Here is a 115,343-nt window from a genome sequence, read left to right on the forward strand (position 1 = left end):
GTCTTGCTAGGTTTTTTAGTTTTTTTAAGCAGTTTATGGTTAATTAAAAGTTTTTTGTATTGATGCGTGCAAAAATTAATATTTCTGAAAAAGACTTTACGGTTAATTTAAACAAACCCATAGATATTTCATTAACCTTGTATGGTAATCAACAAAATGTAACCGCTTGGTATAAAGATGTACCAAGCATTAAGCCGGTGCAAGATGGCAACTGGGTGGCTAGCGTAAAAGAAGGAGCATCGGTAAATTTTAATGACATTAGTTTTAATCCGCACGCACATGGAACCCATACCGAGTGTGTAGGTCATATTTCTAAAAAATTTTATAGCATTAACGATTGCCTTACCCAATTCTTTTTTGAGGCTCAGCTTATTAGTTTAACGCCGGAATTGAGCGATGGAGATTCTATTTTTACCGCAGATCAAATCCGTAAAGCATTAAACGACAATAAACCAGAAGCCCTTATAATAAGAACGCTACCCAACACTTCGACCAAGAAAAGTTTTAAGTATAGTCATACCAACTGGCCCTATTTATTAGAAGAAGCCGCCTTGCTGCTGCGGAAATTAAAGGTGAAGCATTTATTAATCGATTTGCCTTCGGTAGATCGCGAAAAAGATGATGGAAAACTACTGGCTCATAAAGCCTTTTGGAATTACCCCGCTAAGCCTCGCCTAGATGCCAGCATTACCGAATTGATTTATGTGCCAAATACTGTAAAAGACGGACAGTATTTATTAAATTTACAAATAAGCTCGTTTCATAACGACGCTTCCCCCAGTAAACCGATTTTGTATGAACTTGTTTAGATTTTTAGTACAATGGAGCTACTATTCTTAGGTTTGGCCGTAGGTGCCGTGGCAGCCTATTTTATTTACCGATTTACCCACAAAGATCAAGCAAAGCAATCGCAGGATCAACAATCGCTCATCATAATGGAGAAAATTAGAGCGGTTTGTAAATTCATTACCGTAGAAGGTGATTTTGCCGAAATTTATCATTATAAAAATGTAAAAGACAAGTGGTTAAATATTTTTTTAGGAAGTAAGAAAGCCCTTATCTTAATCGAAGCGAAAGCCCACGTAGGCTTTGATTTAACCAAAATACAGATGCAGGCCAAAACGGCCGAAAAAACCATCGTGCTCACCAATTTTCCCGCACCGGAATTGCTCTCTATTGAAACCGATTTTAAGTATTACGATAAACGTGAAGGGTGGGCAAACCCCTTTACATCAACTGACTTGACTGATATCAACACTGAAGCCAAACGCTATATTGTAGAAAAAATACCTCAAAGCGGCTTGCTTAACGAAGCTCAAAATCAAGCTTTGGAGACTATACAATTAATGGAAAAACTTGTTGAAACTATCAATTGGAAACTCGATTATTCTGCATTAATCCTCGAAAACAGCCCCACAACTACCAACACTAAAAGAATAAGTAAGTAACTTATGGAGATTGATGAAATTCGGCAATATTGCCTTAAAAAGCCAGGCACAACAGAGAGTTTTCCTTTTGATCAGCAAACCTTAGTTTTTAAAGTTATGGGTAAGATGTATGCTTTGATAGGACTAGAAAAATGGGAAGCGGGAAATCCTTCCATTAACCTGAAATGCGACCCCGAAAAAGCCATCGAATTGAGAGAACGCTACCCCGATGAAATTTATGGTGGTTATCATATGAGTAAAAAACATTGGAATACGGTTGTTATTAACGGACCGCATTTAACACCAAAACAGATTATACATTTTATCAACCACAGTTATGAACTGGTAGTTAGTAAATTAACTAAAAAGCAAAAAGAAGAGTTGAATAAACTTTAACCTCCTAATCCTATTTTTAATGCAAGACCCCAAAACTACATATAGCGCTTATATAAATAAATTTCAACTTGAGCTAAAAAAAATAAAACAACGGCTTTTTACCTCGAGTATGTTGAGGCTTGCGGTTTTCTTACTTTTTGCTTTTTTAATTTACTTTTACTCAAGCTCAACTTCGCTTGTTTTTCTTTTTATTTTTTTAGGAATTGTTTCTTTCTTATTTCTGGTATCTAGGCACAGTGATCTTCAACAACAAAAAGAAAAATTACAACAACTTATTGAACTGAATGAAACTGAGCTTAGCGTTTTAAAACGGGATTTTTATCATTTACCAAATGGAGAAGAATTTGTTAATCCTCAGCACGAGTTTAGTCAAGATATCGATTTATTTGGCAATCGATCATTTTTTCAATACCTCAACCGTACCGCCTTAGCTTCGGGTAAAAGAACTTTAGCTCATTTACTAAGCAGCAACAATATTGACCAGATTGAGCAAAAACAAGATAGTATTCGAGACCTTGCGAAAAAAATAAAGTTTAGACAAGAATTCACGGCGATTGCTAAAATGACTCAAGTAAAAATTAAACCACCTATTGTTTTAGACTGGTTTAAAAATTACGAAGCTTTTGTTCCTTCTGTCCATAAATGGTTGCCTAAGGTTTTTACAGCCGTCTCATTCTTGTTATTTCTTAGCCTAGCTTTAGATTTAATTCCTTGGTTTTATGTAGCAGGCTGGTTTATTTTAGGTTGGATTATCATCGGGAGGTTTGCAAAAAAAGTAAACGAGTTATCGGGTTATGTGAGTGAGATTCAAAGCACTTTTCAACAATATCATTTATTGCTGGGATTAATTGAAGTTACCGATTTTCAATCGGATTGGAACAAGAATCAGCAAAACAAAATTCAAATCGATCAAAAAAAAGCATCCGCTTTGGTCAAAGATTTTTCTAGACTTATTGATGCTTTAGAGCGGAAGAACTATATGATTTTTGGGCAGTTAATCAGTGGTTTTATGCTATGGGATTTATGGAAAGCTTATGAAATAGAACAATGGATCAAGCAATACGCTCCAAGCACCGAAAATTGGTTTAAAGCGATTGATTATTTTGACGCCTATAATTCGCTGGGAGGTTTTGCTTTTAATCACCAAAGCTACACCTATCCTAAAATAACGCAAAACGAAGTGGTTTTAAAATCAACCGAGGCTGTGCATCCATTAATCAACCCAAAAGATGCAGTGACAAATGATTATAAGATCAATCAACAAGAGTTCTTTATTATAACTGGAGCTAATATGGCGGGAAAAAGTACTTTTTTACGCAGCATTTCGCTACAAATAGTTATGGGTAATGTTGGACTTCCTGTTTGCGCTAAAACTTGCGAATACTCTCCAATAAAACTAATCACAAGTATGCGGACAGTAGATTCTCTAGCCGACGATGCCTCTTATTTCTTTTCGGAATTGACTCGTTTGAAATTTATTGTTGACCAAATTAAAAAGAATAAGTATTTTATTATTCTAGATGAGATTTTAAAAGGTACCAACAGCACCGATAAAGCCATTGGATCGCGAAAATTTGTTGAAAAACTAGTAAATTCTCACTCCACGGGAATTATTGCGACCCACGATTTGAGTTTATGTGAAGTTGCCCAAAGCTTACCACAAGTAGAAAACCATTATTTTGATGCTCAAATTATTAACGAAGAGCTTCATTTTGATTATAAATTTAAAAAGGGTATTTGCCAAAATATGAACGCCTCTTTTTTACTTAAAAAAATGCAAATAGTCGATTAATGGATTCACTTACACAAATTGTATTGGGCGCTGCTATAGGCGAAGTAGTTTTAGGTAAAAAAGTAGGTAACAAAGCTATGCTTTACGGGGCTATTGCTGGCACCATACCCGACTTAGATACCTTTGCATCGCATTTTGTAAGTACCGTTGATGCTTTGGCTATTCATCGCGGTTTTACACATTCTATTTTTTTTGCTGTTTTATTTGCACCTATTATGGGTTGGCTCATCTCACGTTTTGAAAAAGCTGCCAATTTTAAAGACTGGTCTTGGTTATTTTTTTGGGGTTTTTTAACTCATCCCCTACTTGATGCTCACACTACTTGGGGTACGCAACTTTTTTGGCCTTTAGACCTACGCTTAGCCTATAAAAATATTTTTGTGATAGACCCGCTTTATACGCTACCTTTTTTGATTTGTGTTCTAGCAGCTATGCGTTTACCTAAAAAATCCGCCCGACGTAAAAACTTAAACAAATGGGGTTTAATTCTGAGTACCACTTATTTAGGTATCACCTTACTACTTAAGTTTTACACCTATCAGCATTTTAAAAGAGCCTTAAACGATCAAGGGATTTCGTATACAGCTATTGAGACTAAACCAACGGCTTTTAATAGTTTATTATGGACGGCCAATGTAGATACCGATAGTCATTACTTAATAGGGCACTACTCCATTTTTGATACGCAGCCTATACATTTTTCAAAGTACCTAAAAAACCATTTGTTGCTTGACACCTTGAGGCAAGAGCCACAAGTGAGAAAACTCATTAAAATTACAGAAGGTTGGTACAATATAGAGCAAAAAGAAGACTATATTGTTTTAAATGATTTGCGTTTTGGTTTACTAAGTTTATCGCCGCAGGCTAAAGATTTTGTTTTTAGCTATACTATCAAAAAAAATAAAGATGGCTCTGTATCTATCGAAGAAAGAGAAAAGAATATGCGAGATGGTAAAAAATTAATTCAAGAGTTGATTACTAGAATACAAGGAAATTAATCTTTTGTAAAGAGATTTACTTGTTGTTTGATTTGGCTATCATCGGGTACAGGATTGGTATAAAATTTTACAAAGTCTTGCACAGAATAATGTTTTAAAGTGTCATTTTTAACCTGGTTGTTGTTTAGGAAAATGCGGTATTGCATATCATAAGTAAAAAGGTCTAGCCGTTGTGCACTCAAGTCTTGCTTTTGGGTTAAGGCTTCTACAAAAGGTAAAAAATCTGGAAGCTTTTCGGCTTTAATACGTTGATCAAAAGTCATATTTTGATAAATGTATTCAACTTGGGCTAAATCGTCAGCTTTTAAAATGCGGTCTTCAATTTTACTATGTTTCCAGTTTTTCACAAGGCTGTCATACAGTGCTAGCTGGTCCTCACCTATTTTAGTTTTCTCCTTATTGATTTCAGTACGCTGTTGCACATTAAGAATACTTATTTCTGTTTTTTTAAGAGACTGCTTCACGAATTGGATAATCTCTGGGGCTGAATTTTCGGTTATAATCAAGGTAGCTGAATCTCTAAACAAACTGTCTTCATCTAAACTATCAACTATAGCATTAATCACCCTCACCAAATTTTCTGGTTGTACCACTTCTTGGTTAACAATAATCTTTCTTTCTCCTTCTATACGAATAATAACTTTGTTGATCTCTTGTAACTGAAACAGTACATTAGAAAACAAAACCTCTGTATTATTACTAAATACTGGATTTAAAAAGCACAAGGCTAAAAAACTAAAAAAGATAGTATAAAATCTGCGCATAACTTTAGATAACAAAGCAAAGTTAATTTATAATTTACAAATTAAAGCTTAAATAAAAATAGAATATTGATTTATATCAGTCTTTTAAAAATAAAAGCAATTCTGCATTTATAAAAATGTATTTTTGCAGCATTCAAAAAAAAGAATTATGAGTTTAGATCAAGATTTAATGCAGCGTGCTTCTTCTAGTTGTGAACTTTGCGGAAGTAAGGAGAATTTAGAAATATATAATTTACCTCCACAAAATACGGCCAGTATAGACAATAGTATTTTGTGTTGCGAGACTTGCCATTTGCAAATTACTGGAGAGCAAGAATTAGATCCAAACCATTGGCGTTGCCTCAATGATAGTATGTGGAGCACAGATAAGCCAGTTCAAGTTGTTGTATGGCGTTTATTAAATGCTTTAAAAAATGAAGGCTGGCCACAGGATTTGCTTGAAATGATGTATATAGAAGATGAGGTTTTGGATTATGCTAAACAAGGAGTAAACGCCACAGAAGAAACAACTACGGGCCTAGTACACCGAGACAGTAATGGGGTAAAAATTGAAGCTGGAGATAGCGTGGTACTCATTAAAGATTTACCGGTAAAAGGTTCAAGTATGATCGCTAAAAGAGGTACTGCTGTTAGGCGTGTCTCTCTTGTACATGACAATGAAGAACAAATAGAGGGAAAAGTAGATGGGCAGCAAATTGTGATTCTCACCAAATTTGTGAAGAAAATATAATAAAAAAAGCTTGGTGTAATTACCAAGCTTTTTTTTTAAATCATCCCTAGGTTAATAACCTCTTGTTTGTTAAGGTGGCGATAATGGCCTCTGGGTAAATCTTTCTTGGTAAGCCCACCAAATACTACACGATCTAAGCGAACTACTTCATAGTTTAGTTTTTTAAACATCCGTTGGACAATATGTGGTTTTGTACTATGTATTTCGAGACCAACATTACGTTTGCTCTGGTTTTCAACATAGCTGATGGCATTAACATGTACTTTACCATCTTCTAAAACTATTCCTTCTTCTATTTTTTTTAGATCAGATAAGTCGAGGTTACGATTTAGTTCTACATCGTAGATTTGCCTTATTCCCTTTTTGGGATTGGCTAAATTCATAGCTAAAGTGCCATCATTGGTAAATAGTAATAATCCCATAGCACTGGTTTCTAATTTACCAACAGGACTCAGTTTAGATTTTGATGCGTTAGCCACCAAATCCATTACTGTTCGATTACTCCTTTCTAAGCTACCAGTAACATAAAATCCACTAGGTTTGTTAAGCAATACATATTCTTTTCTTTCTGGAGTTATTCTACGACCGTCAAATCTTACCTCATCATCGGGTTGTACCTTATAACCCATTTCGGTAACTACTTCTCCATTTACCCGAACATTTCCTGCCTTAATATAAATATCTGCGTCTCTACGGCTACAAATACCGGAGTTTGCTATATATTTATTCAAACGCATTTTAGCATCTGGATTTTTAACCTGTTTGTCTACAGCTACCTTCTTAGTTGCTGGCTTCTTATGAGGTTTAGGCACAACATACTCTTTCTTCGTTTTCTTTTTGCCTTGTCTTTTAGTCATTACTATTATTTTTTTGCAAAGGTACAATTAATTGATTCATTGCCATTGATGCATTACTTATTTTTCAAAATGTAGTCTACAGGCTTTAAAATATAATCGTGATTAGCGTTTCTTTCATATAAAAAAGCCTCTTAGCAGTAAAGAGGCTTCTCTGAAATTGTAAGTTTATTTTTGCTTTAATCGAGCAAAATGCTTGTAGAAAAACGGTATGGTTTCAATGCCTTTTAAATAATTCCAAATACCAAAATGCTCATTGGGGGAGTGAATTGCATCGCTATCGAGACCAAATCCCATCAAAATAGTTTTACTTTTGAGTTCTTTCTCAAACATAGCTACAATTGGTATACTTCCTCCGCTACGCTGAGGAATAGGCTCTTTTCCAAAAACCTCTTTATAAGCTTCGCTGGCAGCCTTATATTCAATACCGTCTATAGGCGTAACATAACCCTGACCTCCGTGATGCGGTTTCACTTTAACATATACTCCATCTGGAGCGATAGATTCAAAATGTTTTTGAAATAATTCTGTTATCTCTTTCCAATCTTGATGTGGTACTAAACGCATAGAGATTTTAGCATAAGCCTTACTAGGAATAACTGTTTTTGCACCTTCTCCAATATATCCTCCCCAAATACCGTTTACATCTAAAGTTGGTCGTATTGAATTTCGTTCATTAGTAGTATAACCCTTCTCTCCATATATATCGTGTAAGCCTATAGATTCTTTATATTGTTCTACATCAAATGGCGCTTCAGCCATTTTAGCTCTCTCCACTTGGGAAAGTTCTTCCACTTTATCGTAAAAACCTGGAATGGTAATTTTATTGTTCTCATCATGTAAAGAAGCAATCATCTTGCTTAAAATATTTATAGGGTTGGCCACAGCACCTCCATAAAGTCCTGAATGTAAATCTCTATTGGGCCCAGTTACTTCAACTTCTACATAACTTAGTCCGCGTAAACCTGTAGTAATCGAAGGCACATCTTTTGCGATCATACCAGTATCAGAAATTAAGATAACATCATTTTTTAATTTCTCTTGATTGCGTTGAATAAACCAACCCAAATTTTCGCTGCCCACTTCTTCTTCACCTTCTATCATAAACTTCACGTTGCAAGGTAGGTCGTCATTCTCCACCATGTATTCCAAGGCTTTCACGTGCATATACATTTGGCCTTTATCGTCACAAGCCCCTCTAGCAAAGATAGCTCCTTCTGGGTGCTTATCGGTTTTTTTGATTACCGGTTCAAAAGCTGGACTGTCCCACAATTCAATGGGATCTGCCGGCTGCACATCATAATGACCGTAAACCAGTACGGTAGGTAGATTTTCATCTATTATGCGCTCTCCATAGACCACAGGGTATCCAGGCGTCTCGCAAATTTCGGTGTGGGTGCAACCCGCTTCTGCCAAACGTTTTTTCACCATATGCGCTGTAGCTATAACATCATCTTTATAACTAGGATCGGCACTGATGGATGGTAATTTTAATAAATCTATTAACTCTTCGAGAAATCGCTCTTTATTTTCTTCTAAATAGGCTTTTGACTTGTTCATTCCTTGTTTTTTTAATTGGGATGAAGATAGCCATACTAGAATAAAAAATGAAATTTTTTTAAAGTTATTCTTTGATTATTCCAGTCTTTGTTTATATTTGCACTCGCTAAGGAAACATACTTTAGTAAAGTTCTAATTAAACGATTGCGGGCGTGGTGGAATTGGTAGACACGCTAGACTTAGGATCTAGTGCTTCACGGCGTGAGAGTTCGAGTCTCTCCGCCCGCACAGCATAAAACCCGACTTAAATTATTAAGTCGGGTTTTTTTATTTCTTTCATAATTTTCTTTAATTCTATTGGATCAAGGACATTTTCTGGGTTTTTGAGTTTTTAAGCAAATAATTTTTCAAGTCTATACAGGAAGAATTCAGTTCTTCTTACTCCTCTAAATTGAGACCTAAAAGCTTTTAAATTTCAAGTAGGTGGCTTGTTCATAAAGTACTGTATTTTAAACACTAGGCGGTATTTAAATCTTATTACTCTTTAAATCTTACTTGCTTAAAGCTGACTTAGTCATTAAGTATACTAACTTTTTATCAAAGCGAGGTTTAAACCAAATTGGCTCTATTCTAAATCTATATTGAATCGATTATGAGTTTACTTGAGTCCACTAAATAGTGGACTCACTGTAGACTCACTGTGGACTCACTGTGGATTCAATATGCTTATGATAGGCGTTTGAAATGGAGTAAGCCGAATTCATCTAGGCTTGAAGGTAAAGCGTGGAAGAGAACTGGTAAAGGTAAAATGCCTTCATAACACTGTTCTTTAAGAAAATCTAAAAGCTATAAAAACTCCTTATTATTATGATTTATCGATGTGTTATGAAAGGCTTATTCGAAAACCAGATTAATTTTTAAGTTGACTTGATACTTAAATATACTAACATTATAGTTAAGCAAGGTTTGAACCATATCGCCTTTAATTTAAATCTACATCAAATATGTTATGAAACTAACTTAGCTCACTATTCAGTGAACTCAGTATGGGCTGAATTCGCTTATGATTCGACAATACTATGGCGTTTATATGTTTCAACTTAGCAAATGATCTGCTACAATAAATAAATCAACCCTGAATGCTAGTTAGAGTTAAAAATATAATCAATCTAAATAGAAAAATTTCTATTTATTTTACTAGCTCGAGTACTGAGACCGCTTAAACATTGGAAATGAATTTTTCTTTTTGCTTTCCCTTCCATTTATTAATTTAAGAAAATCTCCAATTCTAATTAATTTTTCAAAATAAATCTAAATACGGCAAAATTGGTTTGTTATAGCCTCAAGATGGTTTGACTGGCAATAACACTACATAAGAATATTAAAAGTACACTGCTTCAAAAACGGCTAATGGAGCCCTTCTCCCTACATTTAAAGTTAAACGATCGCCTGTTATGCTATAATTATCTGCGGTGTCAAAAACCTTAAAAAACTCCGTCTCTATTTTCGAGATATCTTCTTCACACATTCTCATGGTACTCATTAATTTAGAAAAATCTATACGTTGACCAGTTTTCAATTCGAAACTACCACCTATGGTGTTACAACCCCCATAAGCTGTTAACCTATTTTCATCGGTTTTAAGCATAAAATAAATCTCTTTATCCTGGTTGGGTTGCATTTCTATCTTTTTTCCGTTAAGCTCTTTTAATTTCCAATACTTTTCTACAATTTGTTCTTGTTGCTCAATTTTTTTAAATTTTGCTAGCAAATTATCCTGACTGTTTTTTAGGAATAACCAATCACCCTCAAGCGTGTAAAATTTGCTTTGATTAAATACATCTAGAACTTGTTGTTCGTTTATTTTAGCATCGGGGCAAGCCATTCTGGTAGTAGCAAGCGGAGAAAAAGACAAGGCGTAATTTTTGTCTAAGCTAAAGTTACCATTGAAATTATTGCAACCTGTAAAACCATAAACACGATTGTTTACATCTAAGGTAAACCGAACAGGTTTTTGATCTCCAGCTTTAATTTCTTCACCATTTAATTCTATAAGCTGCCATGTAGTGGTAGTATTTTGCTCCAGCTGAACCATATTATTTTTATTTTTGCTAGATTGACTCGATTTGCAGCTTGCCAAACCCATTGCGATTAATAACAATAAAGCGAATTTATTTATCATATTATTAGATTAAAAAACACAAATCTACCCTCAGTTTGGTTAATTTCAAACTAGATCAAACTAAACCTATGTTAAAATTTATTTATCTTATAGAAATGTTAGCTTAGCGGGAATATTTTCAAATGTTTGCATATCTACTTTAAAGCCAGCCAAGGTTTAAAACACTTTTCGAATAGTCTCATCACCTTTTTTGCTTCTAAAATCCCAAAATTAGCAGTGGCATCTATTTTATTAGCGCTTTGTTTGCTTAAGATAGTTGCGGCTTGTTTATGAACCATGTCAAAAGTAACTTGCATCTCTTTTTTTTTGCCAGCTGATTTATATTATCGTACATATTGCCCATTCGGATTAAAGAAGCATCATCAAAGGGAGTAAAGGCATTAAGAATGTTATTGCTTGACAAACTTGTAATCACACAGGAGTCTGCCAATTCATTAGCGTCTGTCATCCCTCTTGGTTTTAAAAAGGAATAATCTCCACCGTTCAAAAACACAACTGTTGCGGGTAAAACGGTTAATCTGATATCTACTTTGGCAAGTACTTGAATTAAATTTTATCTGCTTTGAGGTTGCTTTGCGCTTAGATTGGTTACGTGCCCTATGCCTACTCGTACCTCGCAATTAAGATTAAAGGTTTCTTGTACCAAAATTGGAATACTTGAGTTTTTGGGGTTAAGATCAAAATCTAAATGAAAGTCAACTGGAATGTCATACTTTTCTGCTAAATCAAATATTTGCTTGCTATATTCTTGAGGATTTTTGTCTTTGTAGGGACAGCCACCAATTACCGAGGCCCCAATTTGCAATGCCTTTTCTAACAGCTTACGGGTTTTAGGCTTTTGGGTAAGCCCATCTTGAGCAAAAGCACAAAGTTCTAAATCTATGGCTTATTTATATTTTTCTTGAACACTTTTTAACGCAAATAATGAAACCAGCCCTGACTTTTCATCCGTTTCAACAAAACTACGCATTGATACAGTATCTTTTTTTATTGCCATTTCTACCATGCGACAAGCCCTTTCAAAGAAATCTTCTCCTGTAAAATTAGCTTTAGCTTAAATGGTCTCCTCAACCGCTTCTTTTAATGTACCTTTATTGATGTTTCAGCGATTTAAATTATAAGCCTTGTCAAGATGTATGTGTTTCGTAAAATCCTGAACACAGAAAATCACCCTTTGCATCCTATTCTTTTAGCGATTCCACTTGCGATAGTTTTTCTATCGCCACTATTTTTCCATTTAAAATAGCTCAATCTATATTTTGTTCTCGTTCTGCTAAGCTTGCATTTTTTATAATTAAATCATACTTCATTTCTAGTAATTTTTTTTGATTCAATAAATGTACCAACATAATAACAACTGATAAACTAAAGCCTAACAGAGAAACACCCTTCCAGTTAAAGTATTTCCAAGCAATTGCTGCCAAACTAGTCCCTAATGCTCCGCCTATAAAAAAACCTACCAAATAAATTGTGTTTACCCGGTTGCGCGCCTCAAGATTGTTTGCAAAAATTATGTTCTGGTTAGTGATGTGTAAGGCTTGCACCGCTAGATCGACTAGAATAACTCCTAGGATAAGCCCAAGAATGGAATAGCCTGAGAAATAAAAAATAATCCAAGAGACCAAAAAGCCCAGCCCTGCATAAGTGATAATTTTATTTTTACTCATTCTATCGTTTAGTTTACCTACCACCGCTGCGGCTAAAGCACCTGCTATGCCAAATAGACCAAATGCCCCGGCAACATCACTGCTATAGTTAAAATTGCTTTCTAAGAGAAACGCCAAACTAGTCCAAAAAGCGCTTAATCCTGCAAAAGCTAATCCGTCATAAAGCGCCGTTATTCTTAAACCTGGCTCTTTTCTATAATAGCTAAAAACCGATTGCAGTAAATTAAAGTACGTTCCGTTATAATTAGGTGAAATAGCGGGTAGCTTTCGCTGAAGTAAAACATACAACAACGCCATAATCAATAAAGCGATATAGTAAATAAACCGCCATCCAAAACTATGCGCCAACACCCCACTGATTACTCTACTACCAAGAATTCCTATTAACAATCCGCTCATTACAATTCCTATTGCTTTACCTCGTTGTTGTGGAGCGGAGAGCTACGCCGCCACGGGGACAAATAGCTGCGGTATAGCCGAGGTAGCACCTAAAAAGAAACTACTCACAATTAACAATAATAAAGAATTTGATAAGGCCATTGCTAGTAGCGCCAGACCCATTAAAATAAAGTCATATTTCAAAATCTTCTTATTGTTTACCTTATCACCTAAGGGAATTATCAACAGCAATCCAAAGGCATAACCTAATTGTGTAGCTAAAGCCACGTTGCTTACCGCAGCTTCTGTTACTTTAAGATCAACCGAAATCTCATATAGTAATGGTTGGTTGTAATACGGGTTCGCAACAACTAGACCTGCCGGTGCGCTCATCAAATACAAGGTAGATTTTGAAAGGTTATTACTGGCCATTTTTTATAAAAAAGCAAAAGTAATGGCCTTTATTTGAAACTGATGACTAATTACATCTAATAAAATGTTAATTAACCTGTGTGCATCCATTGTAAAATCTTAAAAAGTATCTAAAGATATCATTTGCACGGCTAAATTTCCTTCTACCATTAGATGAACTATCACGTTATTAGAGTGGAATTGAATTGCGTTTATCTGTATAACCTCTAAACTTCCAAATAGCATTAGCTTATTGTCAACGGGGATAATATCTTCTAAATATGCGTTAATTTTATTACGAAAGGTATTGGTAAATTGATTTATCGCAACAATTGGCGGTTGACCCAATTTTTTATTAATCGCTTTTTTAATTATGCTTCGGATAAGCTGTTGACTTACCCAAGACTCTTGCTGTGGTTTTACAAGATAATCCTTTAATTGAAGCTCTTGTCTTTTAGAATCAAAAAGAACACCTGCTTGTAATTGGATTCTAAGTATTTTATCTTTACGGATTTTGGTTTTTAGTTGTACTACAAAATCTAAAATCAGTTTTTCATTGTCATCTATATCAAAAAACAAATCCTTAATTACAGCCCATGTAGTTTGATCACCACTAGTTATCGGAAAACCTATTAGCAGCTCTTTAATTCGTTCTTCGATTAAATGCTTTGGTATTTTTACGGGAAGCTGTAGCGCTAATAAATTGCCTGTTGGCTTAAAATTATTTGACATATTTTTTTTATAGTATAAGCTAGTATTTTTTTATCTAGCAATCAAATAATTAAGACCTAAAGTTAATAAGGTTTTCGCAAATGATCCTATACTGCAGATAACATTCTTTACTATCTGTGAAAAAACTCAGAAGTCCCATTTTTATTTCTGATTAATCGTTTAGCTCGACTATACTTTATACACTTCAATTTGCTATAAGTCGTTACAATCATTGTATATGACTTTTAATTGTCAATACATTTATAGACAAGTCAATTTCGTTGCCATAGCCAAGATTTTATAACCATTAGCTTCCGCCAAAAGCGTAACAAAAAATCCTTTAGAACGTATTATATGAGGAATTTCAAACCTAAGCCGAATCTTTTTACTCCTACTAAATTCTCGGGTTACCAAAAACCTATGGTTGAGACGGTCTTATATATTTACTACTAAATCTCCAGCGCCTTTCTTTTTAAGTGGCTAAAATATTAATACAAGCATCCCTTAATAAACGGCAAATTCATCTTAATTTTAGCTCAATTATAAAAAGAACCACAGGCAGTGTAGTTAGTAATTTAAGGCTATTTTTTAACTCATAAAAACTTACCTTTACCGCATGAAAACATCTTCCAGAAAAATACATCATCACCCATCATATTACAGTAAGAAAGAAGAGCAACTCAATGTAGTTTCACACGGTTTGGGGTTAATTTTAAGTTTAATAGGATTTTGCTTTTTATTGCATAAAAGTATTCAATTGAACCAATTCGATATTTTGGCAGCTTACACTATTTATGGTTTTAGTCTCATTTTACTATATGCCGCGTCTACAGCCTACCATTATGCAAAAGATCGTAAATTAAGGTACCAACTAAATATTTTAGATCACGCCGCAATTTTCGTTTTAATTGCTGGCACTTACACTCCCTTCACCCTATTGGCACTGCCCGAGAGTACAGGCCAGTCAATTTTATACCTTGTTTGGGGTATTGCACTTTTAGGGGTAATACTAAAGTTATTTTTTACGGGTAGATTTAATATTGTATCCACCTTGCTGTATGTTGGTATGGGTTGGATTATTCTGCTAGTATACGAACCGTTAAACGCAGCTTTGAGTCAAGAAGGACTATTTTTGTTGTTTGCTGGTGGTGCCGCTTATACCATAGGCGCTATTCTTTATAGCATTCCCAAATTACCTTTTCATCATGCTATTTTCCACGTTTTTGTTTTGTTAGGATCTTTGTTTCATTTTTTATGCATATATAATTATCTGCCTATTTAAGCTCGTTTTTCTTTGTTTGCTCATCATAGTTTTTAACTTTGTTTAAAAAACCATGAAACAACTTTCCTTTTTTATCCTTTCAATCTTTTTTAGCCTTAATATACAGGCTCAATTTACGACCCCAGGTAGTGGCATAAATTACTCGCTATCAGATCTTGTGACGGCCAGCCCAAACACCATTAGTTTTAATGGTACACGCTACATTTTGGCTCAACCGCTTACCATTTCGGCTAATGACACTTTACAAATTAGTTCCGCAGACTCACTGATGGTTGCCCCAGGTGTACGCATCACGGTATCGGGCAGCTTTTTTACTGATTCTGCATCAGATCCTGTTGTAATTTCGGCAGAAAATCCTCAAAATCATTTTGATGGTATTCGCTTCGAACAGGGATCTGAGGTAGCCATTAACAACACCAAAATCACCTATGGCGGTGGCTTGCGTGTCTTAACAGAAGATTTTTCTATAACCAACAGCTATGTTGCGCATCATATTTCGGGAGCAGCAACAGGAGCGGCAATTTCTCTATCTAGAGGAGCTCCCGTTATAGCCAACAATACCATTACTTTAAACGATTTACCTGCTGTTGCCTCTGGTGCCAATCAAAACGTTCCTGCGAGTATTTTAAACAACTGGATAGAAAAGAACAGCCAAAGCAATCAAAATAGACCTCAAATAAATATGGGACCTACAGGAGGCACCCAAGACACACTAAAAATAATCGAAAATACTATCATAGGCGACCGTAGTTTAGACAAAGTTGGTGGTATTGCCATTTCTAATTTTGTAAACCAAGAGATTAGAGCGATTATAGATAAAAATACTATAGAAGACAACCGTTACGGAATCACCATTGCAGGACCAAATGCCTTCGCTTTTATAAGAGAAAACAATATTTTTAATAACGATAGTCAAAATTTACCAAATTCAGGCGGTAGCGGTATTTCTTTAAATAGCAACACCAATACTCAAAATATAATTGCACGTAAAAACACCATCACAGGAAATTTATGGGGAGTTACCCTTTTGGGAAATGCTAGTATTAATTTAGGAACCAACCAAGATTTGGGAGAAAACAGTTTTGATAACAATGGTAACAACAGTACTATCTATGCCTTGTATAACAATACTTCAAACAACATAAATGCCATAGGTAATTGCTGGATTAGTTCTAACCCAAATGCCACCAATACACAGGTCGAAGATGTTATAGTGCACCAAACAGACGATCCTAATTTAGGTTTGGTAAACTTTAGTCTTTACGGATGTAATTTGAGCACACCAAATACCGAAGTTTTAAATTTTGCAGTATATCCCAACCCAACAGAGGGCCATATTAATTTTAAAAACGATTTTAATTTTAATAAGTTAGAAGTATACAATTTAATGGGTAAGAAAATAAAAAGTTTTAAGCTCTCGCAACACGAAAACAATATTCATTTAGGCTTACCAGAAGGCTTATATTTGATAAAATTTATTGGTATACAGCGGCAATACACAAAGAAAATACTGATAAATTAACACTATCAAAATCAGCGAAAGCCTTGGAAATTGAGTCCAAGGCTTTTTAGCTTAAATAAAAAACAATTGCCTATGTGTTATCGCTAAATATGCGTAATTTTATATTTTAAAATTCTAGTGCATGCAATCTATTTTATTGTTAACCGATTTTTCTGACAATGCCTATAATGCATTAAAATATGCTGTAAATTTATTGGGTAAAAGCAATTGTAATTTTCATTTATTAACCATAGAGAAACCTTCCTCTTATATTACGGGCGAGCTATTGGCAGCAAATCCTGAGGATAGTATTTATAGTCGTGTAATAACCGACAACAAAATCAAATTGAATAAGCTAGCCGAGAAACTCCAAAAAGAAATTAGCGGGTTTAACGGAAATTTTCATAGCCATGTTCTTTTTGACGGATTTATTTCGGCTATTGAAACCAGTATTGACAAGTACAAAATAGACACCGTAGTTTTAGGAACAAACGGTGCTAGTAATTTAGAAGAAACCTTATTTGGCAGCAATGCGCTTAAGGTAATTCGGCAAGTGAAGGTAACCTCTTTAATTATACCTCAGCATTTTAATTACAAAGAAATGAGCAGTATTCTGTTTAGCGAACACCAAAATGACGATTTGAGCAAAAAAGATTTAAATGAGTTGGCTTTTATATTTAGAGAATTTCAGCCGCAGCTTCACGTATTAGAAATCAATAAAAATAAAAACATCACTAATAGCGAACACAACGTACTCGAAAAAACAAGCTTACAATTTGTAGACTATAAAATTCATCGGTTGAGCGGTATTCCTGCTCCTTATGCTATTCAGGCTTTTTGTCAGCTTTTTAAGGTAGATTTACACGCATTATTTGTTAAAGAAGAAAGCTTTATAGATCGTTTTATACAAAAATCTCAAACCAGTGAGATCAGTTATCAATCTACAGTACCCTTACTTATTTTAAGATAAGTAATCTACCTATGCATCACGATATAATTATTCTAGGAGGTGGCGCATCTGGGGTCTTTACAGCCATTCAAATAGCCGAAATGAATAGCAAGCTTAGACCTTTGATTCTCGAACGCTCCAAAACATTACTTAACAAGGTTAAGATTTCGGGCGGAGGGCGATGCAATGTAACCCATGCAGAATTTATACCACAAGATTTAATCAAAAACTATCCTAGAGGTGAGCGTGAATTACTAGGCCCTTTTCATCAGTTTATGACAGGAGATATGATGGCTTGGTTAGAAAAGAATCAAGTGGCTTTAAAAATAGAAGAAGATGGTCGTATTTTTCCTACTAGCGATGACTCCCAAAGCATCATTGATTGTTTTTTAAGTGCATTAGACCGGTACAAAATTCCTGTGCAAACCCAAGAAGCTGCAACCCGATTAAGTTTTGAAAATAATTTATGGCAAATAAAGACTTCGCGCAACACGTACACCTGCAAAAAAATTGTGGTGGCAACGGGCAGCAGTCCAAAAATTTGGGAGCTTCTTAGCTCATTAAATTTAAAAATAGTTCCCCCTGTACCCTCTTTGTTTACATTTAATGTAAAAGATAATCGCATTCTTAATTTAGCCGGCTTAAGCACACAAGCACACATTAAATTAAGAGATTTTCCGCTTGACGCCTATGGCCCCTTATTAATCACGCACTGGGGATTAAGTGGTCCTGCCGTTTTAAAGTTATCGGCCTGGGGTGCGCGTCACCTTCACGTGAAAAACTATCAATTTGTAATTGAAGTAAACTGGTTAGAAAATAGCTCTACTTCGTCTTGCTTAGAATTACTATTGAGTAAAAAGCAAGTTTTAGGAAAGCAAAAAGTTCATACTCACAGCGTGGTTGATATCCCCAAAAGACTTTGGCAGTCTTTGGTGGCTTATTGTCAAATCGATAAAGAGTGTTCTTGGGCAGAAATCACCAAAAAAGAATTGAACACACTCGCCCAATGCCTTACCGCAAGCCAATTTAACATACAAGGAAAAAGTACTTTTAAAGATGAGTTTGTTACGGCCGGTGGGGTGGAATTAAAAACGGTGAATTTTAAAAGCATGGAAAGCAAAACTCACAAGAACATGTATTTCACTGGCGAAGTATTAAACATAGATGCTATTACGGGCGGTTTCAATTTTCAAAACGCTTGGACTACAGCATATATTGCGGCCAAACATATTGCCCATGAAAGTTAATTGGTTTGTTGTTGCCTTGTTATCAGCTATTGGTTTAAGCTTTATCTATCCTGAGGCATCTAGAAGCAATTGGCTAGAAAGTGTCATCAATTACGGTATTGGTTTAATTTTTTTCTTTTACGGATTAAAATTACCGTTTCAAACATTAAAAAAAGGACTACAAAACACCCGATTACATATACTAATTCAAAGTTTTACATTTCTTGTATTTCCTTTGTTAGTATTGGCTTTTCATCCCCTTTTAAAAGGAACAGATTTTGAGGTTTATTGGTTTGGATTTTTCTTTTTGGCCTGCTTACCTTCTACGGTTTCGTCTAGTGTGGTCATGGTTTCTTTGGCACGAGGAAACGTTCCTGCAGCAATCTTTAATGCCAGTATTTCAGGAATTATTGGGGTATTCGTCACACCTTTATGGATAAATTTATTTTTAACTAACTCAGCGCAAGGCATATCTTTTAATGAAGTAATAGTAAAATTGGTTGTTCAAATTTTACTCCCCCTTTGCCTAGGTTTTCTTATTCAACAATCCGTAAAGAAAAAAATAGCCCCCTATTTACACTATTTGCCTTTATTTGACAAAACTATCATTACGCTTCTGGTTTATCAAAGTTTTGGCACTTCTTATTTAGCCGGTGTTTTTGATAGCGTAACTATTCCTGAGTTAGCAATTATAATGCTGCTGGTATTGCTACTCTTTTTTGTAATCTACTTTAGCTTAGGCGCACTCGGAAGAAGTTTAAATTTTGCTATAAAAGATCAAATTACAGCTCGTTTCTGCGGCTCAAAAAAGTCACTGGTTCATGGCTCGGCAATGGCAAAAATCATTTTTTCTAGTAGTCCTTTATTAGGCTTATGGTTACTACCGCTAATGATTTATCATATAAGCCAATTAATTATTGTAGCCTATATAGCTGATAAACAAATGACCTCTAAATCTTAGTTCAAGCGCCATATTTCAAAGTTAAGTATTGCCGCAAAACCCACCCAGGCGATATAAGGTATTAATAGATAAGCTGCCAACGGACTCGCAACCTTAAACCATTTAAAAGTAAATAAGAGCACTACAAATAGGGCTAAGATTATCATAAAAGCAAAAAACGGACTTTGTACTCCAAAAAAGACAATAGACCAGGCAGTATTAAGTAAAAGTTGAAATCCAAAATGATAAATCGCTGTTTTCACCCAAATATGATGTAAGCCTCGATTTAAAACCAAACCCATTGCCACACCCATTAAAATATAAAGTAACATCCATACAGGAGCAAACAACCAAGCGGGAGGAGTAAAAGTTGGCTTGGTTAAATTAAAGTACCACGTATCTATAGAAGATTGCGTGACAATTGAGGCAATGAGTCCTACTAATAGACATACCATAACCGATAAAGAGATATATCGAATTTTTGAAAACATAGTGCTCATTTTGATTTTAAATTTAGAAATTAATTTTTAATAAGCATAATATTGACATACTTAGATTAGTATATTTGTGAAAAAAAGAAAAATGGTTCAAGAAGAATTTTGCTGTCCTACCTTTAACTTACCCGAAAAGGGAGTTCATTCTTGGCAAGCACCTAGCAATATTGCTTTAATTAAATATTGGGGGAAGTATGGTTTACAATTGCCTAAAAATGCGTCTTTAAGTTTTACTCTATCTGCTTGCCAAACACAGACCAAAGTGATTTACACCAAGCAGAAACAAGCAGATAAGTTTAGTTTCAAGGTATTTTTAAAGGGAGAACATGCCCCTAGTTTTGAACCAAAAGTAGCCACCTTTCTTGAAAGAATTGAAGCTTATCTTCCATTTTTAAGAAATTATCATTTTGATATTTATACGCAAAACACATTTCCTCACAGTAGTGGGATCGCGTCTTCGGCTAGTGGTTTAGCTGCATTAGCTTGCTGTTTGCTAAGTATTGAGAAAGAGCACAACCCAGAGCTAACAGAGGAAAAATTTGCAAAAAAAGCCTCTTTCCTAGCTCGATTAGGTTCTGGAAGTGCTGCACGTAGTATTACTGGCCCATTAATGTTATGGGGAGAACACCAAGGAACTGAGAAATCTAGTCAGTTATTTGCGATTCCTTACGAAGAGCCTTTAGATACTATATTTAGAGACTTTCAAGACACTATTTTACTGGTAGACCGTGGAAAAAAAGAGGTGAGCAGCACTTTAGGTCATAATTTGATGCTAAATCATCCCTATGCCGAGAATCGCTTTCAACAAGCTCAACACCAATTGAGTCAATTAAAAAAGGTTTTAAAAGAAGGTGATCTAAAGAATTTCACAAAAATAGTAGAAATGGAAGCGCTTGCATTGCACGCAATGATGATGACCAGCGATCCTTACTTTATCTTGATGAAACCCAATACTCTTGAAATAATTCATCGTATCTGGGCTTATAGAGAAGCCAATGATAGTGCAGTTTGCTTTACACTAGATGCGGGGGCAAATGTTCATTTACTATACCCTAAAAAAGAAAAAAAGAAAATTTTAGACTTTGTTAAGAACCAGTTAGTTGCATTTTGCGAAAAAGGACAGTATATTTGTGACGAAGTAGGTTTAGGCGCTTCTGTTATTGAAAGTTAATAGACCGAAAACAACTATATATGAAAGGACCCTTATTCTATTCTAAAATTTTACTCTTTGGCGAGTACGGCATCATTAAAGACTCCAAAGGTCTTTCTATACCGTACAATTTTTACAAAGGTGCGCTCAAAAAAGAAGAAACCTTATCTTTAAGTCAACAAGCTTCAAATAAAAATCTAAGAAGATTTGCAGGTTATCTTGCTGAGATGCAAGAAGGAAATAATTTAGTGCGATTTGATTTAGATAAGTTTGAGCAGGATTTAGAGGAGGGTATGTATTTTGATAGCAGTATACCACAAGGCTATGGTGTAGGGAGCAGCGGAGCTTTAGTCGCTGCAATTTACGATCAATATGCTCTGAATAAAATAACTGTTTTAGAAAACTTGAATCGTGAAAAATTGCAAAGTTTGAAAGCTATTTTTTCACAAATGGAGTCTTTCTTTCACGGTAAATCATCTGGATTAGACCCTTTAAATAGTTACCTCAGCCTTCCTATTCTTATCAATTCTCAAGATCACGTAGAAGCTGCTGGTATTCCATCTCAATCTACCAATGGCAAAGGGGCGGTGTTCTTATTAGATAGCGGTATTGTAGGTGAAACAGCACCTATGGTTCATATTTTTATGGAAAATATGAAGCAAGAAGGGTTTAGAAAAATGCTAAAAGAAAAATTTGTAAAACATACAGATGCTTGCGTAGATGACTTTTTGAAGGGGGATGTGAAATCCTTGTTCAAAAACGTAAAACAGCTTTCTCATGTAGTTTTAGATAACTTTAAGCCAATGATACCTAAACAGTTTCATGAATTATGGAAAAAAGGAATTGATACTGGAAATTATTACCTAAAACTATGTGGTTCTGGAGGTGGAGGATACATTCTAGGTTTCACTGAAGACTTTGAGAAAGCTCAAAAAGAACTAAAAGACTATAAGCTAGAGGTGGTTTATAACTTTTAAACCATGAGTACCCCCGCTAAAAAAAAACGGTTTTTAAAGTGGGTAAGTTTGTTTTCTGTCGTACGAGGCTATAATATTCTATTATTAGCCTTAGCTCAGTATTTTGCTAGCATATATATACTTGCTCCACATATTCCAACACGTAAGGTGCTCTTTGATCCTAATCTATTTCTACTGGTGCTAGGCTCGAGTTTAGCTATAGCCTCTGGATATATTATTAACAATTTCTACGATAGTGAAAAAGATCTTATCAATAGACCTAATAAAACTTTTTTAGACAATTATATCAGTCAACGAACTAAACTAAGTGTATATTTTATTCTAAACTTCATTTCTGTAGTTTGTGTGAGCTATGTTTCATTTTCTTTGGTTCTTTTTTTCTCTGGATATATTTTCTTTTTGTGGTTTTATTCTCACAAACTTAAAAAGTATCCGTTTATCGGAAATTTAACCGCCTCTATATTGGCTGTTATTCCCTTTTTTGTCGTTTTTGTTTATTACAAAAACTTTGACTTGGTTATTTTTATTCATGCAACCTTTTTGTTTTTAATTATTTCCATTAGAGAAATGGTCAAAGATTTAGAAAATCTAAAAGGCGATTTCACCCAAAAATACCATACAATTCCGGTGGTTTATGGTATAAAATTTTCAAAATTTCTGATTAGTTTCTTAGTAGGATTAACCCTTATTCCAATACTTTTCCTGCTGTTTTATGATTTCAACATTGGGTATATGGATTACTATTTTGTTTTGAGCTTTCTCCTTTTGCTGCTTATGTTGCTTTTTTTATGGAAATCTACCACACGATACCAATATATCTTAATTCATAATTTATTGAAGTTTATTCTAGTGGCAGGTGTTTTTTCTATTCTACTGATTGATGTAGACTTATTACTTAATAAATTATTTTGATATTTCCTTTACGGAAGAAACACATACGCCCTTTTTTAAACTTTTCCATTAAGCCCGTCTTTAATTCAAATTAAAATCTTGGTTACTAATTTTAAATGAAAAATAATTAAATCTCTTGGCGTGCAGCGTCTAGACGAATGAAAATGAAAAGCAGAACCGTAAAGCCCCACAAGGAAGATCCGCCATAACTAAAAAAGGGCAACGGAATACCTACAGTAGGAAAAATACCGATAACCATTGCTACGTTAATAGCAAAATGTATAAATAGAATTCCGGCTACACTATAACCATATATTCGGCTAAATTGATTTTTCTGTCTTTCAGCCAAAACGATTAACCGAATAATTAAAATTACAAATAAGAGGGTTAGTGTTGCACTGCCTACAAACCCCCATTCTTCTCCTACGGTGCTAAAGATATAATCGGTATGTTGTTCTGGCACAAAGCCTCCCTTGGTCTGCGTACCTTTTGTCCACCCTTTGCCCCACAAGCCTCCACTACCTATGGCTATTTCACTCTGGTCGGTATTATAACCAATTCCTTTGCTATCTACTTCTTTACCTAGCACAAGATTAAATCGGTCACGATGACGCTGCTCAAACACGTTTTCGAAAATATAATTAACCGATAGCGAAAACAATATCGCTAAGCCACCTAAAAACACATAGCGTGAAATATGTTTTCTTTTTTTCTTTCGATTGAAAAATAAAATTAACAGCGCTATACCTACAATACCCACACTCACCCATAAACTACCTACCGCTAAGGTAAAAACAAAAATAAAGAGTAAAGAAAAGCCTAAGATTAAATAGAGGCCAGACAGTCCCTCTCGATACAACGGAAAGAAAAAGGCCAAATACACCAAGGCACTACCAGGGTCGGGTTGCGGTATTATAATGAGAGCCGGTAAAGCTATAATTAGAAATGCGCTTAATTGATTTTTAAAACTCTTTATATTGATTTGAATATCACTAAGATATTTAGCTAACGCTAACGCAGTTGCAGCTTTGGCAAATTCACTAGGTTGCAAACTAAAACTCCCGAAACTATACCAAGAAGTTGCCCCCGAAATGGTTTTTCCAAAAATAAAAAGGCCCAATAAAGAAAGAAGCGATACCAAATAAATAATGCTTGAAAAACGATAATAAAATTTGGCTTCTAGCGAGAGCATGATTACAATTAATACTAGTGATAAACCAATCCACAAAGCTTGTTTACCATAAATCTGGTTCATGTCAAAAAAGCCAGTGGCAGCATCGTTTAAACTAGCCGAATAAATATTAATCCACCCAAATAAAACCAAAATGAGGTACAAAAAAATTGTAAACCAATCGGGTAAGAAGCTTTTCCCCATTTTACTGATTTATTTTAAATTCTTCTCCCGAATAGGGTTTTAAATACTCTTCTTCTAAGCTGTGAGTCAAAATCCATTGCTCCATATCTTTTCGTGTTATTTTGCCTTTGAGGTATTTCTCAATCATCAAACTAGCAATTCTCCCCGCATAACGTGACCCCCAATAGCCATTTTCAACTATTACAGCAATTGCTATTTTAGGATCGTCTTTTGGTGCAAAAGCCACAAATAAGGAGTGGTCTGTAAGCTGAGTCCTTTTTCCGTCAATACGTGTAAAATTTTCAGCAGTCCCGGTCTTTCCGCAAATTTCTATATCGGGTATTTGCAAATATTTCGCCGTTCCTGAGGTATAAACTTGATGCATACCTTCAATAATAGGCTCAAAATGTTCTTTACTTATACTGGTCTTTTTCCTTTGCGTAAATTTCTCATCTTTAATTGGCTCACCATCAATGGCTTTTAAAATATGTGGTGTGTAGTAATAGCCCCGGTTAGCAATTGCAGCAGTAAAATTTGCCATTTGAATAGGTGTAGCCAATATTTCTCCCTGCCCTATAGCATTTGACAAGGTATAGGTGGCCGCCCAACGCGTGTTAGGGTACCATTTATCATAATAATCTCCGTCTGGTATTCTTCCAGGCTGCCCTACTGGTAAATCATTTCCCAAATAATTTCCTAACCCAAAACTGCTTAGATGATTGTACCATACATCCATACCTTTGTGAGCGGTAGGGTATTTCTCTATAATTCTTCTGTAGGTTTTGGCAAAATAAGCATTGCAAGAATTAGCCAAAGCCGGAGTTAAGGCAAGCGGACTGGCATGGGCATGGCAACCCATTTTTGCATTTCTTCCGTAACGAAAACCATGTGAGCATGACTCCTTGGTATTTATATCGGTTACTCCTTCTTCTAGTGCCACCAATCCCGTTAGGGCCTTAAATGGGGATCCTGGCGGATACATAGCTTGCAAACTTCTATTCAGCAGTGGCTTATTGATACTATCATAATACAATTTGGTATAATTTCCAGACCGTTTGCGCCCTACCAGCAAGTCAGGATCATAAAAAGGGGCGGTAACCACGCTGAGTAACTCCCCGGTTTTTGGCTCAATAGCCACAATACCTCCATGTTTATTTTGCATTAATTTTTCGCCGTAAGCTTGAAGCTCTTGATCAAGCGTAAGCGTAATATCTTTCCCTTTTACCGATAGGGTATCATAAATACCATTTTTATAGGGCCCTATTTCTCGGTTAAACCGATCTTTTTGAACGTAGTTGACACCTTTAATACCGCGTAAAAGCGATTCATATTGTTTTTCAACGCCAGACCTACCAATTAAATCACCTAACTTATAATAAGAACTTTCTTTAACTTCAGATTGAGTTACCTCTGAAATATAACCTAAAACACTCGCCGAATGAGCTACTTTGTAATCTCTCAAAGATCTCTTTTGAATATAAAACCCCTTGTATTTCCTCATTTTTTCTTTTAACAAGGCAAACTCATCTTGCGTTAATTGGGGAATAATAACCGATCGTAATCTTGGGGAATAAACACGAGCTTTATCAAGTCGCTCAATCAGTTTTTCTTTGGTTATATTTAAAAGACTAGCTAATTCTAACGTGTCAAATGCCTTTATTTCTCTAGGAATTACCATTACATCATAAGATGGCTGGTTAGCCACTAATAGGTTTCCTTCACGATCAAAGATATATCCACGCTGCGGGTAATCGTATTTAATACTTACCGCATTATTTAGTGATAGCGCCTCATAAGAACTATCAATTACCTGTAAATATAATAGCCTAATCAAAAAGATCAAGCCAGTTAGACTTACTAAGATAATTGGAAAGAATTTTCTCACGTTTTTTTAGATTTAAAGATAAGCGTAATCAGTATAATAAATAGAAAAGTTAAAACACTAGAATAAATTGTTTTTTCTAAAATATCAAGCATTCTTTCTAAATTAAAATATTCTAGAAGGTATAAGACAAAATGATGCGTTAAAATCACTAAGCCAATATAAGATAGTCTTTGTGTAACGGGAGTCTGATTAAATTTTAAAGTATTTAATTCATAGCTAATACCAAATGCAAATCGCAATAAAAATGGACGTATATACGCTGCAAATACGCAAGCCGCGGCGTGCATCCCTCCTGTATCATCAAAAAAATCTAAACTTAGCCCTAACAAAAATGAAAGTAGCATTACTCTAGCATGACTTAAATTAAAGGGTAATAGTATAATAAAAATGATATATACTTGAGGGTTAACAAATTCAAAGAGATTAATTTTATTAAAAATAAATATCTGTAATAAAACCAATAATATAAATCGTATGCCATGCTTTAAAATTGTATTCATTCTAAGCTTTGTAAATCTGTTTTTTGCTTATTGTTAATGAAATAAACATAGTTCAAATTGGTCATATCGTTAAACAAATGAACGTTTATGGTATAATAATTCTTACCTGGTTCGAGATCAAAACTAACGACCTTACCCACTGGTATGTTTGGCGGAAAAATTAACGAACGACCTTCTGTGGTTATGGTATCTCCTTTTTTTACCTCGGCTAGTCGAGGTATATCTTCGACCTGAATAATTTGTGGATTTTTACCATCCCAAGTTAGCGTACCAAAATGATTGGATTTTTTTAATTTAACATTCACTGCTATTTGGGAATTTAAAATAGAAATAACCCTACTATGTTTCTGGGCAGTTTGCTCAACAATCCCTACAATCCCTTTTTGTGTAATAACGCCAAAATCTACCTGAATACTATCTTTTTTGCCCTTATTAACCAACACGTAATTATCTAAATGACTATACCGATTTGCCACTACACGGCCTGCTTTTAACTCATATATCGAATCGGCAATTCTAAACGTCTGGAGACCTTTTTCTTGCAAGGTCGCCTGTGCCTCTAAAAGTTGTTTTCTGAGCACTAAATTTTCTTCGACTAAAAGCTTATTATCTTCTTTTAACCTAAAATACTGATCTACACCGCTTAAGGTATTATAAATTCCTCCCGTTAGCCAATTTGCAGATGAAACAAACTTACTTTTATGGTAAGAATGTGACTCTATGGTAAAAATTAAGGAGATACAAAACAACAACAAGAATAGCAGGGTATTCTTATAAGATATAAGAAAATTGATTATTTGCTGCATTACATCTTTTTGCTATTTTATTTGATTAAAATACCTTTGAATTTATTAATATTTTTTAGCGTAATTCCTGTACCACGAACCACTGCGCGTAAAGGATCTTCAGCAATATAAACGGGAAGATCTGTTTTTAAAGAAAGTCTCTTATCTAGACCACGCAACATAGAACCTCCTCCGGCAAGGTAAACACCGGTATTGTAAATATCCGCAGCCAATTCGGGTGGGGTTTGCGATAAGGTTTCCATTACCGCATCTTCTATTCTTAATATTGATTTATCTAAGGCCTTAGCAATTTCTCTGTAGGTAATATTCACTTGTTTTGGTTTTCCTGTTAACAAGTCTCTACCCTGAACATTCATTTCTTCTGGTGGGGCTTCGATATCTTCGGTTGCTGCTCCAATTTGAATTTTTATTTTCTCGGCAGTGCGTTCACCTACATACAGGTTATGTTGAGTTCGCATATAATATACGATATCGTTGGTGAATACATCGCCAGCTACTTTAACTGATTTATCGCAAACAATTCCGCCTAAAGCGATAACAGCTATTTCTGTGGTACCTCCTCCTATATCTACAATCATATTACCCTTAGGCTGCATTATGTCTACGCCTATTCCTATAGCTGCTGCCATAGGCTCGTGAATAAGATAAACCTCTTTACCGTTAACTCGCTCTGCACTTTCTTTTACAGCACGCATCTCAACCTCTGTAATTCCAGAAGGTATACAAATCACCATGCGTAAAGCAGGCGTGAAAATTTTCTTTTTTAAAGCGGGTATTTCTTTAATAAACATAGTAAGCATTTGCTCACTTGCATCAAAATCGGCAATAACACCATCTTTTAAAGGCCTTATGGTTTTGATATTCTCGTGGGTCTTACCTTGCATCATCGCGGCTTCTTTACCCGCTGCAATTATTTTTTTAGAGGTTCTATCTCTAGCAACAATAGAGGGGCTATCTACTACCACTTTATCGTTATGAATAACCAAAGTATTTGCCGTACCTAAGTCAATTGCAATATCTTCAGTAAGAAAATCAAAAAATCCCATAATTTAGTTCTCTGCGCTTTAAAAAAATCGGTCAACCGATTACAAAATTAGTGTTTAAAATGACGTGTACCTGTCATAACCATAGAAACTTCGTTTTTATTGCAATAATCTATACTTAAATCATCTTTTATTGAGCCTCCTGGTTGAATCACTGCCGTAATTCCCGCCAAGTTAGCAATTTCTACGCAATCTGGAAAAGGAAAAAACGCATCACTCGCCATTACCGCTCCTTTTAAATCAAAATTAAAAGATTCTGCCTTAGCTATAGCTTGTCTTAAGGCATCTACTCGGCTAGTTTGACCGGTACCGCTAGCACATAGTTGTTTGTTTTTGGCTAAAACAATGGTGTTTGATTTGGTATGTTTGCAAATTTTTGAAGCGAAAAGCAAATCTTCCAACTCTGTTGAATTGGGCTTTTGAGTAGTTACCTCTCTTAAGTCTGTAGCTGAATCTGTTTTAAAGTCTTGATCTTGTACCAATACTCCATTTAAACAAGTACGAACAGTACGTTTTGGCAAAGCTGTATCTTTTTGCTCTAAAAGTATACGATTCTTTTTACCTTTTAAAATTGAAAGAGCCTCATTTGTATAGCTAGGTGCGATAACCACTTCACAAAATAATTGATGAATTTCTTTTGCCGTTTCTTCATCTATGGTTTGATTACTTATTAAAATACCTCCAAAAGCTGAAACAGGATCACCTGCTAAAGCATCTAGGTAAGCTTGTTTTAAGGTCTCTCGTTGGGCTACCCCGCAGGCATTATTATGCTTTAAAATGGCAAAAGTAGGCGCATCACCTTTAAATTCTTTCATCAAATTTACCGCTGCATCTACATCTAGCAAATTATTATATGATAACTCTTTACCGTGCAATTTATTAAACATGGCATCAAAATCACCATAGAAGAAACCTTTTTGGTGCGGATTTTCTCCGTAACGTAAAGCTGTACCTTGAGTGTAACTTTGTTTATAAGCCGTTTCTTCTTCATTAAAGTAATTAAAAATCGCCGTATCATAATGTGAAGAAACATTAAAAGATTTTGCCGCAAATAACTTTCTATCTTTCAACGAAGTTTTACCTTGATTCTCATTAAGAACAGCTAATAATTGCTCGTAATCTTCTCTAGAAGAGACACACAAAACGTCTTTAAAGTTTTTGGCTGCAGCGCGAATTAAGGAAATTCCCCCTATATCGATTTTTTCGACTATATCTTGTTCACTAGCTCCAGAGGCTACCGTTTTTTCAAAAGGATATAAATCTACAATTACCAAATCAATTTGTGGTATTTGGTAAGTTTCCATTTGTTCTTGATCCTGTTGGTTTTCTTGTCTATTTAAGATACCCCCAAATACCTTGGGATGCAAAGTCTTTACTCTACCGCCAAGAATTGAAGGATAATCTGTAATATCCTCAACCGCAATCACATCTATCCTTTTTTCTTTTATAAATTTTTCTGTGCCTCCAGTAGAGTAAATTTTAACGCCTAAGGCATCTAACTTTTCTACAATTGGTCCTAATCCTTCTTTATGGAATACAGAAATTAAAGCTGATTTGATTGTTTTTAAATCGTTCATGTTGTGTTGTTGTTTAAAAGCGCAAAAATAGTATTTCTCTTAGTAAAATGTGCAGTTGTTTTAAAATAAAAGAACATTATTTAGTAAAAATCGCCCGTTCTATAACATCATCGATTTTAAATTTGAAAATTTACATCATCTTGTAACAAATACCACCGCATAACGTCTTATATTTAAGCTTAATTAAATTGTTTATATGCTAATTTATCTAAGGATTATAAAAGAAAGTTTCAACTTTGCGATTAACGCCTTAACCAATAATAAACTAAGAACCTTTTTATCACTCTTGGGGGTAACCATTGGTATATTTTCTATCATAGCTGTTTTAGCTGCAGTAGATTCACTTGAGAAAGAGGTAAAAGGAAGTTTAAGCACCTTAGATAGTAGTACCATCATACTCACCCGATTTTCTTTTGGCCCAACTGAAATACCGCAATGGAAAAGACAACAGTTTCCTGATGTAAGTTATAAGGAATACCAATATTTAAAAAGGAATTTACCCGAGACCAAAGCTGTAACCTACACCATAAATGTGCCGGCAAAACCTATTAGTTTTGGAGGTAAACAAGCGCAAAGCGTTCAAATTTCACCATTAGGTAGCGAGTATTACGAAATAGAAAACTTAAGCCTAATTTCTGGCCGGTTTTTCAATGAATCTGAAGCCGTTAGTGGAAGTCCCGTGCTGGTAATGGGATACGAAATTGCCGAAAATCTATTCTCTAATCCAGAAAGTGCACTCAATAAAGAAGTTAGACTTTACGGAAGAAAATTTACGGTAATCGGTATTTTGGAAAAAGAAGGGACGAGCATGTTTGGCCCTTCAAAAGATGGTAGTGTTTTTATTCCAGTAAATGTTGCACGTCGCATTTATGGAGACAATAATCGAGGGACATTCCCACAAATTATTATCAAGCCAGAAGAGGACGTTGACAATGAAGCCTACTTAGCCATGTTAACCCAAAAAATGAGACTCTACAGAGGATTAAAACCAGAAGAAACCGATAACTTCTTTATAAATCAACTTAAAGGATTTACCGATTTTATCGATAACATTACAGGTCAATTAAATTTAATATGTCTTGTTATAAGCGGCTTTTCTTTGCTCGTGGGCGGATTTGGAATTGCCAATATAATGTTTGTTTCTGTAAAAGAACGAACAAATCTTATTGGTATACAAAAATCATTGGGAGCTAAAAATAAATTCATCTTGCTTCAGTTTCTTTTCGAAGCCGTTATTTTGGCCATTATTGGAGGATTAGTTGGTTTGGTTTTTGTTTATCTCACTACCCTTATTGCCTCAGCTGCAACAGATGATTTCACGTTTATATTATCTGCGTATAATGCTATTTTAGGCATAAGCATATCTGGTGCTATCGGCCTTATTGCAGGAATCATCCCTGCACTATCGGCATCAAAACTAGACCCGGTGGAAGCCATACGTACTGGTATGTAATTTGCATTAATTGTAATGGATTAGTTTTTTTTATGTTAAATTATATATATTTACAAGAACTAACCCAATCTAACATTAATAATGAATTCAATATCATCTCCAATTGTTAGTCAGTTGAAAAATTTTCAATTGACCAATGAAAGTCATCTCAGTCAATTAGCGCTGCATTTAAGTATAAACATTCCGAATCATTCATTTTACAATTTTGCTCTTTACAACTTAAGTAATCAGACATGTTCCACTTTAGTTGTAATACTTAGTGATGGCACTACTAATCGGTATAAAGATAAGCCTGTAGAAACCCAATTAAGTCTTGACATCGATTTAAGTTTATTGAATTTTACTTCTATTATAAACCAACAGTTACAAATTATTTCTTATCATCAACTTCCAGGAGAAGTTGAACCGTCACCGATGCTCGAAAATTTAAAAGAACTGGTCCTTGAACACCAAATGAACACCTATCAAATTTTATGTGAAGATGAAGCAAATCAACATCTACAATATCCTATCGAAGCCTGCGGCGGTATTATTTCAAATGCTTAAAGCATTTATAATCTTGCAGTTTATATTTATATATGCATCGAGTTTGGCTCAGGAAAAATCGAAGCAAGTATTTGACTCTATCGCCTTTTATCAAAAGCAACTCGAGAAGCCAGATAACTCCAAATCTCGCGCGGATAATTTGGTGAAATTAGCACAAAATTACAATTTAAATGATAGGCACGATAAAGCCTCACCTTTACTTTTTGAAGCATTAGAAATCTACAAATCGCTAAACTTAGAAAAAGAATTAGCTTACTGCAACTACGAGATTTTTAACACGGGTAATGCCAAGAACAGCGAACAATCGAGGCGCCATTTACAAGCATTTTATGATTACGCAAAGAAAAAAAATAATATAAAAGCGCTGGTTCAGTCTCATCTGGGTTTTGGTGTATCTTACCTCTCAAGCAAAACTTATCCTAAAGCAAAAGAAAATTATAAAAAAGCCATAGCACTAGCAAGAAAAATAGGCGATAGTTTATCGCTTGTTCGGGCACGTGGTAATTTAGGTTTAATACATTCTGGGTATGAAAATCTACAAGACTCTGCCCGTATTAAATACCAAAAAAATATTGATTATTTACAAAGCACCACTGAGCATGAATTATTGGTGAACAACTTAATTAACTATGCCAATAGTTATGAGAAAGAAAAGAAGTTTAAACTAGCCTTGAATTATATAAATCAAGCAAAAGAAGTACCTATTAGCACTAATGTAGATCTATACCATAAGGTAATAAACGCAAAGCTTGCCCGCTATCATTATGAATTAGGAGACTACAAAACAGCTTTGGATTACATGTATAAATCTGAACAGTTACGCCGAAAAATAAACTATGAAAAGCAGAAAATAGCTATTGCAGATTTACAAGAGAAATATGAGGCCGAAAAGAAAGAAAAAGAAAATATCGTCTTAAAACATGATATTGAAAAAAAGGAAAAGGTACAGCAGCTCTTATGGGCCGGTATAATTTCAGCTTTAGTGATAGGATCTTTAATTGTATTTTTAATATTGAAAAATGCACGAAAAAAACGAGAACTTATCCGTAAAGAGGAACAATTAAAACAAAAACAAATTGAAAAAGAACTCAAAGATCAAGAGTTAAACAGTATAGATACATTAATTGAAGGTCAAGAGAAAGAGCGGCAGCGATTGGCTGAGAATCTACACGATAATTTAGGTGCTACTCTTGCTGCCCTAAAAATTAATTTAATGCAATTGCAAAAACCTGATGCCAATTTTAAGCAACAAGCCTTACAAAATGGAGTGGAATTGATTAATGATGCTTATGAAAAAGTACGAGGGATGGCCCATGAAAAAAGTACTGGGGTGATTGCTAAAAAAGGATTATTACCCGCAATTAAAAAGCTTGCCAACCAATTTTCTACCCAAGATTTAGCAATTTCTGTAGAAGATTTTGGTTTAGATAATCGTTTAGATAATAGTTTAGAAATAAGAATATACAGAATTATTCAAGAATTACTCACCAACATCATTAAGCACGCTAAAGCCACACAAGCTATCATATCGCTAACCAATCACGACTCATGTCTCAATATTATTGTTGAGGATAACGGCATTGGCCTACCCAAAAATTTTAAATTTTCTAACCAAACAGGAATTGGCTTAGGAAGTATTGAGAAAAGAGTGGAAAACCTGATGGGAACCATTGAAATTGATTCTAACCCTCAGCGGGGAACAAGTATAATTATAAATATACCCTTATGATAAAAATTAGCATTGCAGAAGACCACCAGTCGTTAATTGACGGTATAGATTTGTTACTGAAATATGAAGAAGACTACAAAATTATTCATACTGCTAATAACGGAAAAGATTTGCTGGAGCAAATTAAAAAGAAACAACCCGATATAGTTTTAACCGATATTCGCATGCCCATTTTAGACGGAATAAGCCTCACCCAGACCATTACTCAGCTCTATCCTAAAATTAAAATAATTGCTTTTACCATGTTTGACCAACTGGAAGCCATTGAACAAATGCGCCAAGCCGGCGCACATGGATATATCTTAAAAAGTTCTGGTCTCAATGATCTTAAAATAGCGATTGATACTGTCTTAAAGGGTGAGAATTATTATGATAAAGCCATAGATATAAACAGTCTTGGTCAAAATATTAGCAACAAAAAAACTATTTTAAGTAAATCTGAACGTGAGATATTGCAACTCATAGGAAGAGGGCTTACCAGCAATGAAATAGCAGAAGAACGCTATTGCTCTGTTTCAACGGTAGAGACCCATAGAAAAAACATGATTAAAAAGCTAGGTTTACAAGGAAAAGGAGAATTGCTGCGCTATGCGATCGAAAAAAAATATGATTTCAATTAAAAAGCCCCCAATATTAACTGGGGGCTTTATTCAATTAACTTCTATTTTTAATTTTCTAAGGGTAAAAAGCTATAGTTTTTGCTGTAATTGAGCATTTGATGCATAAAAGATTCAGGTTGCTCTACGGTAATTTTTATTATTTCTCCGTTTTCATTCATTTCTGGTCTTAAAATAGGATTTACAAAACCGCTATAAGGTTTGGCATTGAATTTTGCATTTCTTTCGATCACCTCTTTATGCAACTCTTGATCTACTTTAACGCCATAATTCTCGACAAGTGCCTTAACCGCTTTAAAATCACCTTCTGACTTAATTCTTTGGGTTTCTTTAAGTAACTCTCCAAATAATTCGCGTAGTTTTTGATAATCATTGATTACAAAATAGGTTTTACCTTCTTTGTTAATTTTTTCAATTACATTATCTTCTTTCCCTTTTTCATACACCCAAGCGCTTACCCATTGTCTATTTCTCATATGAGCCTCCTCAATATCTTTACCAAGTTCAATTCTAGCTAATTGGGTCATCAAACCATTTCTAATATAATCATTATAAGCAGCTTTACCTAGTTTCTCACTATCATCGGTTAAACCGAGTTCTTGCAATTTAGGGTCCATTAAATAATATAAACCAACCAAATCTGCTCTTCCTTCTTCTAAGGTCGATGCATATTCTTTTAAAGTTTCTTTGGTTTCTCCAACGCCAGGATTAAGTTTACCCGAAGCGTGCCCAACAACTTCGTGCAAAGCAGTATGTAATTTATCGGCCAATTTACCATATTGTTCAGATAATTTAATTTCTTCTTCGGTATAGGCAAACTCCCTTAACTTATCAGTGCCTCCAGCATTGTTGTAAGCATTTATAATATTACCCAAGGAAACTGATTTACTACCATGCTCTTGTCTAATCCAATTGGCATTAGGTAAGTTTACACCGATGGGCGTGCTAGGTGATGCATCACCTGCTTCACCAGCTACAATAACGGTTTTGTAAGTAACTCCCTTTACATTTTCTTTTTTATGCTCCTTAGCAATTGGCGCATTGTCTTCGAACCACTGCACATTATCTTCTAATACAGCCATTTTTTTTGACATATCGAAGTCTTTAATCTGTACGATATTTTCGAAAGACCCACGATAACCTTTAGGATCATTGTACACCTCGATAAATCCGTTAATGTAGTCAATATTTCCTTCGGTAGCTTCAACCCAAGCCACATTATAATCATCCCAAACCTGTAATTCACCAGTGGTGTAGTACTCTATTAAAAGCTCTAAAGCATCTGCTTGCGCTTCATTTTCAGCAACAGTTTTTGCTTTTTCTAACCATTCAATTACTTTAACGATTGACTCATGGTACATACCGTCAACCTTATACGTTTTTTCAACTAATTCCCCATTTTCCTTCACAAGCTTAGAGTTTAATCCAAAAGAAAGTGGCTTTTCTGGATTAGGTGATGTTTTTTTTGCGTAAAAATCATCCACCTCAGCTGCCGTCACCTCTACTCCATAAAAATTGGTTGCTGATCCTTTCAGCAAGCCTTTTGAAGCATCTAAGTTTACTTTTTTGGCATCTTTATCATTAAAAATCACCTCGAACACCTCATCTTCAAGATTATAATTTGTTTCAGTTAAAAGGGTTTTCAAATAAGATTTCTCAAATTCTGGTTTTATTTTATCGTTAGAGTAATGGTGATGGATACCGTTTGAAAACCATACACGTTTTACATAGGTCATAAAATCATCCCAAGAAGCTGTGCTTTTATCGCCATTGTAATTATTTACAACATGCTCTAAGGCCTTTCTTATTTTCAAATTATGTCTGTAATTTTGATCCCAAATAATATCTCTCCCGGCGAGTCCAGCTTGAGTTAGATAATAAACTAACTTTTGCTCTTTTAAACTTAGGTTTTCCCAACCGGGTATTTGGTAACGTAAAATTTTAATATCGGCAAATTCTTCGACCACATAATCAAAATCTTGTTTATGATCTATTTCGGCCGTCGAAACTTCTTGTTTTTCTGAAGTTGCTTTTTCTTGTTTACAAGCCAGCACACTTAGTGCTGCTGCAAAAAACAAGGGAATAAATTTTAATTTCATCTTAATTAATTTTATTTTTAAACAGTTTAAAACTTTCATGGACGAAAATAAGTATATTCGTTTTACCATGCTCAAGACTTTTGTATGAAAATATTTAAATATATCTTTTTATTGTTCTTAGTTGCAATTATAGGTACTTCACTCTATGTTGCCACACTAGACGGGAATTTTAAATATACGCTTAGTCAAAAAACCAAAGCTCCTGGTTCTATGGCTTTTAAACAGATTCAAAATTTTGAGAACTGGGAAAATTTTGTAACCGACTCTACTGGTTCACCTATAGTTTTAAAGCCAAAAGAAAATATTAGGTCAACAGATTTTATTGCCCAATTTAGTAAATTTAATGAAATAAGTGGCGAAATAAAGACAATTGAAAAGCAGCCTTTCTCTAAAATAAAACAAAGAATGAACCTGAATCAAGAGAGAAACGAGGCAGAGATTAATTTAGACTGGACAATACAAGAAATCGAGTCTCAAACGCAAATTCAACTTACACTATCGGGAAAAAGAAGTTTTTTGGCAAAATTATTTGGTATTTGGAGAACCCCAAGTCTAGATAAAATTATAGCCGATAATTTTGATTTAAGTTTAAAAAATCTGGATGAATATTTGATCCGTGAAATGGAGAAAACAAGCATCTCTATCGAAGGTGTGACTCAGTTTAGTGGCGGTTATTATTTGTATGCTTCTACAGCTACTAAAAATAATTCCGATTTAATCGTAAACAAGAGCAAAAAAATAATATCGCAAGTTGAAAACTATATGCAGCGTAATAATTTAAAGGCTTCGGGTTCTGGTATCACAGTTTTCAATAATATAGATACCTTGAATCAATCGGTTATAATCTCGGCAGGCATCCCTATTTCTTCGCGAGTAATCACGCTTAAAGCGGATGATGTGCTTACCGGGTTTATGCCCCAAAAAAGGGTTTTAAAAGTTACCTTACAGGGAAATTATAAGAGTTTAGAACAAGCTTGGGAAAAAGCTCATGCTTATGCACAGCAAGAATTCTTAAATGTGGATGAGCAAGCGGAGCGCTTTTTGATTTACGTGGTAGCTTCTGACCAAGAAGAAAACCCTGCCCAGTGGATAACCGAATTGTATTTACCTTTGAAAGAAGCTGAAAGCGGAACAACTACAGAAGAACTTCAACTAAATGAATACAACTAAATGAAAGCTTTTTTATTGGTATTTCTTGGAGGCGGATTAGGAAGTGCTTTACGCTATCTTATACAGCGCCTTTATAACACTAGCACATGGCCTTTGGGCACCATGTTAGTGAATATTCTAGGTTGTCTTATTATAGGCTTTGTAGCTGGTTATCTAATAAAAACCGAAAAGTATTCTATTTCTTTAAACTTATTAGTTATTTCTGGGTTTTGTGGGGGGTTTACTACCTTTTCAAGCTTTGGATTAGAAGGCGTTAAAATGTTGCAAGCTCAAGCTTATTGGCAATTCCTAGGCTACACTTTATTAAGCCTTTGTTTGGGCTATTTAGCCGTAGGTGTTGGACTATTTATAATGAAGGTTTCTTATTGATCTTTGTTATACATTTTTACCCCTGCCAAAACCGAAAACTCCAAATGATTGTCTGCCGGCGGAATAGGGCAAGAATAGCGTTTATTATATACGCAATACGGATTATAAGCCTTATTAAAATCTAATTTCAAGGTTGAGGGATTAGGGTTGCTCATCCATATATCTAAGTACCTACCCCCTGCGTAAGTCTCTATTCCGTTAGACAAATCCGTAAAGGGTATGAAAAAATAATTTTCATACTCAGGATTTGACTTTAACCGCTGGTTCTGGTATACATTCAACTTATAAGACTCTTTCTCATAGGTAAAATGTAATTCGCCATACTTTGAGTACAAGGGCAAACGACTGGTGGTGGTTTTCATAGCAAAAACCGAATCGTTTGCAGTACGAACAAATTTAGCTTCTAAAATAAAAGTCGAATCAATTTCAAAAAACGATAGCGATTGGAATTCGGCTAAATCTTCTTTCGTCAATGGAGAAGAATCTGGATTTTTAAACTTTTCGTTTAAGTCAGCTTGATATTCTTTCGCACTAATCTGCTGTTGCGCCACGCTAATTGCACTTAATAGGCATATGCACATTAAAAAACAATAAGATAAATTAAACTTTATTCTCATTTTGTAATAATTAAAATAAAAAAACTGCCCTATAAAAAGAGGGCAGTTTTATAGTCTACATATTTCTTCGGTACTGCCCCCCTACTTCAAATAGAGCCTCAGTAATTTGACCTAAAGAACATACTTTGGTTGCATCCATAAGCTCTTCAAAAATGTTTTTATTTTGAATAGCCGCTTCTTTAACGCGTTCTAGCGCATCACCTGCACTGTGTTCATAGGTTTTATGCAATTTTTGAAGGGTATTAATTTGGTTCTGCTTTTCTTCTTCTGTAGCTCGAATTACTTCACCTGGGGTAACTGTGGGCGAACCTTTACTACTTAAGAAGGTATTTACACCAATTATAGGAAAATCTCCATTATGCTTTAATGTCTCATAATACAGGCTTTCTTCTTGTATTTTTGAACGTTGATACATGGTTTCCATAGCGCCCAATACACCTCCTCTTTCCGTAATTCTATCAAACTCTTGCAATACCGCTTCTTCAACCAATTCGGTCAATTCTTCGATGATAAAAGATCCTTGAATAGGGTTCTCGTTTTTAGCCAGCCCTAACTCTTTATTGATAATTAATTGGATTGCCATTGCGCGTCTTACAGATTCTTCTGTAGGAGTTGTAATAGCTTCATCATAAGCATTGGTATGTAGAGAGTTGCAGTTATCATAAATAGCATACAGCGCTTGAAGTGTAGTTCTAATATCATTAAAATCAATTTCTTGCGCGTGTAAAGATCTACCAGAGGTTTGAATATGATATTTTAGCATTTGTGCCCTAGGATTGGCTCCGTATTTTTCTTTTAGTGCTTTGGCCCAAATTCTTCGAGCTACTCGACCTATTACTGCATATTCAGGATCAATACCATTAGAGAAAAAGAAAGAAAGGTTAGGACCAAATTTATTGATATCCATACCTCTGCTTAGGTAATACTCCACATAGGTAAATCCGTTAGCCAAGGTTAAAGCTAACTGAGTGATTGGGTTGGCTCCTGCTTCGGCTATATGGTAGCCCGATATAGAAACCGAGTAAAAATTACGCACTTGATTTTCTATAAAATATTCTTGTACATCGCCCATCAAACGCAATGCAAATTCGGTAGAGAAAATACAGGTATTCTGAGCTTGATCTTCTTTTAAGATATCGGCTTGAACAGTGCCGCGCACCACGGCTATGGTTTCTTTTTTTATTTTTTCATAAACCTCCTTTGGTAAGACCCTGTCTCCTGTTACTCCTAATAACATTAGTCCCAAGCCGTTATTACCTTCTGGCAATTCACCTTTATAGGTTGGCCTTTCTAATCCGCTTTCTTGATAAATCGCCTTTATTTTTTCCTCAACTTCTTCCTCAAGACCATTTTCTTTAATGTATTTTTCGCACTGCTGATCTATGGCTGCATTCATAAAGAAACCAAGTAACATAGGAGCCGGACCATTAATGGTCATACTTACCGAGGTTAAATGATGTGCCAAATCAAATCCGGAATATAGTTTTTTTGCATCATCTAAGCAGCAAATTGAAACCCCAGCATTACCAATTTTACCATAAATATCTGGTCTTAAATCGGGATCGTTTCCGTAAAGGGTAACCGAGTCAAATGCCGTAGAAAGTCTTTTTGCAGGCAAGCCCAAACTAACATAATGAAATCTTCTATTGGTTCTTTCTGGTCCTCCCTCACCGGCAAACATTCGGGTAGGGTCTTCTCCTTGGCGTTTGAACGGATATAAACCTGCGGTATAAGGGAATTTTCCTGGTACATTTTCTTGAAGAATCCACAATAATAAATCACCCCAAGCCTTATATTTTGGTAAAGCTACTTTAGGGATTTGCGTATGTGACAACGAAGTGGTGTGCGTATCTATTTTTATTTCTTTATCTCTTACTTTAAAGCTATAAATAGGATTCTCATACTTCTTAACGGTAGTTGGCCAATTTAAAATCTCTTCCCAATTATAGGGATCTAAATCCATTTTCACTTTATTGAACTGAGCGATTAATAGATTGATTAAATCAATATCCGATTCATCCTGCAAATCGTTTTTTATCGCCTCCTCGTCTAGACCATTTTTATTTAAGTAAGCATATTCGTTTTGATCCGAGGGTTTAATATCAAGCAATGTGGTGATAGTTTTATATACGCCATAAAGTTTTTGAGCTACATTTACCTGGATATTCACATTTTGATCGTAGGCTCGATTATTCTCTGAGATTTCGGAGAGGTAGCGTACCCGTGCTGGAGGGATGACAAATATCTTCTCAGACATTTCATTGGTAATATGATACTGACTATTCAATGATGCATCGGTTTTTTCGGCCAGGGCATCCATGATATTTTTGTACAAGGTATTCATACCGGGGTCATTGAACTGGGAAGCAATGGTACCAAATACCGGAATATTGGCATCGTCTTCGTGAAAAAGATGATGGTTTCTCTTGTATTGTTTTTTTACATCGCGCAAAGCGTCGAGAGCGCCACGTTTGTCAAATTTATTTATAGCTACCAAATCAGCGAAATCAAGCATGTCTATCTTCTCCAATTGCGTAGCAGCTCCAAACTCGGGAGTCATAACATACAAGGAAACATCAGAATGGTCTAATATCTCGGTATCGCTTTGTCCGATTCCCGAAGTTTCTAAAATAATTAAATCATACTGCGCTGCCTTTAGCACTTGAACTGCCTCGCGCACGTGTTTAGATAAAGCCAAATTTGATTGTCTTGTCGCTAGAGAGCGCATGTAAACCCTTGGAGAGTTTATAGCATTCATACGAATACGATCGCCTAGAAGGGCTCCTCCCGTCTTTCTTTTTGATGGGTCTACCGATATAATTCCAATAGTCTTATCGGTAAAGTCAGATAAAAAACGACGTACCAATTCATCTACTAAAGATGACTTTCCTGCTCCTCCTGTACCTGTAATTCCTAATACAGGAGTTTTACAACTTTTATTGATTTCGTGAATCTCATCTAGTAAAGTTTGAGCTGTTTCTGGAAAATTCTCTGCAGAAGATATCAAACGGGCCATACTTCCCGCATCTTTATCTTGTACTTTCTGCAGTGCTATATTGGCTTTATCTCCCAAAGGATAATCTGATCTCTCTACCAAATCATTAATCATTCCCTGCAGCCCTAGTTCCCGACCATCGTCTGGACTATATATGCGTGTAATTCCGTAGGCTTCTAATTCTTCGATTTCTTCAGGAAGAATTACTCCTCCTCCACCTCCAAAAATCTTAATATGGGCTGCATTTTTTTCTTTAAGTAAGTCATACATATATTTGAAATATTCTGTATGTCCCCCTTGGTAAGAAGTCATAGCAATCGCATTTGCATCTTCTTGAATAGCGGTATTGACCACTTCTTCGACACTACGGTCATGCCCTAAATGAATAACCTCAACTCCCGTTGATTGTATGATACGACGCATAATATTAATTGCGGCGTCGTGACCATCAAATAAAGATGCCGCCGTTACAATTCTTACTTTATGCTTGGGTTTATATATTTTTATATTTTTCATAACAAACATTCCTTTTTTTAAGTGCGTAAATTTAAGAAAAACTAATTACTTTTTGTCTCGATTCTCTATTTTGAAACCTATCCAAAAGGAATGACTATAGCAAGCCTACAATTATTTTAAGTCAAAATCTAAAGATGATACCTAATTTTCTTAATTTTGGTAGCAATACAAATCGATATCTTAATTAGTCAAATCAGTTTTAAATCATTTCAATTATGAAAAATCTTTACTTCTTTTTATTTATACTAGCCATTTTTAGTTTTCAGTCTTGTGCAGAATTACAAAGCATTGCTAGTCAAATTCCTCAAGAAAACAAAGTATTAACCAATCAAGATATCGCACAGGGGTTGAAAGCCGCACTGCAGAAGGGTGTTGACCAGGAGGTTAAAAAACTTACTTTAGAAAATGGATTTTACCAAAATGAGGCGGTTAAAATTTTATTGCCTAAAGAATTGACCAAAGTTGAAAATACGCTTAGAGATGTTGGACTTGGTAATCTGGCAGATGAAGGGATTAAAGCCTTGAACCGAGCGGCTGAAGATGCTGTAAAAGAAGCAACGCCTATTTTTGTAAATGCTATTTCGCAAATGACTATTAACGATGCGAAGAATATTTTAATGGGTGACCAAAATGCAGCAACGGCGTATTTAAAAGCCAAGACCAATCAAGAATTATATAACAAATTTAACCCGGTAATTCAAAATTCCTTTCGCAAGGTTGGAGCAGACCAAATTTGGAGTAATCTCATCACCAAATACAACCAAATACCCCTTACCAAAAATGTTAACCCCGATTTAACTGATTATGTAACGAACCAAGCATTGAAGGGTGTCTATTTTATGATTGAACAAGAAGAAAAACAAATAAGAAACAATGTTAGTGCACGGACAAGTCAAATTCTTCAGCGTGTGTTTGCACTTCAAGATCAATTTTAATTAATATTAACTCTTTTTACCAATTCCTAAACAAAAAAACAAGATATTATATTCTAAATTGATAACAAAAAAACGAACATGTTTTGGAAAAGTAAAAGAAGTCGGATTGATCGTTTGAAAGAAAAATATCAAACGCTTATGAAGAAGGCATTTCTTATAGCCCCAAAAAACAAGAAAAAGAGTGATTACTTGAATCGGCAAGCAAGGCGTATATTTCAAGAGTTGAAACGCGCCGGCTGGAACAGTCAATATTTTTAATTTAAAATGCTTAAATCCCTAATGCGATGAACCAAAATGCTGCCGATAAATTTCTAGAATCTGCTACTGCCTACTACCAAGAGTTTATTGGGCTTCTTCCAAAAATTGGTATTGGTATATTAATTGTAATCCTTGGAAGTCTCATTGCTAAATTAATTTCTTCATTTTATTTAAAAAGAATAAAGCGTAAAACTACCGACCCTTTGATGGCAAGATTCCTAGCGCAAGCCATCAAAATTAGTTTTATTTTATTATCATTTATGCTAGCACTCGAAATTGCTGGCTTAAGCAATATTGCCGCTGGAGTTTTGACAGCAGCTGGTGGAGCTGCTATTATTTTAGGATTTGCTTTTCAAGACATTGGGAAAAATTTTTTAGCAGGAATTATCTTAGCGTTCAACAGACCATTTCACATTAATGACACCATTATGGTAGGTGATTTTTTTGGTAAGGTAAAGGCCTTAAATTTTAGGTACACCCATATTAAAAGTTCAGATGGTCGTGACATTTTTATACCTAACTCTGATGTACTTACCAAAGCGGTAGAAAACTATACTGCCGACGGTTTTTTTAGAAATGAGTTCATCGTAGGAATAGGCTATGAAGATAATATTGAGCAAGCCAAGGAAATAATCATGGGTATTATTAATAGTCAACCAGAAATCATTCAAAACGATATTGATCATCAAAATTTTGTTACCGAAACAGAACTAGCGGTTAACGCTGTAAATCTTAAGGTTTTCTTTTGGGTGGACACCCAAGATTATAGAGTGTCTTCACGAATTTTCAGAGGGCTTATCATCCGTAAAGTAAAAGAGGCTCTAGATAAAAGCGGCTTTAATCTCCCCGCTAATATTACTGAACTCAAACTATATAAAAATACAGAAGATATTCCTTTGCGTCTTAAGAAGGATTAATTCTATTAATTTCTTTGTGTAAGTTAATAAAGTATGACATAGCTTTAAGTAAGCGTGAACCGTACCAGCTAAAAAATTCTCCATTAACCAATACAACCTTATCTTGTAAGTTTTCAGGAATTTCTTGGATGTGCTTTTCTTTAAACGGAAAAGGTTCTGATGAAAAAAAAATGAAATCTACTTGAGGAAATTTATTCCAATCGATTACTGGATATCTTGATTGATGAGTGTAAGCATTTTGATAGCCTGCTAAATGCAAAATATGGTGAATAAATGTCTGATTTGCCGCAACCATCCAAGGATCTTTCCAAATAAAATAAGCTACTTTTTTCAATGGCGCTTTATTTATTTGTTGTTGTAGCTGTTGTTGTTTTTGGTTAATAGCTGCAAGCATTTCTTCAATAGCTAAATCGCAATTAAAAATAACACCATATTGACGCATTAGCTGGAAAGCTTCAGGAAGCGTATTTACATCTGAGACATGCACCGGTGCTATTTTTTGAAGTTCGTCAACCATCTCTGGTGTATTTTCTTCTTTATTACATAGAATAATATCTGGGTTTAATGATGCAATTTTATCTAAATGCACTTGCTTGGTACCGCCTACTACATTACTTTGTTTACGGATTTTTTTAGGGTGCACACAAAATTTAGTCACGCCCACCAATTTATCTGCTAAACCTAAATCGAACAACAATTCTGTTTGACTTGGCACCAAACTGATTATTCGTTGTGGAGCTTTATCCAAACATAGCCTTCGATTTAATTGATCAAAAACTTGCATAGGAGGCTATTTTGATATTTCTAAAGTTAACTTGCTTCTTTCTAAACTTTAAGACAATAATTGATCTACATAAACTTTCATTTGTTGCTGAAGCTCAAAGGCTTTGTTTTTGGCGGCTTCTGCAAAATCTGTTTGTCTACTAGCGTAAATAATTCCTCGCGAAGAGTTGACTAGCAAACCTACTTGATTGTTAAGTCCGTATTCGCAAACCTCTTTTAAATTCCCACCTTGAGCTCCTACTCCAGGGACCAATAAAAAATGGTTTGGAACAAGCTCTCGAATAGTCTTAAACGAAGATGCTTTCGTGGCGCCCACTACGAACATTAAATTTTGTGAGTTCTTCCAATTCACAGCCGTTTTCAAAACCTTATGATAAAGCTCCTCGTTATTCACTAAAGTTTGCGTTTGAAAATCGAGTGCGCCCTGATTAGAAGTTAAGGCCAATAAAATGGTGTGCTTATTGGGAAAAGCCAAAAAAGGCTCTACAGAATCTTTACCCATATAAGGAGCTACGGTCACCGAATCAAAACCCAAATCTTCGAAAAAAGCTTTTGCGTAGCGACTAGAGGTATTGCCTATATCCCCTCTTTTGGCATCTGCTATAGTAAAAACATCAGGATACTGTTCATTGATATATCGTATAGTTTTTTCTAAAGCTAACCAACCTTTAACACCATAAGCTTCATAAAAAGCGGTGTTAGGTTTATAAGCCACCGCAAATTTATGAGTTGCATCTATAATTGCTTTATTAAAAGCAAAAATAGGGTCTTCCTCTTGAAGTAAGTGCTCGGGGATTTTATCTAAATCGGCATCTAAACCGATGCATAAAAAAGATTTCTTTTGTTTTATTTGCTGAACAAGTTCTGCTGTGGTCATAATAGTGATGCAAGTGCCTTTAAAAGATTAAAAGATATCTGATCCTTCTTTAAGTTTTTCGGTATTGGCAACCAATTTTAATTCGTCAATAATTTTTTGAATATCCCCGTTAATTATATTAGACAAATCATATAAAGTTAAATTTATACGGTGGTCGGTAACACGGCCTTGCGGATAATTATAGGTTCTAATTTTTGCACTACGGTCACCACTGGTTACCATTGAACCTCTTTTAGCTGCATCGGCCTCTTGTTTTTTGGCCAGCTCCATATCATACAATCTAGAGCGTAAAACTTTAAATGCCTTTTCTTTATTTTTATGCTGTGATTTTTGATCTTGACATTGAGCTACTATACCTGTAGGCTCGTGCGTAAGACGAACTGCAGAATAGGTTGTATTTACCGATTGCCCTCCAGGACCAGAAGAACAGAAGTAGTCAATTCTTACATCTTTAGGATCTATTTCTACATCAAATTCTTCGGCTTCTGGAAAAACCATTACGGTTGCTGCGCTAGTATGCACCCTTCCTTGGGTTTCTGTTTGTGGCACACGCTGAACACGATGCACTCCTGCTTCATACTTTAAAGTACCATAAACGTCTTCTCCGCTCACCTCAAATTGAATTTCTTTAAATCCTCCATTAGTTCCTTCAGAAAAATCTACTGTACTTACACTCCAGCCTTTGCTCTCACAGTATTTAGTAAGCATTTTATAAATATCTCCTGCAAAAATACTTGCTTCATCACCGCCTGTCCCCGCACGAACCTCAACTACAGCATTTTTAGCATCTTCAGGATCTTTAGGAATAAGCATCATTCTTATCTTTTCCTCTAGCTCAGGAAGTTCTTGCTTAGCCTCTTCCAGCTGCATTTTGGCCATTTCGACCATTTCCTCATCGCTCCCATCTGCAATTATCTCTTCGGCTTCGCTCTTATTTTGAGTAAGTTCTACATAGCGCTCTCGCTCTACCATTAACTTTTTAAGGTCTTTATACTCTTTTGTAAGCTCTACATATCTTTTTTGATCGGCAATGATTTCAGGTTGTATAATTAAATCGTTTACCTCGTCAAATCGCTGCTTTACTATGTTTAATTTATCTATCATAAAAATTCAATAATTGCACAAATTTACGATTATTTCTTGATTGTATTAACTGCTGCTTTTAATATTATGCTCCAACTAGTATATTTTTCTAGTTGCTTTTAATTCCGCATAAGCAACAATTACTTGTTGTATAAATTAAAAAACGACCAAGACTAATTGATCGTTTTTTAATTTACAGATTGAATTTAATGCTTGCTAATTTTATCCACATTTTGAAGAACCGCAGTTGGTACAAGTAAGGCACCCCTCTTGATACACCAATTGGTCTGAGTTACAGCTTTGACATCTGCCTTTGGCTTGAGTTCCATCTTCTACATATCGCTTGAGTGCACGCACTACACCATTTTTCCAGGTGTTTATAGATTGACTATCAAGCTGAAGACTATTAATAAGGTCTACTATTTTATTGATAGGCATTCCGTAGCGCAAAGTACTTGAAATCAGTTTTGCATAATTCCAATATTCTGGATCAAATTTATGCGAAAGCCCTTCAATAGTGGTTTTATAACCACGTTTATTCTCATATTGAAAATCATAACGAGAAGTACCGTCTGCATTTCTGTTTTTAATTATTAATCCATTGGTTACCCAGCGCGGCAATAAAATACCGTCTTCATCATCGGCTAGACCGGTAAAAATCTCATAAGGTTGATCATTAATACTTCCAATAAAGGCAATCCACTTCTCTTTATTGTTTTGAAAACGTACAATATCAGCTGTTAAAACATCTGGTCTTTTTGTAGGAAAAGCAGTCAAAGTTTCTGCATTTTCTTCTTCTTTTTCTTCATTTGAAATCAACACACCACTTCTCGAACCGTCTCTATAAACGGTAACCCCTTTACATCCCGATTGCCAAGCTTCAAGGTAGAGTTTCCCTACTAATTCTTCTGACACATCATGGGGTAAGTTAATGGTTACACTAATAGAGTGATCGACCCATTTTTGTACTGCGCCTTGCATATGCACCTTGCTTAACCAATCTACATCATTTGAGGTAGCTTTGTAATAGGGAGATTCTTTTACGAGCTGATCCAGCTCTTGTTGCGTGTAATTTTTATTCACATCATAGCCTTGCACTTGCATCCATTGTTTAAACCTGTGATGAAATACCACATACTCTTCCCAAGAATCACCTACTTCATCTACAAAATCTACACGTGCTTCTTTATCGTTTGGATTCACTTTACGTCTGCGTTTATAGACCGGTAAGAAGACGGGCTCAATCCCCGAACTTGTTTGGGTCATTAAACTTGTAGTTCCAGTGGGAGCTATTGTTAATAGTGCTATATTTCTTCTACCATACTCCATCATCTCATAGTACAATTGCTCATCGGCTTCCTTCAAACGGAGTATAAACGGGTTATTGGCTTCTCTTTCTGAATCATAGATTGCAAAAGGACCTCTTTCTTTGGCGGTATAAACCGATCCGCGATAGACGGCTAAAGCTAAATTTTTGTGAACTTCTACCGAGAAGTCGTTACCTTCTTGCGAACCATACTTGATTCCTAGGGCAGCTAACATGTCTCCTTCGGCTGTAATACCAATTCCTGTTCTTCTTCCTTCTTCAGCTTTTCGCTGAATGTTTTTCCATAAATTACGCTCGGTTGCTTTAATTTCTGAAGATTCCGGGTCAGCATCAATTTTCTCTATAATCGCATCTATTTTTTCAAGCTCGAGATCAATAATATCGTCCATCATACGCTGAGCGTAAGCAGCATGTTTTTTAAATAGATCAAAGTCAAAACTAGCTTCTGGAGTAAATGGTTTATTAACGTATGAGAATAAGTTAATAGCTAACAACCTACAAGAATCGTAAGGACACAATGGTATTTCACCGCACGGATTTGTTGACACGGTTTTATACCCTAGATCGGCATAACAATCTGGTATAGATTCTCTCGCAATTGTATCCCAGAATAATATACCTGGTTCGGCTGATTTCCAAGCATTGTGAACTATCTTTTTCCAAACTCCTGAAGCATCAATTTCTTTTTCAAATTTTGGCTTTTCGCTAAAAACAGGATATTTTTGAGTATAAGACGTAGCGTTTTTAACTGCTTTCATAAACTCATCATCAATTCTCACCGAGACATTAGCTCCGGTCACTTTGCCTTGTTCCATTTTGGCATCTATAAAGTCTTCTGCATCTGGGTGATTTATAGAAACCGAAAGCATTAGAGCCCCTCGTCTACCGTCTTGCGCAACTTCTCGTGTTGAATTCGAATAGCGCTCCATAAAAGGCACTATCCCGGTTGAAGTAAGGGCAGAATTTTTCACTTCGCTCCCTTTTGGCCTTATATGCGATAAATCGTGACCAACCCCACCGCGACGTTTCATTAACTGAACTTGCTCTTGATCTATCTTCATTATTCCCCCGTAGGAGTCTGAATCGCCGTCATTACCTATTACAAAACAATTAGAAAGCGAGGCTACCTGATAGGGATTTCCTATACCGGCCATAGGGCTACCTTGAGGTACAATATATTTAAAATCTTTAATAAGATTAAAAACCTCCTCTTCACTCATTGGGTTAGGATACCTTTTTTCTATTCTAGCAATTTCCTTAGCAATACGACGGTGCATATCGTTAGGAGTTGCCTCATAGATATTCCCATCAGAATCTTTTAGCGCGTATTTGTTTACCCATACACGAGCAGCAAGATCATCGCCATTAAAATATTCTAGAGAAGCTTTGAATGCTTCATCTTGTGAAAAAACTGAAGTTTTTTGTTTTGTTTTTACTTTCATAATCAGGCTTTTTGCGGTGAATGTTTTATCTAAATTTCAAAAGATAAACTTAGCAAAAAAAAAGACATGTTTTACACCTTAAAAATAAAAGTTTACAAAATCACAATGCTAATTACCTGATTAAAAGCAGTTTAATTATTTATCAACAGGAAAAAGTTAACAAGTTTTGAAGATTACCATAGGAAAAATTCGTTTAAAAAGCAACCGTCACCCCTATACCTAATTGCTGTTTCCACTGTACTCGAGAGCCTCCTTCTACGAGCTCTCCAGCTTCATTTTCAACTTGTATTTTTATATTGTCATCATATTTTAAGTGAGACCCCAAGCGTGCCCGGATAAAACTATTAACTTTAAAATTAAGACGAAACTCCCAATCAACATCTACGTTGCCAAATTTATCTATATAATCTGAATATAAACTTAGCCTATTGTGCATAACAATATTCTCCCAAAGGGTCAGGTCATGTTCTGCCGTAATTAATATACCTAATTCTGTTTTGGTATTCTCCCCTTCTTTTAGCAGGTTCCCCTCCTCATCATAAACAGCAGGGGTTACACCAAAAGCACCTTGATTGGCTAATTCTTGGTCAAGAACCATTGTAGACCTTAGTGTTAAAGGCGAAGCATAAGCTGAGAAGTTTTTCTCTTCGATGTTAATTTCTCCCCCTACCCCAAGAAACACATTAGCAGGCGAGAAGAATGTTGATATTTTATCATCGGTATTAGGATATTTATATCCATTGGTTAATTGAGTACTTACTCTCATTTTTGCCGAATAAAACCAATTGGAAAGACTATCTGCTCGAAAACCAATGGTCGAGTTAAGCTCTATATTATCATCGGTCTTTTTTAAAATTTCATCTTTTTGTTGGTTGACACCATAGCGCACGAGCAACTCATTGTTCCATCTTAAAAAACCCCTTTCATAAATACGTTTAAATTTTGAATTTAACAAACTAGATAATGATGAAACTCCCCCCGCATTCCAATTGATGAAAGCCACTTCACTAATATCGTATTCTATTTTGTTGACTTTGGTCCAGTAAGAAACCGGCACCTTACGTTTTAGCACTTGGTTTGGCGTATAATCTATACTTGAAGGTATGACTGTTCGAGCTCTAAAATTAAATGGTTTAAGCGTATCAGACGCTTGAGCAAAAGATACATTCGCGCAAAAAATGCACATCCAAGCTAAAAGATACGCTTTGAACTTATCAAATCGCAAATTCATCAACAACACTTATCGGTTTAATAATCGAAAGTTCCTTTATCTGATTGGATGCTAAGACTTTTCCCTTTATTAGAAGCTTCAACTCGACCTATTATTTTTGCATCTACATCAAATGATTTTGAGATGGCAATAATTTGTTCGGCCACTTCTTGAGCAACATAAAATTCTAAGCGATGCCCCATATTAAAAACTTGATACATCTCTTTCCAATCTGTTTTACTCTCTTCTTGTATCATTGCGAACAACGGCGGCACCTCAAACATATTGTCTTTTACGATATGTAAATTTTCAATAAAATGTAGAATTTTAGTTTGTGCACCCCCACTACAATGCACCATACCGTGAATATCATTTCGGTTTATTGTTGATAAAACTTCTTTAACAATAGGAGCGTAAGTTCGCGTTGGAGATAAAACTAACTTACCTGCATCCAATTCTGTTTCTGTTTCATCAAGTAAATTTTTTGAACCTGAATAAACCAATTCTTCGGGTATATTCGCATCAAAACTTTCGGGATATTTCTTCGCTAAAGCAGAATTAAAAACATCATGACGTGCCGAGGTTAGTCCATTACTACCCATCCCGCCATTATAAGCATCTTCATAACTTGCTTTACCATATGAAGCTAAGCCAACTATAACGTCTCCAGCTTGAATATTCTTGTTATCGATTACGTGATCACGTCGCATTCTAGCAGTAACGGTTGAATCTACGATTATGCTACGCACCAAATCTCCAACATCGGCGGTCTCGCCTCCTGTTGAAAAGATATTCACCCCGTGCTCTTTTAAGCTCTCGATTAACTCTTCTGTTCCCCCAATTATAGCCGAAATCACTTCGCCGGGAATTACATTTTTGTTTCTCCCTATGGTCGAGCTTAAAAGAATATTGTCTGTAGCTCCTACACAAAGTAAGTCATCAATATTCATAATCAAAGCATCTTGAGCAATTCCTTTCCACACGCTCAAGTCTCCCGTTTCTTTCCAATACATATAAGCTAAGGAAGATTTAGTGCCGGCACCATCTGCATGCATAACCAAACAATGTTCCTCAGATCCAGTTAAGTAATCGGGTACAATTTTACAAAAGGCTTGCGGATACAATCCTTTATCTACGTTTTTAATCGCGTTGTGTACATCTTCTTTTTGCGCAGAAACTCCACGTTGAGCATATCGTTTACTTACCTTGTTCATATCAAATGCTTTTAAAGTTGCAAAAGTACTTAATTTACAAGTAAGCTTATATTATAATTTAAATATTATTTCCATTCAGGCATATAGGCCCCATCTACCAATAAAAAACGCGGTTCATTATCGTTGGGGTTTATATCGCTAATATAAATTTGTGGAGTTGCATTTAAATTATTGGGAACATTAACAAAAATAATATCTGCACCTGTGGGCGAGAACTTTGGATCCAAATCATTGGTTCCTGCATCTTTCTCACTAGAAATATCTACCAAAACTTGTGTGTTTAGGTTATATAAAAATATTCTTGAATCTAACTGCCTATAATTAGGATTCTCAAATCCTTGTACGTCTCGTGTAAACAACACACGATTTCCTGCAGGTGAAAAATCAATCCCGCCAACCGCTCCAGGCAGGTTTTGCTGAATCATATGGGTGACTACATTTGTAGTTAAATCATAAACAAATACTTTTGCATTGTAACCACTATTATCATTGGTAATAAGTGCTATTTTAGAATTGTCATTTTCATACACGGCAACTTCGGTAATCAAACTACCGTCTGAGGTTTGGTAAATGACTTGTGTGCCACCTCCGGTATAGTTCACTTGAAAAAGGTTGGTGAAATTAGGATAAACCAGGGCGTTGCCATTGGAAGTCCAATCAAAATCAACCATCTCCATATTGAATCCTCCGATTGGAATACTTGAGATTTGTTGTTGGTCACTCCCATCTGGATTCATTGTGAACAGATGCGTTTGGGCTCCTACGCTTCGCATAAAAGCAATTTTATTTACCCCATTATTTTTTCTGGGTCTAAAGCTATTGTAGTTTTCTGATGTAAGCTGAATTTCATCTTCATCTTCAGAAAGAGCATAAATTACATTATTCCCATTCACATTCTTAACAAAATAATTAGTAATTACCGGAAAGTCAGCAGTTTTAAATGTAAATAATTCACTACGTACTGCATCATTTACACCATCGCTTACACTGACTTGCCAAAAATATTGTTTAGAAAACTGTAAATTATCAACCTGTTTGATAGTATCTGTAATATTTTCAAAACGCAACACTTCTTGGTTTTGAGCATCTCTAATCTCGAGTGTGTAAGCCAATGATTCTTGATCTTCTCTGTCTGTACTTTTACCCCACACAAACTCAAAATTGTTTGAAACATCGACTTGATTATCTTGGGGAAGTAAAGGCACCGGAGCTTTTGGTGGTGTATTTAAAACTGCCTCATTTTCCATCTCAAATATAACATTTACACTACTGTTCGCTTGAACAGTTACCCCTTCAAAATTTGCTGTAAGTCCTTCCTTCTTTGCCTGAACAGAATATTCTCCTACGCTGACACCTTCTAGTATAAATTGACCAAAATCGTCAGTAAAAACGGTTGAAGTAGCAGGATTTGTAGAAATCTTAGCGTTAGCAATAGGTGATTTATCTTCTTTATTAACTACGGATCCAGTAATATTTCCTATTTCAGATTCATCTATAGTATCTTCTTCGCAGCCATAATGGAATACACCCAAAAAGGCAAGAATTAAAAATAGTAATTGTTTATTCTTCATCTTTATTTGTGTTTTTTTCTTTGTTGCCTCCAAACATATAGGTTAAACCGATTCCTAAATCGATAAAATAATCATCTCGTTTACCATAATTCAATGCGTCTATTTCATCAGAAAAAGCTAAGTGATAAGTTCCTTTTAAAAATACATTTAACTTAGAGTTTAAATTATATTGAAGACCAGCTCCATATTGAAGTTTAAAAAATTCCTCTTGATTTGTAAACCAGTTATTCTTCTCGCTTTGAAAAAGCATACCAGCCCCCGCATGAAAGAAGGGAGAAAATTTATCATAGGGTAAGAGGTATACCTCGGCATCTAAATCAACGCCTAAATGCAATGTATTTTTGGAGTTCGGAATTTCAAAGTCTAAGGCATACCCCCTTAGACTAGCCCCGAAATGAGGAATGAATCTGCGATGGTATCCTAATTTTCCTATATAATCAAAATCTCTCGCGCCATAGTCTCCCAAAAATCTATTTAACCCTAATTGGATTTCAAAAGCGTTTGTATAATTAAAATCGATTTTTTTACGGTTATACAGTTCAACAGCCTGCTCTTCCTGTTTCTCTTGATTATACTTCTCAATTAAAGTCTGTGCCTCTTCTGGGTTTTCTGGCGACCAAATTTTCTCTTCTAAGCCCTCAATGATGATGGCCTCAACAGCTTTTTCAATAGCCTCTTTGACTACCAATTGTAAAGGTTCATTTTTAGTATAGCCAGTTTCTACCTCTAAAAGTCTTTGGAAATTTACATACCTAAACAAACTTGCATCAATAGCTTGAGACAAAATTGTTTTTGAAACATAAACAGTCTTTAAAATTTCACCATTTGAGGTGGAAATGGCGCGTAAATATACCGTAATACGATCCTGTTTATATTGTGTACTGCCTCCTGCTCCAAAGTATCTTGCGCCAAAGCCTCCTGTTAATATATTAGTATCGTATGACACCACCCCTCCTTCTAATAGCACACCTGCGAATAGTAACGGAGGAACTGCCGGGCCATTACTACCTGCGTATTCTTGCCTTGTAGACCTAATAATATTACGCTCATTAAGCAAATTACTTAAATTTTCACGTTCTATTGGCGTAAACCACCCCGAGTCTTCTAAAGCTTTTATCAATATAGAAGTTCCTCCTTGGGTTACTGCAGTACTAAAGGAACTCCCGTTTTGAATTTCTTTATACTGCCCTGTTTGATCTTTAAAAGAATAAACACCCACTACAACTTTTTTCTGTGGCTTAGGAAGATCTTTTAAAGTTTTGCTAGCTGTAGTCAATTCACCGGTACGTGCGCTTTGTTGTTTTATAGGCTGATTAAAGTAAGTTCCACAACCAACAAAAAAGCCAGTAACCAGGATAACTGATATGGTTTTCCATCGTCTCATAAATATCCAGAAATTAATTAGGTACTATAATTTGTGTTTGCTCTCCCGTATTAGTGTCTAAAATATTAACCACTAAACCCTCTAGAGATTCATAAATTTCTACCTCCAAACTTCCGAATGAAAAAGTTCCTGGTTTTAAATCACCATCTCCCAACTGGTTGGTGAGTAATGTACGTTCGAGTTGACCTAATAATTGACGATTTAGACCTTTAGCAAAGTCTTCTAATTCAGAATCGATATCACGATCTGATTGCTCTTCGAAATCATTCTGAGCGTTTGCAGAACTAAGCAACCATTGATAATTGAAAGTATCGCCCCCAAATGCAGGATTTTTAGGTTTATAAGTTAGTTGTTGTGCGGATACCGCTAAACTAAATATTAATAAAAGCAAGGTTAGGATTGACTTCATAATATTAAAATTTTTGTATTGTTTCTTTATTTCTTTCAATTTGCTGTAAGTAACCACTAAGTCTCCTCAAAGCATTTTCGGCCATACCTTTCAAGTAATCTTGTTTAGGTTGTGCAAAAAATTGGTAAACAACATCTTGATTAACCAAAACTTGTATTTTGGTATTTCTTCCCAGGTTAAATTGTTCTCTTACGTGCACAATGAACTGGCTATTTATTCCGCTTTGACGATATATTGTAGAGAAATAGTTATAAAAATCATTTCCAGCTTTGGTTTTCATTTCTTGCGTAACGACCCCTCTTAAAACAAAGCCTACATCATCATTAGCGCTTAACTTATTTAACATATTTTTTACATTAGCCTGTTGATTTTGAATCGATTCATTTTTATTTTCGTTTAAAACCAACCGGTCTTTACCTACCAATTGATCGTCTATATCATAGATCAACAATAGAATAATAATTTTCGCTTTATCATCTAGGTTTATAGTGGTTTTTGAAAGTTCCTTCCCCTCATTAGGTAAAAGAGTAAATCGACCTGCTTGGCTATTTTTTGAATGATTACTGCCCACGTGTTTTATAACGGATAATTCATATCTTAAACTGGCATTGAAGCTAGTTTTATTAAGAGCAGTACCAGTAATAGTTAAAAAATCATCTCGAAAATCAGTTTGTATTTTAGCCTCAATAGTTTGATTATAAACTTGAGAAAAACCCAAATTCACACTAAATAATAAAATAGTTATGTAGTTAAAAAGTTTCAATTTATTGGTTTAATTTATTGGTTTAATTTATTTATCTAAAGCTTCGAATAATAATACCACGATCTCCAACACTTTGCTCTATTTTTAAATTATTGGTTAATCGGTTAGCTCCATGTTGTATGTATTGGTTTCCTCCATTTTGAATCAATTCAAAATTGATTGTGCCTAGAGGATCATTTATATAACGTAAGGCTAAATTACTATCTCCAGACTGACTTATTCTCTCATTAATTTGTTTTGCTCTTAAGCTCACTCCAATAATATTGTCGCTACCATTCTGACTTAGTCTTACTTCAGATCGATTTGAATTGACTTGTGTCATAATAATATTTCGTTCTCCTATTTGATCAATATAAACCTGGTTTCCTAAGGGTGGTACTTGTTCGGACAGCACACTTGTTTCGGCAAATCGACTCAAAATATTAAGATTGGCTGCATTTTCCTCAACTATTTCTGGATTGTCTTCACCTTGTTCTTGAGCGACGGAATTCCAATTAAATAGAATAGCGCAGAAAATGATTAAAATTGATTTCTTTTTCATTTTAATTAGTATTTAAAAATACAAGGGTAAACGAACCAAAGAGCTTTCCTCCATATTCATTTACCCTTAGTATCCTCATCTCGAATATCTAGTTGATAATTAATACTAAATATTTGAAATGAAATGGTTAGTTAGTAGGATATAATTTGCTATATATTAGTTAGACTGGTTCACCCAAGCTGAGTTTGCACCTGCTTGATTAACGTGACTTGTGTTTCCTAACATTCCTGACTGGGTAACTTTTGCATAGTTATCTGCAGTAATAGCACCTTGTTCTTTTTGCGTGATGTAAGACTTGTTCATTTCACCGTCTTGGTCTACATTAGCGTAGTTAGTGTTTAGTCCTACTCCCCCAGACTGAGTTACTTCTGAGCGGTTAAAATCACCCAATTGATCTAAGATAGATTTGTTTCCGTCATCATATTGCTTAACTTTCTCGATGTTTGAGTATCCTGGAGCTAAATATGCACCTGAAGTCTCTTGTCTTGAAGTAGCATGGTTATCATTACCCATTTGTTCGATATCTGAGTAATTACCTTTAGACTGATTTGGTCTGGCTATTTGTCTTACATTAGCATAGTTATCATTTCCTTGTTGATTAACTTTAGACCTGTTATTATCATAAGTCTGGAAAATAGTAGAACGGTTACCATTTCCATCCTGAATGGCTTTTGCCCAGTTATCTTCGGCGTTCATCCCGTTTCCTTGCTGTATGTCTGAGCGGTTATCTTGCCCGTCTTGATCTACATAAGCTTTGTTTCTATCCCCTTGTTGTTCAACGGTAGATCTTTGTTGAGTAACTAAACCTCCGTTTTGATCTACTTTTGCGTAGTTTGAGTCACCACTTGCAGGATTACCTCCCACATTACCTTTTTGATCTACTTTAGAGTAGTTATGCCCTATTTGATCGATGTCGGCTTTGTTACCTGTAAACTCTTGGTCTACATCACTATTATTATTACCACTTTGATCTACCCAAGCCTTATTCGTTACACCGGTTTGGTCTACATTACTTGTGTTTTGAGCGAAAGCAACAGCACCAAAAAGTAGAGCGGCTGCACAGAAAATTGATTTTTTCATAATTGTAATTTTTAGTTAAAAATTAATTAAAGATTGATTAGGATTAGTTTTTAAGCTAATCGGTTTTTAGGTTAATGTCTTCCGTTAGTATAAAAGACACAAAACTCATAAGCTTATAATAAAGAAAATGCAAACCTAATTTCATTTTCTTTGAATTCGATTGGGTGTTAACGGTCCCTTTCGGATCGATTGTCTTTGGAATTTCTTCCGCTAATAATCTGGTACTAAATTACATACAGAAGTCGCTCTTTCAAACAAATTTCACACATTCTCGTTTAAAACTCTATAAACTTAGTTAAAATGTCATTTTTTAACAATCAAAAGCGGTTAATACGTTATTTTTTATTTTAAACGTAGTACTACTTTCAAAAATTTAAAATAAATTTTACCTATTTAAAAGATCAGTTATCAAACTACTTGCTATTATTGCTTTTTTAAAAATTTTATAAATTAAATATCCCCATTACTGGTTATAAATCAACAAGTTAAGACATTCAACTCTAATGTCTTTTGTTGCGTTTGGTCTATTTATCGATTTAAGCGGCTAATAAAGGATTAAAAAAAAGTTAAAAGAGCTCGAATTGAGTGATTTATACCCTTCTTAATCAATTCAGAACAAAAAAAAACTACACCCGTTTGAGTGCAGTTCTAAATTTATTGTTTTTATTTTTTAATGGATTAACAACATTTCACGATATTTAGTTAAAGTCCATATTTCATCATCAACCAGAAGCTCTAATTTATCACAATGATACCTGATTTTTTCAAAAAACGGTTTTACCTCAAAACAATATGCTTCTGCTCTTTTTTCAAGATCTTCAAGTTTATTCGCTTTTTTACGCTGATCTATCATGGCAGTAATTCCAGAATTGATCTGTTCTATATGATGAGAAATTTGTTCAATTATATTCAACTGCTCCTGTCCGTAATTTTTAAAGCTATCTCCGTAAATCTCTTTGAGACCTTTTACGTTTTTAATTAAGATATTCTGATAACGAATGGCAGTTGGGATTACGTGATTGCGGGCAATATCGCCCAAAACTCGTCCCTCTATTTGTATATGTTTAGAGTATTCTTCTAAGTTAATCGCATGACGCGCTTCTAGCTCTATTTTATTCATCACCCCCATTTCTTCATATAACTTTATAGTATTGGGGTGCATTTGAATTTTAAGTGCTTCGGGGGTAGTTTTATTATTGCTTAACTTTCTCTTCTTAGCTTCCTTCTCCCAAGCCTCTCCATATCCATCTCCCTCAAACCTTATTCGCTTTGAGTCACGAATATACTCACGTAAAACATTAAAAACCGCATCATCTTTCTTAAGCTTTTGATCTTTAATTAAAGAATCAACTTGTAACTTAAACTCTTTTAATTGTTTTGCAACAATCATATTCAACAACGTCATGGGTTTAGCACAGTTGGCAGTTGAACCTACCGCTCTAAACTCAAATTTATTTCCTGTAAAGGCAAAAGGGGAAGTTCTATTTCTATCGGTATTATCTAGCAAAATTTCGGGAATCTTACCCACCACATTTAATTTCAATTCTGTTTTCTCTTGTGGAGACAATTTCCCATCGGTTACTTTTTCTAATTCGTCTAAGACGTTTGTAAGCTGAGAACCGATAAATACAGATATAATAGCTGGTGGAGCCTCATTGGCCCCCAAACGATGATCGTTTGATGCAGTTGCAATTACAGAACGCAAGAGCTCTTCATTATCATTTACCGCTTTAATCGTATTTACAAAAAAGGTAAGGAATTGTAAATTTTTCATAGGCGTAGAACCTGGACTCAATAAGTTGACTCCCGTACTGGTACATAGAGACCAGTTATTATGCTTACCACTACCGTTAACTCCAGCAAATGGCTTTTCATGAAAAAGTACTTTTAATTTATGTTTCTCTGCCACCTTCTCCATTACGTCCATAAGCAATTGGTTGTGATCTACCGCCAAGTTGGCTTCTTCAAAAATAGGCGCCAATTCAAATTGACTTGGTGCTACTTCATTATGTCTCGTTTTAACCGGAATACCCAAAAGCATACACTCGTTTTCTAAATCTCTCATGTAATCTAGAACACGCGAAGGTATCGCTCCAAAATAATGATCATCTAATTGTTGACCCTTTGCTGCAGAATGCCCTAAAAGCGTTCTACCAGCTTGCATTATATCTGGCCTACTATTGGCTAGGGAGGCATCTATTAAGAAATATTCTTGTTCCCAACCTAAAGTTGTAATCACTTTATTTACTTTCTTATCAAAATACCGTGCTACTTCTGTAGCCGAATGATCTAGTACTTGTAATGAGCGTAACAAGGGAGTTTTAAAATCTAAGGCTTCTCCTGTATAAGAAACAAAAATAGTAGGAATACATAAAGTTGTACCTAATATAAATGCTGGTGAAGTAGGATCCCAAGCCGTATAACCGCGAGCTTCGAAGGTATTTCTTATTCCTCCATTAGGAAAACTCGAAGCATCAGGTTCTTGCTGAACCAATTGTCCACCTCCAAATTTTTCTATAGCCGCATCTCCCATTTCGACATCAAAAAAGGCATCATGCTTTTCTGCCGATGATCCGGTAAGTGGTTGAAACCAATGTGTATAATGGGTCGCACCTTTGGCTATAGCCCATTCTTTCATCCCTGTGGAAATGTGATCTGCGACATCTCGCGAAATTTTGCTTCCCTTATCAATAGCATCCATCAAACTTCGATAAGAACTCTTGGTAAGGTATTGGCGCATAGCCATTTCATTAAATACATTTTTACCAAATATTTCTGAACGGCGAGGTGCTTCAGATACTGGTACAGGTTGGCGATTTAAGGCTTCTTTTAGTGCTTGAAAACGAAGGTTTCCCATGTTGTGTGTGTTTTTAATTACCCCGCAAAAGTAAATTAAAAATAAAAACACCCCCTAAATTTGATTATTTTTTTTAAAAAAAATAACATTTCAAACCAACACCCCCCCCTAAATAAGCATCTAAACAAAGCTTAAAGCGACAAAAATTGTATAAGCAATAAAAATCACAAATCCTTTATACCTAGTAAAAACAAATTTTTTAGGCAGGAAAATAAGAGGTAACAAGATTAATGCAAAACCCAGCATCCATAAAATATCCACACTTAATACTTGTTTAGACTGCATTACAATTGGTTTTATGATAGCCGTTAGACCCAGTACAGAAGCTATATTAAATATATTTGAACCAATGAGGTTACCTAAAGACAAAGCTTTTTCTTTCTTTAGGGCAGCAATTACAGAGGCTGCTAATTCAGGAACACTGGTCCCAATAGCAATCATAGTTACCGAGATAACTCGCTCACTAACGCCTATAGCCTCGGCAAGATCGACCGCTCCATTAACGAGCAGCTCCGAACCAAAATACAAAGCACTTATCCCAATTATTAACCAAGCAATTATTTTAAAAGAACTCGTTGTTTGCAGCGCTTCATCTACTTCGTCAGGAATCACTTCGGCATTTTTTCGAGCTCTTCGAATTAATAAAATCAAATAAGCTATAATTCCCAATAAAAATACCAAGCCTTCAAATCTACTTATTGTGCCATCATTAGCTAAAAAACCGTAAAGCAGTAATGAGAGGCTTATCATTACAGGCCAGTTGAACTTATAGAAATCTTTATCTATTGCTAAATCACCAATTATGGCTGTAATACCTAGAACCAGCCCTATATTAGCGATATTAGACCCAATTACATTCCCCAGACTTATATCCGAAAACCCTTCTAAGGCTGCTTGTAAACTCACCAATAATTCGGGCATAGAGGTAGCAAAAGACACTACCGTAAGCCCAATTACCATTTTTGATATATTAAATTTGAAAGATAGTGCTACAGATGATCTAACCAAAAATTCGCCGCCAACAACTAGCAAGGTTAGCCCGATTAAAATAAAAAGTACAGACATTTATTTTTTTTGCGAATATACAATTTTTACAAGTTTTAAGCGGTAATCCTAACTACTTCGATAAATAATTATTCTCCGTTCCAAATAGGTAATGGATTATATTATTATTAAATTTCCTCTATAAAAAACAACCAATAAACATGAAAAAATTAATTTTTAAAAGTCTGGCCCGTCTCAACAAAAAGGTGTTGCCTAGTTACTCTAAAAAAGGCCTACAAATTGAAAAAGCAAGTAAATTACAGCTAGCAATAATTGCTTATAGAGCTTGGGTGCTCAAAAACGCCTTAAAGTAATATTGACTCAATAAGAAAGTAAACTATAGACTTCTTTTTCACCCAATCGTTTTCGCCCTTCCAAATTGACCAGTTCAAGTAGAAAATTGCATTGCACTACTTCGCCGCCCAGCCTCTCTATTAATCTTAGAGCTGCACTAGCAGTGCCGCCCGTAGCCAAAACATCATCATGCAAAAGTACTCGATCTCCTTTCTTTATTGCATCCTGATGTATCTCAACCTGATCTTGCCCGTACTCTAGAGAATAGGTTTCCGCTAAGGTTTTATAAGGCAATTTATTAGCTTTTCTCACCATTACAAATCCCGCATGAAGCTCAACTGCCAACATGCTAGCAAAAATAAATCCTCTAGACTCAATACCTACCACTTTATCAATCTGTAGCTCCCCAATACCTGCTTTAAATTCAGCTAGAGTTTTTTTAAGAGCATCAGGATGCTGTAGGAGAGGAGTAATATCTTTATACATTATCCCAGGTTTAGGAAAATCTACGATATCTCTTATATACTCATTTAAATTCATTTCACTTTATTTTCTTAATTAGTAGCTTAACGGAATTGCCTTTACTTAATAACGATAAAAGTAAACAAAAAATAGTTCAATAAATTTTTGCAGTATGGTATTATTAGTATATATTTGCACCCGCAACCAGAAATGGTAGTACAATTAAGGCCTCGTGGCGCAACTGAATAGCGCATCTGATTACGGCTCAGAAGGTTGCAGGTTTGAATCCTGCCGAGGTCACAAATAAGTATTAAATCTCACTTCACACCAATTACGATTGAGTTTGAATGTGAGATTTTTTTTTATTTTGAAGACAAAGACAATAAAGACGGATCAAGGACATTTTCTGGGTTTTTGAGTTTTTAAGCAAATAATTTTTCGAGGATTAATAAGAAAAATTCGGGTTTTCCTACTCCTCTTAATTGTGCTCTAAAAGCTTTAATTTTAGCATTAAAAGATTCCGTCAAGGAAAATTGCAATGGTATTAAAAAATTTTAACTATAAAGAGATCTAGATTCTTGTTAATACACTTAAAAAAAATGCTCTTCAGGTTAAACAAGTTGCTTAGATACAATAGCACTCTATGCGCGTCATAATGGTTTATTACAATCATTACACCCAAAGTCTTTCAACTTTTTGTAAATGACACAATAAAAAAACCACGCTAATAGCGCGGTTTTTTAAAAATTTTATTGAAATAACTATTTAGTCACTTCACCCTCCCAAACTGAAAAGCCTCCTTCCAAATTAAAGGTAGAACTAAAACCCAATTGATCCATAATTTGACAGGCCTGAGCACTCCTTCCTCCGGCTTTACAATACACATAAAAGTTTTTAGATTTATCTAATTCTTGTGTGTTATTCATAAAATCTTGTGGCTCTTGAATATTTGCTAAAATTGCACCAGGTATATAGCCCTCTTCATATTCTTCTGGAGTTCTCACATCTAACAATACGGCATTTTCATCCTTGGCCAGTTGATTTCTCCAAGTTTCTTGATCTAAATTTTTCATGTCACCTATTTTTTAACCTCCGCAAAGTTAATCAAATTTAAAACACCTCAAATAATCTACAAAAGCAAAATTTCAGTAAAGCTTTAAAGTATAAAAAAAACAACTTAATTTTGCGCCATATAAATGAAAAGCATTACACCTCAATCTAATCACGTTTTAATTATAGACAATCATGATAGTTTTGTCTATAATCTCGCCCACTACATCGAAATGAATAACTTCATCCCGATTGTAAAAAGACCTGGGCTAATCGACCTAAATTCAATTGCAAATTACAATCATATTTTAATTTCACCAGGCCCCGGACTTCCTTATGAGACACCGTTGCTTGCAGAAGTTATAAAAAAATATGGCAGCACCAAAAACATATTGGGGGTATGTTTAGGACATCAAGCTATAGCTGAATTTTTAGGTGCCGAATTATACAACTTAAAGGCAGTTCACCACGGAGTATCCTCAAGAATTACAAAGACAAATGCACCAAACCGTTTATTAATGGGACTACCAACGGAGTTTGACGTGGCCCGATACCACTCCTGGGCAGTAAGAGACCTGCCAGATTGTTTAATCTCTACCAGTTATGACAAGGAAGGATGCATTATGTCTTTTGAACATAAAGAGTTTAGGTTATTTGGCGTTCAATTTCACCCCGAATCTATTCTTACACCTTTGGGCATGAATATTCTTAAAAATTGGTTAACATATTAAAAATAAAAAACATTTAACCGAAAATAATAATGATTTAACTTTTTTTTGATAATTCAACAACAATAACTTATTTTTTTGATTATTTTCACACGAATTGCATTTTATAATTATTAATAATTCACAATAGTGAAATTTAAAGAATCCATACACCACCATTACATTTTAGAAGAAATTCTGTTAGAACATGGTAATTTTTATTTTTGTGCAGACTTTATTGTGGCTGAAATAAAGCCAGAGGTGTTATGGAATTGGGAAAAAGCTAAAGGTCTTATTTCAATTGCCCGAGATTTTTATAAAGAGGGTATTCCTAATTTATATATCTCAAATAAAATAAATGAATACGCCATTGATCCCATGGTTTGGAAAAAAGTAATTGACACCCTTGGTCCTACCCACTACATTGCAATTTCCCGCACCACATCTTCAAAAGTAAATCTATTATTCGAAGAAATGTTTTACAAAGGAAACATACTGCAAGTTGAAGACCTAAATGAGGCTATAAATTGGTTTAAAAACAATAAAAATCTTTTAAAGAAGAATAAGATTTAACAAGACGTTATATACATTTAAAGTGCTAATTAATAGCTTTTTAAGTATCTTTATCGTATTAAATCGTATTAACTTTAAGCACTTCAAATTTGGTTAGGTGTTTTAGATTAGATGAAGCTTAGGTTAATACAGAAATCGGGGTTTTTTTAAATCCCGATTTTTTTTTTGCACACGCTATATTCGTTAACTTCAGGTTAAAATTTTCTTACAGCTGCACACTAATCTGTACATTTAATTTAAACCACGCAAATGAAACCATTCATTTGCCTATAAAAATTAAAAATTATGAGAAAATTAATGCTATCGGCCTTTTTATTAGGCCTATTTGCCACAAGTTTTGTAGGCTGTAGAGAAAAAAGCGCTACCGAAAAAGCTGCAGACGATATAGAAAATGCAGCCGAAGATGTGGGCGATGAAATTGAAGATGCAGTAGATTAAGCAAACGTAAACTACAAACCATAAGCACTCTGGCTTACCAGAGTGCTTTTTTTGTCTAAAAACAAAATAGCTAGTTGCATAATAATTGCTAAATTTGTTACACTTACAAACTAAAACAGCTATGACCCAATATAAAAATAGTCTAGAATTTGCTAAAGAACAAGACGCCAAAGATCCATTAGCAAAATTTAGAGATGAATTTTATTTTCCTCAAAACAATCAAAATCAAAATCAAATATACCTTTGCGGCAATTCTCTAGGATTGCAACCCAAAAGAACTCAAGAATACATCAACCAAGAATTAAAAGATTGGGCGAAATACGGTGTTGAAGGACACACCTTAGCTAAAAATCCCTGGGTGCCGTATCACGAGATACTTACCAACAAAATGGCTAAAATTGTAGGTGCAAAACCTAAAGAAGTGGTGATGATGAATACCCTTACGGTTAACCTGCATTTGATGATGGTTAGTTTTTATAGACCTACAGATAGAAAATTTAAAATATTAATTGAAAAAGATGCTTTCCCTTCAGACCGTTATGCAGTAGAATCGCAATTGCGTTTTCACGGAATTAGTCCAGAAGAAGGACTATTGTTATGGGAACCACCTGAGGGTGAAGAATTATGCCGATTTGAAGATTTACAAAAGATTATCGAAGAGCAAGGCAATCGAATTGCCTTAATGATGATAGGCAGCACTAATTATTATACAGGACAATCTTTTCCGCTTAAAAAAATTGTACAATTAGGTCACCAACATGAGATAAATGTAGGATTTGATTTAGCGCACGGTGCGGGAAATATCCAACCTAATTTACATAAAACAGGAGCAGATTTTGCAGTGTGGTGTTCATATAAGTACCTCAACAGCGGTCCTGGCAGCGTAGGCGGTTGCTTTGTTCACGAAAGACATGAAAACGATTTAAAACTACCTAGATTTGCAGGATGGTGGGGCCACGACAAAGAATCAAGATTTAATATGCGCCAAGACTTTGACCCAATCCCAGGAGCAGAGGGCTGGCAATTAAGCAATCCCCCTATTCTATCTCTTGCTGCTATAAATGCCTCTCTAAGTTTATTTGAAGAGGCTGGTTTTGATAAGCTAATTCAAAAATCAAAAAATCTAACTGGTTATCTTGAATTCCTAATTAAAGATTTACAAGATAATCGCATTCAAATAATAACACCATCAAATTTCGATGAGCGAGGTTGCCAACTTTCCTTAAAATTGACAGGGGTTAGCAAATCCCTTTTTGACAACTTAATCAAAGACGGTGTAATAACAGATTGGCGAGAACCTAATGTAATTCGAATCGCTCCAGCACCTCTTTATAATAATTATGAAGATGTCTTTAAAATGGTTCAATCTTTAAAAAAACACTTAGGTTAAGATGCAAGAAAAATCAACATTAATTATAGGAGCTGGTTTATGTGGTAGCTTATTAGCATTACGTTTAGCTCAAAAAGGCTATCAAGTAAAATTAATTGAAAAAAGGCCAGATCTAAGAAAAACTGAGATTTCGGCAGGTAGGTCAATCAATCTTGCTTTGTCCAATCGTGGCTTAAAGGCTATGAAACTAGCAGGAATTGAAGAAAAGGTTAAAGAATTGTGTATTCCGATGCACGGCCGCATGATTCACCAAAAGGACCGAGACGAATTTCTATCTCCTTATAGCGGATTAACCTCAGAGTACATCAACTCTATTTCGAGGACTGGTTTAAACGCACTGCTTTTAAATGAGGCCGAAAAATTACCAAATGTAGAAATCCTATTTAACCACACTTGTCTTGACGTAGACTTAGTGGCCGCCTCGGCCATGTTTAAAGATGAAACTAGCCAAGAAAAAAAGCAGTTTAAGGCAGATGTGATTTTTGGAGCAGATGGAGCAGGTTCTGTAGTTAGAAAAAGTATGTGGGAAGACCGCTTATTTCTATTTAGTTTGTCGCAAAATTTTCTCACTCACGGTTACAAAGAGTTAAGCATACCTCCAACAAAAGATGGCGGCTACAGGCTAGAAAAAAACGCTTTACACATTTGGCCAAGAGGAGAAAATATGGTTATTGCGCTGCCTAATCTAGACGGTAGCTTTACGGTTACCCTTTTTATGGCTTATGAAGGAGGAGAATACAACTTAAACAACCTAAACACTCCAGAAAAAGTAGACGCTTATTTTAAAGAAACATACCCCTCTGCACACCCGCATATGCCAACACTTACTCAAGATTTTTTTGAAAATCCAACGAGTCCGCTGGGCACCGTTAAATGCTATCCTTGGAGTTGCTCAGGAAAAACTTTACTCATTGGTGATGCAGCGCACGCAATTGTTCCGTTTTACGGACAAGGCATGAATGCTTCTTTTGAAGACGTGGTAGTGCTAGACAAAATTCTCGATGAAAACCCAAAATCTGATTGGAAATTTATCTTTGATACTTATCAAAAAGAACGTAAAGCCGATGCTGATGCTATTGCCGATTTAGCTATTGATAATTTTCATGAAATGAAATCTCATACGGCTGCAAAAATTTTTCAACAAAAGAGAAAAATCGAAACAGCTTTAGAGCAAAAACACCCTAAAGACTATGCTTCAAAATATAGACTGGTTACTTTTAGAGAAGATTTAGGTTATAACGAAGCAATGAAAAAGGGCCGAGCACAAGATAAAGCCATATTGAGTTTGCTAAATAAAGGAGAAATCAATACCGAAATGAATTTAGAAGATGTGCTTCAAAAAATTAATCAAGAGACACAGGAAATCTTAAATGAAGATGCCATCCTTAGCGGGATGTAAACCAACAGTACATGAATTTAGATAAAGTTGCCCATTTAATTGACCAGGCCACCTTAAAGGCTAAGCCCATACAGCAAAAAGATTTTCCTGATTTAAGTCTGCAAGATGCTTATACCGTACAACGCAAAACCATAAATTTGCGACTAGAGCGAGGTGAGCATATAACGGGATTTAAATTAGGTTTTACTTCTCGTGCAAAAATGGAGCAAATGGGTGTGCACGATCTAATCTGGGGCTTCTTAACTAGTGGCATGCAAATCAATCCGTTTAGCGAAGTAGATTTAAACAAATATATTAAACCAAATGCTGAGCCTGAAATTGCATTTCGGGTATCTCAGCCTATTACAGAATCTATACCATTAAAAGACGTCCCTAGATATATTGATAAGATGGCCGTGGCCATCGAATTAATAGATACCAGGTATAAAAAATTCACCTTCTCTTTAGAAGATTTGGTTGCCGATAATTGCTCATCTGCTGGATACTGCATTGGCGAATGGCAAGATCTTCAAGAAGATATCAGCGATTTACCCATCGCCTTAATGGCAAACAACAAAGTGCTAGAACAAGGCTGTTCATCTGCAATTTTAAACAACCCATTGCAGCCCATTATAGAACTAAGCCGATTAGCCTCTAAAGTCGGCGTAAAAATAGCGCCTGGCCACATAATTTTGGCCGGAGCAGCTACCAAACATATACCTTTGCTGAAAAACAACGAAATAACAACACAAATAGATAAAATAGGAGCCGTAAGCTTCAGAACTAAATAAAGAAAAATGGCAGGAAAAGTAATAGAAGGAAAAGCTAAACCAAGAGGTAAATATCCACACATTAAGCGTGTAGGCGATTTCATTTACGTTTCGGGAACCAGCTCACGTAGAGCCGATAACACTTTTGAAGGTGTTGAAGTTGACGAAATGGGAACTACAAATTTAGATATTCGCAAACAAACTGCGGCGGTTTTAAACAACATTGATGCAATATTAAAAGAAGAAGGAGCTACTTTAAAAGACGTTGTAGATGTCACCTCTTTTTTGGTAAATATGAACGATTTTAAAGGCTACAATGAAACCTATGCTAAATTTTTTGATCAAGAAACAGGGCCAACCCGCACCACTGTAGCTGTGCACCAATTGCCACACCCTCATTTGTTGATTGAAATAAAAGTAATAGCTTATAAAAAACAAGCTTACGCCGGACATTAAAGAAGTTATATATAACTTCTTTAAAACCCTATTTTACTGCATAAAACTAGGGTTTTATTTTTATTTACATTTTTAAATCAGACCACCTAAAATTAAGCAATTATTATTTTAATTAGTTTAATATTTCAAAATTATAACGCCTCATATTTGATCTTCTGGCGTCTCAATTAAATAATTTAAGATAAGGAAAAACCAAGCATCCTAAAACAAGAAATTCTATATTTGTAGAAAACCAACTAATTGATGCTACGCATACAGAATTTTATCAACGGGAAACTAATTGATCCCGTTTCGAACAAATGGTTAGACAATATAAATCCTGCTTTAGGAGAAGTATATGGTCAAATACCTAACAGCCAAGAAGAAGACGTTCACCAAGCAGTGATTGCAGCAAATAAAGCATTTGGCAAGTGGTCAAATACCAGTATAGAAAATAGGAGCGAATGCTTATTAAGAATTGCTAATGGTATTGAAAAGCGTCTAGAAGAGTTTGCCCAAGCCGAATCTATAGACAATGGAAAACCCTTAAGTCTAGCTAAAAAAGTTGATATTCCTAGAGCTATTGCTAATTTCAGGTTTTTTGCCAAAGCTATAACTCAATATGCAAGTAAATCGCATCAAACGGTACACACCAACAGCATTAATTTCACCCTCAGAAAACCAGTAGGAATAGTTGGTTGCATTTCTCCTTGGAATCTACCACTCTATCTCTTTAGTTGGAAAATAGCACCAGCTTTGGCTGCAGGAAACTGTGTAATCGCAAAACCAAGCGAAGTAACTCCAGTCACTGCCTTTTTACTCAGTCAAGTTTGTCAAGAAGCTGGTTTACCACCAGGAGTTTTAAACATTGTACACGGATCGGGTGAACACTGCGGTCAAAATATCGTAGCACACCCCTCGATTAAAGCCATCTCATTTACGGGAGGCACTAACACAGGACAACATATAGCCCGTACGGCTGCACCCATGTTTAAAAAACTTTCGCTCGAACTAGGCGGTAAAAACCCCAACCTTGTTTTTGCAGATTGTGATTATGAAAAAATGTTAAAAACCACCCTTAATTCTTCATTTGCCAATCAAGGTCAAATTTGCCTTTGCGGAAGTAGAATTTACGTAGAAGAAAGTATTTTCGACAAATTCAAAAATGACTTCGTGGCGGCTACCAAAAAACTTATTGTGGGCGATCCCAAAAACCCCAATACAGATTTAGGAGCTTTGGTTTCTCAAGCCCATCTTGAAAAGGTTTATAATTACATAAAACAAATAAATTCCGCAGAAACTAAAGTTCTTGCGGGTGGAAATTTGGTGCATCCTAAAGGTTTTGAAAAAGGATATTTTTTAGAGCCTACCATCATAGAAGTTAACAACAACCAATGCCGCCTGAATCAAGAAGAAATTTTTGGTCCGGTAGTTACCTTAATGCCTTTTAAAACAGAAAAGGAAGCGTTAAAATTGGCCAACGAAGTTCGCTACGGACTTTCGGCAACGGTATGGACAAATGATATTAATAGGAGTATGCGTCTGAGCCAAGAAATTGAAGCCGGAATTGTTTGGGTAAACACCTGGTTGAACCGAGATTTGCGAACACCATTTGGGGGTGTAAAGGAAAGCGGAGTTGGGCGTGAAGGAGGTTTTGAAGCATTAGACTTTTTTACTGAACCCAAAAACGTTTGCATACAATACCAAGCATAAAAAAATAATTAAATCAACATGCAATTAAACTTAGAAAACAAAAACGCATTAATTTGCGGTAGTACAAGCGGAATAGGAAAAGAGACTGCAATAGCTCTCGCTCAAGAGGGAGCGCAAATTACCCTAGTTGCTAGAAATGAAGAAAGATTAAAAGCAACTTTAGCCGAATTAGCCACCAATCACGATCAAAAACACGATTATATCGTAGCTGATTTCTCTAAACCAGAAAAACTAGAAGCAAACCTTCAAGAGGCGTTGCGTAAAAAAGATTTCCATATACTTTTAAATAATACAGGCGGTCCCGCTGGTGGCAAAATCGCTGATGCCAAAACACAAGAGTTTATCAATGCCTTTAACCAGCATTTAATTTGCAACCACATTTTAGCACAAGCCGTACTCCCTGGAATGAAAAAAAGAGGTTTTGGCCGAATTATCAATGTAATTTCAACGTCGGTAAAGCAGCCTTTAGATGGGTTAGGCGTTTCTAACACGATTCGCGGTGCCGTGGCCAATTGGAGCAAAACGCTAGCCAATGAAGTAGGTGCTTTTGGCATCACAGTGAATAATGTATTACCCGGAGCTACAGCAACCGGCAGATTACAAGAAATCATAAGCAATAAGGCTCAAAAAACAGGAAAAACCCAAGAAGAAATTGAACAAAACATGCAACAAGCCGTGCCAGCAAAACGATTTGCACAACCACAAGAAATAGCTAATGCTATTTGTTTTTTAGCTAGTGAAAGCGCTGGTTATATCAACGGAATTAACCTACCTGTTGACGGTGGGCGTACCAAAAGCTTGTAATTAGAATGAAACTACACATAAGCTCTTAGAATCTATGGTATTAAACCCGTATTAATCGGTTACCTAAAAAACTTAAACCATGAAAAACAGACGATCTTTAAGAATTAACGGACACTCTCATTTACTACCCTATCCAGAAGAAATTCCGGCTTTTATGAAAGAAAAAGAAATTTTCTGGGTTGATGACGAACGCAAATACATGTTACAAAAAAACTGGAAGAGACCTGTAACCGATTCTAGTTTCTTCTTAGACGAAAAATTAGAGTGGATGGAACGGAATCAACTGGATCATGCTGTTGTGCTCAACCTTTCGCAGCTTTACGGAAACGGTTTAAGGGTTGAAGAGATGAAAAAAGCATTACGCTTTCAAAATGATTTTAATGCGCGTGTACAACATGACCATCCTAGTAAATTCACCTGTGGATTTGTGGTGCACCCCGGGTTTGTACGAAGTGCTTTATGGGAGATTGAGCGTTGCGTAGAAGAACTAGATATGCGTCTGCTTTGCTTACCAACACATTATATGGATAGCATTGGTACTTGGCGCTGTATTTTTGATGAAGAAAATGAACCTATTTTCGAATTAGCCAATCAATATAATTTAGCTGTTGAAATTCATCCATATGATGGTGAAAAGTTTATAAAACTAGAGAATACGGCTTGGCGCTTTCACTTAATTTGGATGCTGGCTCAATGTGCAGATGCTTATCATTTTTTAACTTTAAACGGTTACCCTGATAAATATCCTAATATGCGTGTATGTTTTGCCCACGGCGGACAGCTTGCTCAAATTAATCTAGGGCGAAGAATTCAAGGATTTGACGGCAGACCAGACTTGTTTAAAGGTAAAGTACACCCTAGAAAATCTGTGGGACATCCCAATATCTTCTTTGATACTTTGGTTCACGATACCGGCTCTTTAAAATTATTGGTAGAAAACCAAAAACCTCAACAGATTATCATGGGCTTAGATGATCCTTATCCATTAGGAGAAATGGAAAGCGACTCGCAGTCTTCTTATCCCGGAAAAATTCTAGATTTGGCTGTCGAGCGAAATATTTTAACAAGCGAGCAATGTACCGCTATTTGGGACGATAATATTATCCGTTGGTTATGCGGCAAAGATAAAGACGCTCAAGAAAAACTATTAAAAAGAATTTTAAATTAATGCATTTCTTACCAGAAGATATAGATCAATACACGGTGAATCATAGTTCACCCGAACCTGAACTTTTACAAAAACTCAATCGAGAAACCCATCAAAAAATTTTACAGCCACGCATGTTAAGTGGGCATTACCAAGGGAGGGTTTTAAGCATGTTAACTAAATTAATAAATCCTAAAAACATTCTAGAATTAGGAACCTATACCGGCTACTCTGCTCTTTGCTTGGCTGAAGGCATGCAAGCCGATGGCGTTTTACATACTATTGATAAAAATGAAGAGCTCTTTGATTTTCAAAGAAAATATTTTGACAAATCTTCTTGGGCTAAACAAATCATTCAACACCTAGGCGAAGCTAAACAAATTATTCCTCGACTTGATCTTAATTTTGATCTGGTATTTCTAGATGCTGATAAATGCAACTACCTCACCTATTTTGAGTTGATTGTTCCCAAGTTGAATTCAGGTGGAGTTATTCTTACCGACAACGTTCTTTGGAGCGGAAAAGTTACCAAAGCATTAAATCCAAATGATGAAGACACTCGGGTATTATTGGCCTACAACAAAAAAGTGAACGAAGATCCTCGGGTTGAAAGTGTAATGCTACCTATTAGAGATGGACTTACCATTACCCGAAAAAAATAAACACTTATAAATAGCGTTCTTTTAAGATATTTAGATGATGTTGGTTGTGCCCCGAAATGATCCAGAGCAAAATCCTAGGTGAAAAGGGGCAGTCGCTTGCTTCTAGCTCAAGATCAAGCTGTTCTACCTTCAATTGTTTCAACAACATAAAAGTATGCTCGCGTACCAATAAAAAATCAGCTTTAAGCTGGTCTAAACTAAGCAAATCGCTTGCATCATTGGCTGCAAAAGCATTCTCATCAAAACCGACTAATGCCGTTTGGTCTCCACGTAAAACTCTTAATAAACGATAAGAAAAAACCTGCTCGCAATCTATTATGTGTTGCCAAAGTTGCTTTATTGTCCATTTTTTTGGCGCATATCGATAATCTTCAAGTGATGCTGGTATATTTTTTAAAACATCTATACTCGCTTGCTTGGTGAGCGAAAGCGATTCTAAAACATACTCGCCTGGTGCGGTATCAAGATAATTTTGATAGTAGTAAGCGGCTTGACTGGGCTGAGGTTTATAAATCTTCATTGGCTAAATTAGGAGACATTTTTTTAACAAAAGCGTAAATTAATAATGCTATACTTACTCCTAGAATTGCTCCGGCTAAAAGATCTAATGGATAATGCACCCCCACATAGATACGGCTGCTGGCAAATAAAAAAGGCCATAAGTAAAGAAAATAAATCCAACTAAAGCGTTCTCTAAAAAGCAACACGAAATAAGTTGTAATGGCCATAGACGTTGAGGTATGTCCCGAAACAAAGCTAAAATAAGTTGGCTCTTGCAAAACCCGTATTAATTCTTTTAAACTATCTACTTGGTTGGGGCGTAACCGCTGTACACTAAATTTTATCAAACGAGTAATACCAAAAGTTACAGCGAAGCTTCCCAGGTAACCTAATAGTAGGTATTTACGACTAGCTGCATCTTTAAATTTGTAGAATATAAGACCTAGTAGAAACAAATATAAGGGAATCCAGAATTCTTCTTGGGTAACGAGAATCCAAAACTGATCGTATTGCTCTACCCCTAAACTATTAAGATAAATAAAAAGCTCTCTATCCCATTGTTTAATTTGATCTAGCATTAGCGACGTCTTCTTATCGCTCCTGTGATCTCCTCTATTTCTTCTTTTACCTTATCAACTTCATCGGTAATTTCTTTACCCCTAAAGTCTTCTAGATGCTCATTCGAGGTTTGCGTAATCTCATTTTTAATATCATTGGTGGCGTCTTTTATTTGACGCATACCCTGACCTAAGCCTCTGGCTATTTCAGGAATTTTATCGGCACCAAACACCATAACTAATATAAAAACTATAAAAGCTATTTCGGCTCCACTTATAAATAAAAAACTGATATACATAGTGCAAATATACGAGGGAATTTTCTCATAAAAAAAGCTCACCCGTTAAAGTGAGCTTTTTGGCTTAATTTTGTTGTTTTTTAAAGCGTTCAAATTCGTTTTCTTGCTTTTCTTTGGGCCAAGTATTATTGGTGGTATTTACATCGGCTGTTAGCTGATCTTTATCTACTTGTACTTTTACCAATTGAACTTGGCTAGCCAACACACGTTTTACCTGCCTATCATTTTTTCTCCAAATTTGTGCAGGATAGGTTACTTGCTCTTCCGAGCCATCGGCAAAAGTATAGGTTACTAAAATTGGCATTACCAATCCTCCGGGTTTTTCAAAGGTAATGGTATAAAAATAGTTAGGAACTTCAATGGCTTGCCGTTCTACTACCGTAAAGTTATCTAATAAGAACTCTTTTAAACGCGGTGCATTCTCAAGGGTCGTCTTACTTTTCATCTCATTGGTTAATTCGGTATCATTTTCGGGTACAACGTATAAGGCATCTATGTTTTTAGGATTTGTCACCCCATATTTTTGAAGAAAGGTTCTCCCAGAGGCCGTAGGTTGATCGGTTACATAGTATTTCTTTACGGATTCAATACCGATATCAACCACATCGGTAGTGTAAAACCAACCTCTCCAAAACCAGTCTAAATCTACACTCGAAGCATCTTCCATAGTTCTAAAGAAATCTTCTGGGGTGGGGTGTTTAAACATCCATCGCTGGGAATAGGTTCTAAAAGCATAATCAAAGAGCTCTCTACCCATTACTGTTTCTCTCAAAATATTAAGCGCCGTTGCTGGTTTACCGTACGCGTTATTCCCTAATTGATACACTTGCTCTGGATTACTCATTATGGGTGCAATAAAACTTTGATTGCCTTTCATATACGGCACTATTTTAGCAGGATCGCCTCTTCTTGACGGATATTTATTTAGTGGTTTAATAGCATTAGGATAGGTTTCGGCAAAATCTTGCTCAGCTACATATTGTACAAAAGTATTTATGCCTTCATCCATCCAACCCCATTGCCGCTCGTCACTATTTACAATCATTGGAAAAAAATTATGCCCAATTTCATGAATAATTACGCTTATCATTCCAAATTTCACTCGGTCTGAATAGCTGCCATCTTTTTCTGGTCGACCATAGTTCCAACAAATCATTGGGTATTCCATACCTTGTCTTTTGGCGTGAACAGAAATGGCTTTATGATAAGGATAATCAAAAGTCATTCGGCTATAGCTTTTAAGGGTTGAAGCTACCACTTTGGTAGAATACTCTTCCCATAGCGGGTTGCCTTCTTTAGGATATAAAGAAACCGCCATAACCGATTTATCACCAATTTTTACGGCCTGCATATCCCATATAAATTTACGCGAGCTTGCAAACGCAAAATCACGCACTTGTTTGGCTTCAAATTGCCAGGTTTTTGTTTTTTTAGAAAAACCTTTCTCTGCCTTTTCTGCCTCTTCTTGAGTTACGATGAAAACAGGTTTATCATAAGAATTTTTAGCTTTTTCAAAGCGTTCGATCATTTTTTTACTAAAAACCTTTTTTCTGTTTTTCAATTTACCTGTTGCGTCCAAAATATGATCTGCCGGTACAGTAATATTTACTTTATAATCGCCAAAAGGCAGGGCGAACTCACCACTACCCCAGAATTGGTAGTTTTGCCAGCCTTCAACATCATTATAAACGGCCATTCGAGGGAAAAACTGTGCAATCACATAAGCATAGTTCCCATCTTCCTCAAAATACTCGTAACCAGATCGACCACCATCGGTTACATGATTGTTTAGATTATACCACCATTTTATAGAAAATTGAAACTTATCACCTGGCTGCAAAGCTTTTGGTAAGTCTACACGCATCATAGTTTGGTGAATAGTATAGGTTAAAGCTTTGCCTTTATGACTAACCGATTCTATATTAAACCCTCCTTTAAAAGGCTGCTTAGCATAGGTAGAAACAAATCTATTCATGGGGGTTACCTCTGGTAATTTTTGAGACCTGATTAAATCACTTTTACCCTTTTCTCCTCTAATATTTTGGTCGAGTTGCACCCAAAGATAGGTTAGCTCATCGGGAGAATTGTTGGTATAAGTAATCGTTTCAAAACCAGATAGTTTTTGGTTTAGGTCATCTAGTTGAATATCCATGTCATAGTCGGCTGTATTTTGATAATAAGCCTCGCCTGGAGCACCAGAACCGGTGCGGTATTGATTAGGGGTGGAAAATTCATCATAGAGCTGCTTAAATTTGTTCTGGTTGGTATGTCCTGCCTCTACCCTATTTTTTTCTTGAGTCTCCTTTTTCTCTTGTGCATTACCAAAACCTATGCAAATCATAAAAATAAGAATGGTTTTGATAGCGTTTGTAGTATTCATAAGCTGAATTTTAAATTTGAATGCGCCCTTCTGGTTTTTCTTTTATCAGCAGCAGCGAATTGATATTACCATTCCGTGTAAAATGAAACAGATTTTTTTGAGTTTCGTATAATTCAATTAATAAAGTGTTTTTCACTTTAATATCATTTATGGTTCCCTCAAACTTCCCCTCAAAAAAACACACTATTCGGTCATCTTCAAACTTACTGCCAATATAGGTCAGGTTTTGATGGTGACCGTTGAAGTCAAGTCTAAATTTTTGATCAAAATATTGTTGAATAAAAATTTGAGTTTTTACGTCAAGTTCACCTGGAGTTAATCGTATAGACTTATCGTAGCGAGTTTGTAAAAGCAATTGAAAATCATCTACGAACAATCGACTAATTACTTGCACCTCTCCTTTCTCTTCTTTATGAATTACATCGGTTACGCTTACATAAAACTTATGCTTAGATAAGCTTGTAATTAAAATGAAACCCAAAATGATGGGCATAAAAAATAGTTTTGACTTCACTCAGTAATCTCTTTCCTCTTTAAATAGGTCATTTTTATGGATTTGAAAAATTCTAGCATCTGCAATTTATCTTTGTGACCTAACATTTCTTCAAAATTACTGAACTCTAAACAATAATATATAAAATCTTCGACAAAATATTCTGGAATTTCTAAGTCATTGATAAAATAATACTGTGAAAAAAGGGAGAATACTTCACTTACCTTTTGCTCTAGCTTTTCATAGGCTACTTGACGTTTAAGCACTTTTAATCTCCCAGAAATCATATTTAACAAAGGGTCTAACGGTAGACCCGAGCCACTGCTCATAGCGGTATACAACCGGCGTTCTGCCAAACTGGGCCTTTTAATAGTAGGAAAGCCAAGATCTTCATTCCGAAAAATAGGTTTTAATTCTAATTGATTCACATCGGTCTGCAAAATACCCTCAAGACTAATATTAGAAACCTCAACTTGCTCTAGTTCATTGATTAATGGAAACAAATAAACTTTTAATGTCTTTTCAAAAGATGCCTCTTTTACAAGCAACGAATAAGGCTCATATTGTAAAGAAGAAAATACCAATGTATCATTTGTTTTCGCTTGAATAGTAAATTGGCCGTCGGCTTGACTTACCACTCCTTTTTTGGTGTTTAAATTAACGATATTTACTTCACGTTGCGCAATAGAGTCGGCTATGATCATCCCTTTTATTGTGCGTAAACTTTGGGTTTGAGCAAAAGCATGGCTAGAGAAGATTAGCAGTAAAAATGCTAAAGGGTGAAACATTTGCGCAGTCATAAAACAAAAAAGGTATTAATGAAATGGAATTTAAAAAACTATCCCAATACTTTAAAAACGCATCATTTTTTTAATTGTTGCAATTTGAATTCTTCACTCTTTTCAATTAAATGCTCGATTAAATTTAATTCATTGCCTTTTTTAAAAAATTTTCTATCTATTTCTTCATTTTTTAAATAATCAATAAACGCTGGAATTCTATCGCTTGGCACCTCTATATATTGTTGAAAAAATGGACTTTGTTCAAGCGCCATAAGTTCTTTATCTAAATTCTGATTCTCTTTTTCACGGCTTCCTTTCACAATTGCCTTAATCATGTTTGTGAAATTGAGACCATTGGTGAGGTAACTTTTTTCGATGGCTATATTCTCGACAGCCGATTGTTCATCTGGCCTAAATTTATATCGAAAAGTATAAGCATCCTCGTTAAAATCTGGTCGTGCTTGCTTCACCTCCTCAAGGTTTATTTTTTGAACATCGGCAATTACATCCCCCGAAAGGTTATAGGGCTTTACCGTAACTTCTTCTAAAACATTTTCAGAGCCCTTAATCTTAATATTTATAATTTTATTATCTATTACGCCTTGGTCAACAATAACCTTAAAATCTTCAAATTGCACAGAAGAAACCAAAAGCTGATCATTAAGACCTACTTTAATTATAAATTCGCCGTTATCACTAGTAAATACACCACTAGCTGTATTTAAATCGTAAATAAGTACATCATTTAAATTAAAATTATCGTCTAACATTATTTTACCCTTTACAAAAACACGCGAGTCTATCTGTGCGTATAGGCTACTGGATAATAGAAGAAGTAGAAGTACAATTTTTTTCATAAGTAAGCTAATATCAGGTTAAATTAGGCATAAACTTTTGTGTTCGTTGCCAAATCAAATAAATTTACCTAAAATTTATGAAAAATTAAATACTTATGAATAGTATTATTGCAAGTACGTCTACGGTTCATGGATCGAGTTACCTAGAATATCTCAAACCCGAATTAGAAATTCTTTTTAACGGATGTAAATCGATTTTATTTATACCTTTTGCAAGACCTGGAGGTATTACACACGAAGAATATACAGAAAAAGCTAAACAAGGATTGTCTTTTCTAAAAGACACAACGATTGTAGGATTACATACTTTTAAAAATTATACCGAAGCCATTCAATCTGCCGAGGCTATATTTACCGGAGGTGGTAATACTTTTTTATTAACCAAACAGTTACACGAAAACAACTTATTAACTCCTTTAAGAGAGAAGATACTAAGAGGCATGCCTTATTTAGGTACTAGTGCAGGGAGTAATATATGCGGTAAAACCATAAGTACTACCAACGATATGCCCATCGTATATCCGCCTAGTTTTGAAGCTCTTGGTATTTTAAACTTTAATATAAATCCGCATTATCTAGATCCAGATCCTCACTCCACCCATAAAGGCGAAACCCGCGAAACAAGAATATTAGAGTTTTTAAACCTTAACTCAACACCCGTCGTAGGGTTACGCGAAGGCAGCTGGATAAGAATTCAAGGAAATTCTTGCTTACTTAAAGGAAAACTAAATGCACGCCTTTTTATACCCAATGAAAAACCAAAGGAGATCGCACCAGATTTTAATTTTAATACCCTAGGATAAATGAACTACCAAGCCATATTAAATATTATAGAAAAAGACTTAGTAAATTATGACGATTTAGGTAAGGTAGCAGACTATATCCCAGAGTTAGCTTTTGTACCCCGTCATAAATTTGGCATGAATTTGGCTTGCATTAGCGGTGAAAATTTTGGTTTTGGTGATCATCAAGAAACCTTTAGTATACAAAGTATCTCGAAGGTATTTACCTTAGCTTTGGCCAAGAAATATGCGAAAGGTATTTGGAAACGAGTAGACGTTGAGCCCTCTGGTAATGCTTTTAACTCTTTAATGCAACTCGAACAGGATAAGGGGGTTCCTAGAAACCCTTTTATAAACTCAGGTGCTTTGGTAATTGCCGATATTCTGGTAAGTACATTCGACAACCCAAAACAAGTTTTATTAGATTTTGTACACGAAATAACCAACGATACCAGTATTGCTTATGATGAAGAGGTCGCTGCCTCAGAAAAAAAGACGGGCTACAGGAATGTGGCGCTTGTAAATTATATGAAAGCGCTAGGAAACATTCGCAACGAGATAGATTTGGTGTTAGATTTTTATTTTCACCAATGTTCGCTAGCTATGTCTTGCAAACAACTTGCAAATGCTTTCATGGTTTTTACGAATGATGGTATTTTATTACACAATAATAAGCAAATACTAAAAGAAAATAGTACCAAACGAATCAATGCCCTTATGCAAACTTGTGGTTTTTATGACGAGGCAGGTGAATTCAGCTTTCGTGTAGGTTTACCTGGTAAAAGTGGCGTTGGTGGCGGCATTGTTGCTATTCATCCAGATAAGTACAGTGTAGCGGTATGGAGTCCTCCTTTAAACGAACATGGCAATTCTGAGAAGGGTATGCGGGCATTAGAAGAGTTAACCAGTTTAACAGGGCTCTCTATTTTTTAAAAAAAAATCCGCTTAAAGCGGATTTAATTAAGAGCGGGAGACCAGGTTCGAACTGGCGACATTCAGCTTGGAAGGCTGACGCTCTACCAACTGAGCTACTCCCGCAAGTGGGGCAAATATACATAAGATTTTGACTTTGCAAAAGAAAAAATTAATTTTATACCACCAAAAGTAGTGTAAACCAAAGGAAATCTTAGCTAGAAGGTTTTAAAGAATATAAGTATGGAGCAAAAAATTAAACACAGAGAAAACGAAACCAATGGGGTTTTTTATATGCCGAGTGACAAGGGAGTCCTTGCAGAACTTTCTTATTTTAAAAAAGGTCAAAATATAATTGTAATTGATCACACCGAAACAAAAAAAGGACACGAAGGTCAGGGTTTTGCTTCTAAACTTTTAGAAAAAGCCGTTCGTTTTGCACAAGAAAATCAGCTAAAAATAGATCCGCTTTGCCCCTTTGCCGAGGTAAAATTTGAACAGAATGAAGAATACCAAAAATTAAGAGCTTAAATGCAGGTAAAAATCATACCAGCCAAAGCGGTTTTACCTATAAGGCAAGAAGTTTTAAGGCCAAATTTAGGGCTAAAAGATTGTATATTTGAGGGTGATTTGTGTAAAGAAACCCTTCATTTTGGGGTTTTTTCAAAGAATCAACTCATTGGGGTCGCTACTTTGTTTGTATCTGATAGTGCGTTCTATAAAACAGGTAAATGTTATCAACTACGGGGTATGGCAGTTTGCAAAAAGCACCAAAGAACGGGAGCGGGACATTTTTTAATGCAACATATTTTAAATCACTGCAAGCAACAAAAGGTCGAAAAAATTTGGTGGAATGCCCGTGTAAAGGCTGTGCCGTTTTACTTGAAATTTGATACCGAAATAATAAGCGACATATTTACCATTGCTGGAATTGGTGAGCATTACAAAATGCAAAAAGTATTTTGATTTGAATAGACGTGATTTTATAAAAACCAGTATAGCATTGGCAGGTAGCTCTAGTTTACCATTCATCACTTATAGCCAGTTAATAGACAGTCAAGAACTTTTGGGTTTACGCAAGCCACTTTTAGTGGGAAGTAAGCATATGCTCAGAAAACAAGCTCATCTTGATTTTATGCGTATGAAAAAAGAAGCTAGAAAAGCAGGAATAATAATCCAAGCCGTATCTAGTTACCGAAGCTTTAATAGACAGAAAAGCATTTGGAATAAAAAATACAATCAGCTTATTAATCAAGGTCTATCCAAGGAAGCAAGTATTCATCGTATACTCGAATACTCCACTTTACCCGGCACTTCTCGTCATCATTGGGGAACGGAAATTGATATCGTTGATGCCACTAAACCCTTCCCTAAAGAAATTTTAATTCAAAAAAACTATGAAACCCATGGTGTTTATCATTCTTTAAAATGCTGGATGGATGAACATAGCCAAAAATACAATTGGATGCTTACCTACCCCAACGAAACAAAGCGTACTGGCTTTTCTTATGAACCTTGGCATTATTCTTATCAACCTTTGAGTCAAGCCTATTTAAGCAAGTTTTTGAAAATTGATTTGGATGATTTTTACCTAAATAGAAAAGACATCAACGGTTTTGAAATGTTAAGCGCTGACTTACTCAACCAGTACGTCAAAACGCACGTTCTAGGAGTAAATGAATTACTCTTACCCGATTGATTTTACCTCAATAATTTAGTGTATTAGAATATATGTTATGTAAATTTGTATAAAATTTCATCAAGTATGTCAGAAAAAGCTATTTTACTCATTTTAGATGGATGGGGCCAAACACAAGATGCAAATGTTTCTGCAATTGAGCAGGCTAAAACCCCTTGCTTTGACCATTTAATTAAAAACTATCCCAACTCAAATATTAGGACAGACGGTGAACACGTAGGACTACCATCTGGCCAAATGGGTAATAGCGAGGTAGGTCATCTTAACCTTGGCGCAGGAAGAATTGTCTATCAAGATTTAGCTAAAATAAACAAAGCCGTAGCGAATAAATCTCTTCTTGATGAGCCTGTTCTTGAGCAAGCTTTTGATTACGCTGTAAAAAATGATAAATCCATTCATTTTTTAGGTTTGCTAAGTGATGGCGGAGTTCATTCGCATATCAATCATTTAAAAGGATTATTAGAAGCTGCGCATAGTTTTGGCGTAACACGAAAACGGGTACACGCCTTTACCGATGGACGAGATGTCGATCCGCATTCAGCAAAATCTTATATTCAAGACTTAGATGCTACCCTTGAGAAAACAAACTCTTTATTAGCGTCTGTGATTGGGCGATATTATGCAATGGATAGAGATAAACGCTGGGAGCGTATAAAAAAAGCTTATGATTTATTGGTGTATGGGAAAGGCCATTTAACACATGACATTCTTAGCGCAATAGATCAAAGTTATAAAAATGATATAACCGATGAATTTTTGGAGCCTCATTTCTTAGCGCACAAAGCAGAAACACGCATTCAGGAAGGTGATGTAGTTATTTTCTTTAACTTTAGAACCGATCGCGGTAGACAGCTGACCCAAGTTTTATCTCAAGAAGAAAATCGTGAATATAACTTGAAGCCTTTGCCTTTGTATTATGTGACGATGACGCAATATGATGATAATTTTAAAAATATTAATGTCGTTTTTTCAAAAGGCCATATAAAGGCCACACTGGGTGAGGCACTTTCTTTTATGGGCAAAACGCAATTGCGGGCGGCCGAAACAGAAAAATATCCGCATGTTACTTTTTTCTTCTCTGGCGGACGAGAAACACCATTCCCTGGAGAGGAACGCATACTGGTAAACTCTCCCCAAGTTGCAACCTATGACCTCAAACCCGAAATGAGTGCCCCTGAGTTAACTGAAAGTTTAGTAGACCGTATACAAGAAAATGACATCGATTTCTTTTGCATTAATTTTGCCAATCCAGATATGGTGGGTCATACAGGAAGTCTACCAGCCGCCATTAAAGCTTGTGAAACGGTAGACACCTGTTTGAGTAAGATAATTGAGGCTGCCAAAGAAAATTACCATATTTTGGTACTTGCTGATCATGGGAATTGCGAAAAAATGAAAAATGAAGATGGAAGTCCGAACACCTCACATACTACCAACCCTGTACCTTGCATTCTTATTTCAAATAAATCAAAAAAATTAAAAGACGGCATTTTGGGAGATATAGCTCCTACTATTCTCGACCTAATGCAATTAGACAAACCAGAATTAATGACCCAACAATCACTTTTAATCTAATGAAAAAAACAATCTTACTTCTAGCCTCACTTGCCCTTTGGTCTTGTGGAACCGCTACAAAGAATACAATTCAAGAAACTCAAACAGAAGCGACTAGTTATAAAGACTTAAACAATTACGCTTTTACCGGTGATTTTGAGGTAGAAGACATCAAACATTCAAAACACAAAGCTTGGTTTGAAGCTGGATATACTAATTTTAAGCTTAGCGAATCAGAGAAGAAAACACTTAAAAAGCACCTTAAGAAATATGAAATTATTGGTTTTATTGGAACTTGGTGCCCAGATAGTAAGAGAGAATATCCTAAACTTATAAAATTACTCGACGAAGTTGACTTTGAGTCAGAAGATTTTAAAATTTATGCGGTTAACCGAATGAAAAAAACAAGTGAGGGTATAGAGCAAAAATTCAACATCAGGTATGTGCCTACATTCATTTTTATCAATAAAAAAACCGGAGAAGAGACAGGCCGATATGTTGAAAGACCAAATGAGAATTTTATAAAAGACATCATTCAAATCGTTACCCAACAAAATTACACCCCTTATCGTTAAAATAATGAGCAACAGTAAATCGCTTATCATAGCCGTTGATTTTGACGGCACCATTGTAGAAAATAAATACCCTGGTATAGGCAAACCTAAAATGTTTGCCTTTGAAACCTTAAAAAAACTACAAAAAAAAGGACATCGATTGATTTTATGGACCTACCGTTACGGCAGAGAGTTACAAGAAGCGGTAGATTTTTGCGAGAAGAACGGTCTCACGTTTTATGCGGTTAACCAGAGTTTCCCTGAAGAGGAATATGATGCTGTAGTAAGCAGAAAAATAAATGCCGACTTATTTATAGATGACAGAAATATAGGTGGTTTTTTAGGCTGGGGAGAAATTTATCAACTACTATTCAAAGAAAAACCACGAAACCATAGTAAGAGTAAAGGGTGGTTTTCATTTTTAAAGAAATAAAATATGATTATACCAAAAAGCAAAGAAGAAATTGAGTTAATGCGCGAAAGTGCTCTTGTGGTTTCCAGAACACTTGGTGTGCTAGCAGAACATGTAAAGCCAGGTGTAACCACCTTGGAGTTAGATAAAATAGCCGAAGAGTATATTCGCTCACAAGATGCTGTACCGGGGTTTTTAGGCCTATATGATTTTCCAAACACGCTTTGTATGAGTCCAAATGCCCAAGTGGTTCATGGAATACCAAATGACGAACCCTTAAAGGAAGGTGACATCATTTCTATAGATTGCGGAGCGGTAAAAAATGGTTATTATGGCGATCACGCCTACACGTTTAAAGTAGGGCAAGTAAGCCCTGAGGTCGAAAAACTGTTGCAAGTAACTAAAGAGTCGCTTTACCAAGGCTTAAGAGAATTTAAAATAGGGAATCGCGTAGGCGATGTAGGCTATGCGATTCAAAACTATGCAGAAAAACACGGGTATGGCGTAGTACGTGAATTGGTAGGCCATGGTATAGGTAAAACCATGCACGAAGACCCTGAAATGCCTAACTATGGAAGAAGAGGGCGAGGAAAAAAATTTGTAGAAGGAATGGTTGTGGCCATAGAACCTATGATCAATATGGGTAGTAAAAGGATTATCCAATTAAAAGATGGCTGGACGATACTTACCAAAGACGGATTGCCTAGTGCTCACTTTGAGCATGATGTGGCTTTAGTTGATGGTAAGCCACAGTTATTATCTACCTTTGACTATATTTATGAAGCCTTAGGTATTAGTAGTGAAGAAGAGAACGAATTTAAGAAAGTAACTAATACCACTAAAGCCTAAAAAACAATGATTAAATGGATACTCAATAACGTACCTAGACCGCTACTTATCAAAGCAAGTTATGTAGCCAGGCCGTTTTTGAGTATTCTTTTAAGAGGCTCTACTTTTACAGATCCGATAGATGGTAAATCATTCAAACGTTTTTTACCCTATGGTTATGGGAAAACTCGAGCAAATGTTTTGTCTCCATCAACCCTGTCTTTAGAACGCCACCGATTGCTATGGTTGTACCTTAAACGCGAAACCGATTTCTTTAGTATGCCGCGCAAAATGTTACATGTCGCACCAGAGCAAGCCTTTTATCATCGATTTAAAAATTTACCACATTTAAATTATACCACTACCGATTTAGAGTCTCCTCTAGCCGATGTAAAGGCAGATATATGTAATCTCCCTTTTGCAGACAACCATTTTGAGGTTATTTTTTGTAATCACGTACTAGAACACATACCCGATGATACCAAAGCTATGCAAGAGTTATATCGTGTTTTAAAACCCGGTGGTTTCGCTATTCTTCAGGTACCACAAGATATTTATAGTGAAAAAACTTTTGAAGATGACACAATAACCGACCCGAAAAAGAGAGCTGAGATTTTTGGACAATATGACCATGTTCGAGTATACGGCAAAGATTATTTTGACAGATTGTCTAAGATCGGGTTCAAGGTACAGCCTATTCACTATGCACAACAATTAAGCATAGGCGAAGTACAGAAATTCTGTTTAGATCCCAAAGAGATTTTACCCTTGGTTTATAAATAATCAATTCACCAAGCGCTCTTTAAACGATTGGGTCATATACTCCCTTTGTTTGCCTAAACTATCGATATAAGTGAAGTAAGCAGCCTTTATGCCGTTCTCCTGCTTAAGAAAAGATAGTGCTTTCTTTTTTCCCATTGCCATTATACTTGTAGCGTACGCATCGGCTTTGGCGCAATTTGCTGCGATTATTGATGCGCTGGTCACTTGCGTAGTTTTTGCTTGACCAGTTCTAGGATTTATGGTATGCACATATTTTTTTCCGCTAAGACTATCTACCCAAAACTTTCGGTAATTACCAGAAGAGGCCAAGGCCTCGTTTTTAAGTTTGAGCTTATATTGATAGCTCCTATTATCTAAATCAGAATCTATTCCTTCCACTCCAACTATCCAATCGGCATTTTTATTCAGGTTTTTGCCACGCGTAACAATTTCACCACCAAGCTCAACCAAATAATTTTCGATGCCTTGTTGGTTCAAAAAATCAGCGATGAGATCAATACCGTAGCCTTTGGCAATAGCATTAAAATCAATATAGATATTGGGATTTACTTTACGGATTTGATTTTGTTCTGTTAAGCTTATTTTTTCAAAACCTGTTAACATCAACAAAGAATCTATTGTATGTTGCGAAAGGTCGTTTAATGCCGGACTGGTTCCAAATCCATAAGCATTTCTTAGGGCGCCAACAGTGGGATCAAAATAACCATCGGTTTCTTGGTGAATTCTCTTCGAAAGTTTAAATACTTCCGTAAAGATAAAATCAACCACTATAGTACTATCCCCTTTATTCACGCGTGAAATATCGCTAGTTTCCAAATAAGTACTAACCGATTGATTAACTCGATTTATAATACTATCAATTTGGGATTTTTCTACTGCTTTTTTTTGGGTATTGATAAAATACCGTGTACCAAAAGCATCGCCTGTAATAATAAATTCTTGTTGCTGTGGCGCTTGACAGGCAGCTAAAAGGCATGCCAAAATTAAATAAATATACCTCATACTTTTTTTATACCAGGATAGAGTAAACTATAAGCTTCATCTTTCACCACGGGGCGTTCAAAATCATCACCATGCCCAAGACCAACAGGAGCGTAATAGGTGTCGGCCTCAAACTTTAAAGCGTGATCTTTTATTTTTTGCATAAGTTCCTTATCCATTTCAGAAACCTTTTGGGGATGACAAATTGCACGAACAACCACAAAGCTCATTTGCTTTTCTTTTTGAATAACAAATTGTGGGTTCTTTTTTAATTTAGAATTAACCGCTAAAAATTCAAATCCTAGTTTTTCTAAATCTTTCCCTACTATATTCATAGCAAGTTGATGCAATTCTTGTTCTGTTAGCTCTTCTTTCATACCCCAAAAATACTACATTTTGCTCAATGTCAAAACCTGAACCAAAATAAAGAGAATGTTAAAACAACCTTCTAATTATCAGTATTTTATGTTTTTTATTTATCTTAAAAGAAAAAATAATAAATGGCATTTAAAAGAAGAACAGAGAAAGCGATAAATAGATTATATACTGCTTTTCATAAAGGAGAATTACATCCTAATTGCCACTGTAAATGTGCGGTGGGAAATATCTTAAATCAAGCCGATTTCTGGGCCGCTTTCAGCGATAGCGTAGGAGAAAAGAATTTGAGTTATGTAGGGAGGGTAAACCAATTACTTGGAAGAAGGTTTGAGGGCTTTACCCCTCAAGAATTGCTTGATATAGAAGCTGTGTTTTTAAAACGGCTAAGATTTGAAGCAACTGGAAAATTTAGTTACAATCAAGATGATTTGTTTTATGGATTAGAAGCGGTTATCAAGTATTTATGCAAACTCGATCATGAGCCTAATTTACTTTGCATTGAAGAACTATTGGATTATCAACCGAAAAAGACTAGCCTTTTGGTATAAAAAAAGCCTTTTCAATTTAATGAAAAGGCCTTATATACATTATTAATGATGGTTTATCCACCAAAATCATCAAATCTGATATTCTCATCTGGAATACCGAAGTCTTCCCCCATTTTTTGAACCGCCTGGTTCATCAATGGAGGTCCACAGAAATACAATTCAATTTCTTCTGGCTCATCATGTTTTGATAAGTATTGATCTATTACTACTTGGTGAATAAATCCTACAAACCCATCCCCTTCAGCATGAATATCTTCTTTCACCTTCCAATTATCCTCTTCTAAAGGTTCAGACAAGGCTAGGTAAAACTTAAAGTTCGGGAAATCGCGTTCTAATTCTCTAAAGTGCTCGATGTAGAACAACTCGCGTTTAGATCTACCACCGTACCAATAAGTCACTTTTCTTCCTGTTTTTAAGGTTTTGAATAGGTGATATAAATGCGATCGCATTGGGGCCATACCAGCTCCTCCACCAACATAAAGCATTTCTGCCTCAGATTCGTTGATAAAGAATTCACCGTAAGGGCCAGATATAGTTACTTTGTCACCTTTTTTACAGTTAAAAATATAACTTGAAGCCACACCAGGATTAACATTCATCCATTGATTTTTGGCACGATCCCAAGGTGGAGTAGCAATACGCACATTAAGCATAATTTCTCTTCCTTCGGCTGGGTAAGAAGCCATAGAATAAGCTCTTTCTACAGTTTCTGTATTTTTCATCACCAATGGCCATAATCCAAACTTATCCCACTCTTCTTGGAACTTATCTGGAGTTTCATGTTCTTCTGGGTGAGCTGTGATATCAATATCTTTATAATTGATTTCACAAGGAGGAATCTCAATTTGAATATACCCTCCTGCCTTATAATTCATATCTTCAGGAATCTCAACTACAAACTCCTTAATAAACGAGGCTACATTATAATTACGTACTACAGTTGCCTCCCATTTCTTAATTCCAAACACCTCTTCTGGTATATGGATATTCATATCTTGTTTTACCTTTACTTGGCAAGAAAGCCTTGCTCCTTCTTGCAATTCTTTTCTAGTAAAGTGAGGCGTTTCGGTAGGTAGGGCTTCACCACCACCTTCTAAAACATGGCATTCGCATTGTATACATGTACCACCACCACCACAAGCGGAAGGTAAAAATATTTTTTCTTTACCCAAGGTAGATAATAGGGTTCCTCCAGAATCTACCTCTATCTTCTTCTCATCATTTATGGTTATAGTAACCGGACCAGAAGGGGATAACTTTTGTTTTGTAAAAAGCAGTAATGCGACAAGCAGTAGAATTAAAACTAAAAAAGCTACTACGGTGGCAACTACTACGCCAATTGTACTTGCTAAAAACATACTATTCTTGGTTGTTTAAATCTGACACCACTAAGGTTTCAGCAGTTGGGTTAGTATTTTCTTTTTCTTCTTCAAGCATACCTACGCTATTCTCTTGACTTGGTTCTAAAGAAGTAGTTTCTTCATCACCACCAGTTAACATACCACCAAAGCTCATAAAGCCAATAGCCATCAAACCAGTAATAATAAAAGTAATCCCAAGACCACGAAGTGGAGCGGGAACGTTGCTATATCTAATTTTCTCACGAATTGCAGCAATAGCTACAATTGCCAAGAACCAACCAATACCACTACTAAAACCATAGTTCAAAGCTAAATCTATAGAAGCAATGTCTCTGGATTGCATAAACAAAGAACCTCCTAAAATTGCACAGTTAACGGCGATTAACGGCAAGAAAATTCCTAAAGAGTTATAAAGTGAAGGTGAAAATTTCTCAACGATTATTTCTACCAATTGAACCATGGTTGCTATGGTAGCAATAAATAAAATAAACGATAAGAAACTCAAGTCATAATCTGCATATTCTGGGCCCAACCATGTAAGTGCACCTTCTTGTAAAATATACTGGTCTAACAACCAGTTTAAAGGTACGGTAACGGTTAATACAAATATTACCGCAGCCCCTAGACCTACTGCTGTACTTACCTTTTTAGATACAGCTAAGTAAGAACACATTCCCAAGAAATAGGCAAATACCATATTATCTACGAAAATGGATTTAAAAAATAATTCTAAATGTTCCATAATAAATTTTTTACTGAATTATTCGCGTAACGAATTATTAATTCTCTTCTATTAAATCTTTATTTCTACTGCGTTGAACCCAGATAATGATTCCCACTACGATAAGCGCCATTGGAGGCAATACCATAAAACCATTATTTTCATAACCTATGGCATAAAGGCCTGTTTTCTCTACAGGGTCTCCTAATACCTGGAAACCAAATAAAGTACCCGATCCTAATAATTCTCTAAAGAAACCAACAATTACTAAGATTAGACCATAACCTGCTGCATTTCCTATTCCATCAAGAAAGGATTTCCAAGGTCCGTTTCCTAAAGCAAAAGCTTCAAATCGACCCATAATGATACAGTTGGTAATAATTAATCCAATAAATACAGAAAGTTCCTTACTTAGCGAGTAAGCAAAAGCTTTAAGCACCTGGTCTACAATAATTACTAAGGTAGCTACTACGATTAATTGTACAATAATTCTAATTTTTGAGGGTATTAAATTCCGTAATAACGAAATCACTACGTTACCCACCCCCATTACAAACAGTACCGAAATTGCCATTACAATTGATGGCTTTAACTGAGCGGTAATAGCTAATGCAGAACAAATACCTAAAACCTGTATGGTAATGGGGTTATTATCTGCTAATGGGTCTGTAATTAACTTTGCGTCTTTTCTAGATAAAAGTCCCATAATTTTAGTTGTTTAAAGTTTTAAAATAAGGCACATAAAGTTTGATATCTTTTCTAAGCATAGCACTTACACCATCTCCTGTGATGGTTGCACCTGCCAAAGCATCTACCTCATTATCTGATTTATCTTCATTCTTAGGGTCGTTGTTACCTTTAGCCACCTCTATACCTTTGAAGGCTCCTCCGTGTAAGAACTTCTCACCCGTAAAATCATCCATAAAGTAGCGTTGTTTAATTTCGGCACCTAATCCTGGTGTTTCCCCTTTATGGTCAAAATAAACACCTCTTACGGTCATACTTTTATCCACCGCTACATATCCCCAAATGGCATCCCAAAGTCCTTTTCCTCTAACTGGCATCACATAAAGCTCTTCGCCCTCTAAATTGGCAACAAACAAGGGAAGTCTTCTTTGGTAATCAGCCTTTTTTGCTTTGTTTTCTTCTTTACTGATGTCAATTAAGTAAGCTTGATCATCTTCGGTTACTTGATCGCCTTGAATTACCAATTGCTTAGTAATATATTTTTTAAATTCTTCCTCAACTTGATCTGTACCAATAAAAACAACATCATTAGCTCCTTCGTTGTTATTCACACCCAAAGCATAAAGTATGTTTTGTTGTTTTTCATATCGTTCATTTGCTTTAATCATTGGTTTTAAACCATTGGCAAAACCAGCTAACAAACTTCCTACTATAACTACCATCACAATTGCAAAAATGATAGTATAACTATTTTTATCTGTATTAATAGCCATTATTATGCTGTTTTAACTTTTAGACGTTTTTTGCGTTTATTGATATTTCCTTGAATCACGTAGTGATCTATGGTAGGAGCAAATACGTTCATCAATAAAATAGCCAAGAACACTCCTTCTGGATAAGCTGGATTAAATACACGGATAAGAATTGAAATAAAACCGATTAAAAATCCGTAAATCCATTTTCCTTTATTGGTTTGTGCTGCACTTACAGGATCGGTTGCCATATAAACGGCCCCAAATAAGATACTACCTATAATAAGGTGTTGCCAGAAAGGAACACTCATTAATCCGAAGAACTTAGATCCTTCTTGAATCCATCCGGCGTCAACTACACCATTAAAAATAAGTCCCATTACTAAGGCACCAATAAGCGTACTCAAAATTATTCTCCAGCTTCCTACCTTGGTGAATATTAAAAATAAAGCTCCTATAATTATTAAAAGCTTAGAAGTTTCTCCTACCGAACCAGGAATAAAACCAAAGAACATATCTTGTAAAGAGTACATCACATCACTATTTTGCGCATAGCTACCCAAGATTGTTTCTCCCGAAATAGCATCTGGTGTACCTGCGCGCTCAACTGCTTCGTGAACCCATACTTTATCTCCACTCATCCAAGTAGGGTAAGCAAAGAATAAGAAAGCTCGAATAGTTAATGCAGGGTTAAGAATATTCATTCCTGTACCTCCAAAAACCTCTTTTCCTATAACTACACCAAAGGCAACTGCTACAGCGAGCATCCATAATGGTATATCAATAGGTACAATTAGTGGCACTAGCATTCCTGTTACCAAATACCCTTCTTCTACTTCATGACCTTTTATTACTGCGAATAAAAATTCTATAGCCAAACCTACTCCATAAGATACAATCACCAATGGAAGAACGGTTACTAGCCCTAATAAAAAGTTATCCATATTCCAAAAAGCAGTACTAAAGAAAGACATACCCTCTGGCATGCCGTTAATAGCTGCATAATGCTGGAATCCTGCATTAAACATACCAAAAATCAAACAAGGAACTAAGGCTAAAATAACCGTATTCATTGTTCTTTTTAAATCATCGGCTGCTTTAATATGCGTACCTCCCTTTGTAATCATATTGGGTAAGTACAAAAATGTATGAAGTGCATTAAAGGCAGGCGCCATTTTTTTGCCTTCATATTTCATTTTAAGCTTATGTAAGTTTTCTTTCAATCCCATAACCTTATCCTATTTCTTTATACATTAAATCTAAACCTTCTCTTATAATTTGCTGATGTGGTTGTTTAGACACGCATATAAACTCTGTTAATGCGAAATCTTCTGGCGCCACTTCATACATACCCAAGGCTTCCATTTGGTCTAAGTCTTTAACCATACAAGCTTTTAAGGTTTGTAACGGGTAAATATCTAAAGGAAAAACTTCCTCGTAATTACCTGTAAGCACAAAAGCTCTATGCTCACCATTAGTATTGGTGGTTAGTTCATATTTTTTCTTTGGGTTTAACCAAGAAAAAGTAAGCGCTCTTGAAGTTGATATCTTATCAAAAACAGGCTTGTTCCATCCAAAGAACTCATAATCATCTCCTTCAGGGATAACCGTTACAACAGAATTGGCAAAACCTAAATGCCCACCTTGCTTTTCGGTTTGAACTCCGGTTAACACATCTCCATTAATAACACGAACATTTTCTTCTTTTAAGCCAATTTCTTGAATTATAGGATCTAATTCTGCCCCTATTTTTGTTTTAAAATATTTAGGGTTCTTTAAACTTGAACCTACAAAGGCAATTATTCTTTCTGGATTATATTTCCCTGTCAATAGCATCTCCCCCATAATCGCTAAATGTTGTGGTGCTATCGTCCACACTGTTTCTCCTTTATTTACAGGAGACAATTTATTGATTTGAGTCCCTACATTTCCAGCAGGATGCGGACCACTTACTTGATGCAATTCAATATCTTTCATTGCGGCAAACATACCGCTCATTGAATTTACACCGACATGAATTTTTCCAGAAGTTAATTTTGACAAAGCTGTTAATGCAGCTTGCACCTCTTTTTCTTTACCTTGAAGTACAAAGTCAACATCGGCCGCTAATGGAGCGGTAGAAAATCCTGAAATAAAAATGTCTCTTGGAGTAGTTCCTTGATTGGCAATCACATCATAAGGACGCTGCATAATAAATGGCCAACAACCACCTTGCAACCAAGCTTTCTTAATTTCCTCTGGTTTTGCAGAAGAAATATTAACCGGGTTATATACGGCCTCTTCTTGTTGCGCATCTGCCTCTATGAATATTTTTAAAATAACGCGCTTTGCTCCACGCTCTATTTTGGTAAGTGTACCGCTAACAGGTGACAGAACTTTTAAGTCCTCATTACCTTTAGCATAAAAAATGGGATCACCCTTTTTAAGCCTCCCACCTTCTTTTACAATCATTTTAGGAACCACCAAATGAAAATCCGATGGTTTAATAACATAGGTCTTAGATTCATGGGCAGAAACCAACTCTTTAGAGGCCTCTCCTACCAAACGCAAATCTAATCCCTTTTTAACCTTAATGCCTTTTGACATAATCCTAAATTATAAGTTAATATTTGCGATTGCAAATTTAGCAATTTAATTATCTTCTTGACCGTATGATTGCGAGTATATTATATTATTTATAATTATTCTAAATTATAAATATTCAGACCTATACTTTTTAAGCTTGGCAGACCATTTGCTTATATTTACCTTTATTTTAATGGTATGAAAATCCTAAACACCTTATTCCTACTTTTTTGTTTCCAAATCCTTACCGCGCAAGTAGCCGAAACAGCACCCCCAGAATACATACGAAGCATTGAGTTTAAAGGCCAAGACGAGTTTGGAGGAACCCCAATTGTCGAACTAGGGTCAACTATACAGCTAAGCTTTGATGACCTTATAGGAGATAATGCCGATTATTTTTACAAGTTAGAACATTTTAATTTTGACTGGACGCCATCTGAGTTAGCTAAAACAGAAATTTTAAACGGTTTTGATGACACCCGTATTTTAAATTTTGAAGATTCATTTAACACCCTGCAAATTTACACTCATTACGAACTTCAAATACCCAATAACATCACGAAAGGGCTCAAAGTAAGTGGCAATTATCTACTAAGTATTTTAAACAGCCAACGAGAAGTTGTTTTCTCCAGAAAATTTATGGTTTACGAAAATATAGCCCTAGTAAAAGCAGAGGTAAAACGTACGCGTAATTTAAAATACGTCAATGAAAAACAAGTCTTAAACTTTACTATTAATGGTCAGGATGATATTTTGATACAAAATCCTGCTGCCAACCTTAAAACCTTAATTATCCCCAACAACAATACCAAAAGAGCTATTTACAACCTTAAACCTCAATACACCTTAGGCAATGAATTGATTTACCGCTACGATGACGAAAGCGCTTTTTGGGGAGGAAATGAATTTCTTTTTTTTGAGAACAAAGACATTCGCGCTTCTACAATGAATATTCAACGTACGGCACTTATCGATATCTACAACACCTATCTTTTTGGCGATAAGGTTAGAAAATACGATCCATACACATACAATCCAGATATAAATGGCCACTTCAAGATCAACACCATTCAAGGAAATAACCCAGACATAGAAGCAGAATACACTTGGGTGCATTTTAAACTTTTTAACTATGAACCGCTAAATGGCGGAGAAATTCACCTTTACGGAAATTTTAACAACTACCAATTAGACAATTCTACTCGTTTAACTTACGACAAAAAACAAGATGCCTACACGCTCAAGTATTTGATGAAACAAGGTTTTTACAATTATAAATATGTACTCAAAAACAAAGATGGCAGCATTGATCTTGGGTATTTTAGCGGAAACTTTGATGAAACCGAAAACCAGTATACTATTCTGGTTTATTACAGACCCATAGGCGGACGTTTTGACAGAATTATAGGAGTGGGCTCGGCTAACAGTCGCAACATCAGCAATTAATAATCTTTTACGTTATTTCATTGCGAAAAATTCTTACTTCAATCTCAATAAAAATAATCAGAAGTCAATAAAATCTTAAAATTTTACATAAGCTATTTTTTCCTATTATTTTTGGCTATATTTATCAAATTAATTTTGACATTATCAAGTTGTAATTTACAATGATTCAGCAAATAACAAAAGGTATAAAAATTTCGGTTCAAACCAGTTTTGAAGGTGTATTCCTTAAAAACTATAAGGTTAACTTTGCTTTTGTTTATCAAATAACCATTGAAAACCAGAGTAACGACTCGGTGCAACTGAATTCCAGATTCTGGAAAATTAAAGATGCCCTGAGTCCAGATGAAATTGTAAAAGGTGAAGGTGTTATTGGTAAAAAACCAGTCTTAAAACCAGGTGAATCTCACACCTATAGTAGCGGATGCTTACTCACCTCTCCCTTTGGTTCTATGAGCGGATTTTACAACATGATTAACTTCACCTCTACCAAAAAATTTAAGGTACATATACCCACTTTTAAGCTTAGTGCACCTTTCGCTTTAAATTAAATACTAACAACTTCATTATCTTCATTTTAAAATAATTTCAGCGATTGAAAATCGGTTGCCTTTTTCTATTTTTTCCTACATTAATTTTGTTACCTTTAGGCCTTTAAAATATTCAAGAATTAAAAATTAAAAATACTATGGGAAAAGGATTTTTTCACGTTCCTCCAGCGGTAAATGAGCCTGTAAAATCATACGCGCCAGGAACGCCAGAAAGAGAAGAAGCATTGGCAACTTACAAAGAGATGTTCAACCAAAAAATGGATATCCCATTATATATAGGTGACCAACAAATTAAAACGGGAAAAACAAGAAATATGCACCCCCCGCATGACCACAAACATGATTTAGGTGTTTTTCATTTGGCTGAAAAAAGTCATATTGAAACTGCAATTGAAGAAGCATTAAAAGCTCGTGAAAAGTGGGCTAAATTACCTTGGGAGCAACGAGCTGCGGTATTTCTAAAAGCGGCCGATTTAATCGCTGGCCCTTATAGACAAAGACTTAATGCAGCCACTATGATTGGACAGTCAAAAAACATCTATCAAGCCGAAATTGACTCTGCTTGTGAAATTATAGACTTCTTACGTTTTAACGTGGAGTATATGACTCAAATCTATGATGAGCAACCAGAATCTGATGAAAAGGCATGGAACCGTGTAGAATATAGACCACTAGAAGGATTTGTTTATGCAATTACTCCATTCAATTTTACAGCAATTGCAGGTAACTTACCTTCTTCTGCCGCTTTAATGGGTAATGTAGTAGTTTGGAAACCCTCATCTACACAAATGTTCTCTGCTCAAGTACTTATGGAAGTGTTTCAAGAAGCTGGAGTCCCTGATGGTGTAATCAATATGGTTATGGGTGACCCAGCCATGATCACCGATACTGTACTTAAGAGTCCAGATTTCGCTGGTGTACATTTTACAGGAAGTACTGGTGTTTTCCAAAACATTTGGGCTGAAATTGGTAAAAACATAAATAATTATAAAACTTACCCACGTATTGTAGGTGAAACAGGAGGTAAAGATTTTATTGTAGCACACCCTTCTGCCAACCCAAAAGAAGTATCAACAGCCATTTCAAGAGGTGCATTTGAGTTTCAAGGTCAAAAATGTAGTGCAGCTTCACGTTGCTACATACCGAACTCTATGTGGAATGAAGTGAAATCTTATGTTGAAGAAGACCTAAAATCATTCAAAATGGGATCTCCAGAAGACATGAGTAATTTTATTACCGCTGTTATAGACGAAAAAGCCTTTGATAAACTGGCCAGCTATATCGATCAAGCCAAGCAAGATGAAGATGCCGAAGTTATTATGGGAGGTGGTTATGACAAATCTAAAGGTTATTTCATTGAACCAACGGTAATACTTACAACAAACCCAAAGTACACTACTATGGAAACTGAGTTATTTGGGCCTGTGGTAACCATCTATGTGTACGAAGATGAAAAATACGAAGAAACCCTACATTTGGTTAATGAAACAAGTATTTACGCTCTTACCGGGGCCATCTTGTCTAAAGACAGATATGCCGCTAGTCTTGCTACAGAAATTTTACAGAATGCTGCTGGAAACTTCTACATTAACGACAAACCAACTGGAGCCGTAGTGGGCAGACAGCCATTTGGTGGTGCTCGCGCTAGTGGAACCAATGATAAAGCAGGGTCTAAGCTTAACTTATTGCGTTGGGTTTCACCGCGTCTTATCAAAGAAACCTTTGTTCCACCAACAGATTATAGGTATCCATTCCTAGGTGAATAAAAGGGTATAATCCAACCATAAAAAAATCCGCTTTCAAGCGGATTTTTTTTACAAAGCTTTATATTTCATTGGCAAATGCACCACGCTTTTCGTCTCAAAAAACTCTTCTTCAAAGTAATCTTTTAAATCATAAATCTTTGCCGTTTCATATACTGCAAGCTCCTCAGAAAGATCACCACCTTTAAGATAGAGAATTCCGTTTTTCAACTCATGTTGCTGGCGTTTAGCAATTTTACCTTTAACCCAACGCACAAAAGTATCCATTTGAGCCACTGCCCTACTCACAATAAAATCATACTGCTCATCTACTTCTTCTACACGGCAATTGCTAGTACGCACATTTTCTAGGTTAAGGCCTTCTACCACCTCATCAACCACCTTAATTTTTTTACCTATACTATCTACCAAATGAAAGCTTGTCTCAGGAAAAAGAATTGCTAAAGGAACCCCAGGAAAACCACCTCCTGTTCCAACATCCATAATTTTAGCTCCTGGCTTAAAACCTTGAATTTTAGCAATACCCAAAGAATGTAAAACGTGTCTTAGATATATTTCGTCTATATCTTTTCTTGAAACCACATTAATTTTTTGATTCCAATCTTGGTATAATTCGTTTAGTTGGGTAAACTTATCGATTTGATCCTGACTTAAATCAGGAAAATAATGCTTGATTAATTCCACGTTACAATTTTATGCAAATATAATAAGAATCGTATAAGCCATCCGTAAAGTCAAACTAATTATTTGCTTCTTTACGCATCTGCTCTTGGTGTTCTAATTCTCCCTCTAAATTGCGCTTACGCTGATTTAAATTTAGAAATACATCTTCTTTTCCGTACATGGTTAGTAAATCACCTGTTTTTACGAGAGAACTGCCGTTAGGAGACCCTAAATATTCACCATCTGAATGCTTAATACCCAGAACAATAATTCCTTCTTTACGCAAGGCCAATTGGTTAAGCGATTTATTAGCCAACCAAGAATCATCATCTACCCGCAATTCCGTAATTCGGTAATCTTCGGCTAAATGTAAAATAGAAGCATAATCTTTCACTTCTATTTTAGTGTATTTTTTTAATGCCTTACCAATAACTTTAGAAAGGTATTTATCAACCCAAGGACTTTGTACCGCCCACCAAATTATAGCCATTCCTACCACAATAATAAGTAAACCCCACAACAAACTACTGGTGCTATTGGGTAACACAAAGGTCAATATTAAGGTAGACATTGTGGTTACAATACCCGCATTCCCTATAAGCATTAAACTATAAATAATTTTTCTACGCACAGGAAAATTCATTATTTTTTCGGTTTCAGAAGTTGTAAATCCCGTACCTGTATAGGCAGAACGTGCTTGAAAACGAGCAACTTCTGTAGATAATCCTGTATGCGCCAAAGCAATTGCGGCAATACGGGTAATTAAAGCAGATAAACTAACAATGACAAATAATGATATAGCAGGAATCATAAAACAATTTTATTTAGGTGAAAATTGATATTTACCTGCTAAAATACTTATTTTTATCAACCTTGACATTTCTCATAAAATTGGCCGGTAACAATAAAGGCTTTTACGCAAAGAAATGTTTAAATTTGGAGCTTATACTATTTTTAAATGAAAAACAACACCGTAAAATTTTCTCGCATTGACACCAATAAGTTCTTTAGGACTCTAAATAAGCGAGTTAACACTTATTTTAAAGAAAACAACATCAACAAAACAGGTAACTGGAAACTTCACCTTAAGACCATAATCATGTTTAGCCTGTTTTTAAGTCCATACTTCATAATGTTAACCTTAGACATCTCCCAGTGGTGGATGCTTTTGCTCACAATAATTATGGGCGTAGGAATGGCAGGAGTAGGAATGAATGTGATGCATGATGCCAACCATGGTTCTTATTCTTCAAAAAAATGGATCAATAAAATTATGGGGGGTAGCATGTATATTTTAGCTGGTAACGTATACAACTGGCAGGTACAGCACAATGTTTTGCACCACACCTATACCAATGTGCACGGCCACGATGAAGATTTAGAAGCCGGCCGCATTATCCGATTTAGCAAGCACAGTAAATGGCGTAGGTTTCATAAGTTTCAACATTATTATTCGGTTTTCCTTTACGGATTGCTAACCTTTAACTGGGTATTAACAACAGACTTTAAACAAACACATCGCTATTTAAAGAAAAGATTAAGTTATGGTAAAATGCCTAATCCTATATGGCAATGGAGTACCTTAGCTATAACCAAAGCCTTATATATTGCCATTTGGATTGTTATCCCTATGTTGGTTCTAAGTATTGCTTGGTGGAAAATTCTTTTAGGCTTTTTTATCATGCACTATACCGCTGGACTAATTTTAAGTATTGTTTTTCAACTGGCACATGTGGTAGAAAATACAGAAATGCCTTTGCCCGATGAAAAAGGAAACTTAAAAAATACTTGGGCGATTCATCAATTATTTACCACTGTAAATTTTGCTACTAAAAATAGAATCATAAACTGGTTTACTGGCGGCTTAAACCACCAAATTGAGCACCACATATTTCCACATATCAGCCATATTCATTATGATAAAATTGCTAAAATTGTAAAGCAGACAGCGCAAGAGTGCGAGTTGCCTTACCACGAATACAAAACAACACGAGCAGCTATAGTTGCTCACTTTAAACATTTAAAAGAAATGGGGGCCAAACCAAAAATAGCCCTATCTTAATCCTATTGCTATGAATAAGCTATCAGACAGAATCAACCGGTTAGAGACAAGTGCAACCTTAGCCATGGCGGCCAAAGGCCGTGAGCTTAAAGCGGAAGGTAAAAATATAATCAGCCTTAGCTTAGGCGAACCCGACTTCAATACACCAGAATTTATTAAAGATGCTGCTATCGCAGCCATCAATGATAATTATAATAAATATACCCCGGTTGATGGTTATGATGATTTAAAACAAGCGATCATCAACAAGTTCAAACGCGATAATAACCTCAACTATGATAAATCGCAGATTGTTGTATCTACAGGTGCAAAACAATCTTTAGCCAATGTAGCTATGGTTTGCATCAACCCAGGAGATGAAGTTATTTTACCCTGCCCGTATTGGGTGAGCTACAAGGATATTGTGAAAATTGCCGAAGGAGTGCCTGTAGAAGTACCAACTACTATCGAAACAGATTTCAAAATGACTCCGCAACAGCTTGAAAAAGCCATTACACCCAAAACCAAAATGTTATGGTTTAGTTCTCCTTGCAATCCTAGCGGTATGTTGTACAGTAAAGAAGAATTAAGAGCCCTAGCCGATGTGCTTCAAAAACATCCAGATATTATTGTAGTGAGCGATGAGATTTACGAACACATCAATTTTACAGCCAACGGGCACGCCTCTATGGCCGCTTTTGACGATATGTATGAGCGTACGGTAACCGTTAATGGGGTTTCCAAAGCTTTTGCGATGACCGGTTGGCGAATTGGCTATATTGGAGCTCCCTCGTATATAGCACGAGCTTGTAACAAGATTCAAGGACAATTTACTAGCGGAGCCAATTGTATTGCCCAACGCGCAACTATTGCCGCACTAGAAGCTCCAGTGAGCAAAATTTCTTTTATGATTGATACGTTTAAAGAACGTAGAAAACTTATTTTAGATTTATTAAGCGATGTTCCAGGCTTTAAATGCAACGCCCCACAAGGTGCTTTTTATGTTTTTCCCGATGTCTCGGAATTGTATGGAAAAAGCTTCCGCGGAAAAACCATCAACAATGCTACCGATTTAAGCATGTACCTTTTAGAAGAAGCTGAAGTTGCTACCGTAACGGGTGAAGCTTTTGGAGATGCTAACTGTATTCGTCTTTCTTATGCCGCCAGCGAAAAAGAAATTACACAGGCTATACAACAAATTAAGGCTGCGTTAAGTTAATTATACTTAAAATTCAACATATAAAAATGCTTCTCCTATTGGGAAGCATTTTATTTTTTTATGGATTATATATTTTTTATTGAATGACTACAATTTAGGTTTCTATAATTTCTCCAATTCATTTTAATGCAACCACATACTTACCTAAAGGCTAGGTAGAAACATCTATATTTACTGCGCTTGCCTTTACATCTAAAATTTAATTATTTCCTATTACGGTTTGGGTAGAGATAATACTTATATAACCCGAACTGGCTCCAGCTGCTTGGTAATAAAACGTTATTTGATCGCTTGGGTTAAGGCTTATCTTTTGTAATTGGTAAGGGCTGTTTGCAATTACACTAGCATAATCTTTGTAGCCGTCAACTTCTGCTATAATCTCCAATTTATAGGTTTGTGCTATAGCATTTCTGAGTTTAAGTTGCTCTCCAATGCCATAAATTCTCTTTTTCGTCGTACCAATTCTAGATGGCAGGTTCATTAATTGTGTTTGCCTGTAATATAGAAGAATAATTGTTTGGTTGGTGGGCAAAGTTGTTGCACAATATTTGATTCTAATTGGGTAGATTTAAATTACTAACATCTAAATTACTAGAAAACATTAAATTTAAAATAAGACGTTAAAATGCAGTTAAGAGTTAACGATTTCTCCAGAACATGGGAGTCAAAATAATAAGCACCGTAAACAGCTCTAAACGACCTATAAGCATTAAAAACGCAGACCACCATTTACCCAACATGGGTAGGCTGTTAAAATTATCAACTGGACTCAGATCGCCAAACGCAGGCCCTATGTTCCCTAGAGAAGAAGCAGCTCCTCCAATTGCTGTCGGAAAATCTAAGCCTAACGCAGCCAATCCCATAGCTCCAATAATAAAAGCCAGCATATAAAGAATAAAGAATCCTAAAATATTAAAAACAATTTCTCCTTTTATTCCCTTACCGTTGTAACGGACTGGTACAATTGCATTAGGGTGTAATGCCCTTTTAAATTCAGCAATTCCATTTCTAATCATAATAATATGACGCACCACCTTTACCCCTCCAGAAGTTGATCCTGCCGAACCCCCTAGGAAAAACAAACCAAAAAAGAAAATAGTTAAAAAGGGGGTCCATAAAGTAAAATCGGCGGTAATAAAACCAGTTGTGGTTATCACCGTTAGAATTTGAAAAAGCGCGTGCCTGAAAGCACTTTCAAACTCTCCCCAAACTTTTGGATGCACTATGGTAGACTGACTTGTATCTGCATAAAAGTAAATTAGTAGCGCTGCAACAATAGCAAAACCAAAAACAAAAATAGCATACCATTTAAATTCATCTTCGTGCAAAATGCGTTGAATTTTTCCCTTAAAAGCAAAGTAACTCATCACAAAATTAGTACCTGCTAAGAACATAAAGACAATAATTATATATTGAATTAAAGGTTGATCATTCCAGTAAGCAACGCTTGCATTCTTAGTTGAAAATCCTCCTGTAGACAATGTACTAAGCGCATGATTTACAGCATCAAAAAAAGACATGCCGGCCAAATTCAATAAAATCGTTTCGGCGGCTGTGTAACCAACATAAATAAGCCATAATCTTTTTGCCGTGTCTGCAATTCTAGGTTTTAATTTATCTGCGCTGGGTCCTGGTGCTTCAGCGGCAAACAATTGCATACCTCCTATTCCTAAAAGCGGAAGAATGGCTACCGCAAGCACAATTATACCCATACCTCCTATCCAATGAGTAAGGCTACGCCATAATAAAACACCTTCGGGTAATACTTCTATATCGTCTAAAATAGTGGCTCCAGTAGTTGTATAACCAGACATAGTTTCAAAGAAAGCATTGGTAATATCGGGGATAGCATCCGTAAAGAGATAAGGCAGCATACCACTTAAGGCCATAAAAATCCAACCAAAGGTTACAATTATATACCCTTCTCTTTGTTTAAGTTTTTTGGCATAATCTCGGGTTACAAACATGAAAAGCATACCTACCATCATTGTGGTTACAGATGCTCCTGCAATTTGTACCGTAGCACCATCTTTGTAAACCCAGCTCACCAAGGTCGCAATAAGCATAAAGCCGCCATTGCATAACAACAGCAACCCCATAATGTATACAATAATTTTAAAATTAAGTTTAGGCATTATGAAAATAGCTTTTCTATTTTATGGATAGATCGGGGTAATGAGCACACCACTATACGGTCTCCTGGCTCTATCAAAATATCGCCCGATGCTATCATACCCTTACCTTTTCTAACTACGCCACCCACAATTGTAGATCTAGGAAAGTCGATATCTACAATACGTTTACCACAAACTTTTGATTTCTTATGCACAATAAACTCCAGCAATTCGGCATTTAAATTATTAAGTTTGGTCATGGCGACAACCTCTCCTTTGCGCACATACCTAAAGATGGTGTTTGCCGCTAGTAATTTTTTATTGATTAAGGAGTTTATTCCTATAGAATGACTCAATTGAAAATAATCCATATTTTCTACTAAAGCGATGGTCTTTTTCACTCCTTTAGATTTGGCTACCAAGCAAGACATGATATTGGTTTCAGAATTTCCCGTAACCGAGATAAAAGCATCCATATCATGAATATTCTCCTCTTCTAATAAACCTACATTCCTACCATCTCCATTAATTATTAGCGTATCATTCATCTCATCCGCTAATTCAAATGCCTTTTCTCTATCTTTTTCCACCAGCTTGACATTAAATTTGGCATTTGCCAATTCTTTCGCTGTTTGTTTACCAATCTTACTCCCTCCAAGAATCATCACATTTTTGATTTCTTGTTTTTGTTTACCCGTTAATTTATACAGCTGTTCAGACCCTTGCCTACTGGACATGAAATAAGCCTGGTCTCCTTCCTTAAACTCAGTATCACCACGAGGAATTAGCGTAAATTGGGTTCCATAGCGCTGTATCGCAATACAGACGAAAGGTATATCAGGAAAAATATTTTGGGCTTCTTTTAATGTTTTACCTAAAAATGGTGCATTACGCGAGAGTTTAAAACCAATCATTGACAAGGCCCCTTCATCAAACTCAAAGGTATCATTAAACGCCGATTGCTTTACCAAAGACTCAATTTCTTTTGCTGCTAATGATTCTGGTGAAATGAGTTCGTCTATCCCAAACTGCTCAAAGCCTACCACATCTTTATGCTCGATAAACTCGGTATTTCTAATTCTTGCAATGGTACGTTTAGCCCCCAATTGTTTTGCCAAAACACAAATAGTTATATTGGTTGTCTCGCTACTGGTTACACCAACCACCAAATCGGCTCCTTTTATTTGAGCGTCATGAAGTAATAAAATTGAAGTTGCATCCCCTTTTATGGTTCTTATATCCAGATGACTGTCGGCATACTCTAAACTTTCTGCATCCGGATCTATAAGGGTAATATCTTGAGACTCAAAAGAAAGCAGCTTCGATAAATGAAAACCAACTTCTCCTGCCCCTGCAATGATAATTTTCATGAATGGTTTTTTTAGTAGGGCAAAGATATGGCATTTACAATTGGAGATGCCAAGCTCTAACCGATTTTTTTATTTGTGAATCTTATTTTTAGTATTAAAACTTATCTTTGTCAAAAAAAGCCATGGCAAAGAAAGTCACCCCTTATAAAGATTCAAAACTAGCTAAGAAAAAGCAGGTAGAACAAATGTTTGATACCATCTCTGATAATTACGATGGACTCAATCGTGTCATCTCATTTGGTATTGATACTTCTTGGCGCAAAAAGGTAATTCAAATGGTTATGAACACCCAGCCCAAAAATGCTTTAGATATAGCAACAGGAACGGGAGACTTAGCTATTAGTCTAGCAGAAGCTGGAGTACCAGATGTAATTGGACTAGATTTATCTGAGGGTATGCTAAGCGTAGGACGCAAAAAAATAGAAAGCAAAGGCTTAGACAATAAAATTAAGATGACCCAAGGAGATTCTGAGGCTTTACCTTTTAAAGAAAATACTTTTGATGCGATTACAGTGGCTTTTGGCGTTAGAAATTTTGAAAGCCTAGAAAAAGGATTAGCCGAAATTTACCGCGTGCTAAAACCAGGAGGCATTTTTATTGTTTTAGAAACATCTGTCCCTACCAAAGCTCCTTTTAAACAAGGATATAAATTTTACACTAAATATATGTTGCCTAGTATTGGAAAACTGTTCTCAAAAGACAAGGTGGCATACAAATATTTAAGCGATAGTGCCGCGGTTTTCCCCTTTGGTGAAAAATTCAACAATATTTTAAAGAAAATTGGGTTTAATAAAGTGAATCATCATCCGCAAACTATGGGTGTAGCAACAATTTATTCTGCTTCAAAGTAATTTTATGAGATATTTATTGATGTGTACGGTGGTTTTTTTAAGCCTCACGAGCAGCTATGGACAAGGATTTTTTAACACCGAAAAGATTCGCAACAAAGATAATATGGACAAGCAGCGTTGGTCTTGGGGTTATTTTTTAGGCTTTAACTCTTACGGATTCGACTTGCAATACAATAAGCCCGCAACCGACATTGTGGTGAAAAACGATATTGGTTTTAATGTAGGGCTTTTGGGAAATCTAAGAATCAATGATTATATTGATCTAAGGTTAGAGCCTGGAGTTGTCTTTGCCAATCGCACCTTTACTTATACCGAAATTCCCGAAGACAATTTTAGAGATATCAAATCTACCTACATTCATGTGCCTTTGTTGGTGAAGTTTTCAACCAAAAGACTCAACAACTTTAAACCCTTTGTAGTGGGTGGGGTTTCACGCTCTATCAACCTATCTAGTAATGAAACTAATCCAGATGACAATAGCGCGGGCGAATTTAGAATGATTAATGATGCCAATTATTTTGAGCTAGGATTTGGCATTGATTTTTACCTGCCTTATTTCAAATTCACCCCCTCTATACGCGGTGTATTTGGCATGACCGATGAACTTAAGCGAGATAAAGACCCAAACAGTCCTTACACAGGGCAAATTGAATCTATGAAGTCACGCGGCATCTTTATTAATTTTACTTTTCAATAAGCATGCTTCGGTTTTTGGTTATTGATTAACTCCAAACCAAAAAGGAGAACTTAAACAGTTTTCCCTTAGCCGTAAAATTTTAACCCGCAAGTATCTAGATAACAAAATAAACGCCATTTTCAAATGGCACTAAACAATTAACCTCTTCTCCACTCGCTTAGCAAAATGGCCGTAGCCGTGGCTACATTTAAACTTTCAGTAGATTGGTTTTCGCCAAATTGTGGAATACTTATTTTTTGACTTGCTAAACTTTCGATGGTGGGAGAAATGCCGTTAGCTTCATTACCTAATATTAAAATTCCGCTTGACGGCAATTGGGTTTTATATACATTTTCACCATCCATAAAAGTTCCTAGTAGGGGTAAATCGGTGTTTTTTAAAGTTTCGTATAAATCCGTGTAAGCCATGTTTACTCTAGCAAGAGAACCCATAGTTGCTTGCACTACTTTTTCATTATAGCAATCTACGGTATCATTAGAACACAGAATTTGCCTCACACCAAACCAGTCACAAAGTCTTATAATTGTACCTAAATTGCCTGGGTCGCGCACTCCGTCTAAGGCTACCGCAAAATCAACCGCTTTCACAGTATCATTTTTTTCGGGTATTTTGAAAAGCGCTAATGCGATTTGTGGGGTGGCCAGCTTACTAATCTTTTTCAAATCGGCTTCGGTGATGAGTTGTAATTTCTCTGTTGGAACATAAAAGACATCTGTAGTGCTATACAGCAACTCCAATTCATAATTTGAGTTTAAAAGTTCTTTTATAACTTTAATTCCTTCGGCTACAAAAAGATTATATTTATTCCTATATTTTTTTTGCGAAAGACTGTTTATTAACTTTATTTGATTTTTGCTGAGCATAAATTGATGTATTTTTGAACCTAATTTTTAGATGATTTTGAGAGCCGTTACCGCAAAAATAATATTATTCTGCTTAGTCTTAAATTTTGTAAGCTGTAATCCTACAAAAAGAGTAAAAGAGAATGAGCGACTACTCACAGAAAACAGCATTTTTGTAAACAATGAAAAGTCAAAAGATAATGATTTATACAACCAGCTTTACCAGAAACCCAATAGCAAATTGCCGGTTTTGGGTATTCCGCTTAAGCTGCACATTTATAACCTAGCAAAACCAAACCCCGATTCGAGTTATACCGCTTGGTTAAACAGAAAGCCAAACCGCAAAAAACGACTCGCTTCGATTTATTCACAAAAACAAGTTGACCGCATTAAAAGAGGCTATTTATCTTTTCATAATACTTTAAAAGAATCGGGAGAACCTCCCAGTGTTTATGATGAAAACAAAAGTGTAAAAAGCAAAAATCGGTTAGAAGCTTATTTCTGGAACCGTGGGTGGTTTAATGCTGAAGCGGATTTTAAATCGGTAAACCATAAAAAAGACAGAACGCGTGTTAAATATTGGGTCACCACCAACAAAGCTTATGTTCTTGACAGTATACAAAAACAAATAAAGTCGCCGGTGGCAGACAGTTTGTATATGCTAAGCAAAAAAGAAAGTATTTTAAAGGCAGGACAACAGTTTAATACCGATAATTTTGAGGCAGAACGCGATAGAATCACTTTCTTTTTCAGGAATCGAGGCTTGTACCACTTTGAAAAAGAATTCATCAGTTTTGAAGCCGACACTTTAGACACCAACCATAAGGTAAAGACAGATATTATAATTTCTAACCGAGAAGTTACGCGCGAAGACAGCACCAAAACGGTGCCTTATAAAATTCACCGCATTAGTCAGGTTAACATATTCCCCGATTATTCTTTTAAATCTGGCAATTTTGCACAAGACTCGGCACAATACAAAGGCTATACTATTTACTCTTTTGACAAGTTAAAATACAAGCCAAAAACTTTAGCCAATGCGGTTTTTATAAGAAAGGGAGATGTTTACAAAGACCTCGACCGCTCTTTAACCTACAGAAGGTTAAATGAGTTGGGGCAATTTAGATACCCCGACATCAAGTATCAACCCGATCCAAGAGACAGTACCGGCACGCAACTTATTGCCAATGTTTTTTTAACCCCAAGACCTAAACTAGGAGTAGATTTTAACGTAGATGCCTCACGAAGTAACATTCAAGATTTTGGTATTGGTTTTGGAGGCTCTTTACTGATTAGAAATGTATTTGGTGGTGCAGAAAATCTAGAAATTGCAGCAAGAGGTAGTGTGGGTTCTTCAAAAGAAGCGGCTGATGCCAATGACCGATTTTTTAATATTTCAGAAATTGGTAGCGATGCCAGCCTCACTTTTCCTAGTATTGCGTTTCCTGTAAATACCGAAAAAATAATTCCCAAAAAAATGTCGCCGTTCACCACCTTACGCGTTGGCTTAAGCACACAAAAAAATATAGGATTAGACAAACAAAACGTTACAGGAAGTTTTTTCTACCGTTGGTATCCCAATGAAACTCTGAGCCATAAGTTTAGTTTAATCGATTTACAATATGTTAAGAATTTAAACACCAGTAATTACTTTAACGTATACACCAATTCTTTCTCTCGGCTCAATGAAATTGCCCAAGACAATATTTCGCAAATCAATCCCGCTTATTTCAATAACAATTCATCTGGTTCTGGCTTACCCAATCTTATTATTCCCGAAGGTGCCAATGGTTTTATTCGCGACCTAAGAAATAACCAAATTAATTTAACACGCGAACAAGAACAAATAGCCCGCGATATTATTGAAAGAAGGCAAAGATTAACCGAAGACAACTTGATTTTGGCCACCAATTTTTCGTACAATAAAAACACAAGAGAGGGTATTTACGATTGGGACTTTAGTCAGTTTCGCTTTAAACTAGAGACCGCAGGAAATTCGCTTGCATTACTAGGAAAAATGCTCAATTTAAAAGAAAACAGTCAGGGTAACTATGATTTATTTGGCGTACAATTTTCGCAATATATAAAACTAGAAACAGATTTTATCAAGCATTGGGATCTAGGCAAAGACAATATTATTGCGGCACGCATAATGGGTGGTATTGCCTTACCCTATGGTAACGCCAGCAGTATACCATTTGCAAGAAGTTTTTTTGCGGGAGGAACCAATGATAACCGCGGTTGGCAGGCCTATAGTTTAGGACCGGGTAGCTCTGGCGGAATTAACGAGTTTAATGAAGCCAATATGAAAATAGCTTTTAATTTAGAATACCGTTTTAATTTATTTGGCGATTTGCATAGTGCCGTTTTCACGGATATCGGTAATATTTGGAATGTAGAAGACAATGTAAAAGATGAAGCTTCCCGCTTTACAAAGCTTGAAGACCTTACAGAACTCGCCGTAAGTACTGGGTTTGGTCTGCGGTATGATTTAGATTTTTTTGTCATCCGGCTTGACCTTGGTTTTAAAACCTACAACCCCGCCCAAACGAAACAAAAATGGTTTCAAGAATATAATTTTGCCAATGTGGTTTACAATGTTGGTATTAATTATCCTTTCTAAGCCATTTTATTTTATTAATTTTGTCTCTTAAATTTATAAGATCAACTATATGAGTCATCAAATTAAACCCGGAGTTGCTACAGGTAAAGAGGTGCAAGCTATATTTAACCACGCTAAGAAACATGCCTATGCCCTACCGGCCGTGAATGTTGTAGGGTCAAACACCCTAAATACGGTTATGGAAACGGCTGCAGAGCTTAACTCACCCGTTATCATACAGTTTTCAAATGGCGGAGCTTCTTTTAATGCAGGTAAAGGTCTTTCTAATGAAAACCAAAAAGCCGCAATTTTAGGAGGCGTAGCTGGTGCCAAACACGTTCACCAGTTGGCCGAAGCTTATGGCGCTACGGTTATCCTACATACCGATCATTGTGCTAAAAAATTACTACCCTGGATAGACGGTTTGCTAGACGAGGGTGAAAAATTTTATAAAGAAACAGGCAAACCTCTTTATAGTTCTCATATGATTGACCTGAGTGAAGAACCTCTTGAAGAAAACATTGCTATTTGCAAAGAATATTTGGCTCGCATGAGCAAGATGGGAATGACTTTAGAAATTGAGTTGGGTATTACCGGTGGCGAAGAAGATGGCGTTGATAATACAGATGTAGATGTATCAAAATTATACACGCAGCCCAAAGAGGTTGCCTATGCATTTGAGGAGCTTAGTAAAGTAAGCGATCAATTTACCATTGCCGCCGCATTTGGAAATGTGCATGGAGTTTATAAACCCGGTAACGTAAAGCTCACCCCTACCATCTTAAAAGATTCTCAAGAATACATTAGCAAAAATTATAATGTACCCAACAACCATATTGATTTTGTATTTCACGGAGGCAGTGGCTCTAGCCTAGCCGAAATAAGAGAAGCTATAGGTTATGGGGTAATTAAGATGAATATAGACACCGATTTGCAATATGCCTTTACGGAAGGAGTTAGAGATTACATGAAAAATAATGAAGCCTATGTAGCCTCGCAAATTGGAAATCCTGAAGGAGAAGATTTACCAAATAAAAAATATTACGACCCAAGAAAATGGTTAAGAGAAGGTGAAAGCACTTTTAAAACAAGATTAAAACAAGCTTTTGAAGACCTTAATAATATCAACACATTAAGCAAATAAAATTTGCCCAATTAATAAGTAAAAATTATGGCTTGGTTTAAAAGAACAAAAAAGGGAATACAAACCGCTACCGAAGATAAAAAAGATGTACCCAAAGGCTTGTGGTACAAATCTCCAACTGGTAAAATTGTAGATGCCGAAGAGTTGGCTAGAAATTTTTATGTAAGCCCAGAAGATGGTTACCACGTAAGAATAGGAAGCAAAGAGTATTTTGAGATATTATTTGATGACAACAAATTCAAAGAATTAGATGCAAATCTTACTTCTAAAGATCCATTAAAATTTGAGGATAAGAAAAAATACCCCGACAGAATTCAGGAAGCAGAGAAAAAAACCGGACTAAAAGATGCTATTCGAGTAGGAGTGGGTAAATCTAAAGGTAAAGATCTAGTAGTAGCTTGTATGGATTTTAGCTTTGTAGGCGGTTCTATGGGTAGCGTTGTAGGAGAAAAAATAGCTCGAGCAGCAAAATATTCTCTAGATAACAGAATCCCGTTAATGATTATATCAAAATCTGGAGGTGCCCGTATGCAGGAAGCCGTACTATCTTTAATGCAATTGGCAAAAACTTCTGTAATGATCGCTCAACTCGCAGAAGAAAAGATACCCTATATCTCTCTGTGTACAGACCCTACAACGGGTGGTACCACTGCCTCTTATGCGATGCTGGGCGATATTAATATTTCTGAACCCGGCGCGCTTATTGGATTTGCCGGACCTAGAGTGGTGAAAGATACCACCGGAAAAGATCTGCCAGATGATTTTCAAACCGCAGAATTTTTAAAAGAACATGGTTTCTTAGATTTTATTACTCACCGTAGAGATTTAAAAGATAAAGTAAATTTATACTTAGATTTAATTCAAAATCAAGAAATAAGAGCATAAAAAAAGCGACCGTTTGGTCGCTTTTTTTATTTAAAATTATATAGCCCTCTTAAAATTACCTCTTAACAATTTGCTTTAAACTTTCCCCTTTACTACTTCTCACTTTTACAAAATACACTCCCGCAGCTAATGAAGAAATATCATAATCTTGCTGCAACCCATAATTGGCTACTTTTTCTCCTGTAATAGAAAACACGTTAACATTTTTTATCTTTTCTGAAGTTGTTATTTGAAAACTCTTTTGCACGGGGTTAGGATATAGACTTACCTCTATTATTTTAAAATCATCGATGTCTAAATTACAGGCATCTGAATAGTTATAATAACAACAAACAACCCAATTAGAATAATTACCTTGCCCAGCAATTGCTTGTGTTGGATTTGTAACCTGTATACATAAATCTCCTGTTTCATTTGGATCTCTATTGATCGAAATCTCTAAATTGGTTAAACTTAAATCACTCCCAGTTAAATCTATAGAATGTAAAGGCCAATTTCCTGTAGATTCTATTTTTTGTAAATTTGGATTATTGTTAAGTAGTAGTTTTCCAACGAATATAGTTATATTATCTAGGTCTCCATCCATGTATAATTCTTCTAAACTTACTAAGGCTGATAAATCAAGTGGAGTTGAATAATAGTCTATATGAGAATGTGAAATATCTAAGATTTTTAAAGATTGAAAAGCTTCTATTCCTGTTAAATCGGTCAAATGTTTCCAACTCAAATCTAAATTTTCTATACTACTAATATCACTTGTTAATACCTGCCCGTTTATGGTTTGATCTGAATCTATTCCTAAATCAATTAAAGCTTGTTCAAAATTTTGATCGGGAATACTCGTGGTTTGCGCGGTGACTCCCAAACAAAAGAAAAGGCTTAAAATACTTAAATATGTTTTCATAGTTTATATTTTTTATTGAATGATTAAATTTTTGGTTTCTACAATTTCCCCATTACACTTTAGTGCAACCACATAATTACCTGTAGAATATGTAGAAACATCTAGGTTTACTGAAGTTGCATTTACACCTAGAATATAATTATTACTAATTGCGGTTTGGGTAGAGGTGATACTTATATAACCAGAGTCAGCGCCAAAAATCTGATAATTGATAGTTACTTGGCTACTTGCTGGGTTGGTTGATTGGTAAGGTTGTCTCATAATATTTGATTTTACATAATTAATCTTCATCTAAAATACTAAATAATTACATGTAAGCTAATAAAAGTGTTAAAAAATTTCAATTGAAACATCTCTACACTCCATCACTTCTTTTTTTATAAAATTACGTTTAATTCTAAACTAAACAGATAATGTTGCTATTAAATCGTTTCTTAGATTTTATTTCTCACCGTAGAGATTTAAAAGATAAAGTAAATTTATACTTAGATTTAATTCAGAACCACCAGGTTCGCGCATAAAAAAGTGTAAAACACTTCAATCTATAAAAAACAGGCTAGCTTACAAGCTAGCTTGTTTTATTTTGAATCTAAATCAAGCTGAAGCTGAGCTTAAAAAATAAATTAAGTCTGTCAAAATAGATTTTACATAATTTTAAATACCTATAGATGAAGGAGGCAAAGAGTATTACGTGAGTGATGAACCCAATAAGGTTTGACAACTATTATATTATTTTGTTCTAAGCTGCTTAATTTCTTCCCTTAAAAAAGCAATTTCTTTGTCTTTATCTTCAATTATTTTTTCATAAAGCACTTTAGTTGTAAAAAAATCTTCCATTACCTCCAAATTGAGAT

At 35.6% G+C, this 115,343-nt stretch carries 113 protein-coding genes, 3 tRNA genes and 2 pseudogenes (1 of these 118 running past the window's edge); 59 read left to right on the top strand and 59 right to left on the bottom strand.

Annotated features, from left to right (window positions below; all coding sequences use genetic code 11):
* Positions 1–62: 62 nt before the first annotated feature.
* Genes ACFSQ0_RS11760 through ACFSQ0_RS11780 form a run of 5 tightly spaced genes read left to right on the top strand, consistent with a single transcriptional unit; the run spans position 63 to position 4,613 of the window.
* A complete protein-coding gene (locus tag ACFSQ0_RS11760; protein ID WP_379048496.1) occupies positions 63–809 on the top strand; it encodes a cyclase family protein in 747 nt (248 codons plus the stop codon).
* A 12-nt stretch (positions 810–821) separates the two neighbouring features.
* Positions 822–1,448, top strand: a complete 627-nt coding sequence (locus tag ACFSQ0_RS11765; protein ID WP_379048498.1) for a DUF4230 domain-containing protein — start codon at positions 822–824, stop codon at positions 1,446–1,448.
* A gap of 3 nt (positions 1,449–1,451) precedes the next feature.
* Positions 1,452–1,823, top strand: coding sequence for an MmcQ/YjbR family DNA-binding protein (locus tag ACFSQ0_RS11770; protein WP_379048500.1), 372 nt, complete (start codon positions 1,452–1,454; stop codon positions 1,821–1,823).
* Positions 1,824–1,842: 19 nt separating this feature from the next.
* Complete coding sequence (locus ACFSQ0_RS11775) at positions 1,843–3,615, top strand: MutS-related protein (protein ID WP_449288683.1); 1,773 nt, start codon at positions 1,843–1,845, stop codon at positions 3,613–3,615.
* Positions 3,615–4,613: a metal-dependent hydrolase gene (locus tag ACFSQ0_RS11780; protein WP_379048504.1), complete on the top strand. Its 999-nt coding sequence runs from the start codon at positions 3,615–3,617 to the stop codon at positions 4,611–4,613. Before ACFSQ0_RS11775 ends, ACFSQ0_RS11780 begins: the two co-directional genes overlap by 1 nt.
* On the opposite strand, the gene ACFSQ0_RS11785 is transcribed toward ACFSQ0_RS11780, so the two are convergent.
* On the bottom strand, positions 4,610–5,377 hold the full coding sequence (locus ACFSQ0_RS11785; protein ID WP_379048506.1) for a hypothetical protein: 768 nt from the start codon (positions 5,375–5,377) through the stop codon (positions 4,610–4,612). The two genes, ACFSQ0_RS11780 and ACFSQ0_RS11785, sit on opposite strands and share 4 nt — an antisense overlap.
* Positions 5,378–5,525: 148 nt before the next feature.
* Here ACFSQ0_RS11785 and ACFSQ0_RS11790 point away from each other — a divergent pair, with 148 nt between their 5' ends.
* On the top strand, positions 5,526–6,107 hold the full coding sequence (locus ACFSQ0_RS11790; protein WP_379048508.1) for a PhnA domain-containing protein: 582 nt from the start codon (positions 5,526–5,528) through the stop codon (positions 6,105–6,107).
* 35 nt (positions 6,108–6,142) lie between these two features.
* On the opposite strand, the gene ACFSQ0_RS11795 is transcribed toward ACFSQ0_RS11790, so the two are convergent.
* Together ACFSQ0_RS11795 and ACFSQ0_RS11800 are read right to left on the bottom strand one after the other, a co-directional pair.
* Positions 6,143–6,964: a pseudouridine synthase gene (locus ACFSQ0_RS11795; RefSeq protein ID WP_379048510.1), complete on the bottom strand. Its 822-nt coding sequence runs from the start codon at positions 6,962–6,964 to the stop codon at positions 6,143–6,145.
* A gap of 165 nt (positions 6,965–7,129) precedes the next feature.
* Complete coding sequence (locus tag ACFSQ0_RS11800; RefSeq protein ID WP_379048512.1) at positions 7,130–8,521, bottom strand: dipeptidase; 1,392 nt, start codon at positions 8,519–8,521, stop codon at positions 7,130–7,132.
* Positions 8,522–8,667: 146 nt separating this feature from the next.
* Here ACFSQ0_RS11800 and ACFSQ0_RS11805 point away from each other — a divergent pair.
* A tRNA-Leu gene (locus ACFSQ0_RS11805) sits at positions 8,668–8,749 on the top strand.
* A gap of 1,093 nt (positions 8,750–9,842) precedes the next feature.
* On the opposite strand, the gene ACFSQ0_RS11810 is transcribed toward ACFSQ0_RS11805, so the two are convergent.
* The 5 genes and pseudogenes from ACFSQ0_RS11810 to ACFSQ0_RS11830 all read right to left on the bottom strand — a co-directional run bounded on the left by ACFSQ0_RS11810 (position 9,843) and on the right by ACFSQ0_RS11830 (position 13,831).
* Positions 9,843–10,643 (bottom strand): META domain-containing protein, encoded by an 801-nt coding sequence (locus tag ACFSQ0_RS11810; protein ID WP_379048514.1) that lies wholly within the window; start codon positions 10,641–10,643, stop codon positions 9,843–9,845.
* Positions 10,644–10,890: 247 nt separating this feature from the next.
* Positions 10,891–11,091, bottom strand: coding sequence for a hypothetical protein (locus ACFSQ0_RS11815; protein WP_379048516.1), 201 nt, complete (start codon positions 11,089–11,091; stop codon positions 10,891–10,893).
* A 105-nt stretch (positions 11,092–11,196) separates the two neighbouring features.
* Complete coding sequence (locus ACFSQ0_RS11820; protein ID WP_379048518.1) at positions 11,197–11,448, bottom strand: hypothetical protein; 252 nt, start codon at positions 11,446–11,448, stop codon at positions 11,197–11,199.
* A gap of 442 nt (positions 11,449–11,890) precedes the next feature.
* A pseudogene (locus ACFSQ0_RS11825) lies at positions 11,891–13,120 on the bottom strand (MFS transporter).
* A gap of 99 nt (positions 13,121–13,219) precedes the next feature.
* A complete protein-coding gene (locus ACFSQ0_RS11830; protein WP_379048520.1) occupies positions 13,220–13,831 on the bottom strand; it encodes a DUF4403 family protein in 612 nt (203 codons plus the stop codon).
* A gap of 595 nt (positions 13,832–14,426) precedes the next feature.
* Between ACFSQ0_RS11830 and trhA the strand changes: the two genes are divergently transcribed.
* The 5 genes from trhA (at position 14,427) to ACFSQ0_RS11855 (ending at position 19,729) form a co-directional block, all read left to right on the top strand.
* Positions 14,427–15,092: a PAQR family membrane homeostasis protein TrhA gene (gene trhA / locus ACFSQ0_RS11835; RefSeq protein WP_379048522.1), complete on the top strand. Its 666-nt coding sequence runs from the start codon at positions 14,427–14,429 to the stop codon at positions 15,090–15,092.
* A 52-nt stretch (positions 15,093–15,144) separates the two neighbouring features.
* Positions 15,145–16,614 (top strand): T9SS type A sorting domain-containing protein, encoded by a 1,470-nt coding sequence (locus ACFSQ0_RS11840; RefSeq protein ID WP_379048524.1) that lies wholly within the window; start codon positions 15,145–15,147, stop codon positions 16,612–16,614.
* Positions 16,615–16,735: 121 nt separating this feature from the next.
* The gene (locus ACFSQ0_RS11845; RefSeq protein WP_379048526.1) at positions 16,736–17,563 is read left to right on the top strand and encodes a universal stress protein; all 828 of its coding nucleotides are present in this window, start codon (positions 16,736–16,738) and stop codon (positions 17,561–17,563) included.
* A gap of 11 nt (positions 17,564–17,574) precedes the next feature.
* Positions 17,575–18,789, top strand: coding sequence for a BaiN/RdsA family NAD(P)/FAD-dependent oxidoreductase (locus tag ACFSQ0_RS11850; RefSeq protein ID WP_379048528.1), 1,215 nt, complete (start codon positions 17,575–17,577; stop codon positions 18,787–18,789).
* Complete coding sequence (locus ACFSQ0_RS11855) at positions 18,779–19,729, top strand: bile acid:sodium symporter family protein (protein ID WP_379048530.1); 951 nt, start codon at positions 18,779–18,781, stop codon at positions 19,727–19,729. The genes ACFSQ0_RS11850 and ACFSQ0_RS11855 overlap by 11 nt, the downstream gene beginning before the upstream one ends.
* Here ACFSQ0_RS11855 and ACFSQ0_RS11860 read toward each other — a convergent pair.
* The gene (locus tag ACFSQ0_RS11860; RefSeq protein ID WP_379048532.1) at positions 19,726–20,199 is read right to left on the bottom strand and encodes a TspO/MBR family protein; all 474 of its coding nucleotides are present in this window, start codon (positions 20,197–20,199) and stop codon (positions 19,726–19,728) included. The genes ACFSQ0_RS11855 and ACFSQ0_RS11860 overlap by 4 nt on opposite strands.
* A 76-nt stretch (positions 20,200–20,275) precedes the next feature.
* Here ACFSQ0_RS11860 and mvaD point away from each other — a divergent pair, with 76 nt between their 5' ends.
* The 3 genes from mvaD to ACFSQ0_RS11875 are packed head-to-tail and all read left to right on the top strand — an operon-like array spanning position 20,276 to position 23,241.
* Positions 20,276–21,373, top strand: a complete 1,098-nt coding sequence (mvaD, locus tag ACFSQ0_RS11865) for a diphosphomevalonate decarboxylase (RefSeq protein ID WP_379048534.1) — start codon at positions 20,276–20,278, stop codon at positions 21,371–21,373.
* Between the two features lie 20 nt (positions 21,374–21,393).
* The gene (locus ACFSQ0_RS11870) at positions 21,394–22,329 is read left to right on the top strand and encodes a mevalonate kinase family protein (protein WP_379048536.1); all 936 of its coding nucleotides are present in this window, start codon (positions 21,394–21,396) and stop codon (positions 22,327–22,329) included.
* Positions 22,330–22,332: 3 nt separating this feature from the next.
* Positions 22,333–23,241, top strand: a complete 909-nt coding sequence (locus ACFSQ0_RS11875; RefSeq protein ID WP_379048537.1) for a geranylgeranylglycerol-phosphate geranylgeranyltransferase — start codon at positions 22,333–22,335, stop codon at positions 23,239–23,241.
* A 106-nt stretch (positions 23,242–23,347) separates the two neighbouring features.
* Here the strand turns inward: ACFSQ0_RS11875 and rodA are convergent, their stop codons facing one another.
* From rodA to purH, 6 genes are read right to left on the bottom strand one after another with little or no spacing between them, the layout of a single operon-like run.
* Positions 23,348–24,595, bottom strand: coding sequence for a rod shape-determining protein RodA (gene rodA, locus ACFSQ0_RS11880; RefSeq protein WP_379048539.1), 1,248 nt, complete (start codon positions 24,593–24,595; stop codon positions 23,348–23,350).
* A 1-nt stretch (position 24,596) separates the two neighbouring features.
* A complete protein-coding gene (gene mrdA, locus ACFSQ0_RS11885) occupies positions 24,597–26,459 on the bottom strand; it encodes a penicillin-binding protein 2 (protein ID WP_379048541.1) in 1,863 nt (620 codons plus the stop codon).
* Positions 26,456–26,959, bottom strand: a complete 504-nt coding sequence (locus tag ACFSQ0_RS11890; RefSeq protein WP_379048543.1) for a rod shape-determining protein MreD — start codon at positions 26,957–26,959, stop codon at positions 26,456–26,458. The genes mrdA and ACFSQ0_RS11890 overlap by 4 nt, the downstream gene beginning before the upstream one ends.
* Positions 26,956–27,765, bottom strand: a complete 810-nt coding sequence (mreC, locus tag ACFSQ0_RS11895) for a rod shape-determining protein MreC (RefSeq protein ID WP_379048544.1) — start codon at positions 27,763–27,765, stop codon at positions 26,956–26,958. Before mreC ends, ACFSQ0_RS11890 begins: the two co-directional genes overlap by 4 nt.
* Before the next feature lie 17 nt (positions 27,766–27,782).
* On the bottom strand, positions 27,783–28,811 hold the full coding sequence (locus ACFSQ0_RS11900) for a rod shape-determining protein (protein WP_379048545.1): 1,029 nt from the start codon (positions 28,809–28,811) through the stop codon (positions 27,783–27,785).
* 47 nt (positions 28,812–28,858) lie between these two features.
* Positions 28,859–30,385: a bifunctional phosphoribosylaminoimidazolecarboxamide formyltransferase/IMP cyclohydrolase gene (gene purH, locus ACFSQ0_RS11905; protein ID WP_379048547.1), complete on the bottom strand. Its 1,527-nt coding sequence runs from the start codon at positions 30,383–30,385 to the stop codon at positions 28,859–28,861.
* Between the two features lie 196 nt (positions 30,386–30,581).
* On the opposite strand from purH, the gene ACFSQ0_RS11910 reads away from it, so the two are divergent.
* The 4 genes from ACFSQ0_RS11910 (at position 30,582) to ACFSQ0_RS11925 (ending at position 34,733) form a co-directional block, all read left to right on the top strand.
* Positions 30,582–31,838, top strand: a complete 1,257-nt coding sequence (locus ACFSQ0_RS11910) for an ABC transporter permease (protein ID WP_379048549.1) — start codon at positions 30,582–30,584, stop codon at positions 31,836–31,838.
* An 81-nt stretch (positions 31,839–31,919) separates the two neighbouring features.
* Positions 31,920–32,384, top strand: coding sequence for a hypothetical protein (locus tag ACFSQ0_RS11915; protein WP_379048551.1), 465 nt, complete (start codon positions 31,920–31,922; stop codon positions 32,382–32,384).
* The gene (locus tag ACFSQ0_RS11920; RefSeq protein ID WP_379048553.1) at positions 32,320–34,113 is read left to right on the top strand and encodes a tetratricopeptide repeat-containing sensor histidine kinase; all 1,794 of its coding nucleotides are present in this window, start codon (positions 32,320–32,322) and stop codon (positions 34,111–34,113) included. Before ACFSQ0_RS11915 ends, ACFSQ0_RS11920 begins: the two co-directional genes overlap by 65 nt.
* Positions 34,110–34,733: a response regulator gene (locus ACFSQ0_RS11925; protein ID WP_379048555.1), complete on the top strand. Its 624-nt coding sequence runs from the start codon at positions 34,110–34,112 to the stop codon at positions 34,731–34,733. Before ACFSQ0_RS11920 ends, ACFSQ0_RS11925 begins: the two co-directional genes overlap by 4 nt.
* A gap of 47 nt (positions 34,734–34,780) precedes the next feature.
* On the opposite strand, the gene ACFSQ0_RS11930 is transcribed toward ACFSQ0_RS11925, so the two are convergent.
* Complete coding sequence (locus ACFSQ0_RS11930; protein ID WP_379048557.1) at positions 34,781–36,829, bottom strand: dipeptidyl-peptidase 3 family protein; 2,049 nt, start codon at positions 36,827–36,829, stop codon at positions 34,781–34,783.
* 84 nt (positions 36,830–36,913) lie between these two features.
* On the opposite strand from ACFSQ0_RS11930, the gene ACFSQ0_RS11935 reads away from it, so the two are divergent.
* Both ACFSQ0_RS11935 and crcB read left to right on the top strand, forming a co-directional pair.
* Complete coding sequence (locus ACFSQ0_RS11935; protein ID WP_379048559.1) at positions 36,914–37,999, top strand: hypothetical protein; 1,086 nt, start codon at positions 36,914–36,916, stop codon at positions 37,997–37,999.
* Positions 38,000–38,368, top strand: coding sequence for a fluoride efflux transporter CrcB (crcB, locus tag ACFSQ0_RS11940; RefSeq protein ID WP_379048561.1), 369 nt, complete (start codon positions 38,000–38,002; stop codon positions 38,366–38,368).
* Here crcB and ACFSQ0_RS11945 read toward each other — a convergent pair.
* Both ACFSQ0_RS11945 and ACFSQ0_RS11950 read right to left on the bottom strand, forming a co-directional pair.
* Positions 38,362–38,985, bottom strand: coding sequence for a DUF1684 domain-containing protein (locus ACFSQ0_RS11945; protein ID WP_379048563.1), 624 nt, complete (start codon positions 38,983–38,985; stop codon positions 38,362–38,364). The genes crcB and ACFSQ0_RS11945 overlap by 7 nt on opposite strands.
* Positions 38,986–39,040: 55 nt before the next feature.
* Positions 39,041–42,496 (bottom strand): methylmalonyl-CoA mutase family protein, encoded by a 3,456-nt coding sequence (locus ACFSQ0_RS11950; protein ID WP_379048564.1) that lies wholly within the window; start codon positions 42,494–42,496, stop codon positions 39,041–39,043.
* Positions 42,497–42,711: 215 nt separating this feature from the next.
* On the opposite strand from ACFSQ0_RS11950, the gene ACFSQ0_RS11955 reads away from it, so the two are divergent.
* From ACFSQ0_RS11955 to ACFSQ0_RS11965, 3 genes are all read left to right on the top strand, one after another.
* A complete protein-coding gene (locus ACFSQ0_RS11955) occupies positions 42,712–43,431 on the top strand; it encodes a DUF4197 domain-containing protein (protein WP_379048566.1) in 720 nt (239 codons plus the stop codon).
* 78 nt (positions 43,432–43,509) lie between these two features.
* Positions 43,510–43,689 carry a Lacal_2735 family protein gene (locus ACFSQ0_RS11960; protein WP_379048568.1) on the top strand — a complete coding sequence of 60 codons (180 nt, stop codon included), beginning with the start codon at positions 43,510–43,512 and terminating at the stop codon, positions 43,687–43,689.
* Positions 43,690–43,715: 26 nt separating this feature from the next.
* Complete coding sequence (locus tag ACFSQ0_RS11965) at positions 43,716–44,606, top strand: mechanosensitive ion channel family protein (protein ID WP_379048570.1); 891 nt, start codon at positions 43,716–43,718, stop codon at positions 44,604–44,606.
* Here the strand turns inward: ACFSQ0_RS11965 and ACFSQ0_RS11970 are convergent.
* The 14 genes from ACFSQ0_RS11970 to ACFSQ0_RS12035 all read right to left on the bottom strand — a co-directional run bounded on the left by ACFSQ0_RS11970 (position 44,593) and on the right by ACFSQ0_RS12035 (position 62,212).
* Positions 44,593–45,390 (bottom strand): helical backbone metal receptor, encoded by a 798-nt coding sequence (locus ACFSQ0_RS11970; RefSeq protein WP_379048572.1) that lies wholly within the window; start codon positions 45,388–45,390, stop codon positions 44,593–44,595. The genes ACFSQ0_RS11965 and ACFSQ0_RS11970 overlap by 14 nt on opposite strands.
* Before the next feature lie 48 nt (positions 45,391–45,438).
* A complete protein-coding gene (pyrF, locus tag ACFSQ0_RS11975) occupies positions 45,439–46,266 on the bottom strand; it encodes an orotidine-5'-phosphate decarboxylase (protein ID WP_379048574.1) in 828 nt (275 codons plus the stop codon).
* Between the two features lie 27 nt (positions 46,267–46,293).
* Positions 46,294–47,370 (bottom strand): peptide chain release factor 1, encoded by a 1,077-nt coding sequence (gene prfA / locus ACFSQ0_RS11980; protein ID WP_379048576.1) that lies wholly within the window; start codon positions 47,368–47,370, stop codon positions 46,294–46,296.
* Between the two features lie 201 nt (positions 47,371–47,571).
* Positions 47,572–50,118: an adenosylcobalamin-dependent ribonucleoside-diphosphate reductase gene (locus ACFSQ0_RS11985; protein ID WP_379048578.1), complete on the bottom strand. Its 2,547-nt coding sequence runs from the start codon at positions 50,116–50,118 to the stop codon at positions 47,572–47,574.
* 193 nt (positions 50,119–50,311) lie between these two features.
* Positions 50,312–51,349, bottom strand: coding sequence for a DUF3078 domain-containing protein (locus ACFSQ0_RS11990; RefSeq protein WP_379048580.1), 1,038 nt, complete (start codon positions 51,347–51,349; stop codon positions 50,312–50,314).
* Between the two features lie 17 nt (positions 51,350–51,366).
* On the bottom strand, positions 51,367–52,542 hold the full coding sequence (locus tag ACFSQ0_RS11995) for an AIR synthase related protein (protein ID WP_379048582.1): 1,176 nt from the start codon (positions 52,540–52,542) through the stop codon (positions 51,367–51,369).
* A gap of 65 nt (positions 52,543–52,607) precedes the next feature.
* Positions 52,608–54,113 (bottom strand): carboxypeptidase regulatory-like domain-containing protein, encoded by a 1,506-nt coding sequence (locus ACFSQ0_RS12000; protein WP_379048584.1) that lies wholly within the window; start codon positions 54,111–54,113, stop codon positions 52,608–52,610.
* Entirely contained in the window at positions 54,103–55,497 is a 1,395-nt protein-coding gene (locus ACFSQ0_RS12005) for a CsgG/HfaB family protein (RefSeq protein ID WP_379048586.1), read from the bottom strand. The genes ACFSQ0_RS12000 and ACFSQ0_RS12005 overlap by 11 nt, the downstream gene beginning before the upstream one ends.
* Positions 55,498–55,510: 13 nt before the next feature.
* The gene (locus ACFSQ0_RS12010) at positions 55,511–55,906 is read right to left on the bottom strand and encodes a curli production assembly/transport component CsgF (RefSeq protein ID WP_147861371.1); all 396 of its coding nucleotides are present in this window, start codon (positions 55,904–55,906) and stop codon (positions 55,511–55,513) included.
* 4 nt (positions 55,907–55,910) lie between these two features.
* Entirely contained in the window at positions 55,911–56,669 is a 759-nt protein-coding gene (csgH, locus tag ACFSQ0_RS12015) for a curli-like amyloid fiber formation chaperone CsgH (RefSeq protein ID WP_379048588.1), read from the bottom strand.
* 31 nt (positions 56,670–56,700) lie between these two features.
* Positions 56,701–57,210 (bottom strand): hypothetical protein, encoded by a 510-nt coding sequence (locus ACFSQ0_RS12020; RefSeq protein ID WP_379048590.1) that lies wholly within the window; start codon positions 57,208–57,210, stop codon positions 56,701–56,703.
* A 156-nt stretch (positions 57,211–57,366) separates the two neighbouring features.
* Positions 57,367–58,290 carry a hypothetical protein gene (locus ACFSQ0_RS12025; RefSeq protein ID WP_379048592.1) on the bottom strand — a complete coding sequence of 308 codons (924 nt, stop codon included), beginning with the start codon at positions 58,288–58,290 and terminating at the stop codon, positions 57,367–57,369.
* Positions 58,291–58,960: 670 nt separating this feature from the next.
* The gene (locus tag ACFSQ0_RS12030) at positions 58,961–61,147 is read right to left on the bottom strand and encodes a glutamine synthetase III family protein (RefSeq protein WP_379048594.1); all 2,187 of its coding nucleotides are present in this window, start codon (positions 61,145–61,147) and stop codon (positions 58,961–58,963) included.
* Positions 61,148–61,267: 120 nt separating this feature from the next.
* Entirely contained in the window at positions 61,268–62,212 is a 945-nt protein-coding gene (locus tag ACFSQ0_RS12035; RefSeq protein WP_379048596.1) for a calcium/sodium antiporter, read from the bottom strand.
* A gap of 140 nt (positions 62,213–62,352) precedes the next feature.
* On the opposite strand from ACFSQ0_RS12035, the gene ACFSQ0_RS12040 reads away from it, so the two are divergent.
* Complete coding sequence (locus ACFSQ0_RS12040) at positions 62,353–62,505, top strand: SsrA-binding protein (protein ID WP_379048598.1); 153 nt, start codon at positions 62,353–62,355, stop codon at positions 62,503–62,505.
* 7 nt (positions 62,506–62,512) lie between these two features.
* Here the strand turns inward: ACFSQ0_RS12040 and ACFSQ0_RS12045 are convergent, their stop codons facing one another.
* A complete protein-coding gene (locus tag ACFSQ0_RS12045; protein ID WP_379048600.1) occupies positions 62,513–63,025 on the bottom strand; it encodes an adenine phosphoribosyltransferase in 513 nt (170 codons plus the stop codon).
* 148 nt (positions 63,026–63,173) lie between these two features.
* On the opposite strand from ACFSQ0_RS12045, the gene ACFSQ0_RS12050 reads away from it, so the two are divergent.
* Positions 63,174–63,247: transfer RNA gene (locus ACFSQ0_RS12050), tRNA-Arg, on the top strand.
* 461 nt (positions 63,248–63,708) lie between these two features.
* Here the strand turns inward: ACFSQ0_RS12050 and ACFSQ0_RS12060 are convergent.
* A complete protein-coding gene (locus tag ACFSQ0_RS12060; protein ID WP_379048602.1) occupies positions 63,709–64,020 on the bottom strand; it encodes a rhodanese-like domain-containing protein in 312 nt (103 codons plus the stop codon).
* Between the two features lie 123 nt (positions 64,021–64,143).
* Between ACFSQ0_RS12060 and ACFSQ0_RS12065 the strand changes: the two genes are divergently transcribed.
* The 11 genes from ACFSQ0_RS12065 to ACFSQ0_RS12115 all read left to right on the top strand — a co-directional run bounded on the left by ACFSQ0_RS12065 (position 64,144) and on the right by ACFSQ0_RS12115 (position 74,014).
* Positions 64,144–64,728 carry an anthranilate synthase component II gene (locus ACFSQ0_RS12065; protein WP_379048604.1) on the top strand — a complete coding sequence of 195 codons (585 nt, stop codon included), beginning with the start codon at positions 64,144–64,146 and terminating at the stop codon, positions 64,726–64,728.
* Positions 64,729–64,854: 126 nt separating this feature from the next.
* The gene (locus ACFSQ0_RS12070; protein ID WP_379048606.1) at positions 64,855–65,277 is read left to right on the top strand and encodes a hypothetical protein; all 423 of its coding nucleotides are present in this window, start codon (positions 64,855–64,857) and stop codon (positions 65,275–65,277) included.
* Positions 65,278–65,562: 285 nt separating this feature from the next.
* Positions 65,563–65,715, top strand: coding sequence for a hypothetical protein (locus ACFSQ0_RS12075; RefSeq protein ID WP_379048608.1), 153 nt, complete (start codon positions 65,563–65,565; stop codon positions 65,713–65,715).
* Positions 65,716–65,836: 121 nt separating this feature from the next.
* Positions 65,837–67,105 carry a kynureninase gene (kynU, locus tag ACFSQ0_RS12080; protein ID WP_379048610.1) on the top strand — a complete coding sequence of 423 codons (1,269 nt, stop codon included), beginning with the start codon at positions 65,837–65,839 and terminating at the stop codon, positions 67,103–67,105.
* A 1-nt stretch (position 67,106) separates the two neighbouring features.
* Positions 67,107–68,504 (top strand): FAD-dependent oxidoreductase, encoded by a 1,398-nt coding sequence (locus tag ACFSQ0_RS12085; RefSeq protein WP_379048612.1) that lies wholly within the window; start codon positions 67,107–67,109, stop codon positions 68,502–68,504.
* 11 nt (positions 68,505–68,515) lie between these two features.
* On the top strand, positions 68,516–69,274 hold the full coding sequence (locus tag ACFSQ0_RS12090) for a 2-keto-4-pentenoate hydratase (protein WP_379048614.1): 759 nt from the start codon (positions 68,516–68,518) through the stop codon (positions 69,272–69,274).
* Positions 69,275–69,280: 6 nt separating this feature from the next.
* Entirely contained in the window at positions 69,281–69,709 is a 429-nt protein-coding gene (locus ACFSQ0_RS12095) for a RidA family protein (protein WP_379048616.1), read from the top strand.
* 243 nt (positions 69,710–69,952) lie between these two features.
* Entirely contained in the window at positions 69,953–71,401 is a 1,449-nt protein-coding gene (locus tag ACFSQ0_RS12100) for an aldehyde dehydrogenase (protein WP_379048618.1), read from the top strand.
* A gap of 18 nt (positions 71,402–71,419) precedes the next feature.
* Positions 71,420–72,205, top strand: a complete 786-nt coding sequence (locus tag ACFSQ0_RS12105; protein WP_379048620.1) for an SDR family oxidoreductase — start codon at positions 71,420–71,422, stop codon at positions 72,203–72,205.
* Positions 72,206–72,284: 79 nt separating this feature from the next.
* Positions 72,285–73,373: an amidohydrolase family protein gene (locus ACFSQ0_RS12110; protein ID WP_379048622.1), complete on the top strand. Its 1,089-nt coding sequence runs from the start codon at positions 72,285–72,287 to the stop codon at positions 73,371–73,373.
* Positions 73,373–74,014, top strand: coding sequence for an O-methyltransferase (locus tag ACFSQ0_RS12115; RefSeq protein ID WP_379048624.1), 642 nt, complete (start codon positions 73,373–73,375; stop codon positions 74,012–74,014). The genes ACFSQ0_RS12110 and ACFSQ0_RS12115 overlap by 1 nt, the downstream gene beginning before the upstream one ends.
* Positions 74,015–74,018: 4 nt before the next feature.
* On the opposite strand, the gene ACFSQ0_RS12120 is transcribed toward ACFSQ0_RS12115, so the two are convergent.
* The 7 genes from ACFSQ0_RS12120 to ACFSQ0_RS12150 all read right to left on the bottom strand — a co-directional run bounded on the left by ACFSQ0_RS12120 (position 74,019) and on the right by ACFSQ0_RS12150 (position 79,883).
* The gene (locus tag ACFSQ0_RS12120) at positions 74,019–74,534 is read right to left on the bottom strand and encodes a DinB family protein (protein ID WP_379048625.1); all 516 of its coding nucleotides are present in this window, start codon (positions 74,532–74,534) and stop codon (positions 74,019–74,021) included.
* Entirely contained in the window at positions 74,521–75,093 is a 573-nt protein-coding gene (locus ACFSQ0_RS12125) for a phosphatase PAP2 family protein (protein ID WP_379048627.1), read from the bottom strand. The genes ACFSQ0_RS12120 and ACFSQ0_RS12125 overlap by 14 nt, the downstream gene beginning before the upstream one ends.
* Positions 75,093–75,371 carry a Sec-independent protein translocase subunit TatA/TatB gene (locus tag ACFSQ0_RS12130; protein ID WP_147861401.1) on the bottom strand — a complete coding sequence of 93 codons (279 nt, stop codon included), beginning with the start codon at positions 75,369–75,371 and terminating at the stop codon, positions 75,093–75,095. Before ACFSQ0_RS12130 ends, ACFSQ0_RS12125 begins: the two co-directional genes overlap by 1 nt.
* Positions 75,372–75,435: 64 nt before the next feature.
* Positions 75,436–77,751: a M1 family metallopeptidase gene (locus ACFSQ0_RS12135; RefSeq protein ID WP_379048629.1), complete on the bottom strand. Its 2,316-nt coding sequence runs from the start codon at positions 77,749–77,751 to the stop codon at positions 75,436–75,438.
* A 10-nt stretch (positions 77,752–77,761) separates the two neighbouring features.
* Positions 77,762–78,244, bottom strand: coding sequence for a DUF6702 family protein (locus tag ACFSQ0_RS12140; protein ID WP_379048631.1), 483 nt, complete (start codon positions 78,242–78,244; stop codon positions 77,762–77,764).
* 17 nt (positions 78,245–78,261) lie between these two features.
* Positions 78,262–79,032, bottom strand: a complete 771-nt coding sequence (locus tag ACFSQ0_RS12145) for a hypothetical protein (RefSeq protein WP_379048633.1) — start codon at positions 79,030–79,032, stop codon at positions 78,262–78,264.
* 74 nt (positions 79,033–79,106) lie between these two features.
* Complete coding sequence (locus ACFSQ0_RS12150; protein WP_379048635.1) at positions 79,107–79,883, bottom strand: hypothetical protein; 777 nt, start codon at positions 79,881–79,883, stop codon at positions 79,107–79,109.
* Between the two features lie 95 nt (positions 79,884–79,978).
* Between ACFSQ0_RS12150 and pepE the strand changes: the two genes are divergently transcribed.
* Together pepE and ACFSQ0_RS12160 are read left to right on the top strand one after the other, a co-directional pair.
* The gene (pepE, locus tag ACFSQ0_RS12155; protein ID WP_379048637.1) at positions 79,979–80,686 is read left to right on the top strand and encodes a dipeptidase PepE; all 708 of its coding nucleotides are present in this window, start codon (positions 79,979–79,981) and stop codon (positions 80,684–80,686) included.
* Positions 80,687–81,598 (top strand): glutaminase, encoded by a 912-nt coding sequence (locus ACFSQ0_RS12160; RefSeq protein ID WP_379048638.1) that lies wholly within the window; start codon positions 80,687–80,689, stop codon positions 81,596–81,598.
* Between the two features lie 32 nt (positions 81,599–81,630).
* Here ACFSQ0_RS12160 and ACFSQ0_RS12165 read toward each other — a convergent pair.
* Positions 81,631–81,703, bottom strand: a tRNA-Gly gene (locus ACFSQ0_RS12165).
* 117 nt (positions 81,704–81,820) lie between these two features.
* On the opposite strand from ACFSQ0_RS12165, the gene ACFSQ0_RS12170 reads away from it, so the two are divergent.
* The 8 genes from ACFSQ0_RS12170 (at position 81,821) to ACFSQ0_RS12205 (ending at position 87,407) form a co-directional block, all read left to right on the top strand.
* Positions 81,821–82,108, top strand: a complete 288-nt coding sequence (locus ACFSQ0_RS12170; protein WP_379048640.1) for a GNAT family N-acetyltransferase — start codon at positions 81,821–81,823, stop codon at positions 82,106–82,108.
* A complete protein-coding gene (locus ACFSQ0_RS12175) occupies positions 82,109–82,543 on the top strand; it encodes a GNAT family N-acetyltransferase (RefSeq protein ID WP_379048642.1) in 435 nt (144 codons plus the stop codon).
* Between the two features lies 1 nt (position 82,544).
* Positions 82,545–83,276, top strand: a complete 732-nt coding sequence (locus ACFSQ0_RS12180) for a M15 family metallopeptidase (protein WP_379048644.1) — start codon at positions 82,545–82,547, stop codon at positions 83,274–83,276.
* Positions 83,277–83,342: 66 nt separating this feature from the next.
* On the top strand, positions 83,343–84,851 hold the full coding sequence (gene gpmI, locus ACFSQ0_RS12185; protein ID WP_379048646.1) for a 2,3-bisphosphoglycerate-independent phosphoglycerate mutase: 1,509 nt from the start codon (positions 83,343–83,345) through the stop codon (positions 84,849–84,851).
* On the top strand, positions 84,851–85,405 hold the full coding sequence (locus ACFSQ0_RS12190) for a TlpA family protein disulfide reductase (protein WP_379048648.1): 555 nt from the start codon (positions 84,851–84,853) through the stop codon (positions 85,403–85,405). The genes gpmI and ACFSQ0_RS12190 overlap by 1 nt, the downstream gene beginning before the upstream one ends.
* Positions 85,406–85,409: 4 nt before the next feature.
* Positions 85,410–85,817 (top strand): BT0820 family HAD-type phosphatase, encoded by a 408-nt coding sequence (locus ACFSQ0_RS12195; protein WP_379048650.1) that lies wholly within the window; start codon positions 85,410–85,412, stop codon positions 85,815–85,817.
* 3 nt (positions 85,818–85,820) lie between these two features.
* On the top strand, positions 85,821–86,645 hold the full coding sequence (map, locus tag ACFSQ0_RS12200; RefSeq protein ID WP_379048652.1) for a type I methionyl aminopeptidase: 825 nt from the start codon (positions 85,821–85,823) through the stop codon (positions 86,643–86,645).
* A 6-nt stretch (positions 86,646–86,651) separates the two neighbouring features.
* Complete coding sequence (locus tag ACFSQ0_RS12205) at positions 86,652–87,407, top strand: class I SAM-dependent methyltransferase (protein ID WP_379048654.1); 756 nt, start codon at positions 86,652–86,654, stop codon at positions 87,405–87,407.
* Here the strand turns inward: ACFSQ0_RS12205 and ACFSQ0_RS12210 are convergent, their stop codons facing one another.
* Both ACFSQ0_RS12210 and ACFSQ0_RS12215 read right to left on the bottom strand, forming a co-directional pair.
* Positions 87,408–88,409, bottom strand: coding sequence for an FAD:protein FMN transferase (locus tag ACFSQ0_RS12210; protein WP_379048656.1), 1,002 nt, complete (start codon positions 88,407–88,409; stop codon positions 87,408–87,410).
* Positions 88,406–88,765: a Na(+)-translocating NADH-quinone reductase subunit F gene (locus ACFSQ0_RS12215; protein ID WP_379048658.1), complete on the bottom strand. Its 360-nt coding sequence runs from the start codon at positions 88,763–88,765 to the stop codon at positions 88,406–88,408. The genes ACFSQ0_RS12210 and ACFSQ0_RS12215 overlap by 4 nt, the downstream gene beginning before the upstream one ends.
* A gap of 123 nt (positions 88,766–88,888) precedes the next feature.
* Here ACFSQ0_RS12215 and ACFSQ0_RS12220 point away from each other — a divergent pair, with 123 nt between their 5' ends.
* Entirely contained in the window at positions 88,889–89,314 is a 426-nt protein-coding gene (locus tag ACFSQ0_RS12220) for a Na(+)-translocating NADH-quinone reductase subunit F (RefSeq protein ID WP_379048660.1), read from the top strand.
* Positions 89,315–89,367: 53 nt separating this feature from the next.
* Here ACFSQ0_RS12220 and nqrF read toward each other — a convergent pair whose 3' ends face one another.
* From nqrF to ACFSQ0_RS12250, 6 genes are read right to left on the bottom strand one after another with little or no spacing between them, the layout of a single operon-like run.
* Entirely contained in the window at positions 89,368–90,672 is a 1,305-nt protein-coding gene (gene nqrF, locus ACFSQ0_RS12225; RefSeq protein WP_379048662.1) for an NADH:ubiquinone reductase (Na(+)-transporting) subunit F, read from the bottom strand.
* Position 90,673: 1 nt separating this feature from the next.
* Positions 90,674–91,417, bottom strand: coding sequence for an NADH:ubiquinone reductase (Na(+)-transporting) subunit E (gene nqrE / locus ACFSQ0_RS12230; RefSeq protein WP_379048664.1), 744 nt, complete (start codon positions 91,415–91,417; stop codon positions 90,674–90,676).
* Positions 91,418–91,454: 37 nt separating this feature from the next.
* On the bottom strand, positions 91,455–92,102 hold the full coding sequence (locus ACFSQ0_RS12235; RefSeq protein ID WP_147861420.1) for an NADH:ubiquinone reductase (Na(+)-transporting) subunit D: 648 nt from the start codon (positions 92,100–92,102) through the stop codon (positions 91,455–91,457).
* Between the two features lie 4 nt (positions 92,103–92,106).
* Positions 92,107–92,856, bottom strand: coding sequence for a Na(+)-translocating NADH-quinone reductase subunit C (locus ACFSQ0_RS12240; RefSeq protein WP_379048666.1), 750 nt, complete (start codon positions 92,854–92,856; stop codon positions 92,107–92,109).
* A gap of 2 nt (positions 92,857–92,858) precedes the next feature.
* On the bottom strand, positions 92,859–94,064 hold the full coding sequence (locus ACFSQ0_RS12245; protein ID WP_379048668.1) for an NADH:ubiquinone reductase (Na(+)-transporting) subunit B: 1,206 nt from the start codon (positions 94,062–94,064) through the stop codon (positions 92,859–92,861).
* A gap of 4 nt (positions 94,065–94,068) precedes the next feature.
* Positions 94,069–95,421 (bottom strand): Na(+)-translocating NADH-quinone reductase subunit A, encoded by a 1,353-nt coding sequence (locus ACFSQ0_RS12250; RefSeq protein ID WP_379048670.1) that lies wholly within the window; start codon positions 95,419–95,421, stop codon positions 94,069–94,071.
* 177 nt (positions 95,422–95,598) lie between these two features.
* On the opposite strand from ACFSQ0_RS12250, the gene ACFSQ0_RS12255 reads away from it, so the two are divergent.
* The 3 genes from ACFSQ0_RS12255 (at position 95,599) to pruA (ending at position 99,160) form a co-directional block, all read left to right on the top strand.
* Positions 95,599–96,846: a type IX secretion system plug protein gene (locus ACFSQ0_RS12255; RefSeq protein WP_379048672.1), complete on the top strand. Its 1,248-nt coding sequence runs from the start codon at positions 95,599–95,601 to the stop codon at positions 96,844–96,846.
* A 161-nt stretch (positions 96,847–97,007) separates the two neighbouring features.
* Positions 97,008–97,394, top strand: a complete 387-nt coding sequence (gene apaG, locus ACFSQ0_RS12260; protein WP_379048674.1) for a Co2+/Mg2+ efflux protein ApaG — start codon at positions 97,008–97,010, stop codon at positions 97,392–97,394.
* Positions 97,395–97,531: 137 nt separating this feature from the next.
* The gene (pruA, locus tag ACFSQ0_RS12265) at positions 97,532–99,160 is read left to right on the top strand and encodes an L-glutamate gamma-semialdehyde dehydrogenase (protein ID WP_379048676.1); all 1,629 of its coding nucleotides are present in this window, start codon (positions 97,532–97,534) and stop codon (positions 99,158–99,160) included.
* A gap of 48 nt (positions 99,161–99,208) precedes the next feature.
* On the opposite strand, the gene rsmG is transcribed toward pruA, so the two are convergent.
* A complete protein-coding gene (gene rsmG / locus ACFSQ0_RS12270; protein ID WP_379048678.1) occupies positions 99,209–99,841 on the bottom strand; it encodes a 16S rRNA (guanine(527)-N(7))-methyltransferase RsmG in 633 nt (210 codons plus the stop codon).
* A gap of 55 nt (positions 99,842–99,896) precedes the next feature.
* Positions 99,897–100,631, bottom strand: a complete 735-nt coding sequence (locus ACFSQ0_RS12275; protein WP_379048680.1) for a TrkA C-terminal domain-containing protein — start codon at positions 100,629–100,631, stop codon at positions 99,897–99,899.
* 147 nt (positions 100,632–100,778) lie between these two features.
* On the opposite strand from ACFSQ0_RS12275, the gene ACFSQ0_RS12280 reads away from it, so the two are divergent.
* Together ACFSQ0_RS12280 and ACFSQ0_RS12285 are read left to right on the top strand one after the other, a co-directional pair.
* Positions 100,779–101,882, top strand: a complete 1,104-nt coding sequence (locus ACFSQ0_RS12280; RefSeq protein ID WP_379048682.1) for a fatty acid desaturase family protein — start codon at positions 100,779–100,781, stop codon at positions 101,880–101,882.
* Between the two features lie 10 nt (positions 101,883–101,892).
* On the top strand, positions 101,893–103,080 hold the full coding sequence (locus tag ACFSQ0_RS12285) for a pyridoxal phosphate-dependent aminotransferase (protein WP_379048684.1): 1,188 nt from the start codon (positions 101,893–101,895) through the stop codon (positions 103,078–103,080).
* 199 nt (positions 103,081–103,279) lie between these two features.
* Here ACFSQ0_RS12285 and ACFSQ0_RS12290 read toward each other — a convergent pair whose 3' ends face one another.
* The 3 genes from ACFSQ0_RS12290 to trkA all read right to left on the bottom strand — a co-directional run bounded on the left by ACFSQ0_RS12290 (position 103,280) and on the right by trkA (position 106,564).
* The gene (locus tag ACFSQ0_RS12290; protein WP_379048686.1) at positions 103,280–103,561 is read right to left on the bottom strand and encodes a hypothetical protein; all 282 of its coding nucleotides are present in this window, start codon (positions 103,559–103,561) and stop codon (positions 103,280–103,282) included.
* Between the two features lie 157 nt (positions 103,562–103,718).
* Positions 103,719–105,215 carry a TrkH family potassium uptake protein gene (locus ACFSQ0_RS12295; protein WP_379048687.1) on the bottom strand — a complete coding sequence of 499 codons (1,497 nt, stop codon included), beginning with the start codon at positions 105,213–105,215 and terminating at the stop codon, positions 103,719–103,721.
* Positions 105,215–106,564, bottom strand: coding sequence for a Trk system potassium transporter TrkA (gene trkA / locus ACFSQ0_RS12300; protein WP_379048689.1), 1,350 nt, complete (start codon positions 106,562–106,564; stop codon positions 105,215–105,217). Before trkA ends, ACFSQ0_RS12295 begins: the two co-directional genes overlap by 1 nt.
* A gap of 122 nt (positions 106,565–106,686) precedes the next feature.
* Between trkA and ubiE the strand changes: the two genes are divergently transcribed.
* Positions 106,687–107,415 carry a bifunctional demethylmenaquinone methyltransferase/2-methoxy-6-polyprenyl-1,4-benzoquinol methylase UbiE gene (gene ubiE, locus ACFSQ0_RS12305; protein WP_379048690.1) on the top strand — a complete coding sequence of 243 codons (729 nt, stop codon included), beginning with the start codon at positions 106,687–106,689 and terminating at the stop codon, positions 107,413–107,415.
* A 4-nt stretch (positions 107,416–107,419) separates the two neighbouring features.
* Positions 107,420–108,112 carry a type IX secretion/gliding motility protein PorT/SprT gene (gene porT, locus ACFSQ0_RS12310; protein WP_379048691.1) on the top strand — a complete coding sequence of 231 codons (693 nt, stop codon included), beginning with the start codon at positions 107,420–107,422 and terminating at the stop codon, positions 108,110–108,112.
* 137 nt (positions 108,113–108,249) lie between these two features.
* Here porT and ACFSQ0_RS12315 read toward each other — a convergent pair whose 3' ends face one another.
* Complete coding sequence (locus tag ACFSQ0_RS12315) at positions 108,250–108,975, bottom strand: TrmH family RNA methyltransferase (protein WP_379048693.1); 726 nt, start codon at positions 108,973–108,975, stop codon at positions 108,250–108,252.
* A gap of 31 nt (positions 108,976–109,006) precedes the next feature.
* On the opposite strand from ACFSQ0_RS12315, the gene tamL reads away from it, so the two are divergent.
* From tamL to accD, 3 genes are read left to right on the top strand one after another with little or no spacing between them, the layout of a single operon-like run.
* On the top strand, positions 109,007–111,577 hold the full coding sequence (tamL, locus tag ACFSQ0_RS12320) for a translocation and assembly module lipoprotein TamL (RefSeq protein ID WP_379048695.1): 2,571 nt from the start codon (positions 109,007–109,009) through the stop codon (positions 111,575–111,577).
* 49 nt (positions 111,578–111,626) lie between these two features.
* Positions 111,627–112,700: a class II fructose-bisphosphate aldolase gene (gene fbaA, locus ACFSQ0_RS12325; protein ID WP_379048697.1), complete on the top strand. Its 1,074-nt coding sequence runs from the start codon at positions 111,627–111,629 to the stop codon at positions 112,698–112,700.
* A gap of 27 nt (positions 112,701–112,727) precedes the next feature.
* Entirely contained in the window at positions 112,728–113,585 is an 858-nt protein-coding gene (accD, locus tag ACFSQ0_RS12330; protein ID WP_379048699.1) for an acetyl-CoA carboxylase, carboxyltransferase subunit beta, read from the top strand.
* A 55-nt stretch (positions 113,586–113,640) separates the two neighbouring features.
* Here accD and ACFSQ0_RS12335 read toward each other — a convergent pair whose 3' ends face one another.
* Positions 113,641–114,489 carry a T9SS type A sorting domain-containing protein gene (locus ACFSQ0_RS12335; RefSeq protein WP_379048701.1) on the bottom strand — a complete coding sequence of 283 codons (849 nt, stop codon included), beginning with the start codon at positions 114,487–114,489 and terminating at the stop codon, positions 113,641–113,643.
* 12 nt (positions 114,490–114,501) lie between these two features.
* Positions 114,502–114,750 carry a hypothetical protein gene (locus tag ACFSQ0_RS12340; protein ID WP_379048703.1) on the bottom strand — a complete coding sequence of 83 codons (249 nt, stop codon included), beginning with the start codon at positions 114,748–114,750 and terminating at the stop codon, positions 114,502–114,504.
* Between the two features lie 170 nt (positions 114,751–114,920).
* Here ACFSQ0_RS12340 and ACFSQ0_RS12345 point away from each other — a divergent pair.
* A pseudogene (locus ACFSQ0_RS12345) lies at positions 114,921–115,010 on the top strand (acetyl-CoA carboxylase, carboxyltransferase subunit beta); the annotation flags it as partial.
* A gap of 208 nt (positions 115,011–115,218) precedes the next feature.
* Here ACFSQ0_RS12345 and ACFSQ0_RS12350 read toward each other — a convergent pair.
* Positions 115,219–115,343: the end of a helix-turn-helix domain-containing protein gene (locus ACFSQ0_RS12350; RefSeq protein WP_379048705.1), read on the bottom strand. 235 nt of this gene lie beyond the right edge of the window; 125 of the gene's 360 nt are visible here — the last part of the coding sequence; its start codon lies off the right edge, out of view; its stop codon occupies positions 115,219–115,221.

The sequence above is a fragment of the Mesonia sediminis genome, from assembly GCF_042684705.1.
Taxonomy (GTDB): domain Bacteria; phylum Bacteroidota; class Bacteroidia; order Flavobacteriales; family Flavobacteriaceae; genus Mesonia; species Mesonia sediminis.

What these genes read in the sequence shown, in the direction of transcription:
- ACFSQ0_RS12125 (WP_379048627.1), bottom strand. Translation starts at nt 75,093, where the DNA reads ATGCTAGATCAAATTAAACAATGGGATAGAGAGCTTTTTATTTATCTT.
- ACFSQ0_RS12285 (WP_379048684.1), top strand. Translation starts at nt 101,893, where the DNA reads ATGAATAAGCTATCAGACAGAATCAACCGGTTAGAGACAAGTGCAACC.
- ACFSQ0_RS12085 (WP_379048612.1), top strand. Translation starts at nt 67,107, where the DNA reads ATGCAAGAAAAATCAACATTAATTATAGGAGCTGGTTTATGTGGTAGC.
- ACFSQ0_RS12295 (WP_379048687.1), bottom strand. Translation starts at nt 105,215, where the DNA reads ATGCCTAAACTTAATTTTAAAATTATTGTATACATTATGGGGTTGCTG.
- ACFSQ0_RS11760 (WP_379048496.1), top strand. Translation starts at nt 63, where the DNA reads ATGCGTGCAAAAATTAATATTTCTGAAAAAGACTTTACGGTTAATTTA.
- ACFSQ0_RS12045 (WP_379048600.1), bottom strand. Translation starts at nt 63,025, where the DNA reads ATGAATTTAAATGAGTATATAAGAGATATCGTAGATTTTCCTAAACCT.
- map (WP_379048652.1), top strand. Translation starts at nt 85,821, where the DNA reads ATGATTATACCAAAAAGCAAAGAAGAAATTGAGTTAATGCGCGAAAGT.
- pyrF (WP_379048574.1), bottom strand. Translation starts at nt 46,266, where the DNA reads ATGACCACAGCAGAACTTGTTCAGCAAATAAAACAAAAGAAATCTTTT.
- ACFSQ0_RS12315 (WP_379048693.1), bottom strand. Translation starts at nt 108,975, where the DNA reads ATGCTCAGCAAAAATCAAATAAAGTTAATAAACAGTCTTTCGCAAAAA.
- ACFSQ0_RS12100 (WP_379048618.1), top strand. Translation starts at nt 69,953, where the DNA reads ATGCTACGCATACAGAATTTTATCAACGGGAAACTAATTGATCCCGTT.
- ACFSQ0_RS12060 (WP_379048602.1), bottom strand. Translation starts at nt 64,020, where the DNA reads ATGAAAAATTTAGATCAAGAAACTTGGAGAAATCAACTGGCCAAGGAT.
- ACFSQ0_RS12290 (WP_379048686.1), bottom strand. Translation starts at nt 103,561, where the DNA reads ATGAACCTGCCATCTAGAATTGGTACGACGAAAAAGAGAATTTATGGC.
- ACFSQ0_RS11850 (WP_379048528.1), top strand. Translation starts at nt 17,575, where the DNA reads ATGCATCACGATATAATTATTCTAGGAGGTGGCGCATCTGGGGTCTTT.
- ACFSQ0_RS11815 (WP_379048516.1), bottom strand. Translation starts at nt 11,091, where the DNA reads ATGACAGACGCTAATGAATTGGCAGACTCCTGTGTGATTACAAGTTTG.
- pepE (WP_379048637.1), top strand. Translation starts at nt 79,979, where the DNA reads ATGAATAGTATTATTGCAAGTACGTCTACGGTTCATGGATCGAGTTAC.
- kynU (WP_379048610.1), top strand. Translation starts at nt 65,837, where the DNA reads ATGACCCAATATAAAAATAGTCTAGAATTTGCTAAAGAACAAGACGCC.
- ACFSQ0_RS11855 (WP_379048530.1), top strand. Translation starts at nt 18,779, where the DNA reads ATGAAAGTTAATTGGTTTGTTGTTGCCTTGTTATCAGCTATTGGTTTA.
- ACFSQ0_RS11920 (WP_379048553.1), top strand. Translation starts at nt 32,320, where the DNA reads ATGAAGCAAATCAACATCTACAATATCCTATCGAAGCCTGCGGCGGTA.
- porT (WP_379048691.1), top strand. Translation starts at nt 107,420, where the DNA reads ATGAGATATTTATTGATGTGTACGGTGGTTTTTTTAAGCCTCACGAGC.
- ACFSQ0_RS12170 (WP_379048640.1), top strand. Translation starts at nt 81,821, where the DNA reads ATGGAGCAAAAAATTAAACACAGAGAAAACGAAACCAATGGGGTTTTT.
- ACFSQ0_RS12190 (WP_379048648.1), top strand. Translation starts at nt 84,851, where the DNA reads ATGAAAAAAACAATCTTACTTCTAGCCTCACTTGCCCTTTGGTCTTGT.
- ACFSQ0_RS12175 (WP_379048642.1), top strand. Translation starts at nt 82,109, where the DNA reads ATGCAGGTAAAAATCATACCAGCCAAAGCGGTTTTACCTATAAGGCAA.
- ACFSQ0_RS12205 (WP_379048654.1), top strand. Translation starts at nt 86,652, where the DNA reads ATGATTAAATGGATACTCAATAACGTACCTAGACCGCTACTTATCAAA.
- ACFSQ0_RS12025 (WP_379048592.1), bottom strand. Translation starts at nt 58,290, where the DNA reads ATGAAAAAATCAATTTTCTGTGCAGCCGCTCTACTTTTTGGTGCTGTT.
- ACFSQ0_RS11925 (WP_379048555.1), top strand. Translation starts at nt 34,110, where the DNA reads ATGATAAAAATTAGCATTGCAGAAGACCACCAGTCGTTAATTGACGGT.
- ACFSQ0_RS12130 (WP_147861401.1), bottom strand. Translation starts at nt 75,371, where the DNA reads ATGTATATCAGTTTTTTATTTATAAGTGGAGCCGAAATAGCTTTTATA.
- crcB (WP_379048561.1), top strand. Translation starts at nt 38,000, where the DNA reads ATGAAAGCTTTTTTATTGGTATTTCTTGGAGGCGGATTAGGAAGTGCT.
- trkA (WP_379048689.1), bottom strand. Translation starts at nt 106,564, where the DNA reads ATGAAAATTATCATTGCAGGGGCAGGAGAAGTTGGTTTTCATTTATCG.
- ACFSQ0_RS11800 (WP_379048512.1), bottom strand. Translation starts at nt 8,521, where the DNA reads ATGAACAAGTCAAAAGCCTATTTAGAAGAAAATAAAGAGCGATTTCTC.
- ACFSQ0_RS12035 (WP_379048596.1), bottom strand. Translation starts at nt 62,212, where the DNA reads ATGTCTGTACTTTTTATTTTAATCGGGCTAACCTTGCTAGTTGTTGGC.
- ACFSQ0_RS12065 (WP_379048604.1), top strand. Translation starts at nt 64,144, where the DNA reads ATGAAAAGCATTACACCTCAATCTAATCACGTTTTAATTATAGACAAT.
- ACFSQ0_RS12150 (WP_379048635.1), bottom strand. Translation starts at nt 79,883, where the DNA reads ATGAAAAAAATTGTACTTCTACTTCTTCTATTATCCAGTAGCCTATAC.
- ACFSQ0_RS11845 (WP_379048526.1), top strand. Translation starts at nt 16,736, where the DNA reads ATGCAATCTATTTTATTGTTAACCGATTTTTCTGACAATGCCTATAAT.
- ACFSQ0_RS12160 (WP_379048638.1), top strand. Translation starts at nt 80,687, where the DNA reads ATGAACTACCAAGCCATATTAAATATTATAGAAAAAGACTTAGTAAAT.
- ACFSQ0_RS11810 (WP_379048514.1), bottom strand. Translation starts at nt 10,643, where the DNA reads ATGATAAATAAATTCGCTTTATTGTTATTAATCGCAATGGGTTTGGCA.
- ACFSQ0_RS12115 (WP_379048624.1), top strand. Translation starts at nt 73,373, where the DNA reads ATGCATTTCTTACCAGAAGATATAGATCAATACACGGTGAATCATAGT.
- tamL (WP_379048695.1), top strand. Translation starts at nt 109,007, where the DNA reads ATGATTTTGAGAGCCGTTACCGCAAAAATAATATTATTCTGCTTAGTC.
- apaG (WP_379048674.1), top strand. Translation starts at nt 97,008, where the DNA reads ATGATTCAGCAAATAACAAAAGGTATAAAAATTTCGGTTCAAACCAGT.
- accD (WP_379048699.1), top strand. Translation starts at nt 112,728, where the DNA reads ATGGCTTGGTTTAAAAGAACAAAAAAGGGAATACAAACCGCTACCGAA.
- ACFSQ0_RS11770 (WP_379048500.1), top strand. Translation starts at nt 1,452, where the DNA reads ATGGAGATTGATGAAATTCGGCAATATTGCCTTAAAAAGCCAGGCACA.
- ACFSQ0_RS11990 (WP_379048580.1), bottom strand. Translation starts at nt 51,349, where the DNA reads ATGAATTTGCGATTTGATAAGTTCAAAGCGTATCTTTTAGCTTGGATG.
- ACFSQ0_RS11830 (WP_379048520.1), bottom strand. Translation starts at nt 13,831, where the DNA reads ATGTCAAATAATTTTAAGCCAACAGGCAATTTATTAGCGCTACAGCTT.
- ACFSQ0_RS11960 (WP_379048568.1), top strand. Translation starts at nt 43,510, where the DNA reads ATGTTTTGGAAAAGTAAAAGAAGTCGGATTGATCGTTTGAAAGAAAAA.
- ACFSQ0_RS11910 (WP_379048549.1), top strand. Translation starts at nt 30,582, where the DNA reads ATGCTAATTTATCTAAGGATTATAAAAGAAAGTTTCAACTTTGCGATT.
- ACFSQ0_RS12010 (WP_147861371.1), bottom strand. Translation starts at nt 55,906, where the DNA reads ATGAAGTCAATCCTAACCTTGCTTTTATTAATATTTAGTTTAGCGGTA.
- nqrE (WP_379048664.1), bottom strand. Translation starts at nt 91,417, where the DNA reads ATGGAACATTTAGAATTATTTTTTAAATCCATTTTCGTAGATAATATG.
- rodA (WP_379048539.1), bottom strand. Translation starts at nt 24,595, where the DNA reads ATGGGGAAAAGCTTCTTACCCGATTGGTTTACAATTTTTTTGTACCTC.
- ACFSQ0_RS11870 (WP_379048536.1), top strand. Translation starts at nt 21,394, where the DNA reads ATGAAAGGACCCTTATTCTATTCTAAAATTTTACTCTTTGGCGAGTAC.
- ACFSQ0_RS12005 (WP_379048586.1), bottom strand. Translation starts at nt 55,497, where the DNA reads ATGAGACGATGGAAAACCATATCAGTTATCCTGGTTACTGGCTTTTTT.
- ACFSQ0_RS11860 (WP_379048532.1), bottom strand. Translation starts at nt 20,199, where the DNA reads ATGTTTTCAAAAATTCGATATATCTCTTTATCGGTTATGGTATGTCTA.
- ACFSQ0_RS12340 (WP_379048703.1), bottom strand. Translation starts at nt 114,750, where the DNA reads ATGAGACAACCTTACCAATCAACCAACCCAGCAAGTAGCCAAGTAACT.
- ACFSQ0_RS12140 (WP_379048631.1), bottom strand. Translation starts at nt 78,244, where the DNA reads ATGCCCATCATTTTGGGTTTCATTTTAATTACAAGCTTATCTAAGCAT.
- ACFSQ0_RS12280 (WP_379048682.1), top strand. Translation starts at nt 100,779, where the DNA reads ATGAAAAACAACACCGTAAAATTTTCTCGCATTGACACCAATAAGTTC.
- pruA (WP_379048676.1), top strand. Translation starts at nt 97,532, where the DNA reads ATGGGAAAAGGATTTTTTCACGTTCCTCCAGCGGTAAATGAGCCTGTA.
- ACFSQ0_RS11900 (WP_379048545.1), bottom strand. Translation starts at nt 28,811, where the DNA reads ATGGGATTTTTTGATTTTCTTACTGAAGATATTGCAATTGACTTAGGT.
- ACFSQ0_RS12220 (WP_379048660.1), top strand. Translation starts at nt 88,889, where the DNA reads ATGGCATTTAAAAGAAGAACAGAGAAAGCGATAAATAGATTATATACT.
- ACFSQ0_RS12195 (WP_379048650.1), top strand. Translation starts at nt 85,410, where the DNA reads ATGAGCAACAGTAAATCGCTTATCATAGCCGTTGATTTTGACGGCACC.
- ACFSQ0_RS12030 (WP_379048594.1), bottom strand. Translation starts at nt 61,147, where the DNA reads ATGGGAAACCTTCGTTTTCAAGCACTAAAAGAAGCCTTAAATCGCCAA.
- ACFSQ0_RS11765 (WP_379048498.1), top strand. Translation starts at nt 822, where the DNA reads ATGGAGCTACTATTCTTAGGTTTGGCCGTAGGTGCCGTGGCAGCCTAT.
- ACFSQ0_RS11985 (WP_379048578.1), bottom strand. Translation starts at nt 50,118, where the DNA reads ATGAAAGTAAAAACAAAACAAAAAACTTCAGTTTTTTCACAAGATGAA.
- ACFSQ0_RS11950 (WP_379048564.1), bottom strand. Translation starts at nt 42,496, where the DNA reads ATGAAAAATATAAAAATATATAAACCCAAGCATAAAGTAAGAATTGTA.
- ACFSQ0_RS12335 (WP_379048701.1), bottom strand. Translation starts at nt 114,489, where the DNA reads ATGAAAACATATTTAAGTATTTTAAGCCTTTTCTTTTGTTTGGGAGTC.
- ACFSQ0_RS11790 (WP_379048508.1), top strand. Translation starts at nt 5,526, where the DNA reads ATGAGTTTAGATCAAGATTTAATGCAGCGTGCTTCTTCTAGTTGTGAA.
- ACFSQ0_RS11945 (WP_379048563.1), bottom strand. Translation starts at nt 38,985, where the DNA reads ATGAGAATAAAGTTTAATTTATCTTATTGTTTTTTAATGTGCATATGC.
- ubiE (WP_379048690.1), top strand. Translation starts at nt 106,687, where the DNA reads ATGGCAAAGAAAGTCACCCCTTATAAAGATTCAAAACTAGCTAAGAAA.
- ACFSQ0_RS11780 (WP_379048504.1), top strand. Translation starts at nt 3,615, where the DNA reads ATGGATTCACTTACACAAATTGTATTGGGCGCTGCTATAGGCGAAGTA.
- ACFSQ0_RS12135 (WP_379048629.1), bottom strand. Translation starts at nt 77,751, where the DNA reads ATGAATACTACAAACGCTATCAAAACCATTCTTATTTTTATGATTTGC.
- trhA (WP_379048522.1), top strand. Translation starts at nt 14,427, where the DNA reads ATGAAAACATCTTCCAGAAAAATACATCATCACCCATCATATTACAGT.
- ACFSQ0_RS11915 (WP_379048551.1), top strand. Translation starts at nt 31,920, where the DNA reads ATGAATTCAATATCATCTCCAATTGTTAGTCAGTTGAAAAATTTTCAA.
- ACFSQ0_RS12020 (WP_379048590.1), bottom strand. Translation starts at nt 57,210, where the DNA reads ATGAAAAAGAAATCAATTTTAATCATTTTCTGCGCTATTCTATTTAAT.
- ACFSQ0_RS11930 (WP_379048557.1), bottom strand. Translation starts at nt 36,829, where the DNA reads ATGAAATTAAAATTTATTCCCTTGTTTTTTGCAGCAGCACTAAGTGTG.
- ACFSQ0_RS11970 (WP_379048572.1), bottom strand. Translation starts at nt 45,390, where the DNA reads ATGCAAGTTTTTGATCAATTAAATCGAAGGCTATGTTTGGATAAAGCT.
- ACFSQ0_RS11995 (WP_379048582.1), bottom strand. Translation starts at nt 52,542, where the DNA reads ATGAACAAGGTAAGTAAACGATATGCTCAACGTGGAGTTTCTGCGCAA.
- ACFSQ0_RS12145 (WP_379048633.1), bottom strand. Translation starts at nt 79,032, where the DNA reads ATGTTTCACCCTTTAGCATTTTTACTGCTAATCTTCTCTAGCCATGCT.
- ACFSQ0_RS12120 (WP_379048625.1), bottom strand. Translation starts at nt 74,534, where the DNA reads ATGAAGATTTATAAACCTCAGCCCAGTCAAGCCGCTTACTACTATCAA.
- ACFSQ0_RS12275 (WP_379048680.1), bottom strand. Translation starts at nt 100,631, where the DNA reads ATGATTCCTGCTATATCATTATTTGTCATTGTTAGTTTATCTGCTTTA.
- gpmI (WP_379048646.1), top strand. Translation starts at nt 83,343, where the DNA reads ATGTCAGAAAAAGCTATTTTACTCATTTTAGATGGATGGGGCCAAACA.
- ACFSQ0_RS11965 (WP_379048570.1), top strand. Translation starts at nt 43,716, where the DNA reads ATGAACCAAAATGCTGCCGATAAATTTCTAGAATCTGCTACTGCCTAC.
- ACFSQ0_RS11875 (WP_379048537.1), top strand. Translation starts at nt 22,333, where the DNA reads ATGAGTACCCCCGCTAAAAAAAAACGGTTTTTAAAGTGGGTAAGTTTG.
- nqrF (WP_379048662.1), bottom strand. Translation starts at nt 90,672, where the DNA reads ATGTTTTTAGCAAGTACAATTGGCGTAGTAGTTGCCACCGTAGTAGCT.
- ACFSQ0_RS12110 (WP_379048622.1), top strand. Translation starts at nt 72,285, where the DNA reads ATGAAAAACAGACGATCTTTAAGAATTAACGGACACTCTCATTTACTA.
- mreC (WP_379048544.1), bottom strand. Translation starts at nt 27,765, where the DNA reads ATGCAGCAAATAATCAATTTTCTTATATCTTATAAGAATACCCTGCTA.
- ACFSQ0_RS11795 (WP_379048510.1), bottom strand. Translation starts at nt 6,964, where the DNA reads ATGACTAAAAGACAAGGCAAAAAGAAAACGAAGAAAGAGTATGTTGTG.
- purH (WP_379048547.1), bottom strand. Translation starts at nt 30,385, where the DNA reads ATGAACGATTTAAAAACAATCAAATCAGCTTTAATTTCTGTATTCCAT.
- ACFSQ0_RS12245 (WP_379048668.1), bottom strand. Translation starts at nt 94,064, where the DNA reads ATGGGATTGAAAGAAAACTTACATAAGCTTAAAATGAAATATGAAGGC.
- ACFSQ0_RS11840 (WP_379048524.1), top strand. Translation starts at nt 15,145, where the DNA reads ATGAAACAACTTTCCTTTTTTATCCTTTCAATCTTTTTTAGCCTTAAT.
- fbaA (WP_379048697.1), top strand. Translation starts at nt 111,627, where the DNA reads ATGAGTCATCAAATTAAACCCGGAGTTGCTACAGGTAAAGAGGTGCAA.
- ACFSQ0_RS12210 (WP_379048656.1), bottom strand. Translation starts at nt 88,409, where the DNA reads ATGAGGTATATTTATTTAATTTTGGCATGCCTTTTAGCTGCCTGTCAA.
- ACFSQ0_RS12235 (WP_147861420.1), bottom strand. Translation starts at nt 92,102, where the DNA reads ATGGGACTTTTATCTAGAAAAGACGCAAAGTTAATTACAGACCCATTA.
- ACFSQ0_RS12000 (WP_379048584.1), bottom strand. Translation starts at nt 54,113, where the DNA reads ATGAAGAATAAACAATTACTATTTTTAATTCTTGCCTTTTTGGGTGTA.
- ACFSQ0_RS12240 (WP_379048666.1), bottom strand. Translation starts at nt 92,856, where the DNA reads ATGGCTATTAATACAGATAAAAATAGTTATACTATCATTTTTGCAATT.
- ACFSQ0_RS11935 (WP_379048559.1), top strand. Translation starts at nt 36,914, where the DNA reads ATGAAAATATTTAAATATATCTTTTTATTGTTCTTAGTTGCAATTATA.
- ACFSQ0_RS12250 (WP_379048670.1), bottom strand. Translation starts at nt 95,421, where the DNA reads ATGTCAAAAGGCATTAAGGTTAAAAAGGGATTAGATTTGCGTTTGGTA.
- ACFSQ0_RS11890 (WP_379048543.1), bottom strand. Translation starts at nt 26,959, where the DNA reads ATGAATACAATTTTAAAGCATGGCATACGATTTATATTATTGGTTTTA.
- ACFSQ0_RS12040 (WP_379048598.1), top strand. Translation starts at nt 62,353, where the DNA reads ATGAAAAAATTAATTTTTAAAAGTCTGGCCCGTCTCAACAAAAAGGTG.
- ACFSQ0_RS12090 (WP_379048614.1), top strand. Translation starts at nt 68,516, where the DNA reads ATGAATTTAGATAAAGTTGCCCATTTAATTGACCAGGCCACCTTAAAG.
- ACFSQ0_RS11785 (WP_379048506.1), bottom strand. Translation starts at nt 5,377, where the DNA reads ATGCGCAGATTTTATACTATCTTTTTTAGTTTTTTAGCCTTGTGCTTT.
- ACFSQ0_RS12075 (WP_379048608.1), top strand. Translation starts at nt 65,563, where the DNA reads ATGAGAAAATTAATGCTATCGGCCTTTTTATTAGGCCTATTTGCCACA.
- ACFSQ0_RS11775 (WP_449288683.1), top strand. Translation starts at nt 1,843, where the DNA reads ATGCAAGACCCCAAAACTACATATAGCGCTTATATAAATAAATTTCAA.
- prfA (WP_379048576.1), bottom strand. Translation starts at nt 47,370, where the DNA reads ATGATAGATAAATTAAACATAGTAAAGCAGCGATTTGACGAGGTAAAC.
- ACFSQ0_RS12255 (WP_379048672.1), top strand. Translation starts at nt 95,599, where the DNA reads ATGAAAATCCTAAACACCTTATTCCTACTTTTTTGTTTCCAAATCCTT.
- ACFSQ0_RS11955 (WP_379048566.1), top strand. Translation starts at nt 42,712, where the DNA reads ATGAAAAATCTTTACTTCTTTTTATTTATACTAGCCATTTTTAGTTTT.
- ACFSQ0_RS12105 (WP_379048620.1), top strand. Translation starts at nt 71,420, where the DNA reads ATGCAATTAAACTTAGAAAACAAAAACGCATTAATTTGCGGTAGTACA.
- ACFSQ0_RS12095 (WP_379048616.1), top strand. Translation starts at nt 69,281, where the DNA reads ATGGCAGGAAAAGTAATAGAAGGAAAAGCTAAACCAAGAGGTAAATAT.
- ACFSQ0_RS12215 (WP_379048658.1), bottom strand. Translation starts at nt 88,765, where the DNA reads ATGAAAGAAGAGCTAACAGAACAAGAATTGCATCAACTTGCTATGAAT.